The following is a 111,257-nucleotide window of genomic DNA, read 5'->3' as shown; positions in this document are numbered from 1 at the left end:
CGAACGATCAGAGGGTGCACGGGGCCCATTTCTGGCCATCCCAGATGTTTCCGTCTGCCAGATCGCCTCCGACGAAGAAGAAGGGAGAGCCTTGGTCGTCGACCTCGACGTACTGACGTTTGCCATCGACGAGTACGGGCAGGCGGGCGTGCCAGGAATACAGGCAGGGGCTCGAAGACTGAACACGAAGCAGGATCTGCTCCACCCCATTGCGTTCCAGCGAGAAGGACAGCGGGTCGTGCCGAACCGAGCCTCCCCCATCCTCCAGCTCCACAACCGGATTCTGGTGGCCGAAGCTGTCGAGATCCACGGTGTAAGCCCGAGGAGCAATGTCTGCCCCTCCGACGGGTCGAACAACCTTGAGGCACGACTGCAGCGGTTCAGAGGTGACTGTTACAACTGGCATCTCGACCACCACGGCGACGGGCGCCGTACCCACCAAGGTAAGCCGCACGACACTCTCCCAAAGGTCATAACCGCCATGACTGAACGCCCAACGACGCCAGTCCCGCGGACCCGCCGGCGGCGGCTCATCAGGCAAACCTGTGGGAAAGCAGAACTGAAATGAAACCCAGTCCGGCGTACCAGCCCAGATCACTGCAGGATCGGTCTCGACGTGGACTGCTAGACCGCGGTCCCGCGCAGTCTTGCGTCCAACGCGGCCGACTAAGCGATTCAGAGGCTCGATGAACGTCGCAGCAGGCCCTGCCAGCAGTCCCACCGCAAAACTCGCAACCTCACCCCACATGGCATCACTCTAGGACTATGGACGAAGGCCAAAGCGGCAACCTAGAGACAGTCTGGATCCTCGGGCTCGTGGCCGATAACCAGGCAGTGCCGCCCGCGCTGCGGCAGAAGCCGACGTTTCAGGGTTGGCGTACCTCACGACCCGAGTCCGACAAGGCGGCCACAAGACGCCAGCGGGAGGAACTCAACAAAGCGTTCACCACGCTGGAAATGGCCTTGGACCCGCCCAGAAGATGGAAACTCGAACGCCGATGGCCCTAGCCCTCACGTCTCGAGCCCCACCCGGCATGACGTGACACGAGAAAGCGGGGACCCTAATGGGGCTCAGTTCGCAGTGCACGCGGGTGCGTCCACGCCTCACATGCAGCGAGGTCCTCCGGGCGCGTCTGGATGGCACATGCACGACCGTCCCCGCTCCAATGCGACCCACCTTCGCCAGGCAGGCTCGCCCATCTGCTGCCAAGCTCTTGAGCCTGGACTAGGCTCCCTAGCGTGGGATCCGAAACAGTACTGCTCTTGGGGGCCGGAGCATCTTTCGAGGCCGGCCTTCCTCTTTCAACGGCCATGACCCGCGAGATGCTTCTGGCGATTGAGGGCAAAGAACATGAATGCATCCCGCTACCTCGAGATGCGATAGATACACAGCAGTTGACGAGGGCTCTACGGGGAACCATTGGCCGCGTGCAAGCGTACCGCTCTTCTAGAGGTGGAGATCCATATTCAAACATCGACGTAGAAGAGCTCTTTAGCGCGATCGAGATGCTTGCTCGTCGATCGGAACTCACTCTTGCCCCCTTCGTCAGGGAATGGGAACCAGGGTTTGAGGTAATTCCACGTATGGGAATGCCGGATCATTACTCAGATGTGGCCTTCGAACTGCAAGAAGTGCTCACTTCGGGCGACCCGATCGCCTTTGTGAGGGCAGTCGAAGGCGTTGCCAGTAAGCAGCGCGAACAGGCGATCTACTCAGAGCTACGTCTTGCCATGCTGGAATCCCTCGAGAAATTGCTGACTCCCCGCGAATGGCCTCAGTTCGCCTACCTGGCGCCTGCTGTGGCGAAGGTTGACCGCATAGCGACGCTCAACTATGACTTGGGGATAGAATGGGTGGCCAACGATTTGGGTCGAGGATGCGATGACGGCGTCGGACGTTGGCAGGGCGGGCTGCGGTGGCCGGACAACAACAGCGACATCCAATTGCTCAAGCTGCATGGGTCAATCAACTGGGCGCAGGTGCACCAAGACGGCGTAACGGACCCAACTGAACTCACTCGCTTCGAGTCGCTCCCCATCAATAAGCGCCGCGATGACAGTTGGGTCAGCAGGTACTATCCAGCAGACGCAGGCGTTATCTTCGGCTCACAGGGTAAGCTCAGGCCTGATGGCCCTTTCCTCGCCATGCTTGTTGCGTTTTCTCGGTGGTTGGAGAGCGCCGACAGGTTGATCGTCTGCGGATATTCGTTTCGAGATGAGCACGTCAATGTGATTCTGCGAGACTGGTTGGAGGGAGCCGCGGGGCGTGTCCTCGAAATAATCGATCCGAGCTTCCCTGAATGGGGTTCGATCACCAATTGGGACAGAGTGCCGGGCTTTGTCTACGCGACCCTTGCCTACAATAACTTCAGTGAGGGCTGCCCTCCGTATCCCTGGGGGTGGGGGCTGCAGAAACCCAAGATCCGTCATCATCGCCTTCCAGCATCGGAGGGGCTCGCGGCTCTCTTGACCTGAAAGTGCAACCCCGCCGGAGTAACCGCGATTCGTCATGTTCCGGCACCCAGCGCATAGGAGGGACGCCGACGACCCCGCCATCGAGTCTCACGACATTGGCAGTTCGTGTCATCCGCTACTCGGCAATTGCGGATGTTCTCAACCCGGCATCGTCGCAAGACTGCGTCCTGGGCATGAGAAGAACCAGTTGGTCCCTCGTCGGGCGGTGGTGGGTCTGGATGTCGCCCGAACCTGCGTCAATGAGTTCGGACTTCACTCTGAACGGGCAGGACACCAAGTTCGGCTGAATCATGCCGCACCGATTCGCCGCACGAGGACCTCGGAGTTCACTCGCAAACTTACGACAGGTTCACTGCGCTCCCTCTGGCCGCCATTCCCGCCTGTCGCCCCCGCTCCGCAGCCCAAGCCGCTGTCGCTCTCGCGGCGAGATGTAAAGCGCCCCAGGCAGGAATCGAACCTGCGCACTACAGATTAGAAGGCTGTTGCTCTATCCGCTGAGCTACTGGGGCTTCGGCCAAACAGTGTAGCCCGTTGGCGTGCAGGTGGCCCGGAGTCATAGGTTGGTGCCCATGAGCGAAAAACTGGTGTGGATCGACTGCGAGATGACGGGTCTCGACCTCGGGGCCGACGCGTTGATCGAGGTCGCCGCCCTCGTGACCGACGGCGACCTCAACGTCCTGGGCGACGGCGTCGACGTGCTCATCAAGCCTTCCGACGAGCAACTCACCGCCATGGGCGACTTCGTCCGCGAGATGCACACCAAGTCCGGCCTCCTCGACGAACTCAGCACCGGCACCACCATGGAAGACGCCATGACCCAGGTGCTCGACTACGTCCGCACCCACGTGCCCATCGCCCGCAAGGCGCCCCTCGCCGGCAACACGATCGGCACCGACCGCGCCTTCCTCGCCCGCGACATGCCGGAGCTCGAGCAGTGGGTGCACTACCGCAACGTTGATGTGTCCTCCATCAAGGAACTGGCCCGCCGCTGGTACCCCCGGGTGCAGTATCTGGCCCCCGTGAAGTCCGGCAACCACCGCGCCCTGGCCGACATCCAGGAGTCCATCGAGGAGCTGCGCTACTACCGCGACGCGCTCTTCGTCCCCCGCCCGGGCCCCACGTCGTCACAGTTGCGTGAGATCGCCGCCCGCCACCGCGGGGCGCTCACCGGCGCCAACGGATCCACGGCCGTCTCTCCCCCCGTGGAGACGCCCGTTGAGGCCCCCGTCGACGAGGTCTGACGCTCGATTCGCGCAGGCCATTCCCATCCGCTACGATTAGTGGCTGCCGGATCAACCGGCGATGGTGGGTATAGCTCAGCTGGTAGAGCACCTGGTTGTGGTCCAGGAAGTCGCGGGTTCAAGTCCCGTTACTCACCCCGAAGAGAATCGGCCCCGGCTTATGCTGGGGCCGATTGCTTTGTCGCCGAGTTGAGGAAGATCATGGCTCCGAACTGCCCATATGGCACGCTCGAATCGGTCGACGGGCGCCCCGCGCTGCGCTTCGAAATCGAGCTCCCCTACCCAGTCGAGCGGGTCTGGCAGGCGGTCAGCAACCCCGCTGAGCTCCAGGAGTTCTTGCCCGGCGCCGCCCCTTGGGGGCCGGAAACCGGCGAGAGCATCGACCTCGGCGGGATGACCCTCACCGTCGACGAGGCCAGCGTGCCGTCGCGCCTGGCATGGACGTTCGCCGGCCAGCCCCAGAGTTTCGACCTCGAACCTACGGAGACCGGCACCCGCCTGACCTTCACCCACACCATCGACGACCTCCCGGCCGCGCAAACCGCCACCGGCTGGCACACCTACCTGTCGCGGCTGGAGCCGCACCTCGCCGGCCAACCCATGTCCGAGGAGGAGGCCCACAAGCACTGGCGCGCCATCCACGAGGGGTACGCCGAGCGGTTCGGCGCAGATCCGGATCCCGGCAGACGGTGGGCCGACCAGTACCTCCCCGCGTCGGCGGACTGACCTCAGCGCCTACATCCGTTCGCCGGGCAACTTGCTCGCCTGCTCGATCCAGGACCTCAGCTGGGCTTCGTCCAGGTCGTCGTCCTCATGGATGTCCAGGTAACGCACCTCCGCATGCTTAGATTCCTTCGGCGGCATGGGCTCCAGTGAGGTGCCCTTCAGGAACTGCACCTGGACGTACCTGGTGTAGCAACGAAACGACAGGAACCAGCCGTCCCCCTCGTTCCCGTAGTGCGGCTGGTTCCACTTCACGGCCCTGCGGACGTCCGGAACCGCCTTGACGATCAGCTCGTCCAGGCGTTGCCCGATGGGCTGCTTCCAGCCGGGCATCGCGGCGATGTAGTCGCGCACCGGGCCGGGACCTTCGCCCTTCGGGATCTGCGGGTTGCCGCCAGAGAGCAGCTTCGGGCGGCCCTGGGTATTTCCACTGTCCTCCATGCCCCATCCTCACCCGGCCTGCGACAAATCTCCAGCCCTTTCAGCGCGCCTCGCCCTTTTGGGGCAGCGTCCACCGGTAGCGGTGCGCCAAGAGCCCCAGCACGGTGCACGTCAGGATCGACGCCGCCATGCCCAGGTTCGGGTACCCCAGCTGCGTGAGGATCAGGCTCTCCGCTGCCCCGATCACCGCCACGGAGGCGTAGAGCGTGTTACCGCCGAACACCACCGGGATGCGCCCCGTAACGACGTCGCGGATCATCCCCCCGCCCACGGCAGTCAGCACGCCCAGCAGGATGGCGGGCAGCGGGTCGAGCCCGAAGCCCAACGCCTTGATGGTGCCGGTGGCGCTCCAACAGCCCAGCGCGAGCATGTCCAGCGAGGTCAGCAGCCGGCTCATCCATCGGCCCTTGAACGTCACCAGGTAGGCGACCCCCGCGGCGCTGACTGCGCCCACGAGGTACAGCGGGTCGATGAAGGCGACGGGACGGGTGGTCAGCAGCACATCGCGGAGCATGCCCCCTCCCAGGCCGGTGAGGATGGCGAGGAACAGGAAGCCGATGATGTCGAACCGCAACCTGCGCGCCACAAGGGCCCCGAGTAGCCCGTTGGCGACCACACCCGCCACGTCAACGACCCGGAAAAGCACCGAGGGATCGAACGCATCCACGGGCCAATGGTGCCACCATCCAGCACAATGGGGTGATGCGTGAACTTCAGCAGACCATCATCGACGAGTTCGGTGTGCGGCCCGAGATCGATCCTGCGCAGGAGATCGAGCGGCGCATCCAGTTCCTCGTTGACTACCTCGCCGCCTCCCACACCCGTGGCTACGTGCTCGGCATCTCAGGCGGCATCGACTCCACGCTCGCCGGGAGGATCGCGCAACTCGCCGCGGAGCGGGTGCGCGCGCAGGGCGGCGACGCCACCTTCTACGCCATGCGGCTGCCCTACAACGTGCAGCACGACGAGGCCGACGCGCAGGCCGCGATGGACTTCGTGGGCGCGGACCGCGACCTCACCTTCAACGTCGGCCGCGCCGTCGACGGCTTCGAGGACGAGTACGCCACGGCCGTCAGCGAGGAGATCACCGACTTCAACAAGGGCAACGTCAAGGCCCGCATCCGCATGGTGGCGCAGTACGCCGTGGCAGGCGACAACAACGCGCTCGTGCTGGGCACGGACCACGGCGCGGAATCCGTCATGGGCTTCTTCACGAAGTTCGGCGACGGCGGCGCGGACATCCTGCCGCTGTTCGGCCTCAACAAGCGCCAGAACCGTCAGCTCCTGAAACACCTGGGTGCGCCTGAACAGCTGTGGGGCAAGGTGCCCACCGCAGATCTCCTCGACGACAAGGTGGGCCAGCCGGACGAGGTGGAGCTCGGCGTCCCCTACGACGACATCGACGACTACCTCGAGGGCCGCGAGGTCCCTGCGGCCTCCGCGGAGCGGATCGAGCAGACCTGGCTGCGCAGCCGGCACAAGCGGACGGTGCCGGTGACGATCTTCGACACCTGGTGGCGGGGATGAGCGGCGACGCCGGACTGGCGCTGGTGGTCATCGACCTCCAGAAGTCCTACTTCGAACTGCCCGGCCTCGCCGGCAAGGAGGAACTCCTCCTGCCGCCCACCAACGAGCTGATCGCCTCGGCCCGCGCCAACGGCCGCCCGGTGATCCTGGTGCGGACCCAGCACGAGCCCGACAAGTCCACCTGGACCCTCAACATGCTGGAGGACGACCAGGGCTTCGCCTTTCCCGGCAGCGAACAGGCGGAATTCCTGGACGGCCTCGACACCACCGACTGCGTCGAGATCGTCAAGACCCGCGACAACGCCTTCTTCGGCACCAACCTGAAGGAACAACTCGACTTCCTCGGCATCGACCGCCTGCTGATCTGCGGGGTGTCCACCCACAGCTGCGTGGCCCAGACCGCCATCGGCGCCTTCGCGCACAACTTCCGCGCCTACGTCGCCGGTGACGCCATCGCGTCGGACCATCGTCCGCTCGCCGAAGCCCTACTCGACTTCCTCCGCGAGGAGATGCGCCAGCCGGTGCTCACCCAGCGCGAGAGCCTCGACCTCCTCGCTGGGTCCTGAGGTCCTCATGGTCAGGCTCCGTCGGGTCAGCCCCCGCATGATGGGCTTCACGCGCCGCAAGCGCGGCAGTGGCTTCAGCTACACAGACGCAGACGGCAACCCGCTGCCCAAGGACGAGGTGGAGCGCGTCAAGGCGCTGGCCATCCCGCCCGCCTGGACCGACGTGTGGATCTGTCCCCACCCCAACGGCCACCTGCAGGCCCTGGGCACCGACGACGCGGGCCGCCGCCAGTACCTCTACCACCCGGACTGGCGGTTGAAGCGCGACCGCTCCAAGTTCGAGCGCATCACCGCCGCGGCCGAGATGCTGCCCTCGGCCCGCCGTCGGATCTCGGCGGACCTGACTCTCGAGGACTCGTCGCTGGAGTGCGTCTGCGCCACGGCCGTGCGGCTGCTCGACATCGGGTACTTCCGCATCGGCAACGACGCCTACACCGACGCCCACGGCTCGTTCGGGCTCACCACCTTGGAGAAGCAGCACGTCCGCCGACGGGGCGACGACCTGGTGTTCTCGTTCACGGGGAAGTCCGGGATCGCGCACACCATCGCCGTCGACGACCAGCCGGCCATCACGGTGCTGGAGAAGCTGCGCAAGCGCACCGACGACTCCAAGCGGCTGCTGGCGTACCGGCAGGACGGCCGGTGGCGCGACCTCAGCAGCGCCGATGTCAACGGGTACCTCTCCGACCTCTTCGGGGGCGCGCTCACCGCGAAGGACTTCCGCACCTGGCACGCCACGGTGATCGCCGCGGAGTCGCTGGCGCTGACCGAGGAGCCCGGCACTTCGAAGGCGTCGCGTCAACGCGCGATCAGGCAGGCGGTTCAGGAAGTGGCCAGCTACCTGGGCAACACGCCGACGGTGGCGCGCTCGTCGTACATCGACCCGCGGGTGCTCGACGCCTACGAATCCGGCGACACCATCGCCGAGGCCGCCCGGAAGAAGTACAGCTCGGCCAACGCGCGCCAGACGGGCCTGGAGAAGGCCCTCCTTGCGTTGTTGGAGTGATGGGCAAGGATGAAACCATGACTGACGCTCCGGGGATCATCCCCCAGCCGACGGTGGGCAACCCCTCGCCCGCGACCACCACGTGGACGGCCGCCGGCCCCGCTGTGCCGAAGCCTGACGGCCCGCCGCCCGCCCAGTCCCTCAACGACGACCCCTGCTGGTACATGAACGCCGTCTTCTACGAAGTGTGGGTGCGCTCGTTCTCCGACAGCACCGGCACCGGCGCAGGCGACCTCAACGGCCTCATCAGCAAGCTCGACTACCTCCAGTGGCTCGGCGTCGACTGCATCTGGATCCCGCCCTTCTTCCCCTCCCCGCAGCGCGACGGCGGCTACGACGTGCACTTCTTCACCTCGGTGCAGGTGGAGATGGGCACCAAGGAGGGCATGAAGAACCTGCTGGCCGAGGCGCATGCCCGGGGCATCCGCGTGGTCAGCGACTTCGTCCTCAACCACACGTCGTCAGACCACCCGTGGTTCCAGGAGTCGCGGAAGAACCCCGACGGGCCCTACGGCGACTACTACGTCTGGCGCGACGACGACCGCGGCTATCCCGACGCCCGGATCATCTTCCTGGACAGCGAGAAGTCCAACTGGGAGTTCGACCCGGTGCGCAAGCAGTTCTACTGGCACCGGTTCTACCGGCACCAGCCGGACCTCAACTACGACAACCCGAAGGTGCTCGAGGAGATCCTCGACGCGCTGCGCCACTGGCTGGACCTCGGTGTCGACGGCTTCCGCCTCGACGCCGTCCCCTACCTCGTCGAGGAGGAGGGTACCAACTGCGAGAATCTGCCAGGAACGCACGAGATCCTGCGCAGGATCCGCGCGATGGTTGACGAGGAGTACCCCGGCCGGATGCTGCTCGCCGAGGCGAACCAGTGGCCCCACGACACCGTCGAGTACTTCGGCGAAGGCGACGAGTTCCACATGGCCTTCCACTTTCCGCTCATGCCCAGGCTGTTCAAGGCCCTGAAGCAGGGTTCGCGGTTGCCGATCGCCGAGATCCTGTCCGACACCCCCGCCTTGCCGGAGGGTTGCCAGTGGGCCACGTTCCTGCGCAACCACGACGAAATGACGCTCGAGATGGTCACCGAGGAGGACCGCAAATACCTGTGGAACGAGTACGCCCCGGTGCCGCGGATGCGGCTCAACCTGGGCATCCGCCGTCGGCTCGCGCCGCTGCTGGACAACGACGAGCGCCAGATCCGGTTGATGCATGCGCTGTTACTGGGGCTGCCGGGGTCGCCGGTGTTGTACTACGGCGACGAGATCGGCATGGGCGACCACATCTGGCTGCCGGACCGCGACGCCGTGCGCACCCCCATGCAGTGGACCCGCGAGATGCCGGGCGCCGGGTTCTCCGACGCCAACCCGTACCTCTTCGACAAGCCCATCCCCGCCACTCCCCCGTACGGGCCGGAGCAGGTCAATGTCGCCGATCAGCAGGCCAACCCCCAGTCGCTGTTGAACTGGCTGCGCCACACCTTGGCCCAGCGTCGCAAGTACGAACTGTTCGGCGTCGGCAGCTTCCGTGAGCTTGACGGGCCTGAAGAGGTGTTCTCGTTCGAGCGCCGGCAGGGCACCAATCTGGTGCTGTGTGTCAACAACCTCACCGCGTGGCCGCAGATGGTGGAGGTGGAACTGCCGGGCCTGGACGGCCGCACCCCCGCAGTCCTGTCGGGCACCGTGCCGGAAGCTCCGCAGGTGATCGGCGACCAGTACCGGATCGAGCTGCCGCCCTACGGCTACGCCTGGCTGCTGTTCAAGGATGTGCCGGCGGATTCCTGAAGTCGGCGCCAGCCGCCTCCAGCAGACGCAGCCACACCTCGCTGATCGTCGGATAGGCCGGCACGGCGTGCCACAGTCGCCGCAGCGGCACCTCCCCCACGACGGCGATCGTCGCCGCGTGCAACAACTCGGCCACGTCTGCGCCGACGAATGTCGCGCCCACCACGGTGGAGCGATCCTCGTCGATGACCAGGCAGGCCCGGCCGTCGTAGCCGTCGGCGTGCAGGCTCGCCCCGGCGACGTCGCCCAGCGCGTACTCGACGGCGCGCACCCTGATCCCCGCATCCCGCGCCTCGGCTGCTGTGAGACCGACGGAGGCGACCTGCGGGTCGCTGAACACCACCTGGGGCACCGCCCGGTGGTCGGCGGTGGCGACGTGCCTGCCCCAGTCGTCGTCGTCGACGGGGTGGCCGGCCGCGCGGGCGGCGATGACGTCACCGGCGGCCCGGGCCTGGTACTTGCCCTGGTGGGTCAGCAGGACGCGCCCGTTGACGTCGCCGACCGCGTACAGCCACCCGTGTCCCCCGACGCGCATGGTGTCGTCGACGGCGAGGTACTCGCCCGGCTCGAGGCCCACCGCCTCCAGCCCGAGGTCGCCGGTGCGGGGCCGCCTGCCCGTCGCCACCAGCACTTCGGCGGCGACGATGCGGCCGTGGTGGCCGGTCGCGACGGTCACCTCGCCGCCCGACCTGGTCACGCTGCTGACCCGTGCGTCGGTCAGGACCTGAACCCCACGCTCCCGCAGCCGGCCCTCCACCGCCTCTCCCGCGAACGGCTCCATGGAGCCGAGCAGCCCGCTTCTGGCGATGAGGCTGACGTCGGCACCGAGGTCGGCGAAGGCCGAAGCCAACTCGCAGGCCACCACCCCGCCGCCGATGACCACCAGGCTCTCGGGCACCCGCTCGGCGCTGGTGGCGTCCTTGCTCGTCCACGGCCGCGCGTCACGCAGCCCCGGGATGTCGGGGACCAGGGGCTCTGTGCCCGTGCAAACCGCGACGGCGTGCCGGGCGCGCAGTACGCGGCGCCCCTCGTCGGTGTCGACGGTAACCTCGCGCTCGCCGGTCAGACGCCCCGCGCCGCGCACCAGCGTCGCGCCGATGCCTTGGACCCACTCCACCTGGCCGGTGTCGTCCCAGTGCGAGGTGAATGAATCCCTCCGCTCCAGCACGGCCCCCACGTCGAGGGAGCCTGTCACCGCCGTCGACGCACCTGCGACCGCCCTCACTGCCCGGAGCGCCTCACCGGGCCGGATGAGGGCCTTGGAGGGCATGCAGGCCCAGTAGGAGCAGTCCCCGCCGACGAGGTCACTCTCCACCACGGCGACGCTGAGACCGCCCGCGACGGCGCGGTCCGCGACGTTCTCGCCCGTCGAGCCGGCGCCGATGACGATGAGGTCGAAGTCAGTTGTCTCCATGGGCACCATCCTGCGCCGGATGGTGGGGCAATGTGGCCGATCTCCGGCCTCTGCCCGGGGAGGTCGCCTAGCCTGGGGACATGACGCTCGGCTACCAGGATGAACAGCCCACACGGGACGAGATCGATGCCACGCGCGGCCTCGTCGCGTTGGAGTTCGGCCAGAACTGGTGCGGGTTCTGCGCCCGGTCCGCCCCGGCCCTCGACGAGGCCTTGGGCAACAGGCCGGACGTCGAGCGTATCAAGGTCGCCGATGGAAAGGGCCTCCCGTTGGGCCGGTCGTTCAAGGTGAAGTTGTGGCCCACGATGATCCTGTTGCGCGACGGGCAGGAGGTCGCCCGGGTGGTGCGGCCGGACTCGCCGCGGGAGATCGACGAGGCGCTGGACCGCGCACTGCCGAACATCATCGAATAGGCTTCTGACAAGGGGTTTCGTGCAACACGAGGGTCCGATTGGACAAGCCGAACGGCGAGGGTCTAGAGTTATTCCTCGCGCGCACCACTAGCTCAACTGGCAGAGCAGCTGACTCTTAATCAGCGGGTTCAGGGTTCGAGTCCCTGGTGGTGTACCAAGCCAAAGGCCCCGACTTCGGTCGGGGCTTTGTGGTTCCCAGGGACCCCTGCCCACTCGACAGCGACTGCCTCCCGACCCTCCCGAGCACCGCTCCCGGACCCACGCCCAGTCCTAGCCCAGTCTTGCGGCTATCCGCTCAAATACTCATGGACTCTTTTGTTGCGCACCACTACTAATGACCCCTGGGTTGGTTAGCATCGATCCGTGACCGGTCACTGCCGTGGCTGATCACCGCCGACGGCGCCGCGAGGAGGCGGCGAGGCCTCGGCGAAGTGCGTATTCGGGGGAAAACGACCGGTAACGAACCACACACAGAGAGATCACAATGAAGAGATTCCTCACAGTCGCCATCTCGCTCCTGATGGCCTTCACATTCATCGCCCCCGCGCGGGCGCTCGACATCCCCACCAGCAACAACGTCCACACACTCCAAGCCGGCGAGTTCGCGTCCGTCGATGGCTGGTACTCCGGCGAGATCACCGTCGGCTGGCACGGCAACGCCAACAACTCGGCAGAGCTCACCTGGGCCGGCAACGGCGGCGACGTCGTGGTCGCCCCGTACGCCGTCGACAGCAACCAGCAACGCGAAGGCGCGCTCGACGTGCGGATCCAGCAGACCACCCAGGAACAGAGCGTCGTGTTCACGATCACGAAGGTCAACGGGAAGACCATGACCGCCACTGTTGTCGTTCCGCCGCTGTACAGCGGACCGATCGGCTACGAGGCGCTCCGCACTTCGAGCAACCCGGGCTACTACTACTCGGGCGCCATCATCGACCTCGGCGCAACCGTCAGCGCCGATGCGATCGACAAGGACACGTTCTCAGCCAAGGCCAGGATCACCGAGGCCGACGGCAGCGTCCAGGGCAGCTTCGGCAACTTCGGCTGGGATCCGGAGAAGGAGAGCTACGCCCTCGGCGACGGCTGGGCCCAGTGGAACATCCTCGACGCCTACGTCGTGGACGCTGACGGCAACCCCGCCGAGCAGGGCCAGTACGTGAAGCTGGAGATCGAGTGGAACACCCGCACCGAACCCAACGGCGCCAGCAGCGCCAACCGCTACGACGTGCCGGCCACGCGGGCGGCCTGGTACACCATCAACGGGCTGATCGCTTTCGCCAGCATCGAGTTGGACATCACACAGCAGAAGGCCATCGCTGGTCTTCACGAGAATGATTACGTGCAGGGCGACACCCGTCACGATCCCATCTTCGACCGGTTCGAGGTCGCGGATGCGCCGGGCGGCGGCACCTACTCGCTGTACACCCCGGCCAACGCGAGCGAGGAGAACCTGCGCCCGCTGTTCGTCTGGTTCCACGGCACCGGTGAGCGCTTCCACGGCACCAACCCTGGCGCCAACCTGATCGGCAACCGGGCGCTCGCCTTCGCCGACACCGAGTTCCAGGACGCTCTCGACGGGGCCTACGTGTTGGCTCCGCAGTCCACCACGACGGGCTGGGGCGCGCACAGGCTGGCCGACATGGAGGCCCTGATCGCCACGATCATCGCCGACAACAACGTCGATCCCGACCGGGTCTACGTGGGCGGCCTGTCCATGGGCACCGCCATGACGACACCGCTCATCACGTCGCAGACCGAGAACAAACTCGACTTCGCCGCCGCCATCCTCACCTCCGGCGGCAACCTCAATGCCGAGCAGGCCGCGATCGTCGCGGCCAAGGGTTTCCCCGTCTACCTGGTGGGCAACACGTCCGACTGGGCCGCCGCCTCCCAGCCCGCGACGCTCGCGAACCTGCTGGCCGCCGGCGTGGACGCCCAGATGGCCCGCTACCCGGTGGGCCCCGTGTATGACGGTGAGCACTACTTCGGCGCTCACGACTCGTGGAACTACGTGTACAACAATCTCGTGGTCGACGATGAGGGCGAAACCATCTTCGAGTGGATCGCCAACCAGAGCCGATGAACCCCGAACGGCCAGCCGACCATCACCCCCGAGATGGCTGGCCGGCCGTTCCTCTGCTCGAAACCGCGGACCCCCCTGCATTGTTACCAGCAACCTGTACTAATCTCGGGACATGACGCAAACACCCGATCTGGACGTCCGCGAACTCGCCCCCGCCCAGCGCCACTCGACCATCTTCGGCACCTGGTCCGCACTGCCTCCCGGCGAGGCCTTCATCCTCGTGAACGACCACGACCCCAAGCCGCTCTCCTACCAGTTCGCCGCTGAGCACCCGGGCGAGTACACCTGGGACTACCAGGAGAACGGCCCCGAGGTGTGGCGCGTGAAGATCGGCAAGACCGACAAGAGCGCCTGACTCGGCAGTCCGGAACACACGGGGAGATTCCTGCCACATCGCCAACATATGGTCCGATGTGGCAGAAATCCCCCTCCGAATTTCAGGACTTGTTGTCCGGCGCAACAGCGGCTGACTAGCGAGAAGAGAACCGGGACTCGCTGACAGAATGCAAGTGAAAACACCCCTCCGGGTTATACTCAGGAAGATCCGATACCTCGCCACGAGGGTGGGTCGGGGAGGTGTCGTGCAACGACTACGGCCGGGACTGGTGCTCTCGGAGCGCTATCGATTGATCGGCCACGTCGCGTCAGGCGGCATGGGGCAGGTCTGGGAAGCTTTCGACGACGTTCTTGAACGCCGGTTGGCACTGAAGATCATGCACCCCCACACCCAGGAAGAGCTTGCGCTCGTGGAACGTTTCCGCGACGAGGCGCGCTTCGCCGCGCAGCTCACCCACCCCAACATCGTGACCATCCACGACTACCTCGAGGAAGACGGACTGTCTTGCCTGGTGATGGAGTTCGTCGACGGACCCACCCTGTACCGCATGCTCTCCGACGGTCCGCTGTCCCCGGAGATCACCCGAACCATCCTCTTCGAGCTGGCCTCGGCGTTGACCGTGGCCCACGAGGCCGGCGTCATCCACCGCGACATCAAGCCGGCCAACGTGCTGGTCCCGGAAACCGGGGCCAAGCTCACCGACTTCGGCATCGCCCGTTCGATCGACCGCGATTCGCGCACCCTCACCGGGCAGGTCCTCGGCACCGCCCACTACCTGAGCCCGGAGCAGGCGCTCGGCCAGCAGGTTGGCCCCGCGTCGGACATCTACGGGCTGGGCGTGCTCGCCCACGAGATGCTCACCGGCAAGAAGCCCTTCGACCGCACGAGCCCCATCGCCACCGCGCTGGCCCACGTGCAGGATCCGCCGCCGCCGCTGCCCGAGGGCACGCCGCCTGATCTCGAGTCGCTCATCACCGCCTGCATGGCGAAGGAGCCCGAGGAGCGGCCCACCGCTGCCCTGGTGGCGAAACTGCTCGAGCCGGAGACGGTGCCGGTGGCCAGCGAAGAAGAGTTCGACCCCGACGCCACGGCGGCCCTCCCCGCCCTCCCGCGGCGCGCCGTCACCATCTGACATGGTCGCCTCCCCGGGCGTCGACATCGTGTGCGGCCTCGCGGCTGGGCAGGTCGAGGCGGAGGTGGTCTACCGCGACGAGGGCATCATCGCCTTCCTCGACCACAGGCCGGTGTTCAAGGGCCATGTTCTCGTGTGCCCCGTCACGCACGTCGAAACGCTTCTGGAGCTGCCCGGGGAGGAGATCGCTCCCCTCTTCGCCGCCGTGCAGCGCGTGGCACGAGCGGTGGTCGAGGCCCTCGGCGCGCAAGGCAGTTTCACCGCGATCAACACCGTCGTCAGCCAGTCGGTGCCCCACCTGCACGTGCATGTGGTGCCCCGCACCAAGGGCGACGGACTCCGGGGCTTCTTCTGGCCCCGCACGAAATACGCCGACGGCGAGGCCGCCCGGTACGCGGAGCGCCTTCGCACCGCACTCACCACCCCCTGACGCACGACGGCGGTAGCCTCGAGGGGTGAGGATCGCCACCTGGAACGTCAACTCCGCCAAGCAACGGATGCCGCGGCTGCTGCCCTGGCTGGAGGCCCGCCGGCCTGATGTCGTCTGCCTGCAGGAGACCAAACTGACCGACGACGCCTTCACCGATCTCTTCGCCGCTCCCCTGGCCGAACTGGGGTACGAGGCGGCCCACCACGGGCTGGGCGGGTTCAACGGCGTCGCGGTGTTGTCCCGGGTGGGCATGGAGGACGTGGAGCGGAACTTCCACGGCCAGCCCGACTATCTCGGCGCGACGGAGGGCCGGGCCATCAGCGCAACCTGCGCCGGCATCCGCATCCACAGCCTGTACGTGCCCAACGGCCGCACCGTGGGCTCAGACCACTACGCCTACAAGCTCGAGTGGCTCGACGCGCTGGCCGCCGCCGTCGCCGCCGGGCCTGCCGAGGTCGCGCTGTGCGGCGACATGAACGTGGCACCCAGCGACGCGGACGTGTTCGACCCGTCGGCCTACGTCGGACACACCCACGTGACCGCAGCTGAACGTGGGCGGATCGACGCGTTCGGGCTGGTGGACGTCGTGCGGGCCCGTTGGCCCGAGCACGAGCGACTCTTCAGCTACTGGGACTACCGCGCCGGGATGTTCCACCAGGACCTGGGAATGCGCATCGACCTGGTGCTCGCGTCGCAACCGGTGGCGGACAGGGTCGCGGCCGCCTGGGTGGACCGCGCCGCCCGGAAGGGCAAGGCGCCCAGCGACCACGCCCCCGTCATCGTCGACCTCGACGAGGCCTACGACGGCGACATCGGCCCCGTGGTGCCCCCGCCGTCGAACCCGAAGCGTGTGGGCAGGACGAGGCTGCCCCAGTCGCGCGACTAAGCTGCCGACGTCCTGAGCACGGGCCGGCGACGCAGCAGGAAGGCTGCCGCGACGACGATCAGCGCAGCGACGACGGCGGAGATGCCCACCAGCGTCGACTCAGGCGCATCACCGAGGCGCGCGATGGCGATCCACGTCAGACCCCAGCCCGCGGCCGCGGCCACTGCGAGCCGACCGCCGAACTGCCACGCGAACAGCGCGCCCAGACCGGCGGCAGCGGCGAGCACGACGACGGCGATCACCTGGTCTGCCAGCGCGCCCACGGACCAGCCTGAGGCATCGCCGGCGGCGGCGACATTGGCGCAGGTCGCGACGGTGACCCAGCCCAGGTAGAGGCCGAAGGTGCCGTCGACGACGATCCGCTCAGCCGTGCTGGCACCCGGAATGGCCGTGAGGCTACGCACGATGAAGCCCAGCACGAGAGCCAGGACGGCGATCACCAGCACGCTCACCCAGATCCAGCCGACCTGCGTCACGAGGATCCACGCAGCGTTGAGCAGCATCGAGGCCCCGGCGAGCAAGCCGGTGGCGCGGGCCCGCTCCGACGTCTTGTTGGCCGGCAGCCACTGCCAGATGGCATACGCGAACAGGCCGATGTAGATCACCGACCAGATGGAGAAGGCGGGGCCGCCGGGCGCGAGCAGCGTCGCGTCGGCAGACAGCGCACCACCCGATGACTGCTCGACGGGGGTGCCGACGACGCCGAAACCGAGCAGCGTGCCGTACACGCAGAGCACGGCGGAGACGGTGACCCAGAGTTGGCGGAGAAGGTCGCGGTTCATGATGTGTCCTCGTTCTGTGGGGTAGATGTCACCACAGTAGCCCAACCGGAGGGTCTTGTTCAATGTTTGTCTAAGGTTGCTACGTTCGGCCGGCCACCAACGCCCGGTGCAATACCTTCGCCGCTTCGGAGGGGGCGTCGGGCAGCGACTCGGCCCCCTCCACTTCCGCGCGTCGCGAGCCGCCGGCCCAGACGCTCACCGGTGGCGCGATGCCTGCCAGGCGACTCACCACCTCCTGCGCACCATCAGAAGGCTTCTGCACTGACGTGACGCCCACGACGGCCGCCCGGGCGCGGTGCTCGCGGGCCGCCCTCTCCCACTCGGCCGCGGGGACGTCCGCACCCAGGTAGACGACATCGGCACCGAGACGCCGCAGGCAGGCTGCGAAGGCGAACAGCATCAACTCATGACGCGCCCCGGGCGGCAGGCCCACCAGGACCTTGCCCGGGGTGGTCGGCGGGCCTGCCGCCTCGAAGGCGCCGGCGATGGTCCGCATGAGCGCGGCGCTGGCGAAGTGCTCCGCCGCGACACCCAGTTCGCCGCTCGCCCAGGCCTCGCCCAACTCCCGGAGGCCATCCGGCAGCCACACGTCGGCGAACGCCTCAAAGCCCTCGACGGGGGCCGCAGCGGCGATGGCAGCATCCAGCGCTACGACGTCGAGGCGTGCCGCGGCCTCCACCATGCCCCGCCACCCAGGGAAGGCGCTGACCGCGGCACCCGGATCCCGCACCTCGGCCAGCAGGGTCGCGGCAGCGCGCGAAGCGGGCACCCCGGCCCCAACCAAGGCCGCCATCTCCCGCAGCACAGCTACTTGTTCGTCGCTGTACAGGCGGTAGCGGCCCTCGGATCTCGAGGGCTCCACGATGCCGTACCGGGATTCCCAGGCACGCAATACCGCTTCCGAGACACCAGTGAGCCCCGAAACCTGTTTGATTGTGTACACCTCTGCTCCAGACTGAGGAGGAACGCTTGTGACCATAACGCTAGCAAGCCTTGGACAAACATTGAACACCGGCCTTGCCTGCATCTCACTTTCCCGTTAGAGTCTCATCAACCTTAGACAAACGTTAGACAGGTCGCGATGTCAATTCACACTTCGGTTCAGAGCACGTCGAGCCCCTCCACCCCGGACGAGGTCATCCTCCTCGACGAGGCGGGCCGCCCCGTCGGCAGCGCAGACCGCCTCGCCATCCACACCGACTCCACTCCGCTACACCTGGCCTTCTCCACATACCTCTTCAACGCCGCTGGGCAGGTGCTCGTGACCCGCCGTGCGCTGTCGAAGAAGACCTGGCCAGGCGTGTGGACCAACTCGGCCTGCGGTCACCCCCGGCCCGGCGAGCAGATCGAGGACGCCGCCCGCCGCCGGATCCGCGAGGAGATCGGGCTGCACGTCGGTCCCCTCGTATCGCTGCTGCCGCAGTTCCGCTACCAGGCCACGGACGCATCGGGCATCGTCGAGAACGAGATCTGCCCCGTCTTCGCCGCCTTCGTCGGCGACGAGGACCCCGTGGCGAACCCCGAGGAAGTGGCCGAGTGGGCCTGGATCGACTGGGCAGACCTGCACCGCGCGATCGAGGCGACCCCCCACGTCTACAGCCCGTGGGCCGCTCTCCAGGTTCCGGAGATCAACACCCTCTTCCCCGGTGCCCACGACCTGCAGCACCGCTCCACCGCCGACCCCGACGCAGCGGTGGCCGAGGTTGACCAACTCATCGCCGCCGAACTCAACGCACTCGGCACCGAATGGGGCGCCCTCATCGGCGACCTCGGCGTCGACATCCTGGCCGACGACCTCCCCCAGTGGCTTGCCCGGCTCAGCTCCGGCGGCAAGCGCATCCGCGTGCGGCTGGCGTACTGGGGTTTCATCGCCGGCGGCGGCGCCCACGGAAGCGAGTCCTACCTCCGCCTCCTGCGGATCACCGCCGCCCTCGAACTCCTCCATCTGTTCGCGCTCATCCACGACGACGTGATGGACGAGTCCGATTCCCGACGCGGCCACCCTTCGGCCCACGTGGAGGCCGCCGACTGGCACCGCAACAGCTCCGCCGTCGGTGAGGCACGACGCTTCGGCGAGAGCCTGGCCGTCCTGTTGGGCGACCTCGCCCACACCGTCGCCGACAGGCTGGTCGACGGGCTCCCCCGCCGCCTGCGCGAGACGTGGTACCGGCTCTCCGTGGAACTCATCGCCGGGCAGCGCGCGGACCTCACCGGCGCCGTCGCCGGACGCTGGGACCGCCACCACGCCGAATCCGTCGCCCGCCTGAAGTCGGGGCGCTACACGGTGATGCGGCCGCTCCAGTTCGGCGCGATCGCCGCCGGCGCCTCCGCCGAGGCCGAGCAGGCACTGCTGGCCTGCGGCGAACTCCTCGGCCGCGCCTTCGCCCTCCGCGACGACTACCTGGGCGTGTGGGGAGACCCGCGCATCACCGGGAAGCCGGCCGGAGACGACCTCGTCGACGCGAAGGCCACCGTGCTGCTCTCCATCGCGCGGGAACGGCTCACCGGCCCCAGCCGCGACACTCTCGAAGCGCTCGGCACCGACGGGTTCGCCCGCAGCGACGCCCCGAAGCTCGCACAGGCCATGCGCGAGGCCGGCGTCGACGTCGAGCTGGAGAAGCTGATCGCCGACGACCTGGCCGCCGCCCTCGCCCACCTCGACGACGTGGGTCTGGCCCCCGCCGGCGTCGAGGGACTGCACGACGCGGCCCGCGCCGTCGCTTGGCGGGACGCATGAGCAAGAACGTAGTGATCGTCGGCGCAGGCCTCTCCGGCCTGTCCGCAGCCCTCCATCTGGCCGGCGCCGGCCACCGCGTCACCCTCCTGGAACGCGACGCGGTCCCCGGTGGGCGCAACGGGATCCTGGAGCGTGACGGCTTCCGGTTCGACACCGGGCCGGTGGTGTTCACCATGCTCAGCCTGCTCGAGGAGGCCTTCGCCGCCGTCGGGCGCAGCAGCCGCGACTATGTGAAGATGGCGCTGCTCGACCCCGCGTACCACGCCTTCTTCGCCGACGGCTCGCAGCTGCTGGTGCGCCCCGGCCATGAACTGATGCGCGAGGAGATCCTCGCCCAGTGCGGCCCGAAGGACGCCGCGGCGTTCGACCGGTTCGTCGCCTGGCTGAAGCGGCTCAACGACGTGGAGGTGCCCAACTTCATCGACACCAACTTCTCCTCCCCGCTGAGCCTCCTTCGCTCCCCCGCCGCGGCGCTGGAGTTGCTGCGGCTCGGGGCGTTCGGTCGCCTCGGCCCGGCCGTCTCCCGTCGCTTCGACGACGAGCGCCTCCACCGCGTGTTCAGCTTCCAGGCGATGTACGCCGGCCTCGCGCCGGCCCAGGCCTTGGCGCTGTACGCGGTGATCACGTACATGGATTCCATCGAGGGGGTGTGGTTCCCGGAGGGCGGGATGCACGCCGTCCCGCGCGCCATGGCCGCGGCCGCTGTCGACGCCGGGGTCGAGGTGCGCTACAACGCCACCGTCGAACGGGTGCTGCGCGGAGCCGACGGTGCCGTGACCGGGGTCCGGCTGGCTGACCACGAAGTGGTGCCCGCGGAAGCCGTCGTCGTGACGGCAGACCTCCCCGTCGCCTACGAGCGGCTGCTGCCCGACCTCCAGGCCCCGAGGGTCGCGCGGCGGGGCAAGTTCTCGCCGTCGGCTCTGGTGTGGCACCTGGGCGTGAAGGGCGACCTCCCTCCGCAGGCGGGCCACCACAACATCCACTTCGGACGCGCGTGGGACGAGGCCTTCACAGACCTCCTCAAGCGAGGCGTGCCCATGGCGGACCCCTCGCGCTACGTGGCGGTCCCGACCGTGCACGCCCCAGACGCCGCGCCCGCAGGTCACCACACGCTCTACGTGCTGGAGCCGGTGCCGAACCTGCAGGTGGGCAATCTGGACTGGGCGCTCGAAGGCCCCCGCCTGCGGGAACGCATGCTGCGTTTCCTAGAAGGCGCCGGCTGCCCCGTCGACATCGTCACCGAGGAGTTGGTGACCCCTGCGGACTGGGCGGCCCAGGGGATGGCGGCGGGCACTCCGTTCGCGCTGTCGCACGTCTTCTCCCAGACCGGTCCGTTCCGCCCGCGCAACGTGGACAAACGTGCACGGGGGCTCATCTTCGCGGGCTCCGGCACCACCCCCGGCGTGGGCATCCCGATGGTGCTCATCTCCGGCAAACTCGCCGCCCGACGTGTGGAGGAACTCTGATGGACCAGATGCTCGAGGCCGGCTACCGGCGATGTGGTGAACTGACCCGTCAGTACGGCACCACCTACTACTGGGGAGCGCTGCTCCTGCCTCCGTCGCAGCGCCGCGATGTGTACTCCGTCTACGCGCTGTGCCGGTTGGCCGATGACATCGTCGACGAGCCGGAGAGGGTGGACCTGGCGGTACCGCAGGACGGCACGCCTCCCGAGCGGCTCGACGCGTTCCGGCAGGTGTTCTTCACGGCACTGGCCTCCGGGAAGTCGTCGGATCCGGTGATGGCCGCGATCGCGGACAGCATCCGCCGCCGGGGCACGGACCCCGAATGCTTCGAGCGCTTCTTCGACGCCATGGCCCTGGACCTGCACACGGAGACGTGGCCCACCTGGGAGCGCCTCCGCGACGGCTACATGGAGGGCTCGGCGGCCGTGATCGGCGAGATGATGCTGCCGGTGCTCGAGCCGTACACCGTCGAGGCGAGGGAGCCGGCGCGCGCGTTGGGTCACGCTTTCCAGCTGACGAACTTCCTCCGCGACATCGAGGAGGACCTCGACCGCGGCCGCGTCTACCTGCCCCAGGCAGACCTGGCGAAGCACGGCGCAGATCCCTGGCTGCGCCGGGTCACTCCGCAGTGGCGGGCCATGATGGCCGAGCAGTTCGAGCGCAACCGCGCCCTCTACGCAGAAGCGATGACCGGGCTGCCCATGCTGCCGCCGGCGTCGCGCCGCTGCGTCGGCACAGCCCTGGTGCTGTACAGCCGCATCCTGGACCGCATTGAAGCCCGCGGCTACGACGTCTTCTCAGGTCGGGTCCGGGTGCCAGTGGGCGAGAAGCTCGGCGTGGTGGCGCGCACGCTCACCGTCGGCCTCCCCCAACCGACGCTGGCCTAGTCAGCGGCGGGCGCCGAGGAGCCCGCGCATCGGCACGGTCCACACGTCGTGGCCGGCTGCACCCCAGCCGGCCAACAGCTCGTTGGCAGCCAGGAAGCCCGTCGTCGCGGCCCGCTCCATGAGGGCCACCGGGTAGTCGCAGCGGAGCCAGTCGCCCGCCAACACGAGCCGGGAGTCCGGCGTCGTGACGCCTGGGCGCTCGCTCCAGCCCGAGGGGCCGATCAGCGTGCAGTCGTCGCGGATGAGCACCTCACGGGCCACCACCCCGGCCGTCGCCGTTTCGGGGAACACCCTGTGCAGTTCCGCCTCCAGCCGCTGCACCACGTCGTCGGCAGCGGCCCGGTCCTCCATGACGGCCGGGTCGCAGGCGTAGGCGTGCAACTCGACGACGGAACCGCCGTTGCTCTGGGCCCACTTCGCGGCACCGTCCTCGAAGCGTTCCAGCACCGAGACGTTGTCGAGCGGGCCGTAGCCCGACGTGCCGAGGAACGCGGGTCGGGTGGCCAGCACGGGCGTGTCGAGCCACAGGCGGACGACGGCGAAAGGCGGCGCGTTGTACGTGGCGGCCACGGAGTCGCGCCAGCCGGCGAGCCCCTCGCCGTCGACGGTCGCGGCCAGCGCGCGGGCGGCCCGTGGGTCAGCGGCGATCACGACGGCGTCGCCCTCGATGCGCTCAGACCCGACGGTCACGGCCGCGCCGTTGTCGCCCAGCTCGATGGAATCGACGGCGGCGCCGAACCGGACGTCGACGCCAAGGCCGCCGAGCACACGGGCCAGCGGGGCCCACAGGGCGGTGTCGTAATCGTCGTCCGGCACGTCGAAGAGCAGGCCCTCGGCGGAGCCCAGGAAGTAGGTGTGGAACATCGCCACCAGTTCCCCGGCGCCGAACTCGCGGGGGTCCGCGAAGAAGGAGCGCGCGAACACCTCGAGCGCCAGGTCGCGGGCCCCGTCGGGGAACCGGAGCCGGTCCAGGAAGGCCGCGGCGGATTCGCCGTCGTAGCGCTCATAGGTTTCGGGGAACTGCACCTGGAGCAGCTCGAGGGCCGCCGGGATGTGCACCTTGGCCAGCCCCTTGAGTGAGAAGGCGGGGCTGCGGGCGACGAACTGCAGCACAGACCACGGCGGCGTCTTCGCCAGGCCGGTGAACGAGTCGCGCAGCCCGTCCGGCCGCTGCAGGGGGTAGTCGTCGATGGGGACGAGGAACGACAGGTCGACATCTGCGCGGCGCAGCAGCCGGCGCAGGTTGTAGTACTGGCGGAAGAACGCGTGGAAGCCGCGGCTCATGGTGCGGCCGTCCTCCAGCGGCCAGGCGGCGACGCGCCCGCCCAGCCTGTCTCCGGCCTCGAACAGCGTGACGCGCACCCCTCGCTCAGCCAGCGCGGTGGCGGCCGCGAGGCCCGCGATGCCGCCGCCCACGACGATCGCGTGGCGGCCGCCGTCGAGATGACGGGCGCCGGCCTGCCCGGGATGGCGGACGGCGCGCTTGTCCCTGCCGGGGCGTTGGCTCATGGGGTTTCCTCCGGTTTGCGGGCGATGAAGGTGTGGAGCACTCCGCGCTGCCACCCTGCGGCCGTGCGGTGGGCGACATCGACGAACCCGGCAGCGCTCAGCCTGTCGGCGAACGTGGCCACCGAATCGAAGTCGATCACGCTGCGCCACAGGTAGCGGTACAGCGTCGGGTTGCCGTCGATGACGGAGCCCAGCGGGATGATCACCCCGCGGCTCACCGCGTCCCACACCCGACGCGAGGCGTTGTTGCCGTCCACCGAGTACTCCTGCACGCACAGCCAGGCTCCGGGGCGCAGCAGTTCGAACACCTCGGCCACCGCGCCGTCGCGCTGCTCCTCGGGCACGTTGCGGAACAGGTAGCAGGCCAGTGCGCCGTCGAAGGTTCCGCAGGCCCACCTGTCCAGGTTCAGCTCGCCGATGGTGGCCCGTTCGAACCGGACCTGCGGGGGCCAGCGCTTGGCGCGGGCGCGCTCCAGCATGCCGGGCGACGCGTCGAGGCCGAGGATGTAGGACCCCTCGGGGGCCGCCTCTGCCAACGCCTGCGTGGAGGCGCCGGAGCCGCAGGCCAGATCCAACAGGGCCTGGGGTTCACCGTCGAGCCGCGACGTCAGGGCCTCGGCCGCGCGGCGCAGTTCGCGGTGGTAGCCGGGGTTGAGCCGCACCATGAGGTCATAGCGGCGGGCACCGCGGTCGAAGGCCTCCGCCATGTTCATCCGGGCTCTCCCTTTCGTCGACCGAGCGTCACCCATACGAGCATTGTGAGGGTGAGCATGGCCCACCCGAAGCCGAAGTCCTCAACTGGGATGTCCCACGGGAACCGGATGCCGGAATGGTGAGCAGGGTTGTAGATCACGATGGGGTCTGAGAGCTTCGTGAGCCAGCCGTCGACCAGGGCCTGGAAGAAGAAGATGATGGCGAGCGAGATCCAGTACTGCAGCGAGCGGAACAGGCCGGTGCGCAGCCAGAAGGCCTCCAGGGCGATGACGGCGAGGATCCCGATGACGGTAAGGACCGTGTACTCAGGCATCGTCTTTCCTCCCGCGGAGGCGGCCAAGGACGTAGCCGACACCCTCGTACGTCAGCAGCCCGCAGATGGGGATGACCAGGAAGAACAGCAGCTCCTCGAGCGGAAGCACTCCGAGCATGATCCCCGTGGTGAAGCGCTCGCTGTAGGTCCAGTGGTCGCGCAGGATGCCCAGCACGTCCCAGGCGAGGAAGACCACGAGCATGGGGAGCATCGCGAGCAGCAACCGGAGGGGACGCCGGTAGACCCGGGCGCGGAGCACGAACTCGAGCGGCAGGGTGATCGCCACGCACGCGGCCATCAGGATCAGGTACTGGTAGCTGTCAGCCATCACTGTCACCCTAGAGGTTCGACAAACTTTATACAAGCAGTCGGAGGCCACGGAGTACGTAACCCTCGATGAGGTCGTCCCAGGTCAGCGTCGGCTCCTGCGCAAGACGGGGGCGGCGGGCTAGGAGACGCGTGAGCAACTCGTCGGTCTCGAAGATCGCCAGGGGCTGGCCGGGGCACCGATGGGCCCCGTCCCCGAAGGTCATGACGGCCTCGTCGACCCCGGGCGGAAGCTCGCGGGCCGGGCGGAGGGCGAGCGGCCCCTCCCCTACGGCTTGGGCGTCGGCGTTGACCTGCCGGACGCACACGTCGACGAGGTCGCCTGGAGCGATGGTGGCGCGCTGCTCCCCGTCGGTGATCTCGATCTCCTCCTGCGCCCGCCGGTAGAGGTGCCCGACGACGGGCTCCAGCCGGATGATCTCGTTGAGGATGGCGTGGCGCTCCACGCCCCCCGCGACCAGGTAGCGCTCCAGCAGCGCCGGAGTGGTGAGGAGGTGCCAGGCGGCCATCGTGATGAACTCGCGGGTGGTCACCATGCCCGCCGTGCCGTAGGTGACGCACTCCACCAGGATGTCAGCGTTGGTGTAGCCCTCGTCGATGAGGTGGCTGATGACATCGCCCTGGCGTTCCCGTCGACGGCGTCGCACCGCCGGCCGCACATCTGCCCCGTAGAACCTGGCGACGGGCACGAGCCCGCGCCAGGCAGCCTGCATCCATTGGCGACGGGTGCGGCCCAGGTCCTTGCGGGTGATGTCGAGGGGCGGTTGGCGGAAGAACGAGACGAGCCGGGTGGCCATCTTCTCCACCGGCGACTCCGTCAGCCCGACGATCCGCGACGTCACCTCGACGCTGTAGAGGAGCGCCAGGTCGTCGAGGACGACCTCTCCGGAGAGGCCGTCGACGTGCCGCGCGGCCGCCAGGGAGATGTGGTCGCCGTGGCGCTCACGCACCACCTTGGGCGCGAAGAACCGGCCCACCTTCGAGCGCTGCTCGTCGTGCAGGGGGCCGTCCGACATCAGGATGGGGTGGTGCTTGAGCACGCCCTTGGGGATGTACTCGGCGGTGAAGCCCGCCTGGGTGGTGGCGTGGCGGGCGCGCAACACCTGGCGGGCAGCTTCGAGGGAGCGGATCCGCCAGAGGTCTCCCACGCGCTCCAACCTGGGTTCGGTTGGCTCGCCCGGCTTGTGGGCGCGGCGCTGGTCGTCGGTCATTGCACCTCCTGTGACCCTCAGCCTAGGCGGCCGACGGACCGCGGGCGCAGGTCAGAGGTAGAGGCCGGTGCCACCGTCGGCCACGGAGGTGGAGGCGACGGCGTGGATGTCGCGCTCCCGCAGCAGCACGTAGGTGCGCGCCTGGAGTTCGACCTCCGCCCGGTCTTCGGGGTCGAAGAGCACGCGGTCGTCGGTCTCGACCGAGCGCACATTGGGGCCGATGGCCACCACCTTGGCCCAGGTGAGTCGCCTACCCATCTGCACGGTGGCTGGAATGAGAATCCCCCCGCCGCTGCGTCGCTCACCGGACACCGCGTCGACATCGACGAGGACCCGGTCGTGCAGCATTCGAATGGCCAGGTTGGGTTCGCTCACTTCTCGATCGCCCGACGCGCCTGCGAAGCCAGGCTGCGTCTGTTCGCCACCGACGAGACGGCCATGAAGAACACCACCGCCCCCACGACTGCGCCGCCGATCATCAGCAGACGGTCTGTGCGCCAGGCGCCGCTCTCGTCCTTGAACGACGACGTGGCGGTCTCGAACTCGGTCTTGGCGAACTCCTTGACCTGAGACACCGATTCGCGGGCGATGTTCTTCGGCTTCATCGACTCGACGGCCTCGGAGGTGGCGTTGGCCAGCTTCGCGCGGTTGGCGGCGAGGTCGACGCGGATCTCATCGACTGAACGGGTGCTCATAGAGTGCTCCTCGGTAGGTTCTCTGCCCTCCAGCCTATTGACACTGGGGCTCTCACGCCAGAAGACGCGGAGAACGGGCGCGGCGCCGCCGCACTACACTGGCGGCCATGACCGCACGTTTGACCACCGGAACGCCCGCTCCTGACTTCACGCTGCCCGACGAGGCCGGCAACGACGTCTCGCTCAGCAGCTTCGCGGGACGCTCGGTCATTCTCTACTTCTACCCCGCCGCCATGACGCCGGGCTGCACCACGCAGGCCGTCGACTTCTCGGCCTCGCTGAATGCCTTCCAGGACGCCGGCTACACCGTGCTCGGCTGCTCACCGGACGACGTGGACCGGCTCGCGAAGTTCAAGGCGAACTCCGACATCGAGTTCACACTGCTGGCAGACCCGGAGAAGAAGGTGCACAACCTCTACGGCGCCTACGGGGTGCGCAAACTGTACGGCAAGGAGATCGAGGGTGTGCTCCGCTCCACCTTCGTGATCGACGTCGACGACGAGGGCCACGGCCTGGTCCGCGTCGCGCAGTACAACGTGAAGGCCACGGGACACGTGGCGAAGCTGCGCCGCGAACTGGGTGTCTGACCACTTCCTGACCATCGACGCCCGGCCGGGGCACGGCGTCGACGTCGAACTCGAGATCAAGCGCTCCCGCTTCCTCACCCGTCTCAGGCGGGTGACGACCGAGGACGAGGCACGCGCGGTCATCGACGAGCGCCGCTCGGTGCACTTCAGCGCCAGACATCACTGCTCGGCGTTCGTGCTGGGCCCCGACGCGCGAACGGCGCGAAGCTCTGACGACGGAGAGCCGGCAGGAACCGCGGGGATACCGATGCTGCAGGTGCTGCAGAAGAACTCGCTGACAGATGTCGTGGCCGTGGTCACCCGCTACTTCGGGGGCATCAAACTGGGCGCAGGGGGTCTCGTGCGGGCCTACTCCGACGCAGTCGCCCATGCCGTGGACGCCGCAGGGATCCGGACGGTCCAGCTGTGCCGTCTGCTGCAGATCGACGTCGACTTCGCGTCCGCCGGCGGCATGGAGGACCAGCTCCGCGGCCTGGTGCTGCCGTCGGGCGAGGCGGTCGTCGTTGACGGCGTGGAGTGGAGCGACAAGGCGCACATCCGCGTGGCGGTGAGCGCTGGGCACGAAGAGGAACTGGCGACGGCGCTGGCGACGATGTCGGCCGGCGCCCTCACGGCAACCGGCATCGGCGAGCGCTGGGTCGGCTGATCAGACTGCCGTTCCTCTAGCTGCATGGGCGGAAGATCGATCAGACGGCCAACCCCAGCCCGAGGAGGTACTGCCGTGCCCCCCCCACCCGCGGACCAAGGTCACGATCCCGTTACAAACACGGCCTATGCCTGCGAGTGACCGGCTAGGCAACTAACTTGCCTCCATGACCGACACCACTTCGACACGTGACTCGGGGCTCGGCCAGCCTCTCGTCGTGCTCAAGGACGTCAACAAGCACTTCGGGGAACTGCACGTCCTGAAGGACATCAACCTCACCGTCAGGGAGGGCGAGGTCGTCGTGGTCATCGGCCCGTCCGGCTCCGGCAAGTCGACGCTCTGCCGGACCATCAATCGCCTGGAAACCTTCGAGTCCGGCTCCATCACCATCGAAGGCACGGAGTTACCTGAAGAGGGAAAAGCCCTGGCGCAGTTACGCGCAGACGTGGGCATGGTCTTCCAGAGCTTCAACCTCTTCCATCACAAGACGATCCTCGAGAACGTCACGATGGGCCCCATCAAGGCCCGGGGCGTCAAACCCGCCGTCGCGAAAGAGCGGGCGATGGAACTGCTCAAGCGGGTCGGCGTCCAGGAACAGGCCCACAAGTACCCGGCGCAACTCTCCGGCGGCCAGCAGCAGCGCGTCGCGATCGCCAGGTCGCTCGCCATGGAGCCGAAGGTGATGCTCTTCGATGAGCCCACGTCGGCGCTGGATCCGGAAATGATCAATGAGGTCCTCGACGTCATGACCACACTGGCCCAGTCAGGGATGACGATGATCGTCGTCACCCATGAGATGGGCTTCGCCCGCAAGGCCGCCGACAGGGTTGTGTTCATGTCGGACGGCGCAATCGTAGAGGAGAACACCCCGGAGGAATTCTTCACCAAACCCCAGTCAGCCCGAGCCAAGGATTTCCTCGGCAAGATCCTCACACACTGAGAACCCTTCCCTTCACCACAGACTTTCAAAGGAGAAAGATCCATGCGTAGGACCACTTACCGAATCGCCGCCATCGCGGCGGCGGCTGCACTCGCCCTCACCGCCTGCGGCGGAGACGGCAACGACACCGGCACCGACACCGGTGGCGACGGCGCAAACAGCGGCACCATCAAGATCGGCACCAAGTTCGACCAGCCAGGTCTCGGCCTCCAGGAGGGGGGCGAGATGTCCGGCTTCGATGTCGACGTGGCCAAGGCCGTCGCCGAGAAGCTCGGCTACTCCGAAGACCAGATCGAGTGGACCGAGTCGCCGTCGCCCCAGCGCGAGACCATGCTGGAGGCCGGCACCGTCGACTTCATCGTCGCCACCTACTCGATCACGGATTCACGCAAGGAACGCGTCCAGTTCGCCGGCCCCTACCTGGTCGCGGGCCAGGACCTGCTGGTGAAGGCCGATGACGACACCATCAACGGGCCTGACGACCTCGAGGGCAAGATCCTCTGCTCGGTGTCGGGTTCGACCCCTGCTGAGCGCGTGGCCGAGGAATACCCGGGCGTGCAGCTGCAGGAGTACGACACCTACTCCTCCTGCGTGGACGCCCTGGCATCGGGCAGCGTCGACGCGCTGACCACCGACGACTCGATCCTCGCCGGCTACGCCGCCCAGGAGCAGTGGGCCGGGCAGTTCCGCGTGGTGGGCCAACCCTTCAGCGAGGAGCTGTACGGCATCGGGGTGGCCAAGGAGAGCGAGCTCTGCGAGCAGATCAATGAGGCGCTCGTCGAGCTGTTCGAGGAGGGCGCCATCGACGACGCCATCGAGAACAACCTGGGGCCGGCCAACTACACGCCGAACCCCGACACCAACCCCGCCGAGCCGGGCGGCCACTGCGACTGACGCATGACCGGGCGCGACGGGTGCCCCACCCACCCGTCGCGCTCTCCCATCCACATCTGACGAGGAGGTGCCGTGCTGGAACTCATCGAACGCTTCAACTTCCTGGGAGCGGTCTGGCTGACCCTGCAGCTCACCCTGTGGGGCGCGCTGCTGGCGTTCGTGCTCGGCACCATCGTCGCCATCATGCGGCTGACGCCCGTGCGGGCGTTGAACTTCGCAGGCTCGGTGTACGTCAACGTGTTCCGCAACACCCCGCTGACACTGATCGTGATCGCAGCGAACCTCATCCTGTGGAACCAGCTGGGCCTGCAACTCGCCTCCCGCGAGTCGGCCACCTACATCATCGACACCAACATCCGGCTGGCCATCATCGCGCTGGCGGTGTACCACGCGGCGTTCGTGTGTGAGGCACTTCGCTCCGGCGTCAACACCATCCCCGTCGGGCAGGCCGAGGCGGCGCGTTCCATCGGCCTGACCTTCAGCCAGAACCTGCGCCACATCATCCTCCCCCAGGCGCTGCGCGGCGCCATCACCCCGCTGGGCAACGTCCTCATCGCGCTCACCAAGAACACGACGGTGGTGACGGCCATCGGTGTGGCCCAGGTGTCGCACTCCATGGCGCGCATGATCGAGTTCCGCTCAGACGTGATCATCCTCATCTTCGGCCTGGTGGCCCTCACCTTCGTGGTGCTCACGCTGCCGATGGGGCTGCTGACCGGCTGGCTGTCGAAGAAGCTGGCGGTTCGTCGGTGAACAGCGCAGCCGCCCTCTTCGACCCGCCCGGCCCCAGCACCCGCCGTCGGCACCTCATCTACGCCTCCATCGGAGTGCTCATCATCTTCGGCGCCGGCGCCTGGATAGTGCTGACCCTGTGGAACGCGGGCCAGATCACGCCAGACCGCTGGCTCCCCGTGTTCACCGTCGAGGCGTGGCAGCAGTACTTCCTGCCAGGCATCCAACAGACCGTGCTCGCCGCCGCCCTCAGCATGGTGTTGGCCTTCATCTTCGGGCTGATGTTCGCGATGGGTCGCATGTCGGACCTCAAGGTGCTGCGGTGGCTCTCGTCAGTCATCGTCGAGTTCTTCCGCGCCGTGCCCGTGCTAATCATGATGCTGTTCGTCTTCTACCTGCTGACATACAACACGGACCTGGCGGGTCCATCGCTCAGCTTCACCGCGGTGGTGGTGGGCCTCACCTGCTACAACGGCGCGGTGATCGCCGAGGTGGTGCGCAACGGCGTCGGTTCACTCCCCTCGGGCCAGCGTGAGGCGGGCCTGTCCATCGGCCTGACATCCAGCCAGACCCGCCGCATGATCCTGGTGCCGCAGGCCCTGACGGCGATGATGCCCACGCTGCTCAGCCAGCTCGTCGTCGTCCTCAAGGACACCGCGCTGGGCTACATCATCCTGTACCCCGAGCTGCTGAACCGGGTGCGCCAGATGGGCAACCGGTTCGGGAATCTGACGGTGACGTTCGTGGTGGGCGCGGTGCTGTTCATCCTGCTCAACCTGTTGGTGACCAGCCTGGCCCAGTTGGTGGAGAAGCGGCTGAAGCAGCGCGGCAAGACGGCCGGGGGCATCACCGCGGCGCAGCCGGCGGCCACAGAACTGAGTACGCAAGAAGGGACTTGAACCCTCACGCCCGAAGGCACAGGAACCTAAATCCTGCGTGTCTACCAATTCCACCACTTGCGCAAGCGAGCTAGATTCTAGCCGCTACGCGTAGGGATCGGCCACGGGCCGTCCCAGCGCGAAACGCGCGGCCACCTCATAGCCGAAGCCGTACCCGGTGCTCCGGGATTCGATGAGCACCAACTCGTCGGCCGTCCAGGACCAGCCGGGGAACGAGTCCAGCACGGTCAACCAGCGGGTGGCCTGTACCCCGCGACTGTTGCGGGCCAGCGTGAGGTGCCCGATGAATCTGCTGCCGTCGACGTCGATCCCCGCCCTGGAGGCGGCCCTGCGGCAACTCGCGGAGAGCGACGCCAGGGGCTCGTGGCCCACGGGCACCCCCAGGCCGATGATGCGGGCCCTGGCTGGGTCGGGGAACGCGATACCCCCGGCGACGCGCACCTCGAACGGCTGCACACCCGCCGCGACCTCCGCCAGGTGGTCCTCCAGGTATTCATCGCGCCCGACGCCCACGTGGCCCATGAACGACGTCGTCAGGTGCCACCCCTCGGGGCGGGTCCAGCGCAGGTCACGGTCAGCCTCGCGGCGCGGGGCCACGTAGCTGTCCAGCTCCTGGATCACCTCTGGCGGCGGCAGCACCGCCGTGAACATCCGCTTCGACATACCTCAACGCTACTTGGCCTCTCCTGAACCTGTCTGCGGTAGCGTCGAACGACGACGACGAGGAGGACTCCCGTGGGCCGAGTACGAGCGTTCCTGACCAGCATCCCGCAGCGCTTCTGGTTCGTGCCCGCCCTCTTCATCGCCGCCGCGATGGTGGTGGCCCAGACGCTCGTCGCCGCAGATCGTGCCTCGCTCGAACTCCCCGGCTTCATCCGGAGCTTCCTCTTCGACACCGGCGTCGACGGCGCCCGCGCCATCCTCGCGTCCGTCGCGGCGTTCCTGGGCGTGGCCGGCACCGCGTTCTCCATCACGATTTCGGTCATCAGCACCGCGTCCACCACCTACGGCCCGCGCCTCGTGCGCAATTTCATGCGCAACCGCGACAACCAGGTGGTGCTGGGGGTGCTGACGGCCACTTTCGTCTACACGCTGCTGGTGCTGCGCACCATCCGATCGGACAGCGACGCGGGCGCGGCGTTCGTGCCCCACCTCGCCGTCAACGCGGTGATTCTGCTGGGCATCATCGATGTCTTCCTGTTCGTCTGGTTCATCCACCACATCGCGAGTTCGGTGCAGGTGGAAACCATCTCCGAAGGCGCCCGCCTGGACTTTCAGAGGGCGGTGGGGCGCAACTGGCTCGACCCTGAAGCACCGGAGTACGACAGCATCGACGCCCCCGCCCACGGCGGGGCGGTCCTCGGCTCCCCCATCGGCGGCTACCTCACCCACGTCGACGGGCGCTCGCTCGCGGACGCCGCCACGGAAGCGGGGGTATCGGTCCGGCTGCTGAAGCGGACCGGCGACCAGGTGATCGAGGGCGAGCACATCGCCCAGGTGTGGCCGGCAGAGCGTGCTGAGGGGATCGAGCCACACCTGAGGGACCATCTCCGCACCGGGCCCAGCCGTTCCACGGAGCAGGACGTGCGCTTCGCGGAGCAGCAGATCGTCGAGTTGGCCGTCCGCGGCCTGTCGCCGGGCAACAACGACCCCTACACCGCCGTCAACGCCATCCAGCAGGTGGCCTCCGGAGTCCTCACCGTCGTCGGCCGCGCCGAGAGCGCCAACGTGGTGGTCGACGAGGACGGCGCACCGCGGCTCTACCTGCGCCCCGTGTCGATCGGGGAGATCGTCGACACGCCCTTCGACCACATCCGCCCCTACGCCCTCGGCGCCCGCATCGTGTTGGAGGCGCTCGTGGACCTGGCCGCCCGGATCCGGGTGGCCGCCGTCGATCCAGAGGTCGCCCGCCGCGCTGACCTCCACGTCGACACCATCCTGAGCGAAGCAGAGCTCGGCGTACGCGACACCGCCGTGCTGCGGAGCTACGTGGAGACCAGCCGGGCGGAGAGCACGCTCACGCCGCCGACCCAGCTTTGACCCGGGCCACCTGAAGGAATCATGACGCCTGAACCCCGGGCGTCGTAGCGTTGGAAGCCCCTTCCGGAAGGAACCGTCCATGCTTCGAATGAGCCCCTACATCGCGTTCAACGGCCAGGCCACCGCCGCGCTGGAGTTCTACCAGTCGGTCTTCGGCGGCGAACTGACGACCACCCCGTTTGCGGACTACAGCTCCGCCCCTGAACTGGAGCACAAGATCATGCACGGCCAGCTCGACACCGACGGGTTCACCCTGATGGCCGCAGACACCCCGACGAATGATGCGCCCGAGGAGAAGGGCAACACCACCATCGTGATCTGGGGCGAGGACTCCGAGACCGGTCGCCGGTGGTTCGACGCGCTGGCCGAGGGTGGCACGGTGGGCACGCCGTTCGAGCAACAGATGTGGGGCGACCACTACGGCGACCTCACGGACCAGTTCGGCGTCGAGTGGGGCCTCAACATCGGCGCCAGCTAGGCAGCCGCTGTCTCAATCAGCGTCCTCGTCCGGCAGCGGGAAGGCGAGCGGCTCAGGGTCTGCCGGGTGTAGTGCCGGATCGTCGACGGGGAACGTGGCGATGCGGCCGCGCCCGCTGTGTCGCGACTCGAACCGCACCGTCACCCGCCCCAGGCCGGATCCCCAGACCCAGCCGCGGCCGTGCTCGTCGTGCTCGACGTCGGCGCCCGGGTAGAAGCCACCCTGCCCACGCACCCCGCTGAGGGGGATCGCCCCGGTGTCGTCACTGGCCACCGTCTGCTCGGTCACGTCGACGGCGCCGCCGGCGCCGGCCGCAGACCCGGGTCCGAGGTCGAAGAGCTTCTCCTGCGCGGCCGTCACGAAATTGGACACGCCGATGCCCAACAGCCGCACGCCCGCGCGGATGTCCACATCGCCGAGGAGGCTGATGCCTTCGGCGGCGATCTCGGCGCCGTCGGCGGTGGCGCCCCCGAGGCTGCGGGCGATGGTGCGCGTCGTGAAGTCGGCGAACCGCACCTTTAGGGTGACAGTGCGCGCGAAGAAGCCGGCCCGCGTGAGCCGTCGGGCCACGTCCGCCGAGTCGCGGCGCAGGATCTGTTCCAGTTGGCCGCGGTCGGTCAGGTCGACGGCGAACGTGTCCTCGGTGGAGATCGATTTCGGGTCGCGTTGCGGTTGCACACGCCTCGGGTCGCGGCCCCAGGCGAGTTCCGCGAGGCTCTCCCCCGCCGACTGGCCGAGTTCCCTGACCAGCTCCTTCCGGTCGGCCCCGCGCAGGTCTTCGATGATGTGCAGACCTATGCCGACGAGCCGCTGCTCCGTCGCTGGGCCAACGCCGGGGATGGCCCGCACCGCCAGTGGCGCCAGGAAATCCAGTTCCTCCTCGGGCCGCAGGATCCGGTGGCCGTTCGGCTTGGCGGCCTCGCTGGCCAGCTTGGCCAGGAACTTCGCGGAACCCACCCCCACCGAGGCGGTAAGCCCTTCCGTCCGCCGCTCCAGCTCGGCGCGCAACCATTCGACGCGCTCGCCCAGTTCGTCGTCGGGCCAGCCGCTGGGTTCGAGGTCGACGAAAGCCTCATCGAGGCTCAACGGCTCCACCAGGGGCGACACTTCACGCAGGAGCCCCATCACCACCCGCGACGACGCCCGGTAGGCCTGGAACCGGCCGCCGAGGAAGGCCGCGTGCGGAGCCCGCCGTCGCGCCTCGGTGCCGGACATCGCGGAGCGAACGCCGAACTTCCTCGCCTCGTAGCTCGCCGTCGCCACCACGCCTCGCGGCCCCGAGCCGCCCACGACGACGGGCTTGCCCCGCAGGGACGGCTTGTCGCGCTGCTCGACGGCCGCGAAGAACGCGTCGAGGTCAAGGTGGAGGATGCGGCGCATGGAGATCCTCGGGGGTCTCTGACCAGCCGGTGCCGGCTGGCTCAGGAACCGGCGGACGGGGTCGGGCGGTACTGGGCGAAGTCGTAGCCCTGGTGCACCTCGCGGCTCACCTCGGTCCATTCGTTGCGGGAGATCAGCGGGAACTTGGCGACGCCCTCCGGCTCCTGGTGCACGTGCGTGATGTCGAGCTCCGTCAGGTACGGCCACGCCCCCGCGTAGATCTCGCTGCCCCCGCCGACGTAACAGATGCGCTCCGGCGTCTCCGCGGCCAGGTCGAGCGCTTCGGTGATGGAGTGAGCCACCTCGACGCCGTCGTCGCGCCACTCGGGATCGCGCGTCACGACGATGATCCGGCGGTCCGGCAACGTCCGGCCGATCTGCTCGTGCGTCTTACGCCCGAAGATCAGCGTGTTGCCGCTGGTGACGGCCTTGAAGCGGCGGAAGTCCGGCGGGATGTGCCACAGCATGTCGTCACCGGAACCGATGACCCCGTTGTCTGCCACTGCCGCGATAGCGACGATTCTCACGGGTTCTCCTCCAGAGCGATCAGGTTTCCGTCAACGTCGTACTGCGCGGTGCCCAGCGGGTGCGCGTCCTCAATGGCGAGCACCGTCACCAGTGCCGTGGGACTCCCGCGATCCGTGAACACGAGCTCGACGCGGTCGGCATGGCCGTATCCGCCCAGGTCCATCGGCGCCTGCTCGATGCTCATCATCACCAGCGACTGCCAGGGCTCCAGCTCCACGGCGGGCGGCACCTCGGCCTCAGACCCCTCAGAGATGACCATGGGCCGGTCGATCCGCCGGCTGAAGGCCCGCAGTTCACCAGGCGACCTCGGTGACATCGCCGTCCCCGTCACCCCGCCGATCTCGACGGTGAACTCACTGATCAGCGTCAGGCCACGCTCCTGCAGCGTGAAGAAGGTCTCCTCGATTGCCCCGTAGTCCATCGCATAGGTCTCGACGTCCCCACCGCCCATGGAGGGCTGGGGCCAGACCTCCTCCATCATCGGTCCCCCCATCATGGGGTCACCCAACCGGGCGCCGAACACCAAGGCCGCGATGCCACCGACGCCGACCACTGCAGCCGCGGCGAGCCCGCCGATCAGCAGCCCCCGTCGCCCTAGGCCGGCCGGCCGGCCGGTGCGGGTGCCCTCCCGGTACCGCGGCTGCGGCAGCCCGTCGAAGGCGCGCAACGCGTCTCCGTGGCTGGTCGACTGAAGCACCACGTCGCGGCGGGCCTCGAAGTCGGCGTCGTCCAAGAGTCCGTCGGCGTAGTGCTGCGCCAACCGGTCGAGATAGGCGTCGCGCTCCGGGAAGTGGGGGCGCAGTTCACTCATGCGAGAAGGGTAGCTCAGCGGGGTCACACCGCGATGGGTGCCTTGATGGCGGGGTGCGGGTCGTAGCCCTCCACCACGATGTCGCCCAGTTCGAACGCGTCGATCTCGCGCACATCCGGGTTGAGGTGCAGGGTCGGCAGCGGCCGGAACTCCCGCGCCAACTGCTCGGCGACCTGGTTGAAGTGGTTGGAGTAGATGTGGGCGTCGCCGAAGGTGTGGACGAACTCACCCACCCGCAGGCCGGTGACCTGGGCCACCAGGTGCGTGAGCAGCGCGTACGAGGCGATGTTGAACGGCACGCCGAGGAACACGTCGGCCGAGCGCTGGTACAGCTGGCAGCTGAGAGTGCCCGGGCCGCCGTCGGCCGACGGCGCGACGTAGAACTGGAACATCGTGTGGCACGGCGGCAGCGCCATGTCGTCGACGTCCGCCACGTTCCAGGCCGACACGATGTGGCGACGCGAATCCGGGTTGGCGCGCAGCGACTCGATGACCTTGGCGATCTGGTCGACATGCCGCCCGTCCGGGGTGGGCCAGGAGCGCCACTGGTAGCCGTAGACCGGGCCGAGGTTTCCGTCGGCGTCCGCCCACTCGTCCCAGATGCTGATGCCGTTGTCGTGCAGCCAGCCGATGTTGGTGTCGCCGCGCAGGAACCACAGCAGCTCGCCGAAGACGGAGCGGGTGTGCACCTTCTTGGTGGTCAGCAGGGGGAACCCGTCGCGCAGGTCGAAGCGAAGCTGGTGGCCGAACACCGACCGGGTGCCCGTGCCGGTGCGATCGGACTTGTCGACGCCGGTGTCCATGATGTGCCGCAGCAGCTGGTGGTACTGGCGCATGTCAGCCGAGTTCCTTGAGGTAATCGACGAACGCACGCACGGCGATGCCGCGGTGCGAGATCGAGTCCTTCTCCTCCGCCGTCAGCTCACTCGACGTGACGGTCATCCCGGCGGGCACGAACAGCGGGTCGTAGCCGAAGCCGTTCTCCCCCGCGGGCCGGTCGTTGATCCGTCCGGGCATGCGGCCGTGCCACACGCGGCGCTCGCCGTCTGGCGCGACCATGGCCAGGGCGCAGACGAATCGGGCGGAGCGACGCTCGTCTGGCAGCCCGTCCAGCTGGGCCAGCAGGAGCGCGTTGTTGTCCTCGTCATCGCACGCAGGGCCGGCCCAGCGTGCGGAACGCACCCCGGGCATGCCGTTGAGTTCGTCGACTTCCAGGCCGGAGTCGTCCGCGACGGCGAGCAGCCCCGTCGCGCGCATGGCCGCCTCGGCCTTGAGGAAGGCGTTGCCCTCGAACGTGCGCTCGGCCTCCTCGGGTTCGGGGTAGCGCTCGAAGTCGCCCAGCCCGAACACCTCGATGTCGAGGCTGGCGCCCTCGAGGATGCGCCGCAGTTCCCTGAGCTTCTTCGGGTTGTTGGTGGCCAGCACCAGCTTGTCTGGGCGGGTCACGCCAGCGCCTCGCGCTGAATCCGGGTCAGTTCGGCGCAGCCGACGGTGCCGAGGTCGATGAGCTCCCCCAACTCCTCACGGCTGAACGGCACGCCCTCGGCGGTGCCCTGAACCTCGATGAACTTGCCGGAGCCCGTCATCACGATGTTCATGTCGGTCTCCGCGGCCACGTCCTCGTCGTAACAGAGGTCCAGCAGCGCGGTGCCCGCCTTGTCGAAGCCGACGGAGACCGCGGCAACGGAGTCGGTCAGGGGTTCTCCAGCCAGGGCGCCGAGGCCGCGCAGATGGGCGACGGCGTCCGCGAGGGCCACGTAGGCGCCGGTGATGGCAGCGGTGCGCGTACCACCGTCGGCCTGGAGCACGTCGCAGTCGAGGACGATGGTGTTCTCGCCCAGCGCCTTGTAGTCCACGACGGCGCGCAGCGAGCGGCCGATGAGGCGGGAGATCTCGTGGGTGCGGCCGCCCACCTTGCCGCGGATCGACTCGCGATCCGAGCGGGTGTGAGTGGCGCGGGGCAGCATGGCGTATTCGGCGGTCACCCAGCCGAGGCCCGAACCGGAGCGCCAGCGCGGCACCCCGACGGTCACGGATGCTGCCACCAGCACCCGGGTGCGGCCGAACTCGACGAGCACGGAACCTTCCGCGTGGTCCAGCCAGTTTCGGGTGATGCGCACCGGGCGCAGTTGATCAGTGGTGCGGCCGTCGATGCGAGTCACAGTCATGGGCTCCAACTTAGCTTCTCTGGTCAGCGGGGGCAGTCGCAGCGCTCGGGGACGGGGACGCCCTCGAGGGCCTCTTCGATGTGGGCTCCGCAGCCCTGCCAGGTGGGCTTTCCGCACTGGGCGCAGGTGACTTTCATGCACATGGCGTATCTCCTCAATCGTGGTCGATGACGACGGTGGTGGCGTCCGTGACGAAGCCACCCAATAATCTACGCCCGATTCCCTGGAAGTTATGGGCGTCTCCCGTGGTGAGGAAGATGCGCTCCGCCTCCCGTGGCTGGTGGTGCAGCAGGCCCGCCTGGGTGAGCTGCGAGTAGGTCGACTGGGCGCAGGCCTCCGCCGACGAGACCAGTGTCACGCCGGTGCCCAGCACATAGCCGATGAGGCCCTGGAGCAGCGGGTAATGCGTGCAGCCGAGGATCAGGGTGTCGACCTGGGCCTTCTTGATGGAGGCCAGGTACTCCTCCGCGATGCCCAGCAACTCGTCGCCGCCGGTGATGCCCGCTTCCACGAACTCCACGAAACGCGGGCAGGCCTGCGGGGTCAGGGAGATGTGGGGCGCGATGGCGAAGGCGTCCTCGTAGGAGCGTGAGTTCACCGTCGACTGAGTGGCGACCACGCCGACCCTGCCGTTGCGGGTGGCGGCGACCGCACGGCTCGCTGCGGGTAGGACGACCTCGGTGATCGGCACGTCGTAGCGTTCGCGGGCGTCGCGCAGCACGGCGGAGGATGCGGAGTTGCAGGCGATGACGAGCGCCTTGACGCCCCGCTCCACGAGGTGGTCCAGCCCCTGGAGGGCGAACCTGCGCACTTCTGCGATGGCGCGGGGGCCGTACGGCGCGCGCGCGGTGTCGCCGAGGTAGACGAAGTCTTCGTTGGGCAACTGCTCGACCAGCGAGCGGAGGACGGTGAGACCACCGAATCCGGAGTCGAAGACGCCGATGGGTTGCTCGATGCTGGTCACGAGCGGTGAGTCTAGCCCTCTGCCCCAATCCTCCAACTATGTGGGCGTGCGGGGCTCCCCCAGATGGCGAGCGCCGCACGCCCACATCGTGGGGGATATCAGAGGGGTTCGAAGCGGGCCTGGAAGAAGCGCAGGTACCGGGGCTCGTAGACCATCCTGAGCCCACGCACGGATTCGGGGTGGTCGAAGCAGGCCTTCACCGATTCGGCCACCACATCCATGTGCGCCTGCGTGTAGACCCGCCGCGGGATGGTGAGGCGCGTCAGCTCCAGCTTCGGACGGTGGTTCTCACCGGTCACGGCGTCACGGCCGGCCGACACGATGCCCCGTTCCATGGCCCGGACCCCGGACTCGAGATACAGCTCCGCGGCCAGGGTCTGGGCGGGGAACTGGTCCTGCCCGAGGTGCGGATAGAAGTCGCGCGCGTCGAGGAAGATGGCGTGGCCCCCCACTGGTTTCACGAACGGGACGCCCCACTGCTCCAGGAGGGCGCCGAGGTACCGGACCTGGCCGACGCGGCTCTTCATGTAGTCGTCGTTGAGCGCCTCGCGGATGCCGATCGCCATGGCCTCCATGTCGCGTCCAGCCATCCCGCCGTACGTGTGGAGGCCCTCGTAGACCACCACCAGGTTGCGCGCCTCCTCGAAGAGTTCGCGGTTGTTCGTGCTCAGCCAACCACCGATGTTGACCAGCGGGTCCTTCTTGCCGGACATGGTGGCGCCGTCGGTGTGCGAACAGAACTCCCTCAGGATCTCGGCGATCGGTTCGTCCGCGTAGCCCTCCTCGCGCTCCTGGATGAACAGTGCGTTCTCCATCGCGCGGGTGGCGTCCAGGTAGATCGGGATGCCGTGCTGCTGGGTGAGTTCTCTCACCGCACGCAGGTTCGCCATGGAGATGGGCTGCCCGCCGGCCATGTTCACCGTCGCCGCGACGCACACGTACGGGATCTTGTCGGCGCCCACCTCGTCGATCAGCGAAGAGAGCTTCTCCAGGTCGACGTTTCCCTTGAACGGGTGCAGCGAGTGCGAGTCATGCGCCTCGTCGATGATGATGTCGTGGAACGTGGCGCCGGCGCGCTCCTGATGGAAGCGGGTGGTGGTGAAATACATGTTGCCGGGCACGTGGTCGCCCGGCTTGATGAGGCTCTGGGAGAGCAGGTTCTCCGCGCCGCGCCCCTGATGGGTCGGCACCAGGTACTCCCAGCCGTAGCATTCCCGCACGGTCTGTTCGAGGTGGTAGAAGTTCTCGCTGCCGGCGTAGGCCTCGTCCCCCAGCATGATGCCGGCCCACTGGCGGTCGCTCATCGCGTTGGTGCCGGAGTCTGTCAGCAGGTCGATGTACACGTCCCGCGAACGTAACAGAAAGGTGTTGTACCCGGCCTCAGCGAGCGCCGCCTTCCGCTCCTCGGCGGTGGTCATGTGCAGCGGCTCGACCATCTTGATCCGGTAGGGCTCAGCCCAGCTGCGGCGGTCCTGCTGCTGCCCCATGGTGTGCAGGGAGGTGGGTGGTTTCGCGGCTCCTGGCATCCACCGATACTAGGCGTCTGGGCCTGTCAATGGTTCGTAATCGTCGGGGTCGTACACGGACCCGGTGCGCAGGCAGCGCTCCCGCGAATCGATGAGGTCCTCCAGGATGTACCCCAGCCATTCGACGAGGTCCACCAGGCCGGGATTCGCTGAGGCGACCGCCGGCGTCGGCCGAGCCAGTCGCTCGGTGCCGGCCAGTTCCGCCCACCAGAACAGCCGCAGCGCACCCAGGGTGCGGGCCCAGTCGTCGACCGCGCCGAGCGTCACCGGGATGTAGTCGTGGTAGGCGTCCAGATTGTCCACGACCACCTGGGCCGCCTCGATCCGCGCCCTCGTCTGGGCGTGGATGGAGTCGCGCCAGAACTCGTCGGTCTGCTTCGCGTCGCCCAGCGCGGCCGGGAACAGCCGGGCCAGGCGGGGGTTGGCCAGCATCCGGTTGGTGGGGTCGTCGGACATGTCGGCGACGATCTGCTCGAACGGGTCGTCGCTCTCGGCGGGGAGGAGCTCCTCCAGGTGCTGGGTGTAGAACCGCACCATGGAGGCCAGCCCCTTGTCGCGGCCGTCCGCGCCGTCGAATTCCCAGACGATGTCCTCAGGCTCCAGGGTCACGACTGCTCCATCGTGGCCCACAGGTTGTACCCCTGCATGGCCAGCACGTCGCGTTCCATGGCTTCGCGGTTGCCGGTGGAGACCACAGCCTTGCCTTCGTGGTGCACGCGCAGCATGAGTTCCTCCGCCTTCTCCAGCGGGTACTTGAAGTACTCCTGGAACACGTAGGTGACGTAGCTCATCAGGTTGACCGGGTCATCCCACACGATGGTGACCCACGGCGCGGCGCTCAACGGCGTCTCAGTGGGTTGCTCGACGACCTCAACCCCTCCTGCTGGTGCTTGGCTCATGCCCCCTACTCTGCCACTACGCTGAAGCGCATGACCACAGCCCTGCTGACCGATCATTACGAGCTGACGATGGTGCAGGCGGCGATGAACGCCGGCACCGCGCAGCGGCGGAGTCTGTTCGACCTGTTCACCCGTCGCCTCCCCGAGGGCCGCCGCTACGGCGTCGTGGCCGGCCTGGGGCGTGCGATCGATGCCATCGAGAACTTCCGCTTCGGCGACGAGGAGCTCAGCTTCCTGTTGGGGAAGAACATCATCCACGACGAGTTGGCCGAGTACCTGGCCACCTACCGGTTCACCGGCGACATCTGGGGCTATCCCGAGGGTGAGGTGTATTTCCCCGGTTCCCCGGTGCTGTCCGTCGAGGGCACCTTCGCCGAGGCGGTGCTCCTGGAGACCGTCCTGCTCAGCATCTACAACCACGATTCCGCCATCGCCGCCGCAGCGTCGCGCATGACCGCGATGGCCGGCAACCGGGCGTGCGCGGAGATGGGCGCCCGCAGGACGCAGGAGTACTCCGCCGTCGCCGCAGCCCGCGCGGCGTACGTGGCGGGTTTCGCGTCCACGTCGAACCTGGAGGCGGGGCGCACCCACGGCATCCCGACGATCGGCACCGCCGCCCACTCGTTCACGCTGCTGCACGACACGGAAGAGGACGCGTTCCGCGCCCAACTGGCCACGCTGGGCGACAACACCACGCTGCTCGTCGACACCTATGACGTGGAGGCCGCCATCCGGCTGGGCGTCGAGCTGACGGAGGGCCGGCTCGGGTCAATCCGCCTGGATTCCGGCGATCTCGCCATCATGGCCCGCCAGGCGAGAGACCTCCTCGACGACCTCGGCGCCACCGCCACCAAGATCATGGTCACCTCAGACCTCGACGAGTGGCAGATCGCCCAGTTGCAGGGCTCCCCCGTCGACGGGTACGGCGTCGGCACCTCGCTGGTGACCGGCTCCGGCCACCCCACCTGCGGCTTCGTCTACAAGCTGGTGGCCCGCGCTGAATCCGAGGCACCCGACGCCCCCTGGGTGCCGGTCGGGAAGAAGTCCAAGGGCAAGAACACGCTGGGCGGCCGCAAGTTCGCGATGCGCCGGATGGGCCCCGACGGGCGGGCCGAATCCGAGGTGATCGGGCTGGGCACCCCGCCGGTCAACGACGGCAACGACCGCGAACTCCTGGTGCCCATCTACCAGGGTGGCGAGCTGGTGCATCACGCCACGCTCGACGACGCCCGACGCCGCCACCGCGAGTCGCTGGCTGAGCTGCCGATGTCCGCCCTGCGGATCTCGAAGGGAGACCCGGCGCTGGAGACCGTCATCCTGGACGCCGCCGGCGATGTGACGACCAACCCGTACCAGGCGGCACCGATCGTCACGAACCTCTGACGCGGTCAGCGCGCGGCACCCACCGCCTCGTTGGAACTTCCGACGGCGTCGGTGGCGTCACCTCCGGCGTTGAGCACCTCGCCAACGCCGCCGGGCATCGACAGGCCCGGCACCCCGGTCACGGCGCTGACCCCGCCGAGCGCGGCGTTGCCCGCCAGGTTGGTGGGGATCTTGATGGGGGCGGCCAGCGCGGTGAGCACTGCCTTGTCCACCAGCCCGGTGCCCTTCTTGGCCTTCTCGATGGCCAGGAACAGCTCGCGGATGGCTTTGAGGACGTCGGCCACCTTCTTCATCACGGCCTGAATCTTCGTCAGGGCCCGCGCCAGCGCCTGGAGCACCTTGGCGGCCCGCTCGACCCCCTTCAGCACGCTGGCCAACGCCTGCGCACCCTTGGCCAGGTTCGCGGCTACCCAGGCGACCGCGGACGCACCGGCCGTGAAGACGGCCAACGCGCCCGCCACCGCCAGCGATGACACCAGGAACTCGATGACGCCGCGGATGATGTCGAGGATCAGGTTGGCGCAGCTGACGCTCGTCTCCGCGGCTGAGCGCAGGATCTCCTGTGTCTGCGAGATGGCCGGCGCCAGTGACTCGAGTCTCTGACGCACCTGCTGCATCTTCGCGTCGAACGCCATCCGGGCCTGGCCGTCCCACATCCCGATGCCGGCCCGGGCCGATTCCACCTCCGCCGCCAACTGCTGCACCCGCTGGGCGATGGCGTCGTAGGTGGGCGCGTGGCCGGCGACCTTGTTGGGATTACCCGTGATCCAGCGGAGCGCCTCAGACGTCTTCTGGTAGGGCCATTCGAGCACCTGCTGCACCGGCCACGGGCACTGCTGGTACCAGGAGTCCAGGGAGTTGTTGTACTCGGTCACTGCCCGGCCTCCCCGAAGAAGTTGTTGATGGCCTCAGTGGCGGCGGCGTCGATGGCCTCGTACGACTCTGCGCACAACTGGAGCCCATCGGACGTGGAGCCCAGCACTTCTGCCAGTTCCTGCAGGACCGTGGTGCACTCGGCGGTGTGCTCCTGGAATGCCTCGAAGATGCGCGTCTGCAACCACGGGACGCGTCCGAAGTCTGCCTGGGCCAGATGCACCGAGCCCAGCGTCGACACCTGGTCAGCTGCTGTGGTGTGCATCTCGCCGAAACGCTCTCCGGCGGCGCGTAGGTCCGGGTAACTCACCGCGAAATCTGTCACCGGCCCAACGTACGTCATGCCGGGTCCACCCCTGGTCATGCTTCAATTCCTTCATGTCTGATTTCCCACGCGACGCTCTCGACAGCCCCCAGTTGAGGGAACTGATGGCACTCGCCGAGGCCACCTACACCGGGCACAGCCAGGACGGCACGGCCACGGCCGTCGTCGACGGCGGCCTGTCGGTGCTGTCCACCGACGCCGGGCCGGTGGAACGGCCGGCCCAGGCCGGGACCGCCCTCGTGCAGGCCATCAACGACGCACTGGCCCACGCCGAGCGCGACATCGAGAGCCGCGTCGCATCCGGCAGCCTGCTCTCCCCGCAACTCCGGGCGGTGCTCGAGACGGGGGTGCTCCCGGATGACGATGCGCCTCCGGCGGGAGACGTGCTGCGCACCTTCGAGGGAGCCTCTGACGACGGCGCGGTGGTCATTCAGGTCGACGCGAGGACGCGCCGTCTCACGGCCTGCTACGTACAGGACGTGCGGCCGGAGACCCTGGCCCAGGTGCCCGCGGCCACGAACCGGGCGCTCGCCTCGTCGCAGGTGGGGCGCGACGACGCCCAGCCGCTCAGCGAAACCCTGGACAAGCTGCTCAGCCACTTCGACACGGACATGACCGCCCTGGAAGGACGCCTCGCCGCCGTCGACGACCAGCTCGACGAGATCCTGCGCAAGCTCAGCTAGCGCAGCCTGTTACCGCGCGAGGCCGACAAGCTCACGCCACGCCGTGACGAGCCGCTGGGCGCGCCGCCAGAAGAACAGGCCTGCGACGAGCCGCACCATCGAGCCGTCTGACATCGTGAGCCGCAGCCGGCCGTGCTGCCCCAGCCGTGGGTCGTGCCGGATCTCCGCCACCGCATCGAGCGGCCAGGCGCCCTTGACGACGGGGGTGCCGTTCACCGGCAGGTCGACGGCGAGCACCCGCGCGTCGGTCAACACCAGGTGGGCGTGTCCGTCGAAAGCCCGTGCCACGCCCGCGGCCAGGGATGCCTGCGAGCCGTTCAACGTCAGGCCCGAGATGGCGGATTCGGCGGCCCGGTTCCACTTGGGCACCGTCAATCCGTCGATGATGTCGAACGTGACGACATTGTCCTCGGGGCCGGTCTGCTCCCTACCCGCCATGTAGGCGACGTACGGCGCGGCCACGGTGCGTTCCCCCGGCTCGAGGACCTGGGCGAACTCGTCCGCGTAGATCTTGACGGGATCAAACATGGGGCACCTTCCTCAACGACTGGCCCGAGTATGCCGCACCGCAGGGCGCAGGACGCCGCCTCACCCGGGCGGGGTCAGCCCCAGCGCGACTCGGGCTGGCTGTCGAACCCGTTCATCACCGCGGCCAGGCGCCGGGGCAGCTCGGCCTGGAAGATCTCCGCCAGATCCAGCCGCTTCCCGGCGGCGTCGCCCAACGGGACCCGCCAGTTCGGGTACTCGTTGATGGTGCCCGGCTGGTTCTGGGCCCGGCGCTCCCCCACCGCGTCCGCGAGGGCTGCCAGCAGCACCTTCGACGGGGTCCGCAGCAGGAACTTGTGCAGCGCGAGCATCACCTCGACGGGGTCGTCGCGGTGCGCGGGATCCAGCAGTCCGTCGACGATGAGCTTGGTCACCCAGTCCGCCTGCTCCTGCTGCGCCCCCGCGAGTTCGGTCTCGAGCGGCTCCGTGAGCAACCCCAGGTCGTGGCGGAGCCGGACGTGGTCGCCGGCGAGGTAGCCCAGCGTCGGCGGCAGGTCGTGGGTGGTGACGGAGGCCATGCAGTACTCGCGCCACCACTGCGCGTCGAGCGGCTCCCCCTGAAGCCCCGCTTCAAACCACAACACCGAGGTGCCGAGGAGCCCGCGGCGCGAGAGGTAGTCGCGCACCCAGGGCTCCACCGTGCCGAGGTCTTCCCCGACGACGAGCGCCTGGGCGCGCTGAGCCTCCAGCGCCAGGATGCCGATCATGGCCTCATGGTTGTTGCGCACGTAGGTGCCGGCGGTGGGGCCCAACCCCTGCGGCACCCACCACAGGCGGAACATGCCGATGATGTGGTCGACCCGCAGGCCACCGACGCGGCGCAACGCCGCCGCCACCATGGCGCGGAACGGTTCGTAGGCCAGTTCCTCGAGTCGGTCAGGGCGCCAGGGCGGCTGACCCCAGTCCTGCCCCGATTGGTTGTACTGGTCCGGCGGCGCTCCGACGCTCATGCCCTGTGCGAACACGTCAGGCATCATCCACGTCTCCGCGCCGTAGCGGTGCACGCCGACGGCGAGGTCTGTGACGATGCCCACCGGCATGCCCACCTCGTCGGCGACGGTCTGGGCGGCGGACACCTGCGTCTGCGCCACCCACTGCAGCCACTCGAAGAAGTCCACCTCCTCGGCGTTCGCCTCGGCGAAGGCAGCCACCGCGGGCGACGAGGGCGAGCGGTAGGCCTCCGGCCACTCCGCCCAGAACTGCCCGAACTCGATGCTCAGGGCGCTCCAGAGTGCGAAGAACCGCAGGCCGATGCCCTCGCGGCCGCGGAAGTCCTGGAACGCGATGTGCCTGGCCGGGCGCATGCCCGCCCCGTGAATGATCCGCAGGGCCTCGAGCTTCAACGGCCAGATGGCGTTGCGGTCCACGATGCCGGAGGTGTCGGCCGCCGCCTGCGCCTGCTCCAGCAACAGCTTGATCCGCTTGCGCTCGTCCTTGCCGAGGGTGGCGTACTCGGGGATGGATTCGGGGTGGATGTAGATGGGGTTGATGAACCGGCGGCTGGCGGGCAGGTACGGCGACGGCTCGATCGGTGGTGCCGGCTCAGCCGCGTGGAGCGGGTTGATCAGCACGTAGCCGGCGAACTGGCGCGTGCCGGACCAGGTGATGAGGTCGCCCAGGTCGCCCAGGTCGCCGATGCCCCAGGAGCGCGAGGACGTGACCGAGTACAACTGGGTGCCGTAGCCCCAGATCCGGTTACCGCGCATGCGCGAGGGGAAGCCGACGAAGCTCGGCGTGATGATCAGCGACGACCGGTGCGTGCCGGCGACGGTGTGCGCCACGATCTCGTGGTAACCGATGGGCAGGTCTTCGCCCAGCCAGAAGGTCGCCTCCCCGATGGGTGCACCGTCGACCCACCGGTCCGGCCTGGTGTTCTCCGATTGCCACGTGGTGCGGGTCTCGCCGGATTCCAGCCGCACCGAGATCTCGACGGAGGTCCCGGCGGGGACGTGCACGTCGACATGGATGCCCTGGCCCTCTTCCGCCACGGTGCACGCGGGGAGGGTGCGGCGCCAGTGGTCGTCCTCCAACCGGGTGAGCGCGTCGTCTGCCGCCTGCGGGGTGGAGGCGTCGATCTCGAAGGCGCGGAGCACCTCGATGATGGTCTCGGCAGGAATGGCCTGGTGGCGGCCCTTCCAATCCCAGAATTCCTGGGCGATGCCGAACTTCTCCGCCAGCTGGGCAAGCCCTGGGTACACGTCGCTCACCGCAACGACCCTAACGGATCTTCAGGACGACGGTGCGCGCGATGAGGTCTGCGAGTGTCTGCTTGCGCGGGGTGAAGGCCGCGAAGAGCCCGTTGATGAGCCCGATGAAGGACAGCGCGTAGAGCACGGGCGACACGATGGAGCGCAGGACGATCGTGCCCCAGCCCATCTTGGCGTCCGGGTTGGCGGCGGGCACAGTGCGGGCACCGATGGCCAGCTGCCCGAGCGTGGCGCTCTTCCAGGCGTACATGGCGATGCGGTAGACGACCCACACCGCCACCTGCACCAGGGACACCTGCAGGAGGAGGGAATTCCATTCGGCGCCGGCGAGTTCCGGCATGGGTCCGCTCTGGCTCTCGGACCAGATGATGAACTCCCTGCTCCAGCGCTCGGCCAGGGCGGACATGCTGTTGGTGATCCCCAATGCTGAAGCGACGATGAAGGTGGGGATCATCATGACGAGTCCGTCGAGGAAGTAGCCCAGCACGCGCCACCAGAAACCCGCCGGACGCGGGAACTGCTGCGCACCGTAGCCGGCGCCGTAGCCTTGCACGCCGCCGTAGGGCTGCTGCCCGTACTGCGGCTGGTACGGCTGCTGTCCGTACTGGGGCTGCTGCCCGTAGGGCTGCTGGCTGTACTGCTGCTGGGCCTGCTCCTGCTGCCGGGCCGGGCTGGCGTAGGACTGCGTGGTGCCGAAGCCGGACGCCCCCGTCGGCCCACTGGGGGCCGCGCCCGGCGCTGCCTCGGGAGCCACCCTGTCCCGGGTGGACTGCGACCATGCAACGCCGTCCCAGAACCTCTCACCCCCGGATCCGGCGGGATCCGGGTACCAACCGGCGGGGGGCTGCTGCGGGGTATTCGTCATGGCTCCAAGGATGCCAGAGATCAGCGGACTTCCCCGGCGGCTTGTTTTTAGGGGAGAATGCTTATCGCAATGGAGATGATCGGGCGTTACAGGATCACCGGACGTATCGGGTCCGGGTCTTTCGCCACCGTCTACCGCGGCCAGGACGACACGCTCGACGTGCCGGTGGCCGTCAAGGTGCTCGCCGATAACTGGGCCACCAACGACGATGTGCGCGCCCGTTTCCTGGCGGAGGCCCGCCTGCTGCGCCGAATTTCGGATGAACGCATCGTGCGGGTCTACGACATCGGCACCACAGACCGGGGTCAGCCCTACTTCGTGATGGACCTCGCCAACGGCGGCTCCCTGGAGCAACTGCGCAAGCGCATGGTGGCCCCCGGCCTGGCGCTGCGCCTCTGCGCCGAGGCCGCCCGCGCGCTCGAGGTGCTGCACCGCAACCAACTGGTGCACCGCGACATCACGCCCGGCAACATCCTGCTGACCAACTCGTCGGGCGGCGTGCGGGTGATGCTCGCAGACCTCGGCGTGGCGAAGTCGCTGCTGGACGAGTACCGCGACACCATGACCGCCGGTACCCCGGCCTACATGGCGCTGGAGCAGGCCAACTCGTCGCAGCTGGACCAGCGCTCAGACATCTACTCGCTGGCCTGCGTGACCTACGCCCTGCTGACCGGGCGCCCGCCGTTCCCGGTCAAGACGCTGGCTGAGTTGCTCAACCGCAACCACACCATCGGCCCGGCCGCCATCGCGGAACAGATCGGCGCCCCGGAACTGCTGGACCAGTTGATGGCCTCGGCGCTCTCGCCGGATCCCAACCGGCGCCCCCAGACCGCCGCCCAGTTCGCGGAGGTGCTGGACCGTCTGGCGGACAAGCTCCCCGGCGGCGACTCGTACCAGCCGCGGCCCATCACCTCGACGACGGCGGTGATCGGTCAGATGCCCTCCGCGCCGCAGCCCATGGGCGCGCTGATCAGCGGCGGCAGGCAGAACGGCGGCAGCCTCCCTTCGCGCAGCGAGACCCCGGCCTCCATGCTGGACAACTACATCGGCCGGGGTCGCTACGCGCCCAAGAAGTCGGTCGAGACGCACTCGCCGTGGTTCTACGTGTGGGTCACCAGTTCCGCCATGCTCCTGCTCGGCCTGACGATCTGGCTGACCATCTACGTACTCACGCGCTGAACGCGCAACTCGTTCTCGATCCAGCCGATGCGTCGGCTGAGCGCAATGGCCGCCACCGCGAGGAGCAGCACCGCACCGAGTGAAACCGAGTAACTGAGCTTCTTCGGCTCTACGAACAGCAGCGCGGTGTAGATGCCGCCGGCGACCGCGGTCACCACGGAGTTGCCGACCGATTCAGCCAGTTGGAGCGACGACTGGTGCCGCCCCTGCTCGAACTGCGACGACAACCCCATCACCGCCACTGAGCTGCTGGGCATCGTGAGCCCCATGCCCAGCCCTGCGACGATCCACCCGGCCAGCGCCGCCGCCAGCGGCATCCCGGGGAACCAGGCGAACGCCACCAGCGTCGCGATCCCGAACGCGGAGAGGGCCGCCCCCAGCGTGATGAAGGCGTCCCGGCTGAGCGGCACCCAGCGCTGCGCCTGCAACCAGGACGCGAGGGTCCACCCCAGGCTGCCGACGGTGAGCGCGAGGCCCACCTGGAACGGCGTGTAGCCCCGGAGGTGCTGGAGCGTGACCAGCACGATGGTCTCGGCCGCGAAGAAGGCGCCGGCCTGGGTGGCGCGGGCCAGCACGATGCTCGGGATGCCCGGCCCGAAGCCCAGCGCCTTGGGCGCGATGATCCGCTTGAGGCCCCAGGCCAGCGCGGCGACACCCGCGGCCGCCGAGACCCATCGCCAGAGGCCCAGCGGCTGGCCGGCGAGCAGGATGAACGACGGCGCCAGCGTCACCGCGATGGTGGCGGCGACCGGGACGGGCGGCACGTCGCCGTCGCCGTGGAACTCCGCCTGGACGCGCCGCAGCCCGGGCAACGTGATGGCGAACGCGATGACCATCAGCGGCACCATCACGGCGAAGACCAGCCGCCAGTTGGTCAGCGCCAGCCAGGCGGCGATGGGCGGGCCGACGAAGGCGGGGAGCAGCCAGCAGAACGACACCAACGCCATGGCCCTGGGCCGGTCCTCGGGCCGGAACCCGTGTGCGACGATCACCATCAGCGTGAGGTTGAGCGCGCCGGCACCCAGGCCCTGGACCACGCGGCCGGCGAGCAGCACCCACACCGACGGTGCGAGCCAGCCCATGACCAGCCCGATGCCGAACAACGCGAAGCCCACATAGATGGGCAGCGACGGGCCGAGCCTGTCCGTGACCCGGCCGGCCACGACGACGGCCAGCAGCATGCCCGACACGAAGGTGGTGAAGGCCCAGGGGTACAGGACGGTGGCGCCGAGGTCCTCCATGACGGTGGGCAACGCCGTCGCGATGCCGATGGCCTGGAAGGCGACGGCGAAGACGCTCAGCATGATGCCCGCGATGAGCGCCCAACGTCCCTGCGTCATGAAACCTCCTTGACCGCGCCCCATTGTGCCGCACGTGTCTCTGCGCGGCGACGTAGAATCTGTCGCATGAGTGAACTGGCCCCCGGATCCCAGACTGTTGTTGACGAGCGCACGGAGCTGTTCGAGGACGGCGACCAAGACCGCTTCTCGCACTACGTGCCCAAGGACAAGCTGATGAAGGCCATGGTCACCGGCACGCCGGTGGTGGCGCTGTGCGGCAAGGTGTGGGTGCCCACCAAGAACCCCGACAAGTTCCCGGTGTGCCCGGAATGCAAGGAGATCTGGCAGACGCTGAGGCCGGGCGAGTAACACTCCCCCTCAACTGTTGGATAAAGGAATCGCCGGCGGGCAGGTGCTCGCCGGCGACTCGTTTCCGTAGCGGTGTTGCTCAGTAGCGGTAGTACTCGGACTTGTACGGGCCGGCGACGTCCACACCCAGGTAGGCGGCCTGCGCAGCGGACAGTTCCGTGAGCTTCACGCCCAGCGCGCCCAGGTGCAGGCGCGCCACCTCCTCGTCCAGCTGCTTCGGCAGCACGTAGACGCCCACCGGGTAGTCGGCCGGCTTGGTGAAGAGCTCGATCTGTGCGAGCACCTGGTTGGTGAACGAGTTGCTCATCACGAACGACGGGTGGCCCGTGGCGTTGCCCAGGTTCAGCAAGCGCCCCTCGGACAGGACGAGGACGGAGTGGCCGTCGTCGAAGCGCCACTCGTGGACCTGCGGCTTGATCTCCACGCGCTGCACATCCGTGCGCGATTCGAGGCCGGCCATGTCGATCTCGTTGTCGAAGTGGCCGATGTTGCCGACGATGGCCTGGTGCTTCATGCGGGCCATCTGCTCGTGCGAGATGACGTTGAGGCAGCCGGTGGCGGTGACGAAGATGTCTGCGGTGTCCACCACGTCGTCGAGCGTGGTGACCTGGTAGCCGTCCATCGCGGCCTGCAGCGCGCAGATGGGGTCCACCTCCGTCACGACGACCCGGGCGCCCTGGCCGCGCAGCGACTCCGCACAGCCCTTGCCGACGTCGCCGTAGCCGCACACGACGGCGACCTTGCCGCCGATCAGCACGTCGGTGGCGCGGTTGATGCCGTCGATGAGCGAATGACGGCAGCCGTACCGGTTGTCGAACTTCGACTTGGTCACCGAGTCGTTGACGTTGATGGCCGGGAACAGCAGCGTGCCGTTCTTCGACATCTCGTAGAGGCGGTGCACGCCGGTGGTGGTCTCCTCGGTCACGCCCTGGATCGACGCGGCGAGGGCCTCCCAGTCCACCTTGCCGAACGCGTCGCGCAGGGTCTGCTTGACGACGCGGAACTCGTGCGAGTCGTCGTCGGCGTCAGCCGGGGCCTCGCCCGCGCGCTGGGCGCCGACGCCCTGGTGGACGAGCAGCGTGGCGTCGCCACCGTCGTCGAGGATCATGTTGGGGTGCCGGCCGTCCGGCCATTCGAGGATCTGGCGGGTGCACCACCAGTACTCCTCCAGCGTCTCGCCCTTCCACGCGAACACCGGGACACCCTGCGGGTTGTCCGGCGTGCCGTCCGGGCCGACGGCGATGGCCGCGGCCGCGTGGTCCTGGGTGGAGAAGATGTTGCACGAGGCCCAGCGCACGTCGGCGCCCAACGCGACGAGGGTCTCGATCAGCACCGCCGTCTGGATGGTCATGTGCAGCGACCCGGCGATCCGGGCGCCCTTCAGCGGCTTGGAGTCACCGAACCGTTCGCGCATGGCCATCAGGCCGGGCATCTCATGCTCGGCGAGGGTGATCTCCTTGCGGCCGAAATCGGCCAGGGACAGGTCAGCTACACGAAAATCCACGGGCCCAACTCTACATGGCGGCCACGTGGGCCAAGGCGAGGTCATATCCGCCCACGCCGCAGCCGATGATGATGCCGGCCGCCTTCGCCGACAGCACGCTGTGTTCCCGGAAACCCTCGCGGGCATGCACGTTGGAGATGTGCACCTCCACGTAGGTGGTCAGCGCCGCCGCATCCGCGATGGCGTACGAGTAGTGCGTCCAGGCCCCCGCGTTGAGGACGACCGGGAGGTCACCGTCGGCAGCCTCGTGGAGCCACTCGATCATCTGCCCCTCGTGCTCCGTCTGCCGGACGTCCACCTCGAGGCCCATGCCCTCACCGGTCTCGACGAGGTGCTCGGCGAGGCCGGCGTACGTCACCCCACCGTAGATCTCCGGCTGACGGGTACCGAGCCGGCCGAGGTTGGGGCCGTTGAGGACGAGAACCTTGCGCATGCGCTGAGGATATCGGTCACTCGGTGGCGGTCAGGCCGATCTCCAGGTAAGCGGCGCCGTAGAGGCCCTTCTGCAGCAGCGTCATGTAGCGCTCGACGTCCGTGGCGGCCAGGTCCGCGTCGCCGGACGAGACCCGGGCGACCCGCAGGCCGCGCGATTCGGCCACGTCCGCCAGATCCATCGCCACGCCGGACACCCGATCCGGGAGCTTGTCGTCGTCGAGGAGGACCAACACCGGCTGGGTCTCGGAGTCACCGTCGAAGGGGTCTGCGAACGGGTCACGGATGGGGGCGGACGTCAGCAGGGTGCGGATCTCCGACGCATCGGCGGCGAGCGCGGGGCGGCCACAGGCGCGGCGGACCGCCTCGGCGATGCGCCGGGACGCACGCGCGGCCAGCGTGGTGCCACCCCAGATCAGCGGCAGCCTGTCTGCCAGCGCGAGCGCCAGTTCCTTGCCCGGGTTCTCCGACAGGTCGTTGCTGGGCGCGCACGCCTCGGCCACGAGGTCTGCCGCATCTGCCACGTGTTCGGGGTACACCAGCGGCCCGAGCCCCAGCGCCCCCAGTTGGGCCAGCACGGAGACAGCGGCCGCCACGGGGTCGTTCTCCTCCAGCGCGATCAGCGTGGTGGAGTTGGAGCGCGTCGCCTCCGTCAGTTCGCAGCCCTCAGGGGCGGCGACGATCAGCGTGGCGCCACGACGATTGGCCTCCGCGGCGCACTGCACCACCCAGCTGGGAGTGTCCGTCGTGCCGAGGATGACCGCGAGGTCCAGCGGACCCACCCAGGCGGGCAGCCCGGGGCCCGGCCAGGCCATGAACGGCACCGGGCAGGCGGGTTCGAGCACCGCACGCACGAGCCTGGACTCGGCGCCCATCGCCAGTACGCCCCGGGGGCGGTCTGCCCTTTCGAGGTGCCCGTGCGGCTCGGTCAGCGCGGCGCGCCGGATACGGGCACCGGCCATGGCCAGGGCGCGAAGACCCTCGTGCTGCTCGAGATCAGCAGCTTCGAGGCGCGAATCGTCGAACTGGGGGCCGTTCACTGCGTGCTACGGGCCTGGTCGATGAGCAGCACGGGGATCCCGTCGCGCACCGGGTAAGCCAGCGCACAGGCGTTGTTGGTGCACACGAGTTCCTGCTGGTCGTAGTCGACGGCGAACTTGGCGTGGCACGCGGGGCACGCGGCGATCGCCATGAATTCGGGCGACAGCTCGAGAGTTTCGGCCATGGTTCCTCCTCAGTGGTGAAGTCAGCTTAGTTCGGTTGCCCGGCCCGGACGAGGGTGAGGACCTCGTCGCGCAGGGCTTTCATCGTGGCCTGCTGGCGGGCCTCCACGTTGAGCCGCAGGAGCGGTTCGGTGTTGCTGGGCCGCAGGTTGATCCACCAACCCTCTGCGGGGTTGCGGACACTCAGCCCGTCGAGCCGGTCCGCCTCTCCCCTGCCCTCGAACGCGGCCGCGACCGCGTCCATGCAGGCCTCCGCGTCGTCGACGGTGGAGTTGAGCTCGCCGGAGCGGCGGTAGGAGTCGTAGACGGCGGCCAGCTGCGACAGCGGCCTGTCCGCGGAGCGCAGGAGTTCGATGACGTGCAGCGCGGCGAGCATGCCGGTGTCTGCCGACCAGAAGTCGCGGAAGTAGTAGTGCGCGGAGTGTTCCCCGCCGAAGACGGCGCCGGTTTCGGCCATCAGGGCCTTGACGTAGGTGTGGCCCACACGCGACTGCCGGATGGCGCCGCCGGCCGCCTCCACGGCCTCGCCCACGCCCCAGGAGGTGATGGTGTTGGTCACGATGGTGGAGCCCGGATGCTTCACCAGCTCGGCCACCGCGATCATGGCCGTGATGACCGAGGGGTCCACCACTTCACCCTGCTCGTCGATGATGAAGCAGCGGTCCGCGTCGCCGTCGAAGACCAGGCCGAGGTCGGCGTCGTTGTCGAGGACGGCGCGCTGCGCGTCGACGAGGTTCGCCGGTTCCAAGGGGTTGGCCGGATGGTTCGGGAACGAGCCGTCCAACTCCAGGTAGAGGCCGACGATGTCGAGCGAGCGCCCTGCCAACGCGGTCAGCGCGGTGTGACCGGCCATCCCGTTGCCGGCGTCGAGGACGACGGTGAGTTCGCGCTCCCCGGTGGCCGGGACCAGGTCACCCAGTTTGTCCGCGTAGTCCTCCAGGCAGTCCAGTTCGCGGATCTCGCCCCGCACCTCCCCGCCCAGTTCGACGGAGGCGGCCAGGTCACGCAGCCGGTTCATGAAATCCGGCGGCACTGGCCTGGCGTCCGCCAGGCAGAACTTGATGCCGTTGTACTCGGACGGATTGTGGCTGGCGGTGAACTGCACACCCGGCAGGCTCAGATGGCCCGACGCGAACCACAACTGGTCTGTGGAGCTGAGGCCGATGTCCACCACGGAGGCGCCGGCGCGGCGAGCCCCGTCGATGAAGGCCCAGGAGAGTTCGCGGCCCAGCACCCGCATGTCGCGGCCGAGCACGAACTCCTCGGGGCCCAGCAATTCGACGAAGGCGGCGCCCAGCGCGCGGGCCCCGTCCAGGTCCCACTGCGGTTTGTCGCCGACGACGATGCCGCGGATGTCGTTGGCCTTGAAGATGTCTCGCTCAAGCACCTGATCAGGGTAGCGAACCTGGTCACTCACCCGTCGGGACGAGCCGCAGGTGGCCGCCTCGGGCCGGGTCAGGCGCAGTGGCGACGGCGGGGATGACCACGCTCGTCAGCGGCGGCGCGATGTCGTCATGCCGTAGGCCGATGGCCCGCACCGCGTCCGCCAGCGCCATGAGGTCGTCTGACGCCTCCTGGACGGGCGCGGGGGCGGAGCCGTTGAGCGGCAGCCGGATCATCTCCCAGCCGTTCGGCGGGCTGGTGCGCTCCGCGTGGCGCTGGCACAGGTCGTAGATACCCGGCTCCGGCGTCAGCGACAGGGGCCCCAGGACCGCCGTGGAGTCTGCATAGACGTACGTCATCGTCGCCACCGCTGGGGCGGCACACGCGGTACGGGAACAGGAACGCACCCGAGCAAGGTATCTCACCCGCTACTAGAGTGGCGACATGCCACGCAGAAGAGACCGACATGACCGCGGAATGCGGGGCCCGTTGGCCACGCCCAACCCGCTGTCGGGCAGGCCTGTGCCGCTTGGCCGACCCACACGGGTGGACTACTTCAACGAATGCGTCACCAACGCAATGGTCGCCATCGCCGGCGCCTGCCCCGATGCGCTGAACGGGATCATCGTGGGCGTCGAGGAGGTGCCCCACCTGCGCGGCGGCTGGACGGGAGACCGCGTGCCGCTCTCCGCCGCGATGGAACCCAGCCGGGGCCGGAAGGCGCAGATCGTGATCTTCGAGCGCCCGCTCGAGCACCGCGCCTCGTCGCGCGGAGAACTGCGCCGCCTGGTGCACCGCACCATCGTCGAGCAGTTGAGCACGCTCACCGGCCGGAGCATCGAAGACCTGGGCGGCGACGAGAACTGGGACGACTGGGACTGACCCCAACCCCACCCAGGCGCCTCACCTCAGGTGGGCGTCCAGCTCCGCCGTGCCCGCCGAGCGCGGCTCATCGACCACACCGCCCAACGGCACGATGATCGTGCCCGTCGCTTCGGACGTGGCGGCAGATGCGATCACCGGGCCGTCCGCCGTCAGCGTGACGAGCTGCTGGGCGGCCAGAGGGAGCACCTGCACGACGGTGGTCCCAGGCGACACCGTCAGCTCGAGCTCATCCCCCGCAGACACCTTCACCTCGACCGGGTTCGTGCCCGGGTTCGTGATCTGGAGCGCGCCGCCCATCGTGGTGGCCGCCAGCTCCGGCGCCGCCTCCACGTCGACCAGCGTGGCGGGGCTCCCCGTCGGGCCGCTCACCACCACTCCTGCGGCCACCTCCTGGGTGGATTCGACGCGGATGGCGCTCGCCTCGCCGCCCAACGAGTCCGCGATGGGCACCACGACGCTGGACATGGGCTCCACGCTCAGGTCTGCGGTGGCGGCGAGTTCGTAGGACGACGTGGCGCCGAGCGCGGTCACCGTGATGTCGGCGCGTTCCTCGCGCGGGTTGCTGATCACCAGCTGCACGGCTGAGGCCCCCGGAGGCACGCCCCCGATGAGGTGCTCCAAGGCGGGGCGCGTGGGTGCCACGTACCGCGCGGCGCGTCCCTCGACGTTGACCGCAGCCATGGCCACGCGCCCCTCGCTGGCCCTGAACGACACGCCGACCGGCCCCTCCGGGGACAGCACGGACAGCGCGATCCTTCGGGACACACCGGGGGCCACCGCGATGCCGCGGGCCCCGATGGCGGCCACCTCACCGTCCGGGCCGAGGAGGGTGAGGTCCACGATGGCCTCGTTGGCGTCGCTGTTGGTGATCAGCAGTTCGGCGTCGCCCGGCTCCGTGACCACGATGGTGCCGGACGTCGCCGCGGGCGCGCAGGGCGCGAACGTGCGCGCCGGCCCGGCCGCGTAGATGCCGGCGACAGCAAGCGCATCGGCGCCGATCACGAACGGCCCGTCCACCTCGGCGAACAGGCCCGACCCTGTGCCGGAGAACACCTCGTCGCCGGATTCCGTGGCGGCGGCGGTCATCGTCCCGGCCGAATAGGCCAGCGCGTCGCCGGACTGCAGGCAGGTCATCCGCGTGGTGCGGGGCAGGTCAATCGTCGCCGAGGCCGGCACCCGGGCCGGGGTCAGGAGCGACAGCCCCACCGCGATGCCGCCGATGATCAGGAACGCCACGAGGGTCACGAGAATCCGTCTGATCATTCCTGCCCCCTCCGGGCCGTCGTGGCGGCGCCCAGGGTTGGCGCGGCGAGCAGCGCGAGGCCCAGCATCACCAGGAGGTGGAGCACGAACCTGCCGTCGCGCGGCGCGGGTTCGACGACGAGCTCACCGGCCTCGGCGCCCGCGTCGAACGTGAGCATCGCGGTGTCCAGGGCCGCCCAGGAGAACCCGCTGGTGCGCTCGAGCTCCCGGCCGTTGAGCGTGGCCACCCAGTCTGCCCCCGCCGGTTCGGCGACGACCAGCTGGCGTCCCGCTCCACCCTCCGCAAGATGACCGTCGGTGACAGGAATCAGCTCGTCCTCCATGGAGGTCACGCGCGAGACCAGCCCGCTGACCGTCCAGACGACGGAGCGGTCGTCCGCGGCGGCCCCCACCAGACCCTCCAGATTGTCCATGGCGGCCCGCTGGTCCTCGTCGAAACCGCGCAGCCACACGTGGGACACGCCCATGAGCCGCAGCCGCTCAGCCAGGTCGTCCGGCACGGAACCGCTGGCGATGGCGTGCACCAGCGTGTTGAACTGGCCGGCGAAGGACCCCGCCGGATTGCGTTCCGCGGAACCCCAGCGCGGCTGGCGAGCGTCCACGACGTTCCAGTCCACGGTGCCGTCCGGCGACAACTCGGCTGTCAGGGCTCGGGTGTCACGCGGGGAGAACATCACGTCGCGGACATAGCCCGGCAGCACGCTGGTGGTGGAACGGACCGGGCCAGCAAAGCCCACCCAGCCCCAGGTGCCGAAGGCCAGCAGGGCGGCCAGCACCAGCGCCAACAGCGCGGCTACCCGTGTGCGGCCCGCGTCCCGTTCGGTGAACACGACGGGTGCCAGCAACGCCGCCACCACGAGCAGCGCCCACGGCGAGAGGAGCGCGCGGGCCGTGCCCCCGTCGACCTCGAGCGTGAGCCGCGACAGGAGCGTGCCCACCACCAGGGGCGCCCCGATGCCCACCAGCGCCCAGAGCCACTGGCGGTATCTGAGCCCGGCGACGGCGAACAGCGCCACGAGACCCAGCACAGCGAAGAAGGCCACGTTGGCCCACACCGGTAGGCCCGACGGCAGGATGCGACCCACGACCAGCGCGTACGAGGCGGGCGGGAAATCCGGCCACGCGAGCGGGTCCACCCCCGTCAGCAGGCGGCCCGGGAAGCGCGCGAGGGTCGGCAGCCAAGGGGCGAGGAAGACCCAGGCGGGCAGCACCCCCACCACCACGTCGACGACGCGGTGGCGGTGCCGCGTGCCCCAGACGACGCCCGCGATGGTCACGAAGAGGAGAGCGGCGGGCCACACCGAGGCCACCACGATGAGCCAGAAGCCGGCGCCCGCAGGCGCGCGGAGCCGTTCGGCCCCGCTGGCCTCGTTGCGCACCACGGCGAGCACCGCCCGAGCGAACAACGGCCCGGCCACCGAGAGCACCATGCCGCTGACGTCGCCGGCCGTCACCAGCCCCAACAGGATGGTGGCGCCGGCCCAGACCGCGCTCACCGCGGCAGCGGGCCCCGCGGCGAGCCCCACGCGCCGCAGCAACGCGAGAGCGGCCAACCCGGCCAGCAGCGGTGTCAACAGCACGGCGAGGAACGCGAACCAGCCGGGGCTGCCGAGCCCGCCCAGCGATGCGAACGCGGCCAAGCCCAACCAGGGGGCCTCGCCCGTGAGGTAGGCCTTCCAGGCGGCACCGAGGGACGACGGCGCGGGCAGCAGGCCGCCCCCAGAAACGGGGCCGGCGCCGAGCAGGGTGCGGCCGGCGATGAAGGCCGCGACGAGCAGGACGACAACCAGGGCGGTCACCGGTGAGAAGACCCTGCGGCGGATCTGCCCGCCGGCGAAGTCGTCGCCGGTGAGTTCGTCGATCGAGGTGTCCGCCGAGACGTCCGTGAGGTTGCGGTAGCGTTCGGACAGCCCGTGGCCCACCTTGTCCGCAGCGTTGCGTACCGGCCACCAGCGGTTGGGCAGCAGGTCCGGGGGCGTCATGTCCTCTGCGGGGAACCGGTCCTTCAGCGACTGGGTGAGGGACGAACTGCGCTGGTACCTGCCCAGCGCGCGCATCTCCGCAGCGGCGAACGACGGCGACTTGCCCAGCAGGAAGCCCAGCGCCCGGAACACCGAGGCAGCCGCCAGCCCGAATCCCGAGGCCCCGCGGGCGCCGGCGATGCGGAGCGCGGCCAGCCTGTCGTCGAGGTGGGGATGCTGTTTCGAGGGCCGCTCCCCCGTGTGCCCCACGCGCCGGTGGTGCAGCGAGGCCGCCGGCCACGTCAGCACGCGGAAACCGAGCGCGTTGGCGCGCCAGCAGAAGTCCACGCCGTCGCGGTGTCGTTCCACCTCCGGGGCGAGGCCACCCACCTCGCGCCAGGTGCCGCCGCGGATCAGCAGACCCGCGGTGGAGGCGCCCAGCACGTCGCGCGGCTCGGTTTGCCCCTGGTCGACGTCGCCAGCCTCCACCATGGGGACCCGGAGCCCGCCCGGGGTGATGGCCTGGCCCACCTCGGAGAGGGTCTCGGGATAGTTGCGGCGCTTGGGCTGCAGGAGTTTCGGCACCACGACGTCGGCCTGGCGGGCGCCCTCCAGCAGATGCGCCAGAGCGTCCTTGTGGGGTGCGGAGTCGTCGTGGAGGAGCCAGACCCACTCCGGTTCGGTGTTCGCGAGCGCCGTGCGGACCGCGCCACCGAACGTGGTGGTGGCGTCGGCTCTGAGGAAGTCGTCGATGACGCCCTCGTCCAGCGCCCGCGCCACCAGTTCGGGAGTCTCATCAGTGGAGCCGGTGTCGACGACGACGATCCGGCCGGGCCGGGTGCTCAGCATCGCGACGGACAGCAACTGCCGGGGCAGCCATTCAGCAGCGTTGTGGGTCACCATGACGGCGACCACAGAAGAAGGATCGATCTCGGGGACGTCGGCGACGGGGTCTTCGTGTTCGATCCACGACCACAGGTCGTCGTCGATCACCCCGCGCTGCGGTTCCTCGGTCACGAGGTGCTCAGCCGGCAGCGCGCTTGAGCTTGCGGCGCTCCCGCTCAGAAAGCCCGCCCCAGATGCCGAAACGCTCGTCGTGGGCGAGGGCGTATTCGAGACATTCGGTGCGCACCGTGCAACTCAGGCAGACCCGTTTCGCATCACGGGTCGACCCACCCTTCTCAGGGAAGAAGGCTTCCGGATCGGTTTGGGCACACAGCGCTTCAGCCTGCCATGCAAAAGCCCCCTCATCGGCGAAAAGCTCCCATGTCTCGTCCATGTACCCCTCCTTTCTTGACTTGAATTACACACGAGTGATTTTGATCGGTCAAGCGGAAGGCGGATATCCGTCGAAACTATTCACGCATTGCGGTTGTTCACCCTGGACGGCGGACGGATCAGGGTGCCGTTGGGATCCTCTTCGTCGGCGCGGGGCCAGGGGGTGGTTGAGGTCGACCATGTGCCGGGGGGCCGCTGCGACTGCTGTTCCGACGGTGTCTGGGGCGATCCGGCGGGTTCCCGCTTGGGGTTGATCACCGTCGAGTGGCCCTCGGGAGTAGGGGCCGACTCCGGGGGCGGGAGTTGGGCCGGAGCCTGGCGGACCGGGGGCGGCTGCGGCGCCGCCATGGCGGACACCCGGACCACCGTGGTGACCCCCCAGGCGACGACACCGAGGCCCACCACGAGCGCCGTCACGGACAGCGGCCAGAGGAGGAAGCTGCGGCCGGACTCACCGACGGGAAGGAGGACCAGCCCCACGAGCAGCAGCGCGCTCACGTGGACCACCGCGGAGGCCACCAGGACGACCGCGAGGAGACGCCTCACGAACCGGGTGTCTCGCATGGTTCCTCCAGACGGCTGCGGACGGGTTAGGCGTATTCTGCCCCAACACGGGTTCGCACCAGCTCGACCAGTTCACGGATCCGCTCGGCATCTTCGAGGCTGGCCACCAACGTGGCAGTCCCGGTGGCCACCACGAGACAGTTCTTCAGGCCCAGCGCGGCCACCAGATGGTCCGGTCCCGCGGCGTTGACCAGCACCGATCCCGACGAATCCAGGGTCACCGTCCGGCCGTCGACGGCGTTGCCGTGCTCGTCGCGCGTGAACAACTCCGCGAGCGACAGGAAACCGCCAACGTCCTTCCACTGGATGTGCAGCCCGACGCTGACCACCTCCGCGTCGGTCCTCCCCACGGAGGCGGGCTCCATCACCGCGTAGTCCACGGAGATCTTCTGGAGGGTGGGGAACAGCTCATCCAGACGCTCGGGATGCGCCACGATCTCGCGCACGGTCTGGGCCGTGTCCGGCAGCAGCTGGTCCAGTTGGCTGAGCAGGGTGCTGGCCCGCCAGACGAACATGCCGGCGTTCCACCAGTACTCCCCCGACTTCACGTAGGCGACGGCGACGTCCCGGCTGGGCTTCTCCTTGAACTCCGCGACGCGGTGGACGCCGCTGAAGCCCTCGAGTTCGTCGGCGCGGTGCAGGTAGCCGTAGCCGGTGTGCGGCGACGTGGGTACGACGCCGAGGGTGACCAGCGCGTTGGGGCGGGCCTCCGCCACGTCGAAGGCCAGCGACAGCGACCGTTGGAACTCGTCGACGGGTTCGATGATCTGGTCAGCCGTCACCATGGCGACCACCCCGTCGGGATCACGGTCCGCGACGACGGCCGCGGACCAGGCCACCGCGTTGAGGGAGTCGCGGCCCTCAGGCTCCCCCAGGATGTTGCCGGGCGCCAGTTCAGGAAGCTGTCGTGCCACGTCGTCGGCGTAGCTGCGGCCCGTGCAGACCAAGATGCGGCTCTCGTCGACGAGGCCGTCCAGTCGCTCAAAGGCCAGCCGGAGCAGGGACTTCCCGCCCACCATCTCCAGCAACTGCTTGGGCCTGCCCTTGCGCGAGAGCGGCCACAGGCGCGTGCCGGATCCACCGGCCATGATGACGACGTAACGCATGGCAAGACCCTAGCCGTCTAGGCTTCACCCATGCTCGTTTCCGCCCTCCAGAAGCGCGTCGCCCGGCAGGGCGCGCAACCGCTGATCACCTACTACGACGGCGCGGAAGGCTCGCGCATCGAACTGTCTGCGGTCACGTTCGCCAACTGGGTGGACAAGACCGCCAACCTCATTGCGGACCTCGGGCACGAGGACGGCGAGCCCATCGATGTCGCGCTGGCCTCGTCGCATCCCGGCCACTGGGTGACGATGGTGTGGATCGCCGCCGCCTGGCAGCGGGGCTGCCCCGTCAACAGCGATGCGGCGGGGGCGGACTTCCTGGTGGTGGGCCCCGGCGATGACCGCCGGGCGGACATCACGGTGGCCTGCTCGCTGCATCCGTTGGGCCTGGGGTTCAGCACCCCGCCCGTGGATGCCGTCGACTACCGCGAGGTGTTCGGGCAGCCGGACCTCCACGACGTCGCCCTCGACGGTGAGGCCTACCTATGGGACGGCGCCGTCGCTCCGGAAGTGGGCGCGAGCGACGGGCGCGTGCTGCTGCGTGACCCGGCGCCGGGGTGGGAGACGGTGGCGCGGGCGCTGGTTGCGCCGGTGCTGGGCACCGGCTCAACCGTCGTGGCCGTCAACACCTCAGACGACGAAGCCGCCCGGATCGGTGCTGACGAGCGCGTCACTCACTGAATGTCTTCGGCGCCCTCTGCCGGGTCCTGATCGTGGACGCGGTTGTCAGGATGGGTTTCGCCTTCGTTCTTTGCGCCTTCGGATGCCTCCTGGGCGTGGACGCGATCATCGTCATCGTGCTGATGATCCACGTTCGACGGATCTGCCTGGTTCTGTGACATGGCTGCCTCCTGGTTGTCGACCACCGCGAGCGCGGCGCCTCCACCCAGTGTGGCAAGCATCTGGCGCACATTGGAGAGTTGCGCCGTAATCGAATCGCGACGCTGGGTCAGCGCCGACAGTTCGCGGTCCGAGTCGCGGCGGATCCGGTCTGCCTGCGTACGGGCCTCCCCGATCAGCTCGTCGGCCTCGGCCTGCGCCTTGTTGCGGATGGATTCGGCCTGCGTGTTGGCGTCGGCGATCACGCGCAGCGCGTCGTTCTCGGCGCCGCGCAGGTTCTCCTCGGCGGCCCTGAGCTGCTCCTCACGCTGGCCCATGGCCAGGTTGAAGTCTGCGGTGGCGGCGTTGCGGCGTTCGGACAGGGTGCGCTCGAAGTCGGCAGCGGCCTGCGCGGCGCGTGCCTGCTGGGACTCGTAGACGGCTTCGGCCTCTTCGCGGCGGGCCGCGGCCTCGCGGTCCGCGTTGTCGAGGATTTCGTCGGCCCGGCGCTGTGCGCCGGTGAGCTTCGCCTCGGCGTCGGCGTCTGCGGAGCTGCGGGTGTCGACCGCGTACCGGTCTGCCTCTGTCAGCGCGGCCTGGGCCTTCTTCTGCGCGTCCTCGACGAGCTGGTTGGCCTTTTCCTTCGCCGCGCGCTTCATCTCCTCGGCCTCTTCCTCGGCCAGGGTGAGGATGCGACCCACGCGCTCCCCGAGGTCCGTGAACGCCGGGCGCGACACCATGGAGGCGGCGCGGGACTGTTCCTCGGAGCGACTCTTGGCTGCGGCCAGTTCCTGGGCCAGCTGCTCGCGCTCGGCGGCAGCCTCCTTGAGGCGGATGGTGAACTCACCCAGTTCTGCGCGGGCGGAATCCAGCGCCTGTTGCAGCGTGGCGATCTCGGCGTCGACCTGGGCCGGCTCGTAGCCACGAAGCACGGTGCGGAAAGTGGAGCTCATGAATGTTCCTCGTCTTGAGTGGTGGTACCTGGCACTGACAGCGCTTCGATCACGCCGGAGAGCGAATTGAGTTGCAGGGTGATGTCGTCGCGGCGCTTCGTCAGCCCCGCGACCTCCTGCCGCGCACTGGCCAGCATCTCGCGGGCCTGCGTGCGGATGGTCTCGGCCTCGACCCGCGCGTCGGACAGGAGGCGGACGGCCTCCTCGCGGGTGGCGCGGGTGCGTTCGTAGGACGCCTTCTGGGTGCGCTCGAGCTCTGCCGTGAGCTGCTCGCGGAGCATCTCCGAGCTGGCTTCGGCCTCCGTCATGCGCTGGTCTGCCCGTTGCACGATCGCCTCAGCTTCGCGCTTCGCCCGATCCACGGTGTCCGCAGCCTGCTGGTCCGCCTCCGCCCGGGTGCGCTGGGCGTGCTGCACTGCGGCGGCGAGTTCGGCGTCGGCCCTGCCGCGGGTGTCGTGCGCCTCCACGTCTGCCGCGCGCAACCGCTGCCGGGCCGCGTCCACGGAGCGCTGGGTGGTGGCCGACAGCTTGGCTCTCAGCTCCGCCGTGCGGCGGGCCTGGTCGAGGTGCGCCTGCTGCTTGCGGCGCGCCACGTCCACGCGCGCGCCGTCGAGCAGCGCCGCGACGGTGGTCTGGGCCCACTCCATCTGGCTGGAGGCCTCCGCGAGTTGCGCGTCGGCCTGCCGCTGCGCCTCGGACGTCACCCGGGCCACCTGGTCCGCCGTCTCCTCGCGCAGGTGCGTCATCTCCCGCTCCACGGCTTCACGCTCGGCGGCGAGCCGCGCTGCGGCCTCGTCCTCGAGTCGCTGCATCTCCTCCCGGCGGGCGGCCAGTTCCAGGTCCGCTTCGGCCTGTTCCCTGGCGATGCGCTCGTCGTGCGCTGCGCGCTGGGCCGCGAGTTCGTCGTCGACGAGGGCGCGGGCGGCGTGCCCCTCGACCTCGACCTTCTCGCGCCAGGCCGACACCTCCGCCCTGATGCGTGCGGCCTCCGCGGTTGCGTCCTCGAGCTGGCGCGCAGCCCGGTTCTGAGCTTCGGCGACGATGCGCTCCGCATCGGCACGCGCTTCAGCGACGACCTCGTCGGCACCTTCCTGGGCACGTCCGCTGATGGCGCCGGCCTGCGCGATGGCGTCTGACAGCGTGCGCTGGGCGTCGGCCTTGGCCTCCTCCAGCCGACGGCGGGCGAAGGCGACCTCGCCCGCCAGCTCATCGCGCTGCTGGGTGAGTTCGACGGTTTCGGTGCGGATGCGGTCTGCCTCTGACTGGGCCTCTTCGCGCAGCCTGTCTGCCAGCCGTTGGGCCTGCAGGAGCACTTCGGTGGCTGCCCGGGAATCCGTCCCGCGCGATGCGGGCTCCGGCGTCTGCCAACTCATGGGGTCCATCTTGGCACGTTCCTGCGGGGCACTCATCTCGGGTTGTTAACGCGATCCGGCAGACCACGGACGAAGCCCGCGCCCCACGCCACGTGCATGATCGCGAGGACGAGCGGCAGGCGGGTGCGGGCCCTCGCCGTGGTCTCCATCGTGGCGGTGGCCACCATGAGGAACGACAGGTAGACCAGCGGCGCCACCAGGAGCGCAGTGAGCAGCCGGTTGCGCAGCACGATGCCGAGCAGACCCCCGAGCAGGCCGCCGCCCATGCCGAGCACCGCGAGCGGCGGGGCCAGGTAGCGCAGCGAGGCAGTCTCCGGATGGCGGCGGATCACTTCGCGGCGCCACTGGCCGGTGGTGAAGAACTGCTTGGCGAGCGCCTTGTAGCTGTTGCGGGGGCGGTAGACGACGCGCAGGTCCGGGGAGAAGTAGACGAGGTGGCCCGCGGTGCGGAGCCGGTAGTTCAGCTCCCAGTCCTGAGCGCGGTGGAGCGTCTCGTCGAAACCGCCGATCTCCTCCAGCACGTCGCGGCGGAACACGCCGAGGAACACGGTGTCGGCCGGCCCGGGCGGAGTGTCGGCGAGGTGGAACCCACCGCCACCGAGGCCCAGGCGGGAGTTGTACGCGGCGGCGATGGCCTCGGAGAGGGCGGAGGTGCCCTGGGCGTCCATGAGGCCGCCCACGTTGGCGGCGCCCGTCTCCTCGAGCAGGCGCACCGCGGTGGCGATGTAGCCGGGGCTCAGTTCACCGTGCCCGTCGACGCGCACGATGACGGGGTGCCGTGCCGCGTGGATGGCGATGTTGAGCCCGACGGGGGTGTAACCCTCCGGGTTGTCCAGCACCCGGATGCGCGGGTCAGCGGCCGCCAGGTCGTCGGCGATCTCCCTGGTGCGGTCTGTGCTGGGAGCCACTGCCAGCAGGATCTCCAGTTCACCGGGATAGCCCTGGCTGAGGACGCGCTCGACGGCCGCCTCGAGGTGTGATTCCTCATTGCGGATCGGCATCACGACGCTGACGCTCTGCTGCACGCTGCGGACTCCCTTCTCCGGGGGCCACTTTAGTGGGCGTGGCTCACGGAACCGAGCAGACCAGCTCAAGGTCGCCAGCGGCACTGACCGGTTCGTCCTCCTCGCTCTCCGCTTCCGCGGCGGCGACCTCCACCGGGGCGGGATCCGCACTCTCGGTGGCCGGTTCGGCGGTGTCGGCGGCCGGCGCCTCGGAGGACGCCTCCGGAGACACCGCAACAGGGACGGCCTGCGTGGTGGCGGCGTCCGGGGACGCTGCCGGGGCAGGCGACCCCGTCGCCTCGTCGAGCGCTTCGGACGCTTGGATCTCGTCGCGGACGGTGCTGCGGATCAGGTCGAAATCAGGGTCCCCCGTGACGATCAGCGGGGGCGTGAAGTTGACCGAGACGATGCTGAGTTCCTTGGCCTGCAGGGCCAACTCGGCCAGGCGGGTGATCTCGCCCGTGCCGACGTCGGTGCGCAGCACGTCGCCGCCCGCCTTGGACAGTTCGACGAACTTCGTGGCCACCGTCATGGGGTCCAGCTGGTTCGCCATCGCCGACATCACGCACTTCTGGCGCACCATGCGCTCGTAGTCGCTGCTCTCCGCCCGGGAGCGGGCGAACCAGAGCGCCTGGTAGCCGTCGAGCCGGACGTCGTCGCCGGGCTCGATGTAGCCGTGGATGTTGCTGCCACCGCCGCCCATCGGGATGGGCTTGGCGATGGTGAGCCGGATGCCGCCCATGGCGTTGATGAGGTTCTGGAAACCGGCCATGTCGATCATCGCGAAGTAGTTCAGGTCGAGGCCGAGGGTATCGCTGATGGCCTCCTTCATCGCCTGGAGGCCCGGGTCCGCCTCACCGGGGTAGAGATCGGCGTGCTGCTCGCCCAGGGTGTAGACCCCGTTCAGCAGACAGGCGTTGTCGGGGCAGACGTAGCCCTCGGAGTAGAGGGCCCGCAGCGGGGAGGATTCCGGGAAGCGCACTTTCTGCAGGTTGCGCGGCAGCCCGAACAGGACGGTGCGCCCGGTCTCCGCGTCCACGGAGGCCACATTGATCGAATCCGGCCGCAGGCCGTCGCGGCCCTCCGCCGCGTCGACCCCCAGCAACAGCACGTTGTAGCGGCCGGCCTTCTCGTCGGTGTCGCCGCCGCCCTGCAGCACGACGCCGACGTTCCCAGCGGCCTGGAAGCCGCTGGCGGCGACGGTGGTGATGCCGCCCACACCCAGCGCGAGCGCCAGGGTGGTGACGGTGAGCGTCAGCCGGGTGCGCTGCCCGAGGCGCAGCGGCGCGGCGAGCCGCCACGCGTCCACCAGGAGCAGCACCCAGCCGGCGAAGAGGATCCAGAGGGCCACGCGCACGACGGCGGTCGCTGCGGGGTTGAGCAGCAGCCCGATGGTGGGGCCACGGAAGAGGAGCAGGCCCAGCACCATCAGCAGCAGCAGGGCCAGGGCGGCGCCGTAGACGCGGCCGGCGACGCGACCCACCGCGCGGTTGCCGGCGAACCACTGCACCGAGCCAGGGAACAGTGCGGACATCAGGACGAAGCCGAAGGCGCGGCGGGCCTGCACGCTCTTGGCGGCTGCGGTCTTGGTGGACGGCACTGGTGATCTCCTCGGGGAAGGCTGATTTCCATCCTCACCCGCGGGTTCCCCTCAGCCCGGTAGCGCCACGCCGCGATGCCGTCGTTGGCGCACTAATGGGTACCCTTGGGCACGCTGAAAGGGGATGGCGAGTGCCACGAGGAGACGACGACATGAACTGGCTCTACCGGGACGAGAAGGACGAGGAGACCTCCGTGCTCCGTCCTGACGAGGTGGAGAGCATGCGCCGCAACGATGCCCGTCGCGAGCGCGGCGCGGGCTATCCGCAGGGCACCGCCCGGCCCCAGCCGGCCACCAAGGCGGGCCCGCCGTCGCAACCGCCCACAGCTCCGCCCGCCGCTCCCCCGGCCGGCAGGGCAAGGAAGCGCCGTCGTTTCCGGCCACTCCGTCTCCTGGGCTTCGCTCTCATCCTGTGGCTGGCCTTCCTGATCGGCACCCCGCTCTACGCCTGGACGGCCGGCACCACGGTGGACACGGCGGCGGCCGGCGAACGCCCCGCGGAGCAGCCGGGCAGCACCATCCTCCTGGTAGGCTCCGACGCCCGCGATGACCTGAGCGCCGAGGACCGGTCGAGGCTGCGCACCGGCACCACCGACGGTCGCCGAACGGACACCATGATGCTGCTGCACACCCCCGCCGAGGGTGAGCCGGTGCTGCTGAGCCTCCCGCGCGACTCCATCGTCCAGATCCCCGGCCGCAAGAAGAACAAGCTCAACGCCGCCTACGCCTTCGGCGGCGCTCCCCTTCTCATCGAGACCATCGAGCTGAACACCGGCGTGCGCATCGACGGTTACCTCGAGGTGGGCATGTTGGGCGTCGTGGACGTGGTGGACGCGGTCGGGGGGATCGAGGTGTGCCCGAAGTTCGACATCGACGACGAGGACGCCCACCTCACGCTGTCGAAGGGTTGCCAGACGGTCGACGGCGTCACCGCGCTGGGCTACGTGCGGATGCGCAAGGCAGACTCGAACGGCGACTTCGGCCGCGTCGAGCGTCAGCGCGAGACCATCGGCGCCATCATGAAGAAGGTGGCCCACCCGCTCACCGTGCTCAATCCGGTGCGGTACTGGGACGTCAACATGGCGGCCTCCAAGTCGCTGGCGCGGGGGGAGGACACCGGCCTGGGCTCCATGGCACAGGTGGGAACCGGCTTCTTCAGCGTGATGACCGGTTCGGGGCTGAGCCTGACCGTCCCGGGCAGCGTGGCGAACACCAGCGTGGGCTCGTCCGTCATCTGGGACGACACAGCTGCCGGCGAGATTTTCGGGGCCATAGCTGTCGGGAATACGGCCGACCTGGAGAAGTACCGGCGGTAGCGCTCGCTGGTCTGCGGTGGACCTATCCTCGAAGCACAGCCCACCGACTGCGCGCAGGAGAACACCGTGACCCACAACCCACCACCTGGCTGGCAGCCCAACGGCCCACAGCCTCCCCAGCCGCAGTGGGGTCCCGCCCCGCAACAGCCGTCACAGCAGGGTCCGCAGGGCCAGCCCCAGGGTCCGTCCTTCCAGCAGCCCCGCCCGCAGCAGCCGGCGCCGTGGGGCACTCCTCCGCCGCAGCAGGGGCAGTGGGGCACGCCCCCACCACCGCAGGGCCAGTGGGGCACTCCCCCGCAACAGGTCGCGGGCCAGTACCAGCCGTACGCGGCTGCCCCGGTGAAGAAGAAGTCGAAGGCCCCCGCGATCGTCGCCGGAGCCCTCGCACTCGCGTTGGTGATCGGTGGCGTGGCCTTCGGGCTGACGTTCTTCCGGGGCGCCACGCCCGCCGCGGCCAAGGGCCTCCCCTCCACCGTGGTGATGGCCGTCGAGCTGAACCTGGCACCGGCTCCGGCAGACCAGTTGAAGCTCGCGCGCATCATCAACAAGTTCCCGGTGGGCGAGGAGATGGCGGAGACCACAGATTACAAGCGGGCGCTGTGGGATCTCATCCCGGACGATTCCGGGGACAAGCCGGCCTATGAGGAGGTCGAGCCGTGGCTGGGCGACTCCGTCGCCCTCGGGTTCCTGGGCTCGGCACCGGACAGCGCCTCGGGCTTCGGCGACCAGGTCGTGGTGGCCGTCGAGACCACCGACAAGGAGAAGGCCGAGGCGTTCGCTGCGGCTCAGGCCGCCGCGGAGAACGAGTACTTCTTCGTCGACGACGTGCTGGTGATCACCAGCGCGGACCTCGGCCTGGACGCCGCGGCGATCAGCGAGTCGTCGCTGGCGGATGACCAGGACTACAAGGCCGACATGGCCAAGCTCGGCACGGGCAGCCTGGCCACCTTCTGGGCAGGCTCCGAGGCCATGGACATGCTCATCAGCCAGAGCGGGCCCGGCCTCTACCCCATGAGCGACGTCGAGGCCCTCCGCGGCTCCCACGGTGCGGCAGGCCTCAAGGTGGACGATGACCGTGTCATCCTCGACGGGCAGTTCTCGGCGCCCAACTACCCGCAACCGGAACTCGACGACATGCGCGCCTTCGCGAGTGGACTTCCCGGAGACGTGCTCGCCGCCGTGGCGGGCGCCGGCTCCACCGAGGCCTATGAGCAGTCCTGGCGGTCCTTCGAGGCAGCCGGCCTGACCCCGGACCTCGAGTCGCTCGGCATCATGTCAGCCGCAGACCTGCAGGCCCTCCTGGGCCGCCAGATCGGCGTGACCGTCGGCACGGACGCCCAGGGCCAGCCCGTGGTGGGAGCCAAGTTCATCAGCGATGATCCTGCCCGCCAGCTCGAGCTGCTGGACAGCGTCAAGCAGGTCCTGATGCCCGAGGGGAGCTTCGAGGGGCTCACCGCCGAGCAGGACGGCGACACCGTCTACCTCGCGTACGGCCAGGGCATCGACGACATCCGCAGCCCTGCCACCACCCTGGGGGATTCCGCCGGCTTCAAGGACGTGATCCGTCAGGACGCCAGCAGCCTGAGCTTCGTGGACCTCAACGCCGTGAAGAGCATGCCGCTCTACCAGGAGATGGCGGCCAGCGAATACTCTGCCGGCTTCACCCAGTGGCTCGAGCCTGTCAGTGCCCTCGGCATGGCGGTTGGAGCCGCAGACGACGGCGACAGCACCGTCCGGCTCGAGGTGGTGTTCAACTAGGAACCGCTGGCTTCGCGGACGACGGCGCCCTTCGCGTGCGCCGCGTCCCGGAGCTGGTCCTGGAAGTCGAGCATCCGCTCGAGCAGGGCATCGTCACCGACGGTGAGCATCCGCACCGCCAGCAGGCCGGCGTTGCGGGCGTTGCCGATGGCGACGGTGGCGACGGGGACCCCCGCCGGCATCTGCACGATCGAGAGCAGCGAATCCATGCCGTCGAGGTACTTCAGGGCAACCGGTACGCCGATCACCGGCAGCGGCGTCAGCGACGCGAGCATGCCCGGCAGATGCGCCGCCCCGCCCGCGCCGGCGATGATCACCTTGATGCCGCGCTCGTGCGCCTCGCGGCCGAAGCGCACCATGTCCTCCGGCATCCGGTGGGCGGACACGACATCCGCCTCGTAGGCGACGCCGAACTCGGCCAGCGCGTCGGCCGCGGCCGACATCGTGGGCCAGTCCGAATCAGATCCCATCACGATCGAGACGAGCGGCTCAGGCATCGGGGTCTCCCATCAGGTAGTGAGCGGCGTGCCGGGCGCGACGACGCACGTCGTCGAGCGAGGCGCCGAAGCAGGTGACGTGCCCCACCTTACGGCCGGGCATGACCTCCTTGCCGTAGAGGTGCACGCGCACCTCGCGGTCACGGGCGAACACGTGCTGCAGCGCTCCGGTGAGGTCATCCTCGGCGCCGCCGAGCACGTTGGTCATCACGACGACGTCTGAGCGCATGGCGGGTGAGCCGAGCGGCAGGTCGAGGGCGGCGCGGATGTGGTTCTCGAACTGGCTCGTGAGCGCCCCGTCGATGGTCCAGTGCCCGGTGTTGTGCGGCCGCATCGCCAGCTCGTTGACGACGATGCGGCCGTCGCGGGCCTCCATGAGTTCGACGGCGAGGACGCCCACGACGCCGAGTTCGGTGGCGATGCGCACGGCCATCTGCTGGAGCCCCGCCGCGACCTCGTCGCTCATGCCGGGCGCGGGGGTGACGGTCTCGACGCAGATGCCCTGTTCCTGCAGTGTCTCGCTGATGGGATAGGCCACCACCTGTCCGGATGGGGAGCGCACGACGATGGCGGACAGCTCCCTGGCGAAGTCGATGAACTCCTCCGCCACGATCCTGACCCGCTGCCCCGCGGACGTCTCGGGCAGGTTCGCGAACGGTTCGCCGGCATCTTCGGGTCCGTCCAGCTTCCAGACGCCCTTGCCGTCGTAGCCGCCGCGGGAGGCCTTGGCGATCACCGGCCAGCCCTGGCTGTCGCCGAACGCGATGAGGTCCTGCGGCGAGTCTGCGACGGCGAACGCGGGGCAGGCGATCCCCAGCTCCGCCATCTTCTCGCGCATCTCCGCCTTGTCCTGCGCGAACCGCAGCGCGGCGGAGCCGGGCCGCACGGCGACGTGCTCGGCCAGGATGTCGAGGTGTCTGGTGGGCACGTGCTCGTGGTCGAAGGTCAGCACGTCCGCGCCGTCGACGAACTCCAGGAGGGTGTCGAGGCTGCGGTAGTCGCCGACGGTGTGGGCGGGTACCACCTGGGCCGCGGAAACGGCCGGCCCCTCGGCGAGCAGCCGCACGTCGATCCCCAGCGGAATGGCCGCCTGCTGCATCATGCGGGCCAGCTGCCCGCCTCCGGCGATGGCCAGTGAGTAGCGTCGAGTCACCCGCGAAGACTACTCGTCGGAGGTGTCCGGCGCCCCATGCATGTCGTAGAGCAGGTCGTTGATGGTCACGTGGACGCGCTCCACGTGCGGCACGTCAGGCAGTGCCAGGGGCTGCCCGGCGGCCGTCTCCAGGATGAGCGTGCCGCAGCCGAGCATGCGGTCTGTCAGCGAGCGCTCGTAGTTGACGTTGTTGATGCGGCGTAGCGGCAGGTCATGTCCGGTCTTGTTGATGATGCCGCGCCGCGTGACGATGCGGCGGTCCGTGATGGTGTACGTGGAGGTGAGCCAGCGCAGGAACGGCAGGACGACCGCACCGACCACGACGACCAGGAACAACGCGATCACCGCGTAGGTGCCCCAGGGTTCCCAGTCCGGCGGGAGGAGTGCGATGGCGAAGCCGAGGAGGGAGCCCATCACGATCAGCACCAACGCCGGCACGATCAGCACTTTGCCGTGCGTGCGCATGGAGGCGACGATGTGCTCGTCGCGGCCCAGTTGGTCTCTCTTGATCGCCATGGCCACAGTCTGGCATGCGCCGCCGACTATCCGAGGCGGGCGTGGATGACGTCGCCCACCGCGAACGTCTGGAGGCCCGACGAGGTGGCCACCTGGAGCCTGCCGAAGACGTCGACCCCCCTTCCGGTCCCCTCCACGGTGCGCTGGCCGTCGACCACCACCTTCAACTGCGAGCCGATGGACGAGCAGCGCGACTCGTATTCCTCCCGCAGCGAGCCGCGCAACTGCCAGGCGGTGTAGTAGCGGGCGAAGTGGTTCAGGACACCCGCTACGACGCGGCTCTGGTCTGTGGGGATGCCTTCAAGGCTCAGCGACGTGGCGTTGGGCACCGGCAGTTGCTCCTCGGTGAGCGTCACGTTGATGCCGAGGCCGACGACGGCGCGTGCCCCGTCGGGCTGCTCGACGCGTTCCGACAGGATGCCGCAGACCTTCCGGCCCCCGATGAGCACGTCGTTGGGCCACTTGAGTGTGACGCGGGAGGGGTCCGGCGCGAGTTCGGCCAGCGCCGACGACACCGCCATCCCCGCCAGCAGCGAGAGCCAACCCCAGTGCTGGAACTCCGGCCTGGGCTTGAGGAGCACGGAGAGCGAGATGGACGAACCGTGCGGTGAGACCCACTGCCTGTCGAGCCGCCCCCTCCCCGCCCTCTGCTCCATGGAGATGAGCGCGGCGCCTTCAGCCTCGCCGCTGTGCGCGCGCTTCGAGAGGTCGGCGTTCGTGGAGCCGGTGCTGTCGACCACCTCGATGCGGGTGAACGGGGTACCCGGTTCGAGGAGGCTGCGGATGGATTCGGCGTCAGGCAGTTCGGCGGTCACCAATTCATCGTAGGGCCGGTGTCAGCGCCTGCCCGTTCCAAAGTTGAGCAAGGGAATTGAGCGAAGTTCAATCCCGCTATGGTGAAGGCCATGGAGATCGACATCCACACCACCGCCGGTAGGATTGCCAATCTCGGAGTGCGCATCGATGAAGCCGTGCACGCCGGGTCCGCCGCAGCCGTGGAAAAGCAGCATGCCAAGGGCAAGATGACTGCCCGCGAACGGGTCATGGCCCTCCTCGATGAGGGTTCCTTCGCGGAATTCGACCAGTTCTCTCGCCACCGCACTAGCGCATTCGGTATGGATGCCCGCCGCCCCTTCGGCGACGGCGTCATCACCGGAACCGGGTCCATCCATGGCCGCCCGGTGTGCATCTTCAGCCAGGACGTCACCATCTTCGGTGGCGCGCTCGGCCAGGTGTACGGCGAAAAGATTGTCAAGATCCAGGACTTCGCCATGAAGACCGGGGTGCCACTCATCGGGATCAACGAGGGCGGCGGCGCACGCATCCAGGAGGGTGTCGTCTCGCTGGCGCTCTACGGGGAGATCTTCAAGCGCAACACCGTCGCCTCCGGGGTGATCCCCCAGATCTCGCTGATCATGGGCGCCGCCGCCGGTGGCCACGTCTACGGCCCGGCGCTGACGGATTTCGTCGTGATGGTGGACCAGACGTCGCAGATGTTCATCACCGGCCCAGAGGTCATCAAGACCGTCACCGGCGAGGACGTCTCGATGGAGGAGTTGGGCGGCGGACGCACGCACAACACGAAGTCGGGCAACGCCCACTACCTGGCCGCCGACGAGAACGACGCCATCGAGTACGTGCGTGACCTCATCAGTTACCTCCCCCAGAACAACCTGGAGGATCCGCCGGTCTGGGACGACGACGAGGTCGACCTGACCATCACGGACCACGACCGCGAACTCGACCTGCTCATCCCGGACGCCGCGAACCAGCCCTACGACATGCGCGAGGTGATCCGCAACGTCCTCGACGACGACGAGTTCCTCGAGGTCATGCCGCTGTTCGCGGGGTCGATCATCGTCGGCTTCGGCCGGATCGAGGGCCGCTCGATCGGCATCGTCGCTAACCAGCCGACGGTGTTCGCCGGCTGCCTCGACATCGACTCCGCCGAGAAGGCCGCCCGGTTCGTGCGCACCTGCGACGCGTTCAACATCCCGGTGCTGACCTTCGTCGACGTGCCGGGCTTCCTGCCGGGCGTCGGCCAGGAACACAACGGCATCATCCGCCGCGGCGCGAAGCTCATCTACGCCTACGCCGAGGCAACCGTCCCGTTGCTGACCGTCATCACCCGCAAGGCCTACGGCGGCGCGTACGTCGTCATGGGCTCCAAGCACCTGGGTGCCGACATCAACCTGGCGTGGCCGACGGCGCAGATCGCGGTGATGGGCGCCCAGGGCGCCGTCAACATCCTCTACCGCAAGCAACTCACCAACTCGGAGAACCCCGAGGAGGAGCGCGCGCGGCTCATCCAGGAGTACGACGACGAGCTGACCAACCCGTATGTCGCGGCGGACCGCGGCTACGTCGACCAGGTGATCTACCCGCACGAGACCAGGGCCCAGGTCATCAGGGCGCTGCGCCTGCTGCGTTCCAAGCGCGAGGTGTTGCCGCCGAAGAAGCATGGGAACATCCCGCTGTGACCGGCTCGCTCGAATTCGGCAAGGCCACTCTCACCGAGGAGGAGATGGCCGCGGTCACCGCCGTGCTCGTGGCCTCCGCCCGGCGTGAGCCGTTGCGCTCGGCGGAGGACCGGCCGCTGGCCGGCGGCTGGAAGTCCTACTACCGCACCGTCCGCGGCCCGTTGATCACGGGCCGCGAGGCGTGGCGTACGTTCAACCGCATGTGATCACATGCGGGTGATTCTGGCTTCGAAGTCGCCGGCGCGACTGCAGGTCCTGCGCAACGCGGGCCTGGATCCCGAGGTGGTGGTGTCCGGTTTCGACGAGAGTCAGATCGTCGATCCGGTCCCCACCCGCCTGGCGGCCAGGCTCGCGGAGGCCAAGGGCAGCACCGTCGTCCCGCAGCTCGTGGGCGACTTCGTGCTCTTCGCGTGTGACACGGTCCTCGAGTTCGAGGGCCGGGCGCACGGCAAGCCCGGTACGGAGGAGGCTGCCATCGACCGATGGCAGCGGATGCGCGGGCATGAGGGCCTGTTGCACACGGGCCACCACATCGTCGTGCACCAGGGCGAGCGGTATTCGGAGCAGACGCGGGTCGGCTCCACCATGGTGCGCTTCGCGGACCTGTCCGATGAGGAGATCCGGGCCTACGCGGCTACCGGGGAACCCCAGCGGGTGGCCGGGGCCTTCACGATCGACGGCCTGGGCGGTGCCTTCGTGACGTCCATCGAGGGCGACCCGTTCAACGTCACCGGCATCTCGCTGCCGCTGGTCCGGCAGATGGTGATCGACTCCGGCGTGCCGTGGCACTCGCTGTGGGTGGACCAGCGTTCCTAGGACGCGGTCCAGGGTTGGGGCGTGGCCTAGGATCGTCCCCGTGCAACGGATCGGAATCGCCCTGGTGGCAGCGCTCGCCCTGGTGGGATGCTCCGCCGCACCGGAACCCACCCCCTCCGCCCCGGAGTCGTCACCACTAGTGAGCGACGCGCCGGAGGGTGGCGTCCTGCTCAGCTCGCTGGGCTACGTCAACGCGCCGGAGATGTTCTCCGTCCCGCTCCACGCGTCGATCACGGACCGCATCGATTCCTACAACAACGTCACCGCGGTGTTCTCCTCCCCCTCCGGGCAGGACATCGCCGCGTACCTCCGCGAGAACCTCGCGAGCATGGGCTTCACGATCACGGCGGACAAGAACCAGTCGATGCTCTTCACCAACGGCCACTGGCAGGGGGCCTTCACCACGTCGGATTCCTTCGCCGCCCTCTCGCTGCGCACGGATCGCGAGACCCCGGAGGAGTCCGGCGACTAGGCTCTCACCATGACTCCCGACACGCTCGACCTGCTGACGGTGCTGCTCTGGGCAGGGCTCGGACTCCTCGCAGGTTTCATCGTGTCGCTCATCCTGACGGCCCTGCTGAGGCTCATCGTCAAACGCCGCACCCGCAAGTTCGTCATCCGGCGCATGAGGCTGCCGCAACGGATCTTCTTCATCCTGCTCGGCGCTGGGCTCGCTGTGGCGTTCGTCACCCGCCCGCGCGCGCTGCAGGCCGCGCCCGAGTGGCGGCCGATCTTCCTCCAGGTGTTCCTCATCCTGATGATCTTCGCCGCCGCCTTCCTGCTCACCGGTGTGATCAGGGCCATCGGGGAGACGCTCCTCAGCCGTGAGGACGACGCCGAGGAGACGCCCCACTTCCGCCGGGTCCGCACCCAGTTGCAGATCGTCATGCGGGTGGGCCTGGCGGTGATCTGGATCTGTGCCCTGGCCGGGGCGCTTCTGACGTTCCCGCAGTTCCGGGCGATCGGCGCGTCATTGATGGCTTCGGCGGGCGTGCTGTCGATCGTCGCGGGCCTCGCCGCGCAGTCGTCGCTGGCCAACATCTTCGCGGGCATGCAGATCGCGTTCTCGGACGCGCTGCGCGTCGGCGACCTCGTGGTCTTCGACGAGCAGATGGGTTCCGTCGAGGAGATCACGCTGACCTACGTGGTCGTCCGGGCGTGGGACGACCGCCGCTGGATCGTGCCCAGCACCTACTTCATCAGCAAGCCGTTCGAGAACTGGACGCGACGCGAGCCCAAGCTGCTCGGCACCGTCGAGTTCGACCTCGACTGGTTGGCGCCGGTGGAGGCCATGCGGGTCGAACTGACCCGCATCGTGCGCTCCAGCGAACTGTGGGACGGCCGCACGGCCTCCATGCAGGTGACCGACGCCACGGGCGGCCATGTCAGGATCCGCGCGGTCGTCTCCGCGGCAACGTCTGGCCAACTGTGGGATCTGCGCTGCCTGGTGCGGGAGGACCTCATCGCCTGGGTGCAGCACCAGGCCGTCTACGCCCTGCCCCGCACCCGCCTTGAGCCCGACACGACGACGGCCCCGCCGGTTGAGGAACGCGAGGATTTCGTCGACCGGGTCGTCACCGAGTGGGAGGCGGAGCAGGCCCTGGAGGAGACCGACGTGATGCCGGCGGTCACCGGCAGTCTCGAGGACACGGAGGAGGACCCGGCCCTGCCGAAGTGGCTCCATTCGTGGCTGTCGCATCGCCGCAAGCCCTCCGAGATCCGGAGCAAGGAGGAGTCCCCTCTGGAGACCACACTGTCGTCGCGCAGCCCCGAGGCCCGCCTCTACTCCGGCTCCCCCGCCGCGGAGGAACGTGACCGCAAGATGTCTGGCCCAAGCGCCGCCGACATGGCCGAACGGGAGCAGACGGCGGAGCGCCGCGACACCCCCTCGTGACCGCACATCCGCGCTGAATCCACAAGGTTATGGACAATCCAACCGCGCGAAGCGCCGCCCACTAGACTCCGAGGCACAAACGAATGCAGGAGGAGAAGTGGGCAACGACGCCGTCTCGAAGGTTCTGATTGCAAACCGCGGAGAAATCGCTGTACGAGTCATTCGTGCCGCGCGGGATGCTGGAATCGGTTCCGTAGCCGTCTACGCAGATTCCGACGCAGAATCACTGTTCGTCAAGCTGGCCGACGAGGCGTACGCCCTCAACGGCGCGACCCCTGCGGACACCTACCTCAACATCCCCAAGCTGCTCGGGATCGCCGAGCGCGCGGGCGCCAACGCCATCCACCCCGGATACGGCTTCCTCGCCGAGAACGCCCAGTTCGCCCAGGCCGTCATCGACGCCGGCCTCATCTGGATCGGGCCCCCGCCGGCCGCCATCGAGTCGCTGGGCGACAAGGTCAGGGCACGGCACATCGCCCAGAAGGTGGGCGCTCCCCAGGTTCCGGGTACGGCGGATCCCGTCGCCGACGCAGGCGAAGTGGTCGCGTTCGCCGAGGAGTTCGGCCTCCCTGTGGCGATCAAGGCGGCCTTCGGCGGCGGCGGACGCGGCCTGAAGGTGGCGCGCACCCTTGAGGAGATCCCGGACCTGTTCGAGTCCGCCACCCGCGAAGCCGTCACCGCCTTCGGACGCGGCGAGTGCTTCGTCGAGCGGTACCTCGACAAGCCGCGTCACGTGGAGACCCAGTGCCTGGCGGACACCCACGGCAACGTCGTGGTGGTCTCCACCCGAGACTGCTCGCTGCAGCGCCGCCACCAGAAGCTCGTCGAGGAGGCCCCCGCACCGTTCCTCACCGAGGAACAGGTCACGCTGCTCTACGAATCCTCCAAGGCCATCCTCAAGGAGGCCGGTTACGTCGGCGCCGGCACCTGCGAATTCCTCGTGGGTACCGACGGCACCATCTCGTTCCTCGAGGTCAATACCCGCCTCCAGGTGGAGCACCCCGTCTCCGAGGAGGTCACCGGCATCGACCTGGTGCGCGAGATGTTCCGCATCGCCGCCGGCGAGGAACTGGGCTACGGCGACCCCCAGGTGCGCGGCCACTCCATCGAGTTCCGCATCAACGCTGAAGACGCCGGCCGCAACTTCATGCCCGCCCCCGGCACGCTGGTGAAGTGGCATGCGCCGTCGGGCCCGGGCGTCCGCGTCGACGAGGGGTACCACGTCGGCATGACCGTCCCGGGTGCGTTCGACTCCCTCGTGGCCAAGCTCATCGTCACCGGCGCGGACCGGAAGCAGGCCATCGCCCGCTCCCGCCGCGCCCTGGCCGAACTGCAGATCGAGGGCATGCCCACCGTCGTGCCGTTCCACCAGGTGGTGCTGGCAGATCCCGCCTACACCGCGGCGGACGGGCACTTCAGAGTGCACACCCGCTGGATCGAGACGGATTTCGCCACCGAGATCCCGCCCTACACCGGCCTCCTCGGCGAAGAGGATGACCACGAAGAGCCGGAGGTCATCACGGTCGAGGTCAACGGCAAGCGCGTCGAGGTCAAGCTGCCCGGCGGCTTCGGCGGCGGCAGGCCCGCGGCCGGCAAGGCCATGAAGAAGCCCACGAAGCGCGACCGGGGTGGCTCGAAGGTCGCGGCCGCCAGCGGCAACGCCATGACGTCGCCCATGCAGGGCACCATCGTCAAGGTGGCCGTCGAGGAGGGCCAGCAGGTGGCCGAGGGCGACACCGTCGCCGTGATCGAAGCCATGAAGATGGAACAGCCGCTCAAGGCCCACCGCGACGGCGTGGTGGTGGACCTGAAGGTCGAGGCCGGTCAGGCCGTGACGGCCGGCCAGGTCCTCTGCGAGATCGTCGAGCCCGAGTGACGGGGGTACCCCACTGAGCTGTCTCACCGGTGCCGGTGGCGTTGACCGCCACCGGCACCGCCGTCGTTCCACTCCTTGGAGGCCGCGCCTATTCTGGAGGGACTGACGACTGGAGGACGCGTGTTCGGCAGCATTTTCACGATCATGTTCATCATGGTGGCGGTGTCCATCGTGCTCGGCATCGGCCGCTCGGTGCGAGGCAGCGGATACGACCAGCTCGATCAGCAGCAGCAGCCCCGGCAACCGCAGCTCGGTTGGGGCCAGCCGCAACAGTTCTTCCGGCCGCCCATGGGCTACGGGCCGCCCACGCGTTACGGGCAGCAGCAGCAGGGCTACGCTCAGCACTTCGGCTTCGGGCAGCAGTTGGGCTACGGCCAGGGTTACGACCCGACGGCGGCCCAGCCCCTCTCCCCCGCCTCGCGGGACGCAGTCAACGCCGACATCACCACGTTCGGTGAGCAGCTCCGAGACCTCGACCTCGACGTGGTGGGCCGCACCCTCGACGCGGACGCTCAAGCTGATTACGGCAAGGCCCTCGACTCCTACGACGGCGCCAAGCAGCAGCTCGAGTACGCCCGCAGTAACGCCGACGTGAAGCGCATCACGGAGATCCTCGACGAGGGTCGCTACGCGATCGCCTGTGTGAAGGCACGCGCCAACGGCGCACCGGTCCCGGAGCACCGCCCGCCCTGCTTCTTCGACCCGGCGCACGGCACCTCCGTCGCCAACGTCCAGTGGGCGCCGCCCGGCGGAGCGATGCGTGAGGTCCCCGCGTGCGCCGCCGACGCCCAGCGCGTCCGCACCGGCAACGACCCCTCCATCCGCATGGTGCACGCGGGCCCGCAGCTGATGCCGGTGCCCTACTGGGAGGACCCGCGCCACGCCGCCTGGGCGCAGGGCTACTACGGCCGTTACGGGTCAGATCCCGTGATCCGCCAGATCACGACGGGGGCCCTGATGATCGGCGGCTTCTCACTGTTGATGGGTCTGCTCGACGACTGACAGGGGCCCGGCAGTTGTGGGAGTCCCACAAGTGCGGCCAGCCCTTTACTGACGGAGTCACCAGAGTCGAGGGACAACGCCCGGAGTAATCTCGGAACCAACCTACGCAACCGTAGGTAACGTCCCGAGGAGCCCCATGTCCGACGCCACCACCAAGATCCGCGCCGCCCGCGATCTCCTCCTCGACCTCGTGGGACAGGGCGACGAGGCCCGCGCCCGGTTCGAGTGGCCGGACATCACCGGCAATTTCAACTGGGCCATCGACTGGTTCGACGCCATCGGGCGCGACCGCGATGACCTTGCGCTGTGGATCCGCGACGAGGACGGGGCGGACGAGCGCTACACCTACGGCGAACTGGTTGAGCGCTCGGACCGGCTGGCCGGCTGGCTGCAGACGACGGCCGGCGTGCGCAAGGGCGACGCCGTCATGCTGATGCTCGCCAACCAGGTGGAGTTGTGGGACGCCATGCTGGCCGTGATGAAGATCGGCGGCATCATCCTGCCCACCGCGCAGGCGTTGCAGGACTTCGACCTGGTGGACCGCATCCAGCGCGCCGACGTCCGCGCCGTCATCGCCAACCCCGTCGACGAGGACAAGTTCGACCTCATCGACGGCGCCACCCTCATCACCACGGGGCACGCCCACGACCGATGGCTCAGCATGGCGGAGTCCGCGGACTCCCCCGCCGCCCCGTGCCAGGTGGTCACCGACATCAACGACCCGGTGCTCTATTACTTCACCTCCGGCACCACGAGAGACCCCAAGCTCGTGGCCCACACCCAGCTGAGCTACCCCGTCGGCCACCTGTCGACGATGTACTTCATCGGCGTGCGACCCGGCGACGTGCACCTCAACGTCTCCTCCCCCGGCTGGGGCAAGCACGCCTGGTCGAGCTTCTTCTCGCCGTGGTTGGCCGAGGCGACGGTGTTCTCGTACAACTACAGCCGCTTCGACGCGGCGAAGATGCTGAGGGAACTCGAGGACGCGAAGGTCACCACGTTCTGCGCCCCGCCCACCGTGTGGCGGATGATGATCCAGGCGAATCTGGGCTCGAAGCCGTCGGTCCTGCGCGACATCGTCGGCGCGGGCGAACCGCTGAACCCCGAAGTGATTTCGACGGTCGAACGCGCTTGGGGCCTCACGATCCGCGACGGCTACGGCCAGACCGAGACGACCTGCACCATCGGCAACGCGCCGGGCGAGAAGGTCAAGCCTGGGGCCATGGGCAAGATCCTGCCGGGCGTGGGCATCCAGATCGTCGATCCGGACACCGGCGAGGTGGCGGGCCAGGGCGAGATCACGCTGCCGCTCGACCCGTGGCCGTACAACCTGATGTCGGGCTACCTCGGGGGTGCGCCCACGGCACAGGAGGACGGCCGCTATCACTCAGGCGACCTGGTGACCGTCGACGGGGAGGGCTACCTGACGTACGTCGGGCGCACCGACGACGTGTTCAAGGCGTCGGATTACAAGATCTCGCCGTTCGAACTGGAGTCGGTCCTGATCGAGCACCCCGCCGTCGTCGAGGCCGCGATCGTGCCCGCGCCGGACCCCATCCGCGCCGCCGTCCCGAAGGCGTACGTGTCGCTGGCGGCCGGGTTCGAACCGTCCCGCGAGACAGCGCTGTCCATCCTGCTGCACGCGAAGGAACGCCTGGCGCCGTACCTGCGGATCCGGCGGGTGGAGTTCTCGACGCTTCCCAAGACCCTGAGCGGCAAGGTCCGCAGGGTGGTCCTCCGGGCCCGCGAGCACGACACCGCCGTCCGCATCGAGGACTTCCGCTACGAGCAGTTCCCCGAGCTGCGCGGCTGACGGGCGACACTGCGTACTGCTGGGTTTGTGCCCGTCCATGGCACCAAACCCAGCACCGAGGCGCAGCTCGCCGTTTGGGGCTCGACCAGGGCGAACCGCAGCGGGGGCCTGCTGCGACTACTGCGTCATCAAGGGGTCGTCGCGGTTGTGCAGACGACGGGCAGCCTCCGCGATGGAGCCCGACATCGAGGGGTAGACGGTGAAGGCGTGGCTGAACTCGTCCACGGTGATCTTCTGCGCAACGGCCAGCGACACGGCGTGGATCAGCTCCGAGGCCCGGGGTGCGACCACAACGCCGCCGATGATGATGCCGGTGGTGGGCAGGCAGAACAGCTTCACGAACCCGTCGGTGAATCCCATCATCTTCGAGCGGGCGTTGGGGGCCAGCGGCAGCAGCACGGAGGCGACGCGTACCTCACCGGCGTCGACCGCCTTCTGGGTCACCCCCACCGTCGCGATCTCCGGGGTGGTGAACACGTTCGACGACACCGTGCGCATGTCCAGCGGCGCCACCGCGTCGCCCAGCGAGTGCCACATGGCGATGCGGCCCTGCATGGCGGCCACCGAGGCCAGCGCGAACACGCCGGTCACGTCGCCGGCGGCGTAGATGTTGCGGTGCGAGGTGCGCGAGACGCGGTCCACGGGGATGTGTCCCCACTTGCCCAGCTCGACGCCCACCTCTTCGAGACCCAGGCCGGCGGAGTTCGGGATGGCGCCCACTGCCAGCAGGCAGTGCGAACCCTCCACCTCGCGGCCGTCCTCCAGCGTCACGACGACGCCGTCACCCTGCCGCCTGGCGGCGACCGCACGGCTCTCCGACAGGATCTGCATGCCGCGGCGCTCGAACGCGCGCTGCAGCACGGCGGCGGCGTCCTGGTCCTCGCCGGGGAGCACCTGTTTGCGGGACGACACCAGGACGACCTCGCAGCCCAGGCCGTCGTAGGCGGAGGCGAACTCCGCGCCGGTCACACCGGAGCCCACGACGATGAGCCGCTCCGGGACGTCCGTGAGGTTGTAGACCTGCTTCCAGTTCAGGATGCGCTCGCCGTCGCACCTGGCGTCGGGCAGTTCACGCGGCGTGGTGCCCGTGGCCACCAGCACGATGTCGGCCTCGAAGGTCTCTTCGCCCGCCTCGGTGGTGGCGACGACGCGGTTCGCACCGTCGAGGCGCGCCTGGCCGGTCACCAGTTGCACGCCGTCACGACGCAGCTTGGCCGCGATGTCGTCGGACTGGGCCTGGGCGAGGGCCAGGACCCGCTCGTTGACCTCGGCCAGGTCCACCTTGACCACTTCGCGGAGGTTCCCGGCCTGGATGTGCAGCCCGAGTTGGTTCGCGTTCTTGATGCGGACCATCACCTCTGCCGTGGCGATGAGCGTCTTCGACGGCACACAGTCACTCAGCACCGCGGCTCCGCCGAGCCCGTCGCGTTCGATCAGGGTGACCTCACCGCCCAGCTGATTTCCGACGAGAGCGGCCTCATAGCCGCCGGGTCCACCACCGATGATCACAACCTTGGTCACGGCCCCCATCCTTCCATAGCCGCGCCGCACGTGAGGCGGCTCACTTATGCTGATGGGCGTGAGTGAAGCATTTGAGCTGGCCGCCGAGGCCGCAACGTATCTACGTGACCGTCTGGGCGAACAGGCGATCGACATCGCCCTCGTGCTGGGTTCCGGCTGGGCGTCCGGGGCTGATTCCCTCGGCGAACCCGTGGGCGAACTCGAACTGGGCGACGTGCCCGGCTTCAGCAGGCCCGTGGTCAGCGGCCACGGCGGCAAACTGCTCCTCGTCCGCACCGCGGGTGGCAAGCTGGCCGCGATCTTCACCGGCCGCACGCACTACTACGAAGGGCGCGGCGTCGCGCCCGTCGCCCACGGCGTGCGCACCGCTGCGGCCTGGGGCGCCACCACCATGGTGCTGACCAACGGCTGCGGCGGCCTCAACCCGGACTGGGCGCCCGGCACCGTCGTCCTGATCAAGGACCACATCAACCTGACCGGCGACACCCCGCTCGAGGGCGCCAACTTCGTCGACCTCTCCGAGGCCTATTCCACGCGTCTGCGCGCCGTGGCCCAGGAAGCCGCCGGCAGCCTGCCGGAGGGCGTGTACGTCCAGTTCCGCGGGCCGCAGTACGAAACGCCGGCAGAGGTCCGCATGGCCGGCATCCTCGGCGGCGACCTCGTCGGCATGTCCACCACGCTGGAGACCATCGCCGCCCGCGAGGCAGGCCTCGAGGTCCTTGGCCTGTCGCTCGTCACCAACGCCGCCGCCGGGCTCAGCGACAGCAACCTCGACCATGCCGAGGTGCTCCAGGCCGGGCGCGACGCGGGCCCGCGGCTCGCGGCGCTGCTGTCTGCCATCGTGGGGAGGCTGTGATGCAGGACCTGCTGAACGCCGCCATCCGCTGGCGCGACATGGACCCGGATCCGGAGACCCGCGAACAGCTCGACCACCTCGTTGTCCAGGCCCAGGCCAACGACCCGACGTTCCGCGAGGCCGCTGAGAGGGAACTGAAGCTGGCCTTCGCCGGTCCGCTCGAGTTCGGCACCGCGGGTCTGCGAGGAGCGCTCGGGCCCGGCCCCGCACGGATGAACCGCTCGGTCGTCACCCAGGCCGCCGCAGGCTTCGCCGGGTGGCTCAAGGCCCAGGGGCACGACGGTGGCAAGGTCATCGTCGGCTATGACGCGCGCCACAAGTCGACGGACTTCGCCGAGGACACCGCCCGTGTCATGGCCGGCGCCGGCTTCGAGGTGCTGTGGGTCACCGAACCCACGCCCACCCCGGTGATCGCCTTCGGCATCCAGCATTTCGGCTGCGTCGCCGGTGTCGTGGTGACCGCCAGCCACAACCCCCCGCAGGACAACGGCTACAAGGTGTACCTGGGCGACGGCTCCCAGATCGTGCCGCCCACGGACGCGGAGATCGCGGCCGAGATCGCCAAGGTCGCGTCCCGCGACTGGACGGACCTCCCCCGCGGAACTGAGCGCACCGACATCACCGCCGAACTGCGCCGGGCCTACGTCGCCCGCGCGGTCACGCTGTACCCCGCCGACGCACCCCGTGACATCGTCTGGGTGCACACCGCCATGCACGGGGTGGGCACCGCCACCGTCCGCGCCGTGGCCGAGGCGGTCGGCCTCCCGGCCGCCACCGAGGTCGGCGAGCAGTCGCAGCCAGACCCGAACTTCCCCACCGTCGCGTTCCCCAACCCCGAGGAGAAGGGCGCCATCGACCTGGCGGTCGCCCTGGCGGCCGACAAGGGTGCCGACGTCGTGATCGCCAACGACCCCGACGCGGACCGCTGCGCCGTGGCCGCGGTCGTGGACGGTCAGTGGCGCATGCTGACCGGCGACGAACTAGGCTCGCTCCTCGGTGACGACGCCATCCGTCGCGGCGTGCCCGGTCGGTTCGCGAACTCCGTGGTGAGTTCCACCGAGCTCGCCCGCATGGCGCGCGCCGCCGGCAGGCCGCACGTCACGACGCTTACCGGCTTCAAGTGGATCGGCCGGGTGGCAGACCTGGCGTTCGGCTACGAAGAGGCCATCGGCTACTGCTGCGATTCCCGTGCGGTGCCGGACAAGGACGGCATCACCGCGGCCCTGTCCGTGCTGCGGATCGTCGCCGGGCTCAAGGCCGAAGGCCGCACGCTGGCGGACCGGCTCGCCGAGATCTCCCGGACGCACGGGCTCACGGCCACGTCGCAACTGTCGGTGCGGGTGGCGGACCTGTCCCTCATCGCCGACGCCATGGCGCGGCTCCGCGCGAACCCGCCGGCCGAGTTGCTGGGCGAGCCCGTCGTCGTGGCAGACCTCGCGGAGGGCTCCGAGGCGCTACCGCCCACGGACGCCGTCGAGCTGACCGGGGAATCCGTGCACGTGGTGGCCCGGCCCTCCGGCACCGAGCCGAAGCTCAAGTGCTACCTGGAGGTGCGCCTGGGCGTCGACGAATCCCAGGACGTGCCCGCCGCGCGGGTCCATGCGGCTGAGAAGCTCGTCACGCTGAGGCGTGAGATGGCGGCCGCTCTGGGCGTGGAGGCCTAGAGTTCCCTGCGCTGGCGGCGTGGGAGCATCCCGTTCTCCACGCCCCAGAGCACGGCCTGGCTACGGCGTTCGACGCCCATCTTGCGGTAGGCGGAGCGGATGTAGCTCTTCACGGAGTTGATGCTGAGGTAGCTGGCCTTGGCGATCTCATCGTTGGTGATGCCCTGGGTGATCATGGCGATCACCTCGGCCTCACGCGCCGAGAGGCCGTGACGACGGCCCGGCCAGTCGCCGGATTCGATCTCGTGCGGCACCGGTTTGGGCTCGACCACCCGCTCACCACCGTGGACGCGCACCAGCGCGTCACACAACGTGTTGCCGTCGGCCACCTTGGACACGTAGCCGTGGACGCCGATCTCGAGCGCCTTCGCCACCTGCTCCGGCCTGATGTTCCAGGTGTAGACGACCACTCGGCCGTACTTCGGGTTGGCCAGCAATTGCCGGATGTCGTCTTCGAGATGCAACTGGCCGAACGCATCGAACAGGACGATGTCGACGGCCTGCCGCGGGTGGGTCATGGTGTCCAGCTCGACGAGCTGCAGGCGGGTGTCATGCGCCAACAACTGCGCCACGCCTTCCACGACTACGGGGTAGTCGTTGACGATCGCCACCGTGATGCGCGCCGGGGTTTCATTCACCCCTGAACCGTACCCTCTCTACGCGTGATCGGCCGGGTTCGCGGATCGGGAGGTATCCCACCGGGTGCCCGGCCACGCTCCCCGGCCTGGGTACTCTGGAACCATGCTCAAGCTGCGCGCCGCTTTCACGGCCCTTCTGCTCGTCCTGTTCACTGCCTGGGCCGTGGTACCCGCCGCCGCGGACGACTCGGCGCCGATCACGCGCTACTACGTCGACGTCAACCTCACCGAGGACGGGATCGCCCAGGTGGAGGTCGACTTCACGATGGACTTCGCGGCGTTCAACGGGCGGGGGCCCTACTTCCTGTTCCCCACCCAGCAGGAGGGCGACGGCAAGCGCTACATCTTCGAGTACGACAACATCAGCGTCGCCTCCCCCACCGGTGCCCGCACCGACGTGCAGCGCGAGAGCAGCTCCGACGGTTTCCGGCTGCGCATCGGCAACGCCAACGTGGTCAACACCACGCCTCAGGACTACGTCGTCTCCTACGACGTGAAGGGCCTCATCGCCTCTGACCATCCCGAGTCCGGCCTCGACGAGTTCAACTGGGACGTCATCGGCCCTGCGTGGGAGTCGCGGTTCAGCGACGTGCGGGTCACCGTGACGGGCCCCGCGGGCGTTGAGAAGACGGCCTGTTTCTACGGCCCCTACGACAACCAGACCCCGTGTGAGACGTCCTACAGCGGCAACAGCGCCACGTTCGCCGTCCCCGCCGTCAACCCGAAGACCCCGGTGCAGGTGGTCGCAGGGTTCCCCGCCGGCACCTTCGGCGGAGCCACGCAGACCATCGAGGAGATCGTCAGCCCCTTCGAGCTGACCCCCGCCACCGGCGCGGTCACCGGCGCCGGGCTCATCGCGGCCATCGCAGGGCTGCTGATCGTGCGCCGCAGGCACACCCGCGACGAGGTCTTCCTGGGCCTGACCCCTGGCCTCACGCCCACAGCGGGCGAGCAGGGACGCGTCGGCACCAAGGCGGGCAAGACCCCCGTGGCCGTCCAGTTCCATCCGCCCAAGGGCGCCACCCCCGGCGAGATCGGCACCCTGATCGACGCGACCGCCGACAACGTCGACGTGTCCGCGACCATCATCGACCTGGCCGTGCGCGGTTTCCTGCAGATCGAATCCGACGGGCGCAAGGACTTCACCCTCTACGCCACCAACCCGCCGGCGGGCGAGGCCCTGTTGCCCTATGAGCGCAAGCTGCTGGGCGACATCTTCAAGGGCCAGGCAGTGCGTCGCTCCCGCGAACTGAGCAAGGCGAAGTTCCAGAACGTGCTGCCCGACGCGCGGCAGGGTCTGTACAACGCCGTCGTCCAGAAGGGTTGGTTCAAGAGCAATCCCCAGGTGGCGCAGATGGTGCCCATCGGCATGGGCGTGCTGCTCCTGCTGGGAGCCGTCGGCATCGGGTTCGTCTTCGGCGCCTTCGGCTGGGGCCTGCTCGCCATCCCCGTGGCGCTGTTCGGCATCGGCCTGATCCTGCTGTCCGGCGGCTTCCGCAAGCGCACGGCCACCGGCTCGGCCTACCTGGCGCAGGCCAAGGGCTTCGAGCTCTACCTGCGCACCGCCGAGAAGGAGACCCTCCGCTTCGAGGAGGGCGAGGACATCTTCTCCAAGTACCTCCCCTACGCCATCGTGTTCGGCGTGGCCGACCGCTGGTCGAAGCTGTTCGCGCAGCTCGGCGCCGAAGGCATCTACCAGGCCGACACCTCGTGGTACATCGGCGCAGACCTCATGCACGGCTACTACTTCGCCAGCGCGATGAACAACCTCACCAGCTCGTTCAACAGCGTCATGAACGAGGCCCGGATGGACGGCATGAGCCAGGCCACGGGCGGCTCGTCCGGCTTCTCCGGCTTCAGCGGCGGGGGCGGCTTCGGCGGCGGTGGCGGCGGAAGCTGGTAAACCTCAGCCAAACACGCACGAGGGGCGACTCCGGTGGAGTCGCCCCTCGTGCGTTGAGTGGGATCAGTGGCGATGGTCGTCGCGCCGGTGGTCGTCGGTGACGCCGCGGTGGTCGTCGGTGTCGCGCAACTCGTGCGCATCGTGGCGGATCGAGCCGTCGTCGCGGCGGTCCGGATCGAGCTTCTCAGCCTCACGGGTGCGCCTGTCGATGTCCTCCTGGCTCTCGGCGAGGCTCTCGCGGCGCTGGCTGGCTTCCCGCTCGATCCGCTCGGCCTCGATGCGGGCCTTCTCGGCGTTCACCCGGGCCTGCTCCGCCTCGAGCTCCTGCTTACGCACGCCCAGCTCCTGCTCGCGGAGGGCCACCCGGTCGCGGTCCGTGTCCCGCCGCAGTTCCTCCGCATGGCGCCGATCCTCGACGAGCTGCTCCGTCCTGCGCTTGCCCGCGGCGCGGACGATGAGCACGATCACAACGATGACAATGATGATGGCGGCGATGATCACCGCGATCAGGGTGGGCGACAGGTCGTTCATGTTGCGTCCCTTCCGGTCTCGCGCTGCTGGCGCAGCGGGATATCCGTCCAGCACACCAGAGGCGCCCCACCTCCGCCACACCCCTTGGTGTCGGGTGCCCACGTCGGCCGGGCCCGAGCACGGTGGCCGATGCTGATCGACGCGGGTCTGTGCCCTACGATTCTGTCCCATGGTTCGAACGCTGGTGCTGATCGCGGGTCCCTCCGGCAGCGGAAAATCGCGGATCACCAGCCTGGCAGCCGACGGCGAGCACGTCGTCGCGCTGTCCCTCGACGACTTCTACCGCGACCTTGGCCATCCGGATCTCCCCATGACGCCCATGGGTATCCCGGACTGGGACGATGTCGCCTGCTGGGACATGGAACTGGCCGTCGACACGCTGCGCACCCTCCTGCGGGACGGGCGGGCGGAGTTGCCTGTCTACGACATCTCCCTGTCCCGACGGGTCGGGACCCGCACCGTCGACCTGGGCACCGCGCAGATCGTGCTGGCCGAGGGCATCTTCGCCATCCAGGCGCTGGCCGCCGCCCGCGCCGAAGGTCTGACGGTGGAGGCCCTGTGGCTGGACAGGCGACGGGCGGCCAACTTCCTGCGACGCCTGGCCCGCGACCTCAAGGAGCACCGCAAGCCACCGGTGCTGTTGCTCCGTCGCGGCTGGGCCCTCTACCGCTCCGAGCCGGCGCTGCGGCGGGCCGCGCTGGCGGCCGGCTTCCGGGGGATGTCGATGCGCCGGGCCCTCGGCTCCGTGAAGCGACGGTGACTCACCCCGGCGGTTGATCCCGGCGGGTGCTGGGCTACGGTCGGGACATGACCGCCGTACTGGAACGACCGGCCGCGATGAGGAAACGACCCAGCACCTTTGCGTTGAAGCAGGTGATGGCCGTCACGGGCGTGGTCTTCGTGGGGTTCGTGTTCATCCACATGATCGGCAACCTCAAGGTCTACGGGGGTCACGCCTCCCTGGACGGTTACGCGACGTGGCTGCGTGAAGTGGGCTACCCACTCATCCCGAAGAAGGGCGTGCTCTGGGCCCTCCGAGTGACCCTCGCGGTGAGCCTGGTCGCCCACGTGTGGGCGGCGGTGACCCTGTGGCTGCGTGGGCGTGCGGCGCGCGGCTCCCACCGCCGTCGGTCCATGCCACGGGCCACCGCCTGGGGCGCCCGCACCATGCTGCCAGGTGGGGTGGTCATCCTCGTGTTCGTGGTGGTGCACCTACTGGACCTCACCATTGGCGCCCTGGTCTCCCCCGGTTCCTACGCCCACGCCGGCCCCGACGGGGTGATCCCCGCCTACGCGAACCTGGTGGCGAGCTTCTCGCGGCCGTGGATGGCGGCCTTCTACACCTTCACCATGGTGGTCATCGGCGTGCACATCTGGCACGGCTGGCGCGCGCTGCTGCAGGACTGGGGCGTGACCGGGCGGCGGTTCCGCGCAGCCTGGGCCGCCGTCGGCGCGGTGCTGGCGTTGGCCGTCGTAGCCGGGAACGCCGCCATTCCCGTGCTGGTCCTGGCCGGGGTGATCGCATGATGCTCGACGCGCACGTGCCGGCCGGTAACCCCGCCACCGCGTGGGCGCGACGCACCTCGGACTACCGCCTCGTCAGCCCCGCGAACCGGCGAAAGATGACCGTGGTCGTGGTAGGCACCGGCCTGGCCGGGGCCGGCGCAGCTGCAGCGTTGGGAGAGTTGGGTTACCACGTCGAGTGCTTCACGTTCCACGATGCGCCGCGGCGGGCCCACAGCGTCGCGGCCCAGGGCGGCATCAACGCGGCCCGGGCCCGGAAGGTCGACGGCGACTCCCTGGCACGGTTCATCAGCGACACCGTCAAGGGCGGCGACTTCCGCGGGCGCGAGGCCGACGTCGTGCGGCTGGCCACCGAGTCGGTCCGCGTCATCGACCATCTCCAGGCCATCGGTGCCCCCTTCGCCCGCGAGTACGGCGGGCAGTTGGCGACGCGCTCGTTCGGCGGCGTGCAGGTGTCGCGGACCTACTACACGCGCGGCCAGACGGGCCAGCAGTTGCAGGTCGCCGCCGCGCAGGCGCTGCTCCGGCAGGTGTCGCGCGGCACTGTGCGGCTGCACACGCGCACCGAGATGCTGGACCTCGTCGTCGCTGAGGGCCGCGCCCAGGGCATCGTGACCCGTGACCTGGTCACCGGCGCGGTCAGCTTCACACCCGGTCACGCCGTCGTGCTGGCCACCGGTGGCTACGGCTCCGTCTACTTCCATTCCACGTTGGCGATGAACTCCAACGCGACGGCCACCTGGCGGGCCCACCGGCGCGGGGCCCTGTTCGCCAGCCCGTCGTTCGTGCAGTTCCACCCCACAGCGCTCCCGGTGAGTTCACACTGGCAGTCCAAGACGACGCTGATGAGCGAGTCGCTCCGCAACGACGGCCGCATCTGGGTGCCCGTGCGGCCGGGCGACGACCGCCCGGCGGGAGACATCCCCGACGTGGAGCGCGACTACTACCTGGAGCGCCGCTACCCCGCCTTCGGCAACCTCACGCCACGCGACATCGCCTCACGCGCCGCCAGGGACGAGATCGGGGCCGGCCGGGGCGTCGGGCCGTTGCGGAACTCGGTGTACCTCGATTTCCGCGACGCCATCGCACGGCTGGGACGGCCCGAGATCGCCGAGCGGTACGGCAACCTGTTCGAGATGTACCACGACGCCACGGGCGAGGATCCGTACGCCGTTCCGATGCGGATCGCCCCGGGGGCGCACTTCACCATGGGCGGCCTGTGGAGCGACTATGACCAGATGACGACGGTGCCCGGCTTGTTCGTCGGCGGCGAGGCAGGCAGCAACTACCACGGCGCCAACCGGCTGGGCGCGAACTCGCTGCTCAGCGCCTGCGTCGACGGCTGGTTCACGCTGCCGCTGTCGGTGCCGAACTACCTGGCGCCGCTCGTCGGGACTCCCCTCCTCGAAGCGGGCTCGGTTGAGGCCGCCGAGTCGCTGGCCTGGGTGCGGGACCGCACCCGCAGGCTGGTGGACAACGACGGCGTGGCCCGCCCCGCCGCCTTCCACCGGCGCCTCGGCGAGATCCTGTACCGCGGCTGCGGGGTGTCACGCAGCGAGCAGGGCCTGCGGGCTGCGCTCGACGAGGTGCGGGCGCTGCGCGAAGAGTTCTGGCGCGACGTGCGGGTCGCCGGGCCGGCCGACCGGCTGAACCAGGAGTTGGAGCGCGCCGCGAGAGTCGCCGATTTCCTTGAATTGGCGGAGCTGATGGTCCTCGACGCCCTGGACCGCACCGAATCCTGCGGGGCTCATTTCCGCGAGGAGTTCGCGACGGCCGACGGCGAGGCGGCCCGCGACGACGGGCGCTGGTGCAACGTCTCCGCCTGGGAGACCACACCGGAGGGCAGGCACACCCGGCACTTGGAGGAGCTCAGCTTCGACCTGGTGCCCCTGGCGGTGAGGAACTACCGATGAGAGTCGAGATAGAGGTCTGGCGACAGGATTCGCCCGCGGCCGAGGGTCGTTTCGAGACGCATGTCGTCGACGATGCGACGCCGGAGATGAGCCTGCTCGAGTTGTTGGACAGGCTCAACGACCAACTGGCGGACTCGGGCGTGGAGCCGATCCAGTTCGAATCCGACTGCCGGGAGGGGGTCTGCGGTGCGTGCGGTGTGACGGTCAACGACCGCCCCCACGGCCCGGTGCCGAAGACGCCGTCCTGTCGACAGCACCTGCGCGCCTTCGGGGGCATCTCGACGTTGCGCATCGAGCCGTTGCGCTCGGCTGCGTTCCCCGTCGTGCGGGATCTGGTGGTGGACCGCTCCTCGCTGGACCGGCTGATCGAGGCCGGGGGGCACGTCGACGTCATGGCCGGCACCGCGCCGGACGCCGACGACCTGCTCGTCGGCCGCGGCGACGCCGAACTCGCCCTGGACTTCGCGGCGTGCATCGGCTGCGGCGCGTGCGTCGCCGCCTGCCCCAACGGCGCCGCCCACCTGTTCGCCGGCGCCAAGCTCGCCCATCTCGCCCTGATCCCGCACGGGAAGTTGGAACGCGGCAAGCGCGCCCGGGCCGTGGGAGAGGCGCTGGACGCCCAGTTCGGCCCGTGCTCCAGCTTCGGCGAATGCGTCGAGGTGTGCCCGGCCGGGATCCCGCTCACGGCGGTGGCGGCCGTCCACCGGGAGCAGCTCCGCGCCGCCTTCCGCGGGCGCGACAGCTGACGACCGAGCGGGCTACTCCGGGATGGGCGCGAATGCCGGGCCGGTCTGGCCCAGCTTCTCGTCCAGCTTCGTGAACAGCGGCGAGGGCTTCTGCAACGGCGTGCCGGCGACGATCGGGCGCGAGTCCCACACCGCCAGCTGCGACGCGTAGTCGCCCTGCAGGGTGGGGTAGGTCAGGTCGCCGTCGGTCACGTCGACGATCTGCGGCTGCGCGGCCCACACACCCTCGTTGCCGAGCGCCTCGAAGATCTGCTGGGCGGCGTGCGGGAGGTACGGGGTGAGGAGCGTGTTGCAGTCCGAAATCACCTGGAGCGCGACGTGCAGGACGGTGTCGCGGCGGGCCGGGTCGTCCTTCAGCTTCCACGGCTCCATGTCGGAGATGTACTTGTTGGCGAGGCCGACGACACGCATGGCCTCGGTGATACCGGCCTTGAACCGGCGGGCGGCGATGTGGTCCCCGACGGTGTGGAAGGCCTCCCGAGACGCGTCGAGCAGCGCCCGGTCCTCGTCGCTGAGCTCGCCCATGGCCGGGATGGCTCCGTTGTTCTTGTGCGCCATGGAGATCGAGCGGTTGACGAGGTTGCCCCACTCGTTGGCCAACTCGAAGTTGGTCCGGCGGACGAATTCCTCCCACGTGAAGTCCGTGTCCTGGTTCTCGGGGCCGGCCACGGCGATGTAGTAGCGCAGCGCATCGGGGCCGAACTCGTTGAGGAAGTCGCCGACGAAGATGGAGGCGCCGCGCGAGCTGGAGACCTTCGAGCCGCGCATGGTCATGAACTCGGAGCTGACCACTTCCGTGGGGAGCCGCAGCTCGCCGAGCTCGGGACGGATGGTGCCGCCCATCGTGCCCTGGCCGTTGGCGCCCAGCAGGATGCCCGGCCAGATGACGGAGTGGAAGACGATGTTGTCCTTGCCCATGAAGTAGTAGGAGGAGGCCCGGTCGTCGTTCCACCACTTGCGCCACGCGTCCGGGTCGCCGGTGCGCTTGGCCCATTCGATGGATGCCGAAAGATAGCCGATGACGGCGTCGAACCACACGTAGATGCGCTTCATCGGGGCGTCGCGCCAGCCGTCGAGCGGGACGGGCACGCCCCAGTCGAGGTCACGCGTGATGGCGCGCTCACGGATCTCCTTGAGCAGGTTGTGCGAGAACTTCAGCACGTTGGGGCGCCAGTCTTCCCGCGAATCGATCCACTCGGCCAGCTGCGGTGCGAGCTTCGGCAGATCGAGGAAGAAGTGTTCGGTCTCCACGAAGTTGGGGGTCTCGCCGTTGACCTTGGACTTCGGGTCGATGAGGTCTGCCGGGTCCAGCTGGTTGCCACACTTGTCGCACTGGTCACCGCGGGCGTTGTCGTACCCGCAGATGGGACACGTGCCCTCGATGAAGCGGTCCGGCAGGGTGCGACCCGTCGACGGCGAGATGGCGCCCATCTGCGTCTTCGCGACGATGTAGCCGTTCTCGTAGAGGGCGGTGAAGATCTCCTGCACCACGTGATAGTGGTTCGGCGTGGTGGTGCGCGTGTACAGGTCGTAGCTGAGGCCGAGCCCCTGCAGGTCCGAGACGATCTGGCCGTGGTACTTGTCCGCCGTCTGGCGAGCCGTGAGGCCCTCTGAATCGGCCTTCACCTGGATGGCGGTGCCGTGCTCGTCCGAGCCGGAGACCATGAGCACGTCGTGGCCCGCCATGCGCATGTACCGGGAGAACACATCGGAGGGAACCCCGAAGCCCGAGACATGACCGATATGGCGGGGGCCGTTGGCGTAGGGCCAGGCAACGGCAGCAAGAACGTGACTCATGCGCGTCATCCTATCGTCGCCGCCACATGGCGGCGATGTCGCCGAAACCCGCTGATGTCGGCGCCCCGGCAAACGCTCGTTCCGTCTGACCACTGGAACCCGACCTCCGGGTTCCATGCCGTGTCGTGGGAGTTTGTCCAAACCCTGCGCCCCCATACGGGGCCCCAACGCTCAGCCACCATGCCCGAATCGCTTAGTCCTACAAATCGTCGTAAACTGTTCCCTCGTGACGTTGAACGTAGCCGAAGACACATTGGTAAACGACCCCACCGAGTGGGACGGATTCACAGAGGGCCCCTGGCGGACCCAGATCGAGGTGCGGGACTTTGTCCAACGCAACTACACCCCGTATGACGGGGATGCCTCCTTCCTCGCCGGCCCCACCGAGAAGACGACTGCCACCTGGCAGCGCCTCGAAGACAACTACCTCTCCGTCGAGCGCCGCAACCGCGTGTTCGCCGTCGACGCCGAGATCCCGGCCGACATCGACGCCTTCCCGGCGGGTTACATCTGGAAGGGCGATGACGTGGTCGTCGGCCTGCAGACCGACACCCCGCTGAAGCGCGCCATGATGCCGTTCGGCGGCTGGCGCATGGTCGAGACCGCGCTGCGCGAGGCCGGCGCCAAGCCGGACGAGCACGTCAAGGAGATCTTCACCAAGTACCGCAAGACGCACAACGAGGCGGTCTTCGACATCTACACGCCGCGCATCCGCGCCGCGCGCTCCTCGCACATCATCACGGGCCTGCCGGATGCCTACGGACGTGGTCGCATCATCGGCGACTACCGCCGCGTCGCCCTCTACGGCGTCGACGCCCTCATCGAGGACAAGAAGCGCGCCAAGGACGCGGTCGCCGACGAGGGCTTCAGCGAGCACTGGGCCCGCTACCGCGAGGAGCATTCCGAGCAGATCAAGGCCCTGCAGAAGCTGAAGCACCTGGGCGAGATCTACGGCTTCGACATCTCGCGTCCGGCCAGCACCGCCAAGGAGGCCGTGCAGTGGACGTACTTCGGCTACCTCGCCTCCATCAAGAGCCAGGACGGCGCGGCCATGTCGATCGGCCGGCTGTCGGCCTTCCTCGACGTCTACTTCGAGCGTGACCTGGCCGCTGGCCTCATCACCGAGACCGACGCGCAGGAGATGATCGACGCACTGGTCATCAAGCTGCGCATCGTGCGCTTCCTGCGCACCATCGACTACGACCAGATCTTCTCCGGCGACCCCTACTGGGCCACCTGGTCCGACGCGGGCCTCGGTGAGGACGGCCGCTCGATGGTCACCAAGACCTCGTTCCGTCTGCTCCAGACGCTGCGCAACCTGGGCCCCGCCCCCGAGCCGAACATCACCGTCTTCTGGGATCCGGCCCTCCCCCAGGGTTACAAGGATTTCTGCGCGGCGATCTCGATCGAGACCAGCTCGCTGCAGTACGAGGCGGACGACCGCATCCGCGACTACTGGGGCGACGACGCGGCCATCGCGTGCTGCGTGTCGCCCATGCGGGTGGGCAAGCAGATGCAGTTCTTCGGCGCCCGCATGAACGCCGCCAAGGCGCTCCTCTACGCCATCAACGGTGGCCGCGATGAGATGAGCGGCAAGCAGATCGTGGAGGGCTACGAACCCGTCACGGGCGACGGCCCCCTGGACTTCGACGACGTGTGGCACCGCTACGAGCAGGTGCTGGACTGGGTGGTGGCCACCTACGTGGAGGCGCTCAACATCATCCACTACAGCCACGACAAGTACGCCTACGAGGCGATCGAGATGGCGCTGCACGATTCCGAGATCCTGCGCACGCTGGGCTGCGGCATCGCCGGCCTGTCGATCGTGGCGGACTCGCTGTCGGCCATCCGCTACGCCACCGTCACCCCGGTGCGCGACGAGACGGGGCTCGTGATCGACTACCGGACCGAGGGCGACTTCCCCCGCTACGGCAACGACGATGACCGTGCCGACGAGATCGCCGCCGTCGTGGTGCACACGATCATGCAGAAGATCCGCGCGCAGCACCTCTACCGCGACGCGCTGCCCACGCAGTCGGTGCTCACGATCACCTCGAACGTGGTGTACGGCCGCAACACCGGCGCCTTCCCGTCGGGCCACAAGGCCGGCGCCCCGTTCGCGCCCGGCGCCAACCCGGAGAACGGCGCCGACTCGCACGGCATGCTCGCGTCCATGCTGTCGGTGGGCAAGCTCGACTACCACGATGCCCTCGACGGCATCTCGCTGACCAACACCATCACCCCGTCGGGCCTCGGCCGCGACAAGACCGAACAGGTGAGCAACCTCGTCGGCCTGCTCGACGCTGGCTTCGTGCCCGAGAACTAAGGAGAACCCCCAGATGTCAGTCAAGACCTTCGATGAGCGCCTGGCCACGATGAAGGCGTCGCGCGACGAGCGCTCGCACCAGCCCGGCCTCTTCCACGCCAACATCAACGTGCTCAACCGCGAAACCCTCGAGGACGCGATGGAGAACCCGGACAACTACCCGAACCTGACCATCCGCGTCTCGGGTTATGCCGTGAACTTCGTGAAGCTCACCAAGGACCAGCAGCGCGACGTCCTGGCCCGCACGTTCCACGGGAACGCGTGACCACAGAAGAGCTACCGGTGCTCGACGTCCCGCGCCTGCGCGCGACGTCGGGCACGGCCGGTATCGCGTCGGCCGGCGACATGACGCACGCCGAGCACATCGCTGCTGTCCGCAGCGGTGAGCTCGGCTCCGTGCATTCCTGGGAGCTCGTCACCGCGGTCGACGGGCCGGGCACCCGGCTGACGGTCTTCCTGGCCGGCTGCCCGCTGCGCTGCCTCTACTGCCACAACCCGGACACGTATTTCACGAACAAGGGCGAGCCCGTCCTGCTCGACGACATCGTGGCCAGGGTGCGCCGGTACCGCGGGGTCTTCCGCGCCACGGGCGGCGGGTTGACCCTGTCCGGCGGCGAACCCCTCTTCCAACCCGTCTTCGCAGGACGCCTGTTGCGTGCCGCGAAGAAGATGGGCCTGCACACCGCGCTCGACACCTCAGGCTTCCTCGGGCGCAACGCGTCCGACGAGTTGCTCGACGACGTCGACCTCGTGCTGCTGGACATCAAATCGGGTGACCCGGACACCTACGTGCGCACCACCGGGCGCGAACTGCAGCCCACGCTCGACTTCTCCCGCCGCCTTGCGGAGCGGGGCAACCGGATGTGGATCCGCTTCGTGCTCGTCCCCGGCCTGACCGACGACGTGGCCAACGTCGACGCGGTCGCCGCGCATGTCGCGACGCTGGGTGACGCCGTCGAACGGGTCGAGGTGCTGCCGTTCCACCAGATGGGGCGCGACAAGTGGGAGTCACTGGGCATCCCCTACGAACTTGCGGACACCGAGCCCCCGTCGAAGGACCTCATCGAGCGGGTGATGGGCCAGTTCCGGGCCCACGACCTCCCCACGTTCCGCGGCTAGCGTCGGTGACCCCTGCCCTGCATAGGGTCAGGGGCATGGGTGAGGGCTACAAGGTCGACTACGGCGCGCTGGGGCAGACCGCCGACGACGCGCATGCGCTCGCGGCGGATGCGCCCGGCGCCACGAAGGGCATGCGCCTCAACCGGGTGGTGGCTGCGCTGCCCGGCAGCCTGAGCGCCGGCCGGGCCGCCGAGACCGACGCCGAGTGGGTGACCTCAGCGGAACAGTTGACGACAGACCTCCTCGGGTTCGCCACCGCGCTCGAAACCACCGCCCGCAACTACCGGGCCGCCGAGGATGCCGCCACCGAGTCGGCGACGGGCTTCTTCGGAGGCCGGCCGTGAGGTGGTCCGACGGCCTCGCCCTGCAGCCCGTCGAACTACGGGCCCAGGCCCAGGGCCTCCTCAACAGCCACTCGGCCCTGACGCGGATACACGGGCAGCTGGAGTCCCACGACTTCTCCACCTGGGACGGCGACGCCGCCGCCCGGGGTCGCGAGGCCCACCGCACACTCACCAGGTCCGTGCGGCGCCGCGTCGACGAACTGCCGCCCGTCGCGAGCGCGCTGGACAGCGCCGCCGGCACCTTCGACGACATCCAGCACGCGCAACACAGCACCCTCGACAAGGCCCACCGGTGGGGTTTCTCCATCGGCGACAGCGGCGGGATCACCAACGAACAGGGCTTCAACCTCGACCCGCGTCGCCCGGTGGTCAGGATGCAGCTCAGCGCCTCCGTCGTCTCGCTGCTGTTCCGGCTGAACGCCTGCGACGCCTCCCTCGCGGCGAAGCTGTGGGTGGCCGATGCGCGGAGCACGATGGTCGGCTGGGGCGATGCCGCCGTCGACGGCGGGCGCTGGATCGGAAACCGGGTCGGCGAAGGCATGGAGTGGGCGGTGGACACCGCCACCAACGCGGCCGTCAGCGTCCAGGAGTTCTTCGACCGCCGTGCACTGGCGGTGGGCTCTGCCTGGGATCGCTGGGCGGAGCTGGGAGACAACCCGCCGCAGTGGCTGGTGGACTGGCGCCAGAACGGAGAGGTGCCCTACCTCTCGCAACTCGGCGCCTACGCCATCACGCGGCTGGGGCAGGGCGCAGGCCTCGTCGGCAACGCCGTGGTGGGCCGGGACCTGCAGATCTTCGAGGACGGCACGCCCTACGTCGGGCCGGTGCAGCGCAGTCCCCGGGAGAGCAGCTACGCGGGCCTGTCAGATGTCATGGAGACCATGATGAAGGCCTATGACACTGGGGGCGCCGAGCGCACTTCGGTCACCGTCACCGCCGTCGAGGACGGGAACGGCGACGTGCGCTACGTGGCCGCCATCTCGGGCACCGCGCACGCGATGACGACCATGGAGGGGTGGGCCGGGCAGCCGTCGGGGCTGGACTGGGCCGCCAACTTCCTCCACCACGGCGTGGGCCCCACCTCTGCCACGCATGCCGCGTCACAGGCCATCCAGGACGCCATCGCCGAGGACCTGGCCCACCGCAGCGCCAACGGGTTGCCGGTACCGAGCGGCCGGCCGGAACTGCTGCTGACGGGGCACTCGCAGGGCGGGATCGTGGCCGGGCAGTTGATCACGGACGACCAGTTCCTCAGCGGCGTGGACGTGAAGGGCATCATCAGCGCGGGCGCGCCGACGGAGTCGCTGAACATGCGGCCGGACGTGCCGGTCTACAACTTCCAGACCCAGTACGACCCCGTCCCCCGAACAGACGTCAACGGATACCGGCTCGACGGCACGAGGGATGTGCCCGGCAACGTGACCAACATCACCCTCGACCACTCCGGCTCCGGTCCGGCGGACTACCTGCCCACGTACACCCACCTGCAGGACACCTACCGGCAGGACGTGGCCGCGTTGGGCCCGGTCCAGGCCCTGGAGGAGAGCTACGGCAGCTTCTTCAACGGCACGACCACCACCTATTCCGTAGAGTTCGGGCGAGAGGTGAAGTGATGACCGACGAGACGATGGTGACCCAGGACGGAATCCGCGTGGGCCTGGTGGGGTTCGAGACCTGGGCCGCGGCCATGGAGCAGATCCGCGACGACACGCTCCCCCATGCAGACGAGGACACCCTCGCCGGCTGGGAGGCCGCGGGCATCGTCACCCCGCGCGGCCTGGCCGCCGACTGGGGCCTGGCGTTGCGCGTCGCGCAGCGGGCGCGCGCCGGGATGGAACTCGTCTCCGTGTTCCAGGGCGTCGCCTTCGACGCGATGGTCTTCGTGCTGGGCGACGACATGGTGACGGTCACGTCGCGAGCTGCGGTGGCGCCCGCCGAGAACGGGTGGCAGGCCACAGGCGTGGATCCCATGCTCGAGGTGGCGTTGGCGCCGTCGTCGGATCCGTGGCTGTTGCTGCGCCGCGCCCTTCCGCCGCTGGATCTCGCGCGCGCCCAGCCCCGGCTGCCCCGCGGCGACGAGGCCGTGCCGTTGATGTTGAAGCTGGAGGAGGTCCCCACCGCCTGGGAGTACGAGCGGAACCTGTTCGCCCAGCGCCTCCTACAACTTCCCACCCTGCCCGCGGACGTCCGCGACGCCCTCGAGCCTGAGGCCAGCGTCTTCGCCTACGCGGTGGGCGAGCCGAGCACCGGCCCCTCCGCGTCCAGCGACGCCTGGGCCGTCGGGCGCAACCTCTACTACATGGTGCCGGGACGCACGGGCATCACCCAGGTGCCGCCCGGCCAGTTGGGGGCGCAACTCGTCTCCAGGCTTGCTGCCGCGGCCGGAGGACGTTGATGCAGCGACGGGCACTGTTGATGGGAGTCGGTGTGGGGGTTTTCGGACTGTTCGGATGCGGATCCAAGGACGCGGACGTCACAGACGAGGAGTGGAATCGACGCCTGGTCGAGGCGCTGGAGCCGCTGGACCACGTCGAGGAGTTGACGGACTTCAACTACTCCATGCAGGGGGCGTTCGGCGGGAGGGACTCGGCCTGGGTCTCCGGCACCGTCCGCTCGGACACCAACGACCCCGCCACGAACGAGGCGCTGCTGGAGGAGGTAGGCCGGCAGATCGCCACCGTCCACCGCGACAACGGTGCCAGGCGCTCGTCGATCATGGTTCACGTCCTCAGCCCGAACCTCACGAAGTACAAGTTCGAAACGATGTTGGACGTCGATCTCGCCACGCTCGACACCCTCGCTGCGCACTACGGCATCGCGCGTCGCTGAGCGGCGTCCGTCCGTGGTCCCAGCCCGGATCCTCCTTCGGTCCAGCGCAACGGCTCGTGGGTACCGCAGTGCTGACGTCCACAGAAGCCACCGGGGATCAGCCCCTAGGGTCGGGGCATGAGGTTCCTGACATTTCTTGTGCTGGCGCTACTGCTGGGCGGCTGTGGCGTCGCGACCCAGCGGGCCGAGCCGGCCGTCGAGGCACCGCCGGAACTGCCGCCCGAGGTACGTCTCCCGGAGCCCGAGCCATCCCCCCGGGGCGTGGAACCCCTGGACCAGGACCCGCCCGTCGAGAAGAAGCCCCAGATCGTGTACGTCGACGAGGAGCCGCCCTGCTCTGAAGGTCAGGCGTTCTCCGTTGCCTTCGTCGGCTACGACGCGGCGCTGGGCAGCCGCTTCCACTGGGCGCGCGTGCGCAACTGCACCGACGAGACGGTCACCCTGCCAGAACCCGTCCTCCGCGGCCGGGACCTGGGCAACATCTGGGGCGACATGATCACCGCACCAGCCTCCGGTCCTGAGCCCAGCCCGCTCCTCGAGCCAGGCGCCTCCGCGCTACTGACCCTCAAGTGGCTCAGCAACGGTCGCTGCGAGCGAGGAATCCAGGATCTGCGGCTCGTGCTCGGCGGGGAGTCCTTCGACTCGCCGGAGAACTGCCTTCAGCTAGGTGGTAGCTTCGCCCCTGAACGCGAGGCCGACATCACCTGGACCTGGGGAGACAACCTATGAGCGCACCGCTGCCGTGCCCCTGCGACACCGGCAAGGTCTACCCGGCCTGCTGCGGCCGCTTCCACGACGGCCGCCCGGCCCCCACGGCCGTCGCGCTCATGCGGTCGCGCTACTCCGCGTTCGTGTTCGGCCTGAGTGACCACCTCATGGAGACCTGGCACCCGACGACGCGCCCACCGTCGATCAGCCTCGACGACGGCACCCAGTGGTCCGGCCTCGTGATCGAGCGGACCGAGCGGGGCAATGCCTGGGACGACGAGGGCACCGTGCAGTTCGCGGCCACGTTCCTTTCGCCCGATGGCATGGGCGTGTTGCAGGAGCGCAGCCGCTTCACCCAGGTGGACGGCCGCTGGTATTACGTCGACGGCACGCTGGGCTGACCCGAGCGCCGCCCGGCCCGCCTCCGGTCCGGACGCCCCTTCGCCGGGGGCAGATTTTTCGCGCACGCCGCCGCTGTCAGTAAAGTGCTGCCCGAACTCCTCATCCCCCAGGTACCGTTCACGCTCGAGACGCTGCGCATCATCGCGCCGTACGCGCTGGGCATGGCGCTGGTGGGCCTGATGGAGTCGCTGATGACCGCCAAGCTCGTCGACGACATCACCGACACACACACCCACCAGACCCGTGGGGCTGGGGCCAGGGTGTGGCCAAAATCATGTCCGGCCTGTTCGGCGGCATGGGCGGCTGCGCCATGATCGGCCAGACGATGATCAACGTGAAGGTCTCCGGCGCCCGCACGCGCATCTCCACCTTCCTGGTCGGCGTGTTCCTGCTCATCCTGCTGGTGGGCTTCGGCACCGCCGTCGGCCTGGACCCCTCGTGGGCGGCCGCCACCAGCGACTCTCGGGGCAACTCGGCGCCCACTGACGCCGTAGGGGCCGGGCAGAGAGCCGGGGTAGTGCGGCCGGACCCGCTGGTGTGCGCCGACAATGTGGCTAGGATCGCAAGCATGGCGGTGGCCGCGTGATCGAATTCGAGCAGGTCTCGAAGCTGTACGGCGGCCAGACGCCCGCCGTGGCAGAGTTCAGCGCGCGCATCCCCTCCCACACCACCACCGTGTTGGTCGGCTCGTCCGGATGCGGCAAGACCACCCTGTTGCGGATGGTGAATCGCATGGTGGAACCCACTGCGGGGCGGGTGCTGATCGACGACGAGGACGTCGCCGGCCAGGACCCAGTCGCCCTGCGCCGACGCATCGGCTACGTGATGCAGAGCGCGGGTCTCATGCCGCACCGCACCGTCGTCGACAACATCTCGACCGTGCCCCGCCTGCTGGGCACGACGCGGCGCGACGCCCATCGACGTTCGGCAGAACTGATGGAACTGGTCGGCCTCGACGCCGGTCTGGCTGGTCGCTACCCCGCGCAACTCTCGGGCGGCCAACAGCAACGCGTCGGCGTGGCCCGCGCCCTGGCCGCTGACCCCAACATCCTCCTCATGGACGAGCCGTTCGCGGCCGTCGACCCCATAGTGCGCGCGGACCTGCAGAACGAACTTCTGCGCCTTCAGGCCGAGTTGGGCAAGACCATCGTGTTCGTTACCCACGACATCGACGAGGCCTTCTTGCTGGGTGACCAGATCATCATCCTCGAGCAGGGCGGCCACGTGGCCCAGCGGGGCACCGGTCCGGACATCCTGGCGGCACCCGCGAACGCGTTCGTCGCGGAGTTCCTGGGCCTGGGCAGGGACGCTCGGGCGCTGCACATCGTGGATTCGGCGGAGGGCCGCATCGTCGTCGATGGCCGTGGCCGCGCCGCGGGGAGACTCGCGGAGCCGTCGTGACCTGGATCGCCGCGAACCTCGACCTCATCTGGGAGCGCACGCTCGCCCACCTCGCCCTCGCGATGCCCGCCATCGCCGCCAGCTTCCTGGTGGCGCTGGTCATCGGCGGCTTCGCGGTGGGACGGCGGCGGATCCGCGCCCCGCTGGTCACTGGCGCTGCGCTCCTGTACGCCATCCCCTCGCTGCCGCTCTTCATCGTGCTGCCTGCCCTGATCGGCACCGGCGTCCGCGACAGCCTCAACGTCATCGTCGCGCTCACGCTGTACGGGCTGGCGTTGATGGTCCCGGCGGTGGTCGACGCGCTGCGCGCCAACGAGAAGGGCCCGGTGGACGCGGCGAGGGCGCTCGGTTACACCCGGGCGGCGCGGTTCCTGACGGTCGAGTTGCCGCTGGCCGGGCCCACGCTGCTGGCGGGCCTGCGCGTCACCTCCGTCAGCACGGTGTCGCTGGTGACCGTCGGTGCCGTGCTGGGCGTCCCCAGCCTCGGCATGCTGTTCACCGACGGGTTCCAGCGCGGGATCACCGCGGAGATCCTCACCGGCCTCGTCATGACGGCCGTCGTGGCGCTGGTCCTCGACGCGGCCTGGGTGCTGCTCGGACGCTGGCTGATGCCGTGGCGGCGCGCATGAGACACCTCATCGACGCCGTCGTCTGGCTCACCGACCCCGCCCACCTGATGGGCGACGGCGGGGTGCTGCACCGGGCGGTGGAGCACCTGACCTACTCGGTGGTGGCCGTGGCGATCGCGTGCCTGATCGCGGTGCCGGTCGGCTGGTTGGTCGGGCACAGCGGCCGGTTCGACGGCCTGACCGTCGCGACGACGGGGACAGCCCGCGCCCTGCCCACGCTCGGGGTCCTCACCCTGGCGGGCCTGGCCTTCGGGGTGGGCCTGTTCGGGCCGATGGTGGCCTTCGTGATCCTCTCCGTCCCGTCCATCCTGGCCGGCGCCTACGCCGGGATCCGCGCCATCGAGCCCGCCACCATCGACGCGGCACGTGCCACCGGGCTCAGCCCGAGTCAGGTGCTGTGGCGGGTGGAGGTGCCGCTGGGCCTGCCCCTGCTCACCGGCGGCATCCGCTCGGCGATGCTGCAGGTGATCGCCACGGCGACCCTCGCCGCCTACGTCGGGGCAGGAGGTCTGGGGCGGCAACTCTTCCTCGGACTGCGCACCCAGGACTACCCTCAGATGCTCGGGGCCGCGCTCGCCGTGATGACCATCGCGCTGATTGTCGACCTCGTGTTCGCCTGGCTGCAACGCCGGGTGACGCCCGCTGGTATCAGGACCCCCTGACCACCTCCCGGAAGGAACCACCATGACCGCCCTCCGCCTGACCATCCTCGCGGCAGCCACCGCCCTCGCCCTGGCCGGCTGCGCATCCACAGACCCACTCGGCCAGCCCTCCGCCGACGCCACCTCGGCTCAGCCGGAGGGCGGGCAGACGCTCGTCGTCGGCTCCCAGCAGTACTACTCCAACGAGATCATCGCCGAGCTGTACGCCCAGGCGCTGGAGGCCGAGGGGTACACGGTCGACAGGCAGTTCCAGATCGGGCAGCGCGAGACCTACCTGCCGGAACTGGAGGCGGGCAAGATCGACGTCTTCCCTGAATACACCGGCAACCTGCTGCAGTACGTCGACGCCGAGACCACGGCCCGCACCGCCGATGAGGTGAGCGCCGCCCTGGCTGAGGCTCTTCCGGACGGGCTGCGCGTGCTGGACCCGGCCGAGGCCACGGATCAGGACTCGTACACCGTGACGGCGGCCTTCGCCGAGGAGCATGGCCTGACGGCGATCGCGGACCTTGCCGGCGTCGGGGAGCCGCTGAAGATGGCCGCGAACTCCGAGTTCGCCACCCGCCCCTACGGCCCGGAGGGGGCGAAGGAGATCTACGGCGTCGACATCGAGGTGCTCCCGGTGGAGGATTCCGGTGGCCCGCTGACGGTTCGGGCGCTGACCGACGGGACGGTGCAGGTGGCCGACATCTACACCGCAGACCCGGCCATCGCCGCCAACGACCTGGTCGTACTGGAAGACCCCGAGGGCCTGATCCTGCCGCAGCAGGTGGTTCCGCTGGTCTCCGACAAGGTCGATGAGGCCGCCGAGCAGGCCATCGCATCGGTGAACGAGAAGCTCACCCCGGAGGCGCTGCGCGAACTCAACGCCCGCAGCGTCGACGAGCAGCTGGGCTCAGAGGAGATCGCCGGCGACTGGCTCGAGGAGAACGGCCTGCTCTGAAGCTGAGACGCCAAGAATGCTCCCTCGCGGGGACTGCCCAGCGTGACCCCACGCAGGGCGCCCTCCGCGAGGGAGCTTTTTCTCTTGAGCGAGGCGCCGCCCGGTCAGCCGACGGCGTCGGCGAGCGTGACCTGGGCGAACCGCATCAGCCAGCCGTCGGGGGTCTGCTGCCACAGCGAGAAGCGCAGGCGGCTGAGGTCGTCGCCCTGGCGCCAGCGCACGCCCGCAACTCCGTCGGCGTAGGTGTCGACGGCGAGCACCTCGAAGCGCGACGACGTGGGCTGCCACGCCCCGTGCGCCTTGTGGACGATCTGGCCGTCGAGCGCATGGGCGACGAAATGGGGGTGGAGCAGCGCGCCGAGCGCCCGGGAGTCGCCTCTCACCTCGTCGTCGAGGAGTTCACGCGTGAGTTGCAGGAGCTTGGCCTTGACCCGCGGTGAAGCGGTGCCGGGGCATCCGCCGGCCGGGCCAGAGGGCGCCGGCTCGGGCTCGCCGAGGGAGAACAGGTCCGGCTCCGGATCTGTGGACCCGATGGCGAACTCCTGCTCCCTCGATTTGGGGGCGGCGGCCGACGGGAAGCCCGGGCCGGGATCGAAGGCGACACCCTGCTGGAACGCGAACGCGGCGGCCCTGGCCCGCTCGTCGGCCGCTTCGTTCATTGCGTGCCCTGCATGACCCTTGACCCACTCGAAGTGCAGGTTGCGCCCCTGCATCGCCACGTCGAGTTCCTTCATCAGTTCGACGTTGAGGACCGGCTTGCCATCGCCCTTCTTCCAGCCCCGGCGCTTCCACCCCGGCAGCCATTTGGTCAGCGAGTTGATCACGTACTGCGAGTCGCAGAGGATGCGCATGGGCTCGTCGACGTGCGCCGTGGACTGCAGCAGGTCCAGCACCGCCATGAGTTCACCCATGTTGTTGGTGCCGTGCGGCCAGCCCCCGGAGGCCCACGCGTCGTCGCTGATGTACCAGGCCCAGCCTGCCGGGCCTGGGTTGGAGAGGGAGGAACCGTCTGCGGCAGCAACAATCACGCCCGACACCCTACCGCCGCCCCGAGAGTTGGCGAGCGCGGGCGAACGCTACGAAGGACTCATCCGGCGGTGGGCGGGAAGAGGTAGGCGTAGGTGTGGTGCTCCACGAAGCCCTCCTTGGCGTACAGCGAGCGGGCGGCGGTGTTCTCCTCCCCCACCTGAAGGGCGACGAAGCGGCACTCCACCGAATCCACCAACGCCCGCGTCATCGCCCGCCCCCAACCGGTGCCCCGCAGTGCGGGAGCGACCTCGACCGACGAGATGACCGCCCACGAACCCCACAGGGCGACGCGCCCCACGGCGATGCCCGGGATCTGCGCATAGGTGGCCGGGGCGCTGGTCATCTCCGCCACCAGGTCGGCGTCCGTGCGGCCGCCACGCCAGATGGAGAGCCACCCCTCATCGGGCTCAGACGACTTCTTGACCTCGACGTGGTCATACGGCAGGTCATCAGCCCGGGCCACCATCACGACGGTGGGGCCACGCAACTCGTAGCCCGCGGCCTTGGCCAGGACGATGACAGGATCACCCATGACCACCTGCAGGATGGTGGGCCGGCCGCGCCACTCGTCGGCCAGTGTGAGCGCCTCGTTCCACGGCATCCCGGGGTCGCCGCCCACCAGGGTGGAGTTCGCCCGGGTGGTGCGCCGGTTGCCGTCGCGGAGGACCCAGCCGCCCAACCGGGCGCGACGCAGCCCGGGCCAGGTACGGTCCAGCATCCGCTGCATGGCGTCGGGGGGCGAGGCCGGCAGCACAGTGCGTTCGGGGACCCGTTTCAGGTTCTTCACCATCGAGCGTTGCAGCCACACGGCCGGCTTGTCCTCCGGGAGCACCACCAGGCGGTCGTCGTCGGCGGCGATGAGGTGGCCGACCAGATCTGAGGCGCGCCCGTCCGCGTCGAGATGCCGCAGCGTGATGCGCGGCGCTCCGGCGGGGACCTCGATGATCATTGCGCCAGATTACTTCACCGCCCCCGCCCCCTCGGGCCCGTCTCTTA

At 68.9% G+C, this 111,257-nt stretch carries 115 protein-coding genes, 4 tRNA genes and 1 pseudogene; 63 read left to right on the top strand and 57 right to left on the bottom strand.

Going from position 1 to position 111,257, the window contains the following annotated elements:
* Positions 1–7: 7 nt before the first annotated feature.
* Positions 8–748 (bottom strand): hypothetical protein, encoded by a 741-nt coding sequence (locus C3E87_RS05745; protein ID WP_143570911.1) that lies wholly within the window; start codon positions 746–748, stop codon positions 8–10.
* Between the two features lie 491 nt (positions 749–1,239).
* Here C3E87_RS05745 and C3E87_RS14855 point away from each other — a divergent pair, with 491 nt between their 5' ends.
* On the top strand, positions 1,240–2,475 hold the full coding sequence (locus tag C3E87_RS14855; RefSeq protein WP_143570910.1) for an SIR2 family protein: 1,236 nt from the start codon (positions 1,240–1,242) through the stop codon (positions 2,473–2,475).
* 436 nt (positions 2,476–2,911) lie between these two features.
* Here C3E87_RS14855 and C3E87_RS05735 read toward each other — a convergent pair.
* A tRNA-Arg gene (locus tag C3E87_RS05735) sits at positions 2,912–2,984 on the bottom strand.
* Positions 2,985–3,044: 60 nt separating this feature from the next.
* Between C3E87_RS05735 and orn the strand changes: the two genes are divergently transcribed.
* The 3 genes from orn to C3E87_RS05720 all read left to right on the top strand — a co-directional run bounded on the left by orn (position 3,045) and on the right by C3E87_RS05720 (position 4,442).
* Positions 3,045–3,716 carry an oligoribonuclease gene (gene orn, locus C3E87_RS05730; RefSeq protein ID WP_076060465.1) on the top strand — a complete coding sequence of 224 codons (672 nt, stop codon included), beginning with the start codon at positions 3,045–3,047 and terminating at the stop codon, positions 3,714–3,716.
* Positions 3,717–3,780: 64 nt separating this feature from the next.
* Positions 3,781–3,853, top strand: a tRNA-His gene (locus C3E87_RS05725).
* 64 nt (positions 3,854–3,917) lie between these two features.
* On the top strand, positions 3,918–4,442 hold the full coding sequence (locus tag C3E87_RS05720) for an SRPBCC domain-containing protein (protein ID WP_076060463.1): 525 nt from the start codon (positions 3,918–3,920) through the stop codon (positions 4,440–4,442).
* A gap of 9 nt (positions 4,443–4,451) precedes the next feature.
* On the opposite strand, the gene C3E87_RS05715 is transcribed toward C3E87_RS05720, so the two are convergent.
* Positions 4,452–4,880: a DUF1801 domain-containing protein gene (locus tag C3E87_RS05715; RefSeq protein ID WP_076060460.1), complete on the bottom strand. Its 429-nt coding sequence runs from the start codon at positions 4,878–4,880 to the stop codon at positions 4,452–4,454.
* A 40-nt stretch (positions 4,881–4,920) separates the two neighbouring features.
* Entirely contained in the window at positions 4,921–5,547 is a 627-nt protein-coding gene (locus C3E87_RS14850) for a trimeric intracellular cation channel family protein (RefSeq protein ID WP_076060458.1), read from the bottom strand.
* Between the two features lie 35 nt (positions 5,548–5,582).
* Here C3E87_RS14850 and nadE point away from each other — a divergent pair, with 35 nt between their 5' ends.
* Genes nadE through treS form a run of 4 tightly spaced genes read left to right on the top strand, consistent with a single transcriptional unit; the run spans position 5,583 to position 9,769 of the window.
* The gene (gene nadE, locus C3E87_RS05705) at positions 5,583–6,407 is read left to right on the top strand and encodes an ammonia-dependent NAD(+) synthetase (RefSeq protein WP_076060455.1); all 825 of its coding nucleotides are present in this window, start codon (positions 5,583–5,585) and stop codon (positions 6,405–6,407) included.
* Positions 6,404–6,973, top strand: a complete 570-nt coding sequence (locus C3E87_RS05700; RefSeq protein WP_076060453.1) for a cysteine hydrolase family protein — start codon at positions 6,404–6,406, stop codon at positions 6,971–6,973. The genes nadE and C3E87_RS05700 overlap by 4 nt, the downstream gene beginning before the upstream one ends.
* A 7-nt stretch (positions 6,974–6,980) precedes the next feature.
* The gene (locus C3E87_RS05695) at positions 6,981–7,979 is read left to right on the top strand and encodes a DNA topoisomerase IB (RefSeq protein WP_076060450.1); all 999 of its coding nucleotides are present in this window, start codon (positions 6,981–6,983) and stop codon (positions 7,977–7,979) included.
* A 17-nt stretch (positions 7,980–7,996) separates the two neighbouring features.
* Positions 7,997–9,769 (top strand): maltose alpha-D-glucosyltransferase, encoded by a 1,773-nt coding sequence (gene treS / locus C3E87_RS05690; RefSeq protein WP_076060638.1) that lies wholly within the window; start codon positions 7,997–7,999, stop codon positions 9,767–9,769.
* On the opposite strand, the gene C3E87_RS05685 is transcribed toward treS, so the two are convergent.
* On the bottom strand, positions 9,744–11,183 hold the full coding sequence (locus tag C3E87_RS05685; protein ID WP_076060448.1) for an NAD(P)/FAD-dependent oxidoreductase: 1,440 nt from the start codon (positions 11,181–11,183) through the stop codon (positions 9,744–9,746). The genes treS and C3E87_RS05685 overlap by 26 nt on opposite strands.
* Positions 11,184–11,263: 80 nt before the next feature.
* Between C3E87_RS05685 and C3E87_RS05680 the strand changes: the two genes are divergently transcribed.
* From C3E87_RS05680 to C3E87_RS05650, 7 genes are all read left to right on the top strand, one after another.
* Positions 11,264–11,596: a thioredoxin family protein gene (locus C3E87_RS05680; RefSeq protein ID WP_076060445.1), complete on the top strand. Its 333-nt coding sequence runs from the start codon at positions 11,264–11,266 to the stop codon at positions 11,594–11,596.
* 81 nt (positions 11,597–11,677) lie between these two features.
* A tRNA-Lys gene (locus C3E87_RS05675) sits at positions 11,678–11,753 on the top strand.
* Between the two features lie 327 nt (positions 11,754–12,080).
* On the top strand, positions 12,081–13,679 hold the full coding sequence (locus tag C3E87_RS05670) for a PHB depolymerase family esterase (protein WP_076060442.1): 1,599 nt from the start codon (positions 12,081–12,083) through the stop codon (positions 13,677–13,679).
* A gap of 112 nt (positions 13,680–13,791) precedes the next feature.
* A complete protein-coding gene (locus C3E87_RS05665; RefSeq protein ID WP_076060440.1) occupies positions 13,792–14,034 on the top strand; it encodes a DUF2249 domain-containing protein in 243 nt (80 codons plus the stop codon).
* Positions 14,035–14,260: 226 nt separating this feature from the next.
* A complete protein-coding gene (locus tag C3E87_RS05660) occupies positions 14,261–15,148 on the top strand; it encodes a serine/threonine-protein kinase (protein ID WP_158069047.1) in 888 nt (295 codons plus the stop codon).
* Between the two features lies 1 nt (position 15,149).
* On the top strand, positions 15,150–15,578 hold the full coding sequence (locus tag C3E87_RS05655) for an HIT family protein (RefSeq protein WP_076060435.1): 429 nt from the start codon (positions 15,150–15,152) through the stop codon (positions 15,576–15,578).
* Positions 15,579–15,603: 25 nt separating this feature from the next.
* Entirely contained in the window at positions 15,604–16,464 is an 861-nt protein-coding gene (locus C3E87_RS05650; RefSeq protein ID WP_076060433.1) for an exodeoxyribonuclease III, read from the top strand.
* On the opposite strand, the gene C3E87_RS05645 is transcribed toward C3E87_RS05650, so the two are convergent.
* Both C3E87_RS05645 and C3E87_RS05640 read right to left on the bottom strand, forming a co-directional pair.
* Complete coding sequence (locus tag C3E87_RS05645) at positions 16,461–17,246, bottom strand: TspO/MBR family protein (RefSeq protein WP_076060431.1); 786 nt, start codon at positions 17,244–17,246, stop codon at positions 16,461–16,463. The two genes, C3E87_RS05650 and C3E87_RS05645, sit on opposite strands and share 4 nt — an antisense overlap.
* A gap of 79 nt (positions 17,247–17,325) precedes the next feature.
* Entirely contained in the window at positions 17,326–18,225 is a 900-nt protein-coding gene (locus C3E87_RS05640) for a MerR family transcriptional regulator (RefSeq protein ID WP_255362905.1), read from the bottom strand.
* Between the two features lie 102 nt (positions 18,226–18,327).
* On the opposite strand from C3E87_RS05640, the gene idi reads away from it, so the two are divergent.
* From idi to C3E87_RS05625, 3 genes are read left to right on the top strand one after another with little or no spacing between them, the layout of a single operon-like run.
* Positions 18,328–19,983: an isopentenyl-diphosphate Delta-isomerase gene (idi, locus tag C3E87_RS05635; protein WP_076060426.1), complete on the top strand. Its 1,656-nt coding sequence runs from the start codon at positions 18,328–18,330 to the stop codon at positions 19,981–19,983.
* A complete protein-coding gene (crtI, locus tag C3E87_RS05630) occupies positions 19,980–21,449 on the top strand; it encodes a phytoene desaturase family protein (protein WP_076060424.1) in 1,470 nt (489 codons plus the stop codon). The genes idi and crtI overlap by 4 nt, the downstream gene beginning before the upstream one ends.
* Positions 21,449–22,336, top strand: coding sequence for a phytoene/squalene synthase family protein (locus C3E87_RS05625; protein WP_076060422.1), 888 nt, complete (start codon positions 21,449–21,451; stop codon positions 22,334–22,336). Before crtI ends, C3E87_RS05625 begins: the two co-directional genes overlap by 1 nt.
* Here the strand turns inward: C3E87_RS05625 and C3E87_RS05620 are convergent, their stop codons facing one another.
* Genes C3E87_RS05620 through C3E87_RS05590 form a run of 7 tightly spaced genes read right to left on the bottom strand, consistent with a single transcriptional unit; the run spans position 22,337 to position 27,105 of the window.
* Positions 22,337–23,845: an FAD-dependent oxidoreductase gene (locus C3E87_RS05620; RefSeq protein WP_076060420.1), complete on the bottom strand. Its 1,509-nt coding sequence runs from the start codon at positions 23,843–23,845 to the stop codon at positions 22,337–22,339. It abuts the gene before it with no gap.
* Complete coding sequence (locus C3E87_RS05615; protein WP_083665430.1) at positions 23,842–24,558, bottom strand: class I SAM-dependent methyltransferase; 717 nt, start codon at positions 24,556–24,558, stop codon at positions 23,842–23,844. Before C3E87_RS05615 ends, C3E87_RS05620 begins: the two co-directional genes overlap by 4 nt.
* Positions 24,555–24,872 carry a lycopene cyclase domain-containing protein gene (locus C3E87_RS05610; RefSeq protein WP_076060415.1) on the bottom strand — a complete coding sequence of 106 codons (318 nt, stop codon included), beginning with the start codon at positions 24,870–24,872 and terminating at the stop codon, positions 24,555–24,557. The genes C3E87_RS05615 and C3E87_RS05610 overlap by 4 nt, the downstream gene beginning before the upstream one ends.
* Entirely contained in the window at positions 24,865–25,200 is a 336-nt protein-coding gene (locus C3E87_RS05605; RefSeq protein WP_076060413.1) for a lycopene cyclase domain-containing protein, read from the bottom strand. Before C3E87_RS05605 ends, C3E87_RS05610 begins: the two co-directional genes overlap by 8 nt.
* A gap of 28 nt (positions 25,201–25,228) precedes the next feature.
* The gene (locus C3E87_RS05600; protein WP_076060411.1) at positions 25,229–26,410 is read right to left on the bottom strand and encodes a cytochrome P450; all 1,182 of its coding nucleotides are present in this window, start codon (positions 26,408–26,410) and stop codon (positions 25,229–25,231) included.
* Between the two features lie 51 nt (positions 26,411–26,461).
* Entirely contained in the window at positions 26,462–26,758 is a 297-nt protein-coding gene (locus C3E87_RS05595; RefSeq protein ID WP_076060408.1) for a co-chaperone GroES, read from the bottom strand.
* Between the two features lie 23 nt (positions 26,759–26,781).
* Complete coding sequence (locus tag C3E87_RS05590; RefSeq protein ID WP_076060406.1) at positions 26,782–27,105, bottom strand: DUF3618 domain-containing protein; 324 nt, start codon at positions 27,103–27,105, stop codon at positions 26,782–26,784.
* 107 nt (positions 27,106–27,212) lie between these two features.
* Between C3E87_RS05590 and C3E87_RS05585 the strand changes: the two genes are divergently transcribed.
* The 6 genes from C3E87_RS05585 (at position 27,213) to C3E87_RS05560 (ending at position 31,803) form a co-directional block, all read left to right on the top strand.
* Complete coding sequence (locus C3E87_RS05585) at positions 27,213–27,692, top strand: peroxiredoxin (RefSeq protein ID WP_076060404.1); 480 nt, start codon at positions 27,213–27,215, stop codon at positions 27,690–27,692.
* On the top strand, positions 27,685–28,338 hold the full coding sequence (locus tag C3E87_RS05580; RefSeq protein ID WP_076060402.1) for a YigZ family protein: 654 nt from the start codon (positions 27,685–27,687) through the stop codon (positions 28,336–28,338). Before C3E87_RS05585 ends, C3E87_RS05580 begins: the two co-directional genes overlap by 8 nt.
* A gap of 166 nt (positions 28,339–28,504) precedes the next feature.
* On the top strand, positions 28,505–29,278 hold the full coding sequence (locus tag C3E87_RS05575; protein WP_076060399.1) for an amino acid ABC transporter ATP-binding protein: 774 nt from the start codon (positions 28,505–28,507) through the stop codon (positions 29,276–29,278).
* 42 nt (positions 29,279–29,320) lie between these two features.
* Entirely contained in the window at positions 29,321–30,172 is an 852-nt protein-coding gene (locus tag C3E87_RS05570; RefSeq protein WP_076060397.1) for a glutamate ABC transporter substrate-binding protein, read from the top strand.
* Between the two features lie 72 nt (positions 30,173–30,244).
* On the top strand, positions 30,245–30,925 hold the full coding sequence (locus C3E87_RS05565) for an amino acid ABC transporter permease (RefSeq protein WP_143570909.1): 681 nt from the start codon (positions 30,245–30,247) through the stop codon (positions 30,923–30,925).
* Positions 30,922–31,803: an amino acid ABC transporter permease gene (locus C3E87_RS05560; protein WP_076060394.1), complete on the top strand. Its 882-nt coding sequence runs from the start codon at positions 30,922–30,924 to the stop codon at positions 31,801–31,803. The genes C3E87_RS05565 and C3E87_RS05560 overlap by 4 nt, the downstream gene beginning before the upstream one ends.
* Here the strand turns inward: C3E87_RS05560 and C3E87_RS05555 are convergent.
* Both C3E87_RS05555 and thpR read right to left on the bottom strand, forming a co-directional pair.
* Positions 31,785–31,866, bottom strand: a tRNA-Leu gene (locus C3E87_RS05555). The two genes, C3E87_RS05560 and C3E87_RS05555, sit on opposite strands and share 19 nt — an antisense overlap.
* A gap of 21 nt (positions 31,867–31,887) precedes the next feature.
* On the bottom strand, positions 31,888–32,466 hold the full coding sequence (gene thpR / locus C3E87_RS05550; protein WP_076060392.1) for an RNA 2',3'-cyclic phosphodiesterase: 579 nt from the start codon (positions 32,464–32,466) through the stop codon (positions 31,888–31,890).
* Positions 32,467–32,538: 72 nt separating this feature from the next.
* On the opposite strand from thpR, the gene C3E87_RS05545 reads away from it, so the two are divergent.
* Positions 32,539–33,843: a DUF2254 domain-containing protein gene (locus tag C3E87_RS05545; RefSeq protein WP_076060389.1), complete on the top strand. Its 1,305-nt coding sequence runs from the start codon at positions 32,539–32,541 to the stop codon at positions 33,841–33,843.
* 79 nt (positions 33,844–33,922) lie between these two features.
* On the top strand, positions 33,923–34,321 hold the full coding sequence (locus C3E87_RS05540; protein WP_076060386.1) for a VOC family protein: 399 nt from the start codon (positions 33,923–33,925) through the stop codon (positions 34,319–34,321).
* A gap of 12 nt (positions 34,322–34,333) precedes the next feature.
* On the opposite strand, the gene C3E87_RS05535 is transcribed toward C3E87_RS05540, so the two are convergent.
* The 10 genes from C3E87_RS05535 to clpS all read right to left on the bottom strand — a co-directional run bounded on the left by C3E87_RS05535 (position 34,334) and on the right by clpS (position 42,597).
* Positions 34,334–35,701 carry a DNA polymerase IV gene (locus tag C3E87_RS05535; protein WP_076060383.1) on the bottom strand — a complete coding sequence of 456 codons (1,368 nt, stop codon included), beginning with the start codon at positions 35,699–35,701 and terminating at the stop codon, positions 34,334–34,336.
* A gap of 41 nt (positions 35,702–35,742) precedes the next feature.
* Complete coding sequence (locus C3E87_RS05530; RefSeq protein ID WP_076060381.1) at positions 35,743–36,228, bottom strand: dihydrofolate reductase; 486 nt, start codon at positions 36,226–36,228, stop codon at positions 35,743–35,745.
* Entirely contained in the window at positions 36,225–37,040 is an 816-nt protein-coding gene (locus C3E87_RS05525) for a DUF1707 domain-containing protein (RefSeq protein WP_143570908.1), read from the bottom strand. Before C3E87_RS05525 ends, C3E87_RS05530 begins: the two co-directional genes overlap by 4 nt.
* 23 nt (positions 37,041–37,063) lie before the next feature.
* Positions 37,064–37,876: a thymidylate synthase gene (locus tag C3E87_RS05520; protein ID WP_076060376.1), complete on the bottom strand. Its 813-nt coding sequence runs from the start codon at positions 37,874–37,876 to the stop codon at positions 37,064–37,066.
* A 1-nt stretch (position 37,877) separates the two neighbouring features.
* The gene (gene rdgB, locus C3E87_RS05515; RefSeq protein WP_076060374.1) at positions 37,878–38,486 is read right to left on the bottom strand and encodes an RdgB/HAM1 family non-canonical purine NTP pyrophosphatase; all 609 of its coding nucleotides are present in this window, start codon (positions 38,484–38,486) and stop codon (positions 37,878–37,880) included.
* Complete coding sequence (gene rph / locus C3E87_RS05510) at positions 38,483–39,208, bottom strand: ribonuclease PH (RefSeq protein WP_076060371.1); 726 nt, start codon at positions 39,206–39,208, stop codon at positions 38,483–38,485. Before rph ends, rdgB begins: the two co-directional genes overlap by 4 nt.
* A gap of 154 nt (positions 39,209–39,362) precedes the next feature.
* Entirely contained in the window at positions 39,363–40,172 is an 810-nt protein-coding gene (gene murI / locus C3E87_RS05505) for a glutamate racemase (protein WP_076060368.1), read from the bottom strand.
* A 98-nt stretch (positions 40,173–40,270) separates the two neighbouring features.
* Positions 40,271–41,698 (bottom strand): tyrosine phenol-lyase, encoded by a 1,428-nt coding sequence (locus tag C3E87_RS05500; protein ID WP_076060366.1) that lies wholly within the window; start codon positions 41,696–41,698, stop codon positions 40,271–40,273.
* 9 nt (positions 41,699–41,707) lie between these two features.
* Entirely contained in the window at positions 41,708–42,307 is a 600-nt protein-coding gene (locus tag C3E87_RS05495) for a DUF2017 family protein (protein ID WP_076060363.1), read from the bottom strand.
* Positions 42,304–42,597, bottom strand: coding sequence for an ATP-dependent Clp protease adapter ClpS (gene clpS / locus C3E87_RS05490; protein ID WP_076060360.1), 294 nt, complete (start codon positions 42,595–42,597; stop codon positions 42,304–42,306). The genes C3E87_RS05495 and clpS overlap by 4 nt, the downstream gene beginning before the upstream one ends.
* A 21-nt stretch (positions 42,598–42,618) precedes the next feature.
* Here clpS and C3E87_RS05485 point away from each other — a divergent pair, with 21 nt between their 5' ends.
* Positions 42,619–43,980 carry a nicotinate phosphoribosyltransferase gene (locus tag C3E87_RS05485; protein WP_255362908.1) on the top strand — a complete coding sequence of 454 codons (1,362 nt, stop codon included), beginning with the start codon at positions 42,619–42,621 and terminating at the stop codon, positions 43,978–43,980.
* A gap of 5 nt (positions 43,981–43,985) precedes the next feature.
* Here C3E87_RS05485 and C3E87_RS05480 read toward each other — a convergent pair whose 3' ends face one another.
* Positions 43,986–44,855: a WXG100 family type VII secretion target gene (locus C3E87_RS05480; protein WP_076060355.1), complete on the bottom strand. Its 870-nt coding sequence runs from the start codon at positions 44,853–44,855 to the stop codon at positions 43,986–43,988.
* Positions 44,852–45,217, bottom strand: coding sequence for a hypothetical protein (locus tag C3E87_RS05475; protein ID WP_143570907.1), 366 nt, complete (start codon positions 45,215–45,217; stop codon positions 44,852–44,854). The genes C3E87_RS05480 and C3E87_RS05475 overlap by 4 nt, the downstream gene beginning before the upstream one ends.
* Positions 45,218–45,231: 14 nt before the next feature.
* On the opposite strand from C3E87_RS05475, the gene C3E87_RS05470 reads away from it, so the two are divergent.
* Complete coding sequence (locus C3E87_RS05470; RefSeq protein ID WP_143570906.1) at positions 45,232–45,861, top strand: YbaB/EbfC family nucleoid-associated protein; 630 nt, start codon at positions 45,232–45,234, stop codon at positions 45,859–45,861.
* A 9-nt stretch (positions 45,862–45,870) separates the two neighbouring features.
* Here the strand turns inward: C3E87_RS05470 and C3E87_RS05465 are convergent, their stop codons facing one another.
* From C3E87_RS05465 to C3E87_RS05455, 3 genes are all read right to left on the bottom strand, one after another.
* A complete protein-coding gene (locus C3E87_RS05465) occupies positions 45,871–46,389 on the bottom strand; it encodes a hypothetical protein (RefSeq protein WP_076060348.1) in 519 nt (172 codons plus the stop codon).
* A 74-nt stretch (positions 46,390–46,463) separates the two neighbouring features.
* Positions 46,464–48,614 carry a 4-alpha-glucanotransferase gene (malQ, locus tag C3E87_RS05460; RefSeq protein WP_076060345.1) on the bottom strand — a complete coding sequence of 717 codons (2,151 nt, stop codon included), beginning with the start codon at positions 48,612–48,614 and terminating at the stop codon, positions 46,464–46,466.
* Between the two features lie 10 nt (positions 48,615–48,624).
* Positions 48,625–49,479, bottom strand: coding sequence for an RDD family protein (locus C3E87_RS05455; RefSeq protein WP_076060343.1), 855 nt, complete (start codon positions 49,477–49,479; stop codon positions 48,625–48,627).
* A 57-nt stretch (positions 49,480–49,536) separates the two neighbouring features.
* Between C3E87_RS05455 and C3E87_RS05450 the strand changes: the two genes are divergently transcribed.
* On the top strand, positions 49,537–50,658 hold the full coding sequence (locus C3E87_RS05450) for a serine/threonine-protein kinase (RefSeq protein ID WP_083665428.1): 1,122 nt from the start codon (positions 49,537–49,539) through the stop codon (positions 50,656–50,658).
* Here the strand turns inward: C3E87_RS05450 and C3E87_RS05445 are convergent.
* A complete protein-coding gene (locus C3E87_RS05445; protein WP_076060338.1) occupies positions 50,640–51,998 on the bottom strand; it encodes an MFS transporter in 1,359 nt (452 codons plus the stop codon). The genes C3E87_RS05450 and C3E87_RS05445 overlap by 19 nt on opposite strands.
* A gap of 66 nt (positions 51,999–52,064) precedes the next feature.
* On the opposite strand from C3E87_RS05445, the gene C3E87_RS05440 reads away from it, so the two are divergent.
* Positions 52,065–52,307, top strand: coding sequence for a DUF3039 domain-containing protein (locus tag C3E87_RS05440; protein WP_182764474.1), 243 nt, complete (start codon positions 52,065–52,067; stop codon positions 52,305–52,307).
* Between the two features lie 79 nt (positions 52,308–52,386).
* Here C3E87_RS05440 and ahcY read toward each other — a convergent pair whose 3' ends face one another.
* Genes ahcY through C3E87_RS05410 form a run of 6 tightly spaced genes read right to left on the bottom strand, consistent with a single transcriptional unit; the run spans position 52,387 to position 57,256 of the window.
* Positions 52,387–53,856, bottom strand: a complete 1,470-nt coding sequence (gene ahcY, locus C3E87_RS05435; RefSeq protein ID WP_076060336.1) for an adenosylhomocysteinase — start codon at positions 53,854–53,856, stop codon at positions 52,387–52,389.
* The gene (locus C3E87_RS05430; RefSeq protein WP_076060333.1) at positions 53,822–54,244 is read right to left on the bottom strand and encodes a type II 3-dehydroquinate dehydratase; all 423 of its coding nucleotides are present in this window, start codon (positions 54,242–54,244) and stop codon (positions 53,822–53,824) included. The genes ahcY and C3E87_RS05430 overlap by 35 nt, the downstream gene beginning before the upstream one ends.
* 16 nt (positions 54,245–54,260) lie before the next feature.
* Positions 54,261–55,283: an SIS domain-containing protein gene (locus C3E87_RS05425; RefSeq protein WP_076060331.1), complete on the bottom strand. Its 1,023-nt coding sequence runs from the start codon at positions 55,281–55,283 to the stop codon at positions 54,261–54,263.
* Positions 55,280–55,468 carry a Trm112 family protein gene (locus C3E87_RS05420; RefSeq protein ID WP_076060328.1) on the bottom strand — a complete coding sequence of 63 codons (189 nt, stop codon included), beginning with the start codon at positions 55,466–55,468 and terminating at the stop codon, positions 55,280–55,282. Before C3E87_RS05420 ends, C3E87_RS05425 begins: the two co-directional genes overlap by 4 nt.
* Before the next feature lie 26 nt (positions 55,469–55,494).
* The gene (gene manB / locus C3E87_RS05415; RefSeq protein WP_076060326.1) at positions 55,495–56,853 is read right to left on the bottom strand and encodes a phosphomannomutase/phosphoglucomutase; all 1,359 of its coding nucleotides are present in this window, start codon (positions 56,851–56,853) and stop codon (positions 55,495–55,497) included.
* Positions 56,854–56,875: 22 nt separating this feature from the next.
* Positions 56,876–57,256 (bottom strand): DUF3499 domain-containing protein, encoded by a 381-nt coding sequence (locus tag C3E87_RS05410; RefSeq protein WP_255362903.1) that lies wholly within the window; start codon positions 57,254–57,256, stop codon positions 56,876–56,878.
* A 37-nt stretch (positions 57,257–57,293) separates the two neighbouring features.
* Between C3E87_RS05410 and C3E87_RS05405 the strand changes: the two genes are divergently transcribed.
* Positions 57,294–57,731, top strand: a complete 438-nt coding sequence (locus C3E87_RS05405) for a metallopeptidase family protein (protein WP_076060321.1) — start codon at positions 57,294–57,296, stop codon at positions 57,729–57,731.
* 21 nt (positions 57,732–57,752) lie between these two features.
* On the opposite strand, the gene C3E87_RS05400 is transcribed toward C3E87_RS05405, so the two are convergent.
* From C3E87_RS05400 to C3E87_RS05380, 5 genes are all read right to left on the bottom strand, one after another.
* Positions 57,753–58,997 (bottom strand): DUF5719 family protein, encoded by a 1,245-nt coding sequence (locus C3E87_RS05400; protein WP_076060319.1) that lies wholly within the window; start codon positions 58,995–58,997, stop codon positions 57,753–57,755.
* Entirely contained in the window at positions 58,994–61,975 is a 2,982-nt protein-coding gene (locus C3E87_RS05395; RefSeq protein ID WP_143570905.1) for a glycosyltransferase family 2 protein, read from the bottom strand. The genes C3E87_RS05400 and C3E87_RS05395 overlap by 4 nt, the downstream gene beginning before the upstream one ends.
* A gap of 7 nt (positions 61,976–61,982) precedes the next feature.
* Complete coding sequence (locus C3E87_RS05390; RefSeq protein WP_076060315.1) at positions 61,983–62,237, bottom strand: WhiB family transcriptional regulator; 255 nt, start codon at positions 62,235–62,237, stop codon at positions 61,983–61,985.
* Positions 62,238–62,317: 80 nt separating this feature from the next.
* Complete coding sequence (locus C3E87_RS05385) at positions 62,318–62,782, bottom strand: hypothetical protein (protein WP_143570904.1); 465 nt, start codon at positions 62,780–62,782, stop codon at positions 62,318–62,320.
* A 44-nt stretch (positions 62,783–62,826) separates the two neighbouring features.
* Entirely contained in the window at positions 62,827–63,906 is a 1,080-nt protein-coding gene (locus tag C3E87_RS05380; protein WP_076060309.1) for a mannose-1-phosphate guanylyltransferase, read from the bottom strand.
* Between the two features lie 30 nt (positions 63,907–63,936).
* Here C3E87_RS05380 and C3E87_RS05375 point away from each other — a divergent pair, with 30 nt between their 5' ends.
* Entirely contained in the window at positions 63,937–64,587 is a 651-nt protein-coding gene (locus tag C3E87_RS05375) for a TIGR03089 family protein (protein ID WP_076060307.1), read from the top strand.
* On the opposite strand, the gene C3E87_RS05370 is transcribed toward C3E87_RS05375, so the two are convergent.
* Genes C3E87_RS05370 through C3E87_RS05355 form a run of 4 tightly spaced genes read right to left on the bottom strand, consistent with a single transcriptional unit; the run spans position 64,581 to position 69,655 of the window.
* Positions 64,581–65,678, bottom strand: a complete 1,098-nt coding sequence (locus C3E87_RS05370) for a hypothetical protein (protein WP_076060305.1) — start codon at positions 65,676–65,678, stop codon at positions 64,581–64,583. The two genes, C3E87_RS05375 and C3E87_RS05370, sit on opposite strands and share 7 nt — an antisense overlap.
* Positions 65,675–67,087 (bottom strand): hypothetical protein, encoded by a 1,413-nt coding sequence (locus C3E87_RS05365; RefSeq protein ID WP_143570903.1) that lies wholly within the window; start codon positions 67,085–67,087, stop codon positions 65,675–65,677. Before C3E87_RS05365 ends, C3E87_RS05370 begins: the two co-directional genes overlap by 4 nt.
* The gene (locus C3E87_RS05360; protein WP_255362902.1) at positions 67,084–68,076 is read right to left on the bottom strand and encodes a glycosyltransferase family 2 protein; all 993 of its coding nucleotides are present in this window, start codon (positions 68,074–68,076) and stop codon (positions 67,084–67,086) included. The genes C3E87_RS05365 and C3E87_RS05360 overlap by 4 nt, the downstream gene beginning before the upstream one ends.
* 43 nt (positions 68,077–68,119) lie before the next feature.
* Positions 68,120–69,655 (bottom strand): LCP family protein, encoded by a 1,536-nt coding sequence (locus C3E87_RS05355; protein ID WP_076060300.1) that lies wholly within the window; start codon positions 69,653–69,655, stop codon positions 68,120–68,122.
* Between the two features lie 131 nt (positions 69,656–69,786).
* Between C3E87_RS05355 and C3E87_RS05350 the strand changes: the two genes are divergently transcribed.
* Entirely contained in the window at positions 69,787–70,971 is a 1,185-nt protein-coding gene (locus C3E87_RS05350) for an LCP family protein (protein ID WP_233120720.1), read from the top strand.
* 66 nt (positions 70,972–71,037) lie between these two features.
* Positions 71,038–72,729: a hypothetical protein gene (locus tag C3E87_RS05345; RefSeq protein WP_143570902.1), complete on the top strand. Its 1,692-nt coding sequence runs from the start codon at positions 71,038–71,040 to the stop codon at positions 72,727–72,729.
* On the opposite strand, the gene purE is transcribed toward C3E87_RS05345, so the two are convergent.
* The 4 genes from purE to C3E87_RS05325 are packed head-to-tail and all read right to left on the bottom strand — an operon-like array spanning position 72,726 to position 75,710.
* The gene (gene purE / locus C3E87_RS05340) at positions 72,726–73,226 is read right to left on the bottom strand and encodes a 5-(carboxyamino)imidazole ribonucleotide mutase (RefSeq protein ID WP_076060293.1); all 501 of its coding nucleotides are present in this window, start codon (positions 73,224–73,226) and stop codon (positions 72,726–72,728) included. The genes C3E87_RS05345 and purE overlap by 4 nt on opposite strands.
* Positions 73,219–74,328: a 5-(carboxyamino)imidazole ribonucleotide synthase gene (locus C3E87_RS05335; RefSeq protein ID WP_233120737.1), complete on the bottom strand. Its 1,110-nt coding sequence runs from the start codon at positions 74,326–74,328 to the stop codon at positions 73,219–73,221. Before C3E87_RS05335 ends, purE begins: the two co-directional genes overlap by 8 nt.
* 60 nt (positions 74,329–74,388) lie before the next feature.
* Positions 74,389–74,895: a PH domain-containing protein gene (locus C3E87_RS05330; RefSeq protein WP_076060288.1), complete on the bottom strand. Its 507-nt coding sequence runs from the start codon at positions 74,893–74,895 to the stop codon at positions 74,389–74,391.
* A 26-nt stretch (positions 74,896–74,921) separates the two neighbouring features.
* Positions 74,922–75,710, bottom strand: a complete 789-nt coding sequence (locus C3E87_RS05325) for a biotin--[acetyl-CoA-carboxylase] ligase (protein WP_158069046.1) — start codon at positions 75,708–75,710, stop codon at positions 74,922–74,924.
* 90 nt (positions 75,711–75,800) lie between these two features.
* Between C3E87_RS05325 and C3E87_RS05320 the strand changes: the two genes are divergently transcribed.
* From C3E87_RS05320 to C3E87_RS05285, 8 genes are all read left to right on the top strand, one after another.
* Positions 75,801–77,375, top strand: coding sequence for an acyl-CoA carboxylase subunit beta (locus tag C3E87_RS05320; RefSeq protein WP_076060625.1), 1,575 nt, complete (start codon positions 75,801–75,803; stop codon positions 77,373–77,375).
* Complete coding sequence (locus C3E87_RS05315) at positions 77,372–77,581, top strand: acyl-CoA carboxylase subunit epsilon (RefSeq protein WP_076060286.1); 210 nt, start codon at positions 77,372–77,374, stop codon at positions 77,579–77,581. The genes C3E87_RS05320 and C3E87_RS05315 overlap by 4 nt, the downstream gene beginning before the upstream one ends.
* Positions 77,582–77,585: 4 nt before the next feature.
* Positions 77,586–78,191 (top strand): nucleoside triphosphate pyrophosphatase, encoded by a 606-nt coding sequence (locus C3E87_RS05310; RefSeq protein WP_076060284.1) that lies wholly within the window; start codon positions 77,586–77,588, stop codon positions 78,189–78,191.
* Between the two features lie 40 nt (positions 78,192–78,231).
* Positions 78,232–78,663: a hypothetical protein gene (locus C3E87_RS05305; RefSeq protein ID WP_076060281.1), complete on the top strand. Its 432-nt coding sequence runs from the start codon at positions 78,232–78,234 to the stop codon at positions 78,661–78,663.
* A 9-nt stretch (positions 78,664–78,672) separates the two neighbouring features.
* Positions 78,673–80,085 carry a mechanosensitive ion channel family protein gene (locus C3E87_RS05300; protein WP_076060279.1) on the top strand — a complete coding sequence of 471 codons (1,413 nt, stop codon included), beginning with the start codon at positions 78,673–78,675 and terminating at the stop codon, positions 80,083–80,085.
* Positions 80,086–80,182: 97 nt separating this feature from the next.
* The gene (locus tag C3E87_RS05295) at positions 80,183–81,961 is read left to right on the top strand and encodes a biotin carboxylase N-terminal domain-containing protein (RefSeq protein ID WP_076060277.1); all 1,779 of its coding nucleotides are present in this window, start codon (positions 80,183–80,185) and stop codon (positions 81,959–81,961) included.
* A gap of 120 nt (positions 81,962–82,081) precedes the next feature.
* Complete coding sequence (locus C3E87_RS05290) at positions 82,082–82,963, top strand: hypothetical protein (protein ID WP_076060275.1); 882 nt, start codon at positions 82,082–82,084, stop codon at positions 82,961–82,963.
* 136 nt (positions 82,964–83,099) lie between these two features.
* A complete protein-coding gene (locus C3E87_RS05285; protein ID WP_076060273.1) occupies positions 83,100–84,776 on the top strand; it encodes an AMP-binding protein in 1,677 nt (558 codons plus the stop codon).
* A 117-nt stretch (positions 84,777–84,893) separates the two neighbouring features.
* On the opposite strand, the gene C3E87_RS05280 is transcribed toward C3E87_RS05285, so the two are convergent.
* Positions 84,894–86,297 carry an NAD(P)H-quinone dehydrogenase gene (locus C3E87_RS05280; RefSeq protein ID WP_076060271.1) on the bottom strand — a complete coding sequence of 468 codons (1,404 nt, stop codon included), beginning with the start codon at positions 86,295–86,297 and terminating at the stop codon, positions 84,894–84,896.
* Positions 86,298–86,355: 58 nt separating this feature from the next.
* On the opposite strand from C3E87_RS05280, the gene C3E87_RS05275 reads away from it, so the two are divergent.
* Positions 86,356–87,153, top strand: a complete 798-nt coding sequence (locus C3E87_RS05275; RefSeq protein ID WP_233120719.1) for a purine-nucleoside phosphorylase — start codon at positions 86,356–86,358, stop codon at positions 87,151–87,153.
* Positions 87,153–88,817 carry a phospho-sugar mutase gene (locus C3E87_RS05270; RefSeq protein ID WP_076060267.1) on the top strand — a complete coding sequence of 555 codons (1,665 nt, stop codon included), beginning with the start codon at positions 87,153–87,155 and terminating at the stop codon, positions 88,815–88,817. The genes C3E87_RS05275 and C3E87_RS05270 overlap by 1 nt, the downstream gene beginning before the upstream one ends.
* Here C3E87_RS05270 and C3E87_RS05265 read toward each other — a convergent pair.
* Positions 88,814–89,455 carry a response regulator transcription factor gene (locus C3E87_RS05265; RefSeq protein ID WP_076060265.1) on the bottom strand — a complete coding sequence of 214 codons (642 nt, stop codon included), beginning with the start codon at positions 89,453–89,455 and terminating at the stop codon, positions 88,814–88,816. The two genes, C3E87_RS05270 and C3E87_RS05265, sit on opposite strands and share 4 nt — an antisense overlap.
* A 103-nt stretch (positions 89,456–89,558) precedes the next feature.
* Here C3E87_RS05265 and C3E87_RS05260 point away from each other — a divergent pair, with 103 nt between their 5' ends.
* The gene (locus tag C3E87_RS05260; RefSeq protein ID WP_076060263.1) at positions 89,559–91,358 is read left to right on the top strand and encodes a DUF2207 domain-containing protein; all 1,800 of its coding nucleotides are present in this window, start codon (positions 89,559–89,561) and stop codon (positions 91,356–91,358) included.
* Between the two features lie 63 nt (positions 91,359–91,421).
* Here C3E87_RS05260 and C3E87_RS05255 read toward each other — a convergent pair whose 3' ends face one another.
* Positions 91,422–91,889 carry a hypothetical protein gene (locus C3E87_RS05255; RefSeq protein ID WP_076060261.1) on the bottom strand — a complete coding sequence of 156 codons (468 nt, stop codon included), beginning with the start codon at positions 91,887–91,889 and terminating at the stop codon, positions 91,422–91,424.
* A gap of 169 nt (positions 91,890–92,058) precedes the next feature.
* On the opposite strand from C3E87_RS05255, the gene C3E87_RS05250 reads away from it, so the two are divergent.
* The 4 genes from C3E87_RS05250 to C3E87_RS05235 all read left to right on the top strand — a co-directional run bounded on the left by C3E87_RS05250 (position 92,059) and on the right by C3E87_RS05235 (position 96,072).
* Positions 92,059–92,649, top strand: a complete 591-nt coding sequence (locus C3E87_RS05250) for a uridine kinase (protein ID WP_076060259.1) — start codon at positions 92,059–92,061, stop codon at positions 92,647–92,649.
* Positions 92,650–92,765: 116 nt separating this feature from the next.
* Positions 92,766–93,416, top strand: a complete 651-nt coding sequence (locus tag C3E87_RS05245) for a succinate dehydrogenase (protein WP_233120736.1) — start codon at positions 92,766–92,768, stop codon at positions 93,414–93,416.
* Positions 93,413–95,326 carry a fumarate reductase/succinate dehydrogenase flavoprotein subunit gene (locus tag C3E87_RS05240; RefSeq protein ID WP_076060256.1) on the top strand — a complete coding sequence of 638 codons (1,914 nt, stop codon included), beginning with the start codon at positions 93,413–93,415 and terminating at the stop codon, positions 95,324–95,326. Before C3E87_RS05245 ends, C3E87_RS05240 begins: the two co-directional genes overlap by 4 nt.
* The gene (locus C3E87_RS05235) at positions 95,323–96,072 is read left to right on the top strand and encodes a succinate dehydrogenase/fumarate reductase iron-sulfur subunit (RefSeq protein ID WP_076060253.1); all 750 of its coding nucleotides are present in this window, start codon (positions 95,323–95,325) and stop codon (positions 96,070–96,072) included. Before C3E87_RS05240 ends, C3E87_RS05235 begins: the two co-directional genes overlap by 4 nt.
* 12 nt (positions 96,073–96,084) lie before the next feature.
* On the opposite strand, the gene metG is transcribed toward C3E87_RS05235, so the two are convergent.
* Positions 96,085–97,869, bottom strand: coding sequence for a methionine--tRNA ligase (gene metG / locus C3E87_RS05230; protein WP_076060251.1), 1,785 nt, complete (start codon positions 97,867–97,869; stop codon positions 96,085–96,087).
* 226 nt (positions 97,870–98,095) lie between these two features.
* Between metG and C3E87_RS05225 the strand changes: the two genes are divergently transcribed.
* From C3E87_RS05225 to C3E87_RS05155, 14 genes and pseudogenes are all read left to right on the top strand, one after another.
* Positions 98,096–100,195, top strand: coding sequence for a pyruvate formate lyase family protein (locus C3E87_RS05225; protein ID WP_233120717.1), 2,100 nt, complete (start codon positions 98,096–98,098; stop codon positions 100,193–100,195).
* A gap of 13 nt (positions 100,196–100,208) precedes the next feature.
* On the top strand, positions 100,209–100,460 hold the full coding sequence (gene grcA2, locus C3E87_RS05220; protein ID WP_076060246.1) for an autonomous glycyl radical cofactor GrcA2: 252 nt from the start codon (positions 100,209–100,211) through the stop codon (positions 100,458–100,460).
* Positions 100,457–101,314, top strand: coding sequence for a pyruvate formate-lyase-activating protein (gene pflA, locus C3E87_RS05215; RefSeq protein ID WP_076060243.1), 858 nt, complete (start codon positions 100,457–100,459; stop codon positions 101,312–101,314). The genes grcA2 and pflA overlap by 4 nt, the downstream gene beginning before the upstream one ends.
* Positions 101,315–101,349: 35 nt before the next feature.
* The gene (locus C3E87_RS05210; RefSeq protein WP_076060241.1) at positions 101,350–101,658 is read left to right on the top strand and encodes a hypothetical protein; all 309 of its coding nucleotides are present in this window, start codon (positions 101,350–101,352) and stop codon (positions 101,656–101,658) included.
* Positions 101,655–103,271, top strand: a complete 1,617-nt coding sequence (locus tag C3E87_RS05205) for a hypothetical protein (RefSeq protein ID WP_076060239.1) — start codon at positions 101,655–101,657, stop codon at positions 103,269–103,271. The genes C3E87_RS05210 and C3E87_RS05205 overlap by 4 nt, the downstream gene beginning before the upstream one ends.
* Positions 103,271–104,053, top strand: a complete 783-nt coding sequence (locus C3E87_RS05200) for a hypothetical protein (RefSeq protein ID WP_076060237.1) — start codon at positions 103,271–103,273, stop codon at positions 104,051–104,053. The genes C3E87_RS05205 and C3E87_RS05200 overlap by 1 nt, the downstream gene beginning before the upstream one ends.
* On the top strand, positions 104,053–104,487 hold the full coding sequence (locus C3E87_RS05195; RefSeq protein ID WP_143570901.1) for a hypothetical protein: 435 nt from the start codon (positions 104,053–104,055) through the stop codon (positions 104,485–104,487). The genes C3E87_RS05200 and C3E87_RS05195 overlap by 1 nt, the downstream gene beginning before the upstream one ends.
* A 117-nt stretch (positions 104,488–104,604) precedes the next feature.
* Entirely contained in the window at positions 104,605–105,216 is a 612-nt protein-coding gene (locus tag C3E87_RS05190; RefSeq protein WP_143570900.1) for a hypothetical protein, read from the top strand.
* A complete protein-coding gene (locus C3E87_RS05185; RefSeq protein WP_076060231.1) occupies positions 105,213–105,596 on the top strand; it encodes a YchJ family protein in 384 nt (127 codons plus the stop codon). The genes C3E87_RS05190 and C3E87_RS05185 overlap by 4 nt, the downstream gene beginning before the upstream one ends.
* An 87-nt stretch (positions 105,597–105,683) precedes the next feature.
* Positions 105,684–106,003: pseudogene (locus C3E87_RS05180) on the top strand (SulP family inorganic anion transporter); the annotation flags it as partial.
* 176 nt (positions 106,004–106,179) lie between these two features.
* A complete protein-coding gene (locus C3E87_RS05170; RefSeq protein ID WP_076060229.1) occupies positions 106,180–106,998 on the top strand; it encodes an ABC transporter ATP-binding protein in 819 nt (272 codons plus the stop codon).
* Positions 106,995–107,627, top strand: coding sequence for an ABC transporter permease (locus C3E87_RS05165; RefSeq protein ID WP_076060227.1), 633 nt, complete (start codon positions 106,995–106,997; stop codon positions 107,625–107,627). Before C3E87_RS05170 ends, C3E87_RS05165 begins: the two co-directional genes overlap by 4 nt.
* Positions 107,624–108,289, top strand: a complete 666-nt coding sequence (locus C3E87_RS05160) for an ABC transporter permease (RefSeq protein WP_076060621.1) — start codon at positions 107,624–107,626, stop codon at positions 108,287–108,289. The genes C3E87_RS05165 and C3E87_RS05160 overlap by 4 nt, the downstream gene beginning before the upstream one ends.
* A 22-nt stretch (positions 108,290–108,311) precedes the next feature.
* Entirely contained in the window at positions 108,312–109,232 is a 921-nt protein-coding gene (locus tag C3E87_RS05155; protein ID WP_076060225.1) for an ABC transporter substrate-binding protein, read from the top strand.
* Positions 109,233–109,336: 104 nt separating this feature from the next.
* Here C3E87_RS05155 and C3E87_RS05150 read toward each other — a convergent pair whose 3' ends face one another.
* Both C3E87_RS05150 and C3E87_RS05145 read right to left on the bottom strand, forming a co-directional pair.
* Positions 109,337–110,260, bottom strand: a complete 924-nt coding sequence (locus C3E87_RS05150) for a ribonuclease HI family protein (protein WP_076060223.1) — start codon at positions 110,258–110,260, stop codon at positions 109,337–109,339.
* A gap of 59 nt (positions 110,261–110,319) precedes the next feature.
* Complete coding sequence (locus tag C3E87_RS05145; RefSeq protein ID WP_076060220.1) at positions 110,320–111,210, bottom strand: GNAT family N-acetyltransferase; 891 nt, start codon at positions 111,208–111,210, stop codon at positions 110,320–110,322.
* Between the last annotated feature and the right edge of the window lie 47 nt (positions 111,211–111,257).

It is taken from the genome of Tessaracoccus sp. ZS01, assembly GCF_022342445.1.
In the GTDB taxonomy this organism is placed as follows: domain Bacteria; phylum Actinomycetota; class Actinomycetes; order Propionibacteriales; family Propionibacteriaceae; genus Arachnia.
The sequence above is the reverse complement of the archived record's forward strand: the minus strand, read 5'-3'. Positions and strand labels throughout refer to the sequence as shown.

Excerpts from the sequence above, each read along its gene's own strand:
- C3E87_RS05745 (WP_143570911.1), bottom strand. The coding sequence starts at position 748 with ATGTGGGGTGAGGTTGCGAGTTTTGCGGTGGGACTGCTGGCAGGGCCT.
- orn (WP_076060465.1), top strand. The coding sequence starts at position 3,045 with ATGAGCGAAAAACTGGTGTGGATCGACTGCGAGATGACGGGTCTCGAC.
- C3E87_RS05720 (WP_076060463.1), top strand. The coding sequence starts at position 3,918 with ATGGCTCCGAACTGCCCATATGGCACGCTCGAATCGGTCGACGGGCGC.
- C3E87_RS05715 (WP_076060460.1), bottom strand. The coding sequence starts at position 4,880 with ATGGAGGACAGTGGAAATACCCAGGGCCGCCCGAAGCTGCTCTCTGGC.
- nadE (WP_076060455.1), top strand. The coding sequence starts at position 5,583 with ATGCGTGAACTTCAGCAGACCATCATCGACGAGTTCGGTGTGCGGCCC.
- C3E87_RS05700 (WP_076060453.1), top strand. The coding sequence starts at position 6,404 with ATGAGCGGCGACGCCGGACTGGCGCTGGTGGTCATCGACCTCCAGAAG.
- C3E87_RS05695 (WP_076060450.1), top strand. The coding sequence starts at position 6,981 with ATGGTCAGGCTCCGTCGGGTCAGCCCCCGCATGATGGGCTTCACGCGC.
- treS (WP_076060638.1), top strand. The coding sequence starts at position 7,997 with ATGACTGACGCTCCGGGGATCATCCCCCAGCCGACGGTGGGCAACCCC.
- C3E87_RS05685 (WP_076060448.1), bottom strand. The coding sequence starts at position 11,183 with ATGGAGACAACTGACTTCGACCTCATCGTCATCGGCGCCGGCTCGACG.
- C3E87_RS05680 (WP_076060445.1), top strand. The coding sequence starts at position 11,264 with ATGACGCTCGGCTACCAGGATGAACAGCCCACACGGGACGAGATCGAT.
- C3E87_RS05670 (WP_076060442.1), top strand. The coding sequence starts at position 12,081 with ATGAAGAGATTCCTCACAGTCGCCATCTCGCTCCTGATGGCCTTCACA.
- C3E87_RS05665 (WP_076060440.1), top strand. The coding sequence starts at position 13,792 with ATGACGCAAACACCCGATCTGGACGTCCGCGAACTCGCCCCCGCCCAG.
- C3E87_RS05655 (WP_076060435.1), top strand. The coding sequence starts at position 15,150 with ATGGTCGCCTCCCCGGGCGTCGACATCGTGTGCGGCCTCGCGGCTGGG.
- C3E87_RS05645 (WP_076060431.1), bottom strand. The coding sequence starts at position 17,246 with ATGAACCGCGACCTTCTCCGCCAACTCTGGGTCACCGTCTCCGCCGTG.
- C3E87_RS05640 (WP_255362905.1), bottom strand. The coding sequence starts at position 18,225 with ATGGTCACAAGCGTTCCTCCTCAGTCTGGAGCAGAGGTGTACACAATC.
- idi (WP_076060426.1), top strand. The coding sequence starts at position 18,328 with ATGTCAATTCACACTTCGGTTCAGAGCACGTCGAGCCCCTCCACCCCG.
- crtI (WP_076060424.1), top strand. The coding sequence starts at position 19,980 with ATGAGCAAGAACGTAGTGATCGTCGGCGCAGGCCTCTCCGGCCTGTCC.
- C3E87_RS05625 (WP_076060422.1), top strand. The coding sequence starts at position 21,449 with ATGGACCAGATGCTCGAGGCCGGCTACCGGCGATGTGGTGAACTGACC.
- C3E87_RS05620 (WP_076060420.1), bottom strand. The coding sequence starts at position 23,845 with ATGAGCCAACGCCCCGGCAGGGACAAGCGCGCCGTCCGCCATCCCGGG.
- C3E87_RS05615 (WP_083665430.1), bottom strand. The coding sequence starts at position 24,558 with ATGAACATGGCGGAGGCCTTCGACCGCGGTGCCCGCCGCTATGACCTC.
- C3E87_RS05610 (WP_076060415.1), bottom strand. The coding sequence starts at position 24,872 with ATGCCTGAGTACACGGTCCTTACCGTCATCGGGATCCTCGCCGTCATC.
- C3E87_RS05605 (WP_076060413.1), bottom strand. The coding sequence starts at position 25,200 with ATGGCTGACAGCTACCAGTACCTGATCCTGATGGCCGCGTGCGTGGCG.
- C3E87_RS05600 (WP_076060411.1), bottom strand. The coding sequence starts at position 26,410 with ATGACCGACGACCAGCGCCGCGCCCACAAGCCGGGCGAGCCAACCGAA.
- C3E87_RS05595 (WP_076060408.1), bottom strand. The coding sequence starts at position 26,758 with ATGCTGCACGACCGGGTCCTCGTCGATGTCGACGCGGTGTCCGGTGAG.
- C3E87_RS05590 (WP_076060406.1), bottom strand. The coding sequence starts at position 27,105 with ATGAGCACCCGTTCAGTCGATGAGATCCGCGTCGACCTCGCCGCCAAC.
- C3E87_RS05585 (WP_076060404.1), top strand. The coding sequence starts at position 27,213 with ATGACCGCACGTTTGACCACCGGAACGCCCGCTCCTGACTTCACGCTG.
- C3E87_RS05575 (WP_076060399.1), top strand. The coding sequence starts at position 28,505 with ATGACCGACACCACTTCGACACGTGACTCGGGGCTCGGCCAGCCTCTC.
- C3E87_RS05570 (WP_076060397.1), top strand. The coding sequence starts at position 29,321 with ATGCGTAGGACCACTTACCGAATCGCCGCCATCGCGGCGGCGGCTGCA.
- thpR (WP_076060392.1), bottom strand. The coding sequence starts at position 32,466 with ATGTCGAAGCGGATGTTCACGGCGGTGCTGCCGCCGCCAGAGGTGATC.
- C3E87_RS05540 (WP_076060386.1), top strand. The coding sequence starts at position 33,923 with ATGCTTCGAATGAGCCCCTACATCGCGTTCAACGGCCAGGCCACCGCC.
- C3E87_RS05535 (WP_076060383.1), bottom strand. The coding sequence starts at position 35,701 with ATGCGCCGCATCCTCCACCTTGACCTCGACGCGTTCTTCGCGGCCGTC.
- C3E87_RS05525 (WP_143570908.1), bottom strand. The coding sequence starts at position 37,040 with ATGAGTGAACTGCGCCCCCACTTCCCGGAGCGCGACGCCTATCTCGAC.
- C3E87_RS05520 (WP_076060376.1), bottom strand. The coding sequence starts at position 37,876 with ATGCGCCAGTACCACCAGCTGCTGCGGCACATCATGGACACCGGCGTC.
- rph (WP_076060371.1), bottom strand. The coding sequence starts at position 39,208 with ATGACTGTGACTCGCATCGACGGCCGCACCACTGATCAACTGCGCCCG.
- C3E87_RS05500 (WP_076060366.1), bottom strand. The coding sequence starts at position 41,698 with ATGCCAGGAGCCGCGAAACCACCCACCTCCCTGCACACCATGGGGCAG.
- clpS (WP_076060360.1), bottom strand. The coding sequence starts at position 42,597 with ATGAGCCAAGCACCAGCAGGAGGGGTTGAGGTCGTCGAGCAACCCACT.
- C3E87_RS05475 (WP_143570907.1), bottom strand. The coding sequence starts at position 45,217 with ATGACCAGGGGTGGACCCGGCATGACGTACGTTGGGCCGGTGACAGAT.
- C3E87_RS05470 (WP_143570906.1), top strand. The coding sequence starts at position 45,232 with ATGTCTGATTTCCCACGCGACGCTCTCGACAGCCCCCAGTTGAGGGAA.
- C3E87_RS05465 (WP_076060348.1), bottom strand. The coding sequence starts at position 46,389 with ATGTTTGATCCCGTCAAGATCTACGCGGACGAGTTCGCCCAGGTCCTC.
- C3E87_RS05455 (WP_076060343.1), bottom strand. The coding sequence starts at position 49,479 with ATGACGAATACCCCGCAGCAGCCCCCCGCCGGTTGGTACCCGGATCCC.
- C3E87_RS05450 (WP_083665428.1), top strand. The coding sequence starts at position 49,537 with ATGCTTATCGCAATGGAGATGATCGGGCGTTACAGGATCACCGGACGT.
- C3E87_RS05445 (WP_076060338.1), bottom strand. The coding sequence starts at position 51,998 with ATGACGCAGGGACGTTGGGCGCTCATCGCGGGCATCATGCTGAGCGTC.
- C3E87_RS05440 (WP_182764474.1), top strand. The coding sequence starts at position 52,065 with ATGAGTGAACTGGCCCCCGGATCCCAGACTGTTGTTGACGAGCGCACG.
- ahcY (WP_076060336.1), bottom strand. The coding sequence starts at position 53,856 with ATGACCTCGCCTTGGCCCACGTGGCCGCCATGTAGAGTTGGGCCCGTG.
- C3E87_RS05430 (WP_076060333.1), bottom strand. The coding sequence starts at position 54,244 with ATGCGCAAGGTTCTCGTCCTCAACGGCCCCAACCTCGGCCGGCTCGGT.
- C3E87_RS05420 (WP_076060328.1), bottom strand. The coding sequence starts at position 55,468 with ATGGCCGAAACTCTCGAGCTGTCGCCCGAATTCATGGCGATCGCCGCG.
- C3E87_RS05405 (WP_076060321.1), top strand. The coding sequence starts at position 57,294 with ATGCCACGCAGAAGAGACCGACATGACCGCGGAATGCGGGGCCCGTTG.
- C3E87_RS05400 (WP_076060319.1), bottom strand. The coding sequence starts at position 58,997 with ATGATCAGACGGATTCTCGTGACCCTCGTGGCGTTCCTGATCATCGGC.
- C3E87_RS05390 (WP_076060315.1), bottom strand. The coding sequence starts at position 62,237 with ATGGACGAGACATGGGAGCTTTTCGCCGATGAGGGGGCTTTTGCATGG.
- C3E87_RS05380 (WP_076060309.1), bottom strand. The coding sequence starts at position 63,906 with ATGCGTTACGTCGTCATCATGGCCGGTGGATCCGGCACGCGCCTGTGG.
- C3E87_RS05375 (WP_076060307.1), top strand. The coding sequence starts at position 63,937 with ATGCTCGTTTCCGCCCTCCAGAAGCGCGTCGCCCGGCAGGGCGCGCAA.
- C3E87_RS05370 (WP_076060305.1), bottom strand. The coding sequence starts at position 65,678 with ATGAGCTCCACTTTCCGCACCGTGCTTCGTGGCTACGAGCCGGCCCAG.
- C3E87_RS05365 (WP_143570903.1), bottom strand. The coding sequence starts at position 67,087 with ATGAGTGCCCCGCAGGAACGTGCCAAGATGGACCCCATGAGTTGGCAG.
- purE (WP_076060293.1), bottom strand. The coding sequence starts at position 73,226 with ATGCCTGAGCCGCTCGTCTCGATCGTGATGGGATCTGATTCGGACTGG.
- C3E87_RS05335 (WP_233120737.1), bottom strand. The coding sequence starts at position 74,328 with ATGATGCAGCAGGCGGCCATTCCGCTGGGGATCGACGTGCGGCTGCTC.
- C3E87_RS05330 (WP_076060288.1), bottom strand. The coding sequence starts at position 74,895 with ATGGCGATCAAGAGAGACCAACTGGGCCGCGACGAGCACATCGTCGCC.
- C3E87_RS05320 (WP_076060625.1), top strand. The coding sequence starts at position 75,801 with ATGGAGATCGACATCCACACCACCGCCGGTAGGATTGCCAATCTCGGA.
- C3E87_RS05310 (WP_076060284.1), top strand. The coding sequence starts at position 77,586 with ATGCGGGTGATTCTGGCTTCGAAGTCGCCGGCGCGACTGCAGGTCCTG.
- C3E87_RS05300 (WP_076060279.1), top strand. The coding sequence starts at position 78,673 with ATGACTCCCGACACGCTCGACCTGCTGACGGTGCTGCTCTGGGCAGGG.
- C3E87_RS05285 (WP_076060273.1), top strand. The coding sequence starts at position 83,100 with ATGTCCGACGCCACCACCAAGATCCGCGCCGCCCGCGATCTCCTCCTC.
- C3E87_RS05270 (WP_076060267.1), top strand. The coding sequence starts at position 87,153 with ATGCAGGACCTGCTGAACGCCGCCATCCGCTGGCGCGACATGGACCCG.
- C3E87_RS05260 (WP_076060263.1), top strand. The coding sequence starts at position 89,559 with ATGCTCAAGCTGCGCGCCGCTTTCACGGCCCTTCTGCTCGTCCTGTTC.
- C3E87_RS05255 (WP_076060261.1), bottom strand. The coding sequence starts at position 91,889 with ATGAACGACCTGTCGCCCACCCTGATCGCGGTGATCATCGCCGCCATC.
- C3E87_RS05250 (WP_076060259.1), top strand. The coding sequence starts at position 92,059 with ATGGTTCGAACGCTGGTGCTGATCGCGGGTCCCTCCGGCAGCGGAAAA.
- C3E87_RS05245 (WP_233120736.1), top strand. The coding sequence starts at position 92,766 with ATGGCCGTCACGGGCGTGGTCTTCGTGGGGTTCGTGTTCATCCACATG.
- C3E87_RS05240 (WP_076060256.1), top strand. The coding sequence starts at position 93,413 with ATGATGCTCGACGCGCACGTGCCGGCCGGTAACCCCGCCACCGCGTGG.
- C3E87_RS05235 (WP_076060253.1), top strand. The coding sequence starts at position 95,323 with ATGAGAGTCGAGATAGAGGTCTGGCGACAGGATTCGCCCGCGGCCGAG.
- metG (WP_076060251.1), bottom strand. The coding sequence starts at position 97,869 with ATGAGTCACGTTCTTGCTGCCGTTGCCTGGCCCTACGCCAACGGCCCC.
- grcA2 (WP_076060246.1), top strand. The coding sequence starts at position 100,209 with ATGTCAGTCAAGACCTTCGATGAGCGCCTGGCCACGATGAAGGCGTCG.
- C3E87_RS05210 (WP_076060241.1), top strand. The coding sequence starts at position 101,350 with ATGGGTGAGGGCTACAAGGTCGACTACGGCGCGCTGGGGCAGACCGCC.
- C3E87_RS05200 (WP_076060237.1), top strand. The coding sequence starts at position 103,271 with ATGACCGACGAGACGATGGTGACCCAGGACGGAATCCGCGTGGGCCTG.
- C3E87_RS05195 (WP_143570901.1), top strand. The coding sequence starts at position 104,053 with ATGCAGCGACGGGCACTGTTGATGGGAGTCGGTGTGGGGGTTTTCGGA.
- C3E87_RS05190 (WP_143570900.1), top strand. The coding sequence starts at position 104,605 with ATGAGGTTCCTGACATTTCTTGTGCTGGCGCTACTGCTGGGCGGCTGT.
- C3E87_RS05185 (WP_076060231.1), top strand. The coding sequence starts at position 105,213 with ATGAGCGCACCGCTGCCGTGCCCCTGCGACACCGGCAAGGTCTACCCG.
- C3E87_RS05160 (WP_076060621.1), top strand. The coding sequence starts at position 107,624 with ATGAGACACCTCATCGACGCCGTCGTCTGGCTCACCGACCCCGCCCAC.
- C3E87_RS05155 (WP_076060225.1), top strand. The coding sequence starts at position 108,312 with ATGACCGCCCTCCGCCTGACCATCCTCGCGGCAGCCACCGCCCTCGCC.
- C3E87_RS05145 (WP_076060220.1), bottom strand. The coding sequence starts at position 111,210 with ATGATCATCGAGGTCCCCGCCGGAGCGCCGCGCATCACGCTGCGGCAT.